Origin of the sequence: Clostridium sp. 2218st1_F5_2218SCRN_220325 (assembly GCF_039062665.1) — a bacterium.
In the GTDB taxonomy this organism is placed as follows: domain Bacteria; phylum Bacillota; class Clostridia; order Peptostreptococcales; family Peptostreptococcaceae; genus Intestinibacter.
Genome location: NZ_JBCLNH010000014.1, coordinates 1 through 93,781 on the forward strand (window position 1 = coordinate 1; position 93,781 = coordinate 93,781).

Here is a 93,781-nt window from a genome sequence, read left to right on the forward strand (position 1 = left end):
CATAAACCTTAAAACAAATATTTGGTATAATTAATCTTTAAAGTATATTTATACATAAATATAATAAATTTTTATTTATTAGCAATATAATATATTTATTGGGTGAAGAGGAGAATATTATGGAGTTTTTTAAGAAGTACAGGAATATAATATTAAAATATAGTTTTCTATTATTTCTAATGATTTTTACTGTTTATTTAGTTTTTCAAAATTTAGATATAAATTCTATAGAAAAAATAAAAGATATAATAAATAAAAAATACATAGTAATGGGAGTCTGTGCAATCTTAGTATATATGATTTTAGAAGGAATAATTTTAAAACAAATACTTGATGCTCAATATAAAGTAAACGAAAAGTTATTAGGCGTTAAGTTGGCTAGTATGGGATTTTATTATAACCTAGTAACACCATTTGCATCTGGAAGCCAACCTATGCTTATATATGTTTTATCTAAATATAAAGTTCCATTAGGTGAAGCTACAGGAATAATAACAAACAAAACGTTATTGTATCAATCTGTAGTAACTATATACTGTGCAGTATTATTTGTATTAAATATGGGAATATTAAAAAGTCAAATACCAGGGGTAATATCTTTAGTTATACTTGGTTTAGGAATAAATGCATTTACCATTTTAATAGCAGTTTTAGCAATTTTAAATCCTGTAAAACTAAAGGCTGTAAGTAGTTTTTTAATACAACATATTTCAAAATTTAAAATTCTAAGATTTTTAAAAAATAAAGAAGAGAAAATAAATAAATTTATAGATGCATACAGCATCTCAGTTAAATTTTTTATGACAAATAAAAAGTTATTATTTAAAACAACAGTATTAACAGTAATCCAACTTACTGCGTATTTTAGCGTATCTTATTGGATATATAGATCATTTAATTTAAATCAAAATCATCTTGTTTATTTAATAACTTTACAAACACTTTTATATATGGCTGTTTCACCTATACCAACTCCGGGTAATATAGGTGCTAATGAGATAGCATTTTTTAGTATATTTAATGGTGTATTTCCAAAATCAATATTGGGATATGCAGTACTTTTATATGGCGCATTAGTATATTATTTTATTTTGATTACAAGTGCTATATTGACATTATTGACACATGCTCAAATTAAAGAGAAACCGACAATTGCAGATAATAGCAACGTTAGTAAAATATAAATTTTTATTTTAAGGAGATAAATTATGACATTTAAAAAAATAAATGAAAACGAACAACAAAACTTACATGATAGAAGTTGCATGATATTAGTTAATTTTAATGCTAAGGAACTTGCAGCAATAAAAACAGTAAGCAATTTTGCTGGGATAAGAGATAGAATAGCTGTAACTAGCAAAAATGGAAATACAAAAATAAACGATATATTAGACGGAAATATGCTTGATGATAATGAAGAAGTATGGAGTGAAAAAGCTATTATATTTAATAATATACCGACTACTAGAGTTTCTGGATTTTTAGATGGATTAAAAAAGATGAAAATAAGAAGACCATTAACTGCTATGGTTACAGAAGTATCAATAGACTGGAAACTAAATACATTAATATACAACTTAAAAGAAGAGAGAAAAGCAATATCTAAAGGACAATTTGCAGAACATAAATAATAAACTTTGAAATAGACCTTATTTTTATATAGGGTCTATTTTTTATGTGATTTTTTAATAGGTAAAAATTAATTTTAAAAAGCAGAAATTATAAGATTTTAAAGGAATTTGTAATTTGCTGTGGAATTAAATTTATTAATGCAAAAACTTAAAAACTTCATACATTATAATTAAAAGGAGAGATGGTATGCATTATTTAGAAGCGCTAGAAAAATTAAAAAAAGGTAGCAAACTTTATTTAGAATGTCAGAGTAATCCATCAATTTTTCATCAGGAACTGCGTGAAGAATTAAAAAATAAGGGACAAAAGCCTTATGTAACAATAATAACTTGTTCTGATTCTAGAGTTCCAGTACAACATATTTTTTCTGCAAGTATGGGAGAATTATTCATTATAAGAAATGCAGGAAATATAATTGGAGATTTTGAAATAGGTTCAGCAGAATATGCATCAGAACATTTAGGAGTTGAGTTAATTGTTGTATTAGGACATACTCATTGTGGAGCAGTTGATGCAACAGTAAGAAATCAAGGACACAGTTATATAAAGTCTATAACTGAAAAAGTTTCAGAAGCTATTGGAACTGAAAAAGACCAACGAAAGGCAGAAGTATTAAATGCAAAATATGGTGTAGAATGTTTGAAAAAAAGTGAAGTTTTAAGTGAATTAGAAAAGCAAGATAAGTTAAAAATCATTTCAGCTATGTACGATATAGAATCAGGAGAAGTTATATTTGAAGATATTAAATAATAAAAAATGAATAATAACTATAAATTTAAAATAAAATAATATTATATTTAATGTTTTGAGATATATGTATCTCAATTTTTTTTTGATTATAATTAAATTAACTATAGAAAGGGGATAATAATTATGAAAGTTTTAATTACTGTAAAAATTAGTGACGAACAATTAGAAAAAATAAAAAGTCTAGGATATGAGATTATAAGAATATCTGAATCGAAAATCAAAAATTGTGAAGAAGTAGATGATGCAGATATATTAGTCACTTATAATCCTTTTAAAAGATTAGATATATCAAAAATGAAAAATTTAAAATATATAATGCTTACAAGTGTAGGATTTGATCAATTACCAAAAGAAAAAGTCATAAAACAAAATATACAAGTAACTAACAACAGAGGTGGATATAGCATACCTATGTCAGAGTGGATAGTTATGTGCATATTAGAAATATATAAAAAATCTAAAATGCTTTATAAACAACAGCAAGATAAAGTTTGGCATATGGATTTTGGAATAAGTGAACTTTATGGAAGTAGAATTGGCTTTTTGGGAACAGGAACAATTGCTGTAGAAGCTGCAAAAAGACTTAATGGATTTGGAGTGGAAATATGGGGGTACAATACTAATGGACGTGAAGTAGAATATTTTGATAGATGCTTTGGAAAAAATCAAATAAATGAAATATTTAAAAACTGCGATGTAGTAGTTAGTACAATGCCTTGCACAGAAAATACAATAGGAATGATTGATAAGGATAAATTTGAATTAATGAAACAAGGTTCTAGCTTTATAAATGTTGGAAGAGGAAAAATCGTCAACGAAGAAGATTTAATAAAATATCTAGATAAATTTAAGGGTGTTGCATTAGACGTATTTGAACAAGAGCCACTTCCAAAAGAAAGCCCACTATGGGATGCTGACAATGTAATTGTTACACCTCATAATTGTTGGGTATCTGATAAAAATGATATAAGAGTAGAGAAATTAATGTATTCTAATTTAAAAAAATATAAAGAAGGCAAACAAGTAGATAATATAGTAAATATAGAAAGAGGATATTAAAAAATAGAGTTTTTAAATAAAGATAATTTTTCTTGGGTTATAAAATAATCTACAAATTTATGATAATATAAATAAGACTAATTTATATTTAGTTAAAAAATAATCTTATATTATTAATTTAATATTAGCATTAAAAAAGTAGAATTTAGATAATACTATGATTATATAAAAAGTTAAGGAGTTTAATGTATGAGTGCTCAAAAGAGAATTGAAGAATTGATAAATTTAATAAATTATCACAATGACAAATATTATAATCAAGATTCACCAGAGATAGAAGATTTTGAATATGATAATTTAATGAAAGAATTAATCAAGTTAGAAGAAGAAAATCCAGAATTAAAAAGAAATGATTCACCATCAAATAGAGTTGGTGGGAAACCATTAGACAAGTTTGAACAAGTTGTACATAAAATACCGATGCTTAGTCTTTCTAATGGATATTCATGGGAAGATTTAAAAGATTTTGACTCAAGAGTTAGAGATGCAGTAGGGCAAGATGTTGAATATGTAGTTGAATTTAAAATAGATGGTCTATCAGTAGGACTTAATTACAATAATGGAATATTTGAAAATGGTGCTACAAGAGGAAATGGTACTGTTGGAGAAGATATTACTAAAAACTTAATGACTATAAAAAATATACCTCTTAATATAGATGAAAAAGACGAACTTACAGTAAGAGGAGAGGTTTATATATCTAAAAAGGATTTTGAAGCAATAAATAAAATCCAAGAAGAACAAGACCAACCTTTATATGCCAATCCAAGAAATTTAGCTGCGGGGTCTTTACGTCAACTAGATTCTAAATTAACAGCTAAAAGACCTCTAGATATATTTATATTTAACTTAGAGGATATGAATTCTAAACAATTTAAAACACATAGCGAATCATTAGAATACTTAAAAACATTAGGTTTCTCAGTAAGCCCAGATTTTAAAGTATTCAAGACTATGGATGAAGTAATAGAACATATAAAATATTGGACTGATCATAGAGAAGATTTAGAATTTGGAATAGATGGAATGGTTATAAAAGTAAATAACCTAGCTCAAAGAGAGCAAATGGGTTATACTGCGAAAAGTCCAAGATGGGCAATTGCATATAAATTCCCAGCAGAAAGAAAACAAACAAAATTATTAGATATAGTTGTGGAAGTTGGTAGAACTGGAACAATAACGCCAACAGCAGTTTTAGAACCGATAAGACTTGCCGGAACAACAGTAAGTAGAGCAACACTTCACAATGAAGATTATATAAATGAAAAAGATATAAAAATAAACGATACAGTATTAGTTCAAAAAGCAGGGGACATAATACCACAAGTAGTTGAAGTTATAAAAGAGAAAAGAACAGGTGATGAAATAACATTTAACATGCCAGAAGAATGTCCAGTATGTGGTGAGCCTACAGTTAGACTAGAAGGAGAAGCAGCAGTTAAGTGTATAAATATATCTTGTCCTGCACAAATTAGAAGAGGAATTATCCATTTTGCATCTAGAGAAGCTATGGACATAGACGGATTAGGAGAATCTATAATCACTTTATTATTAAAAGAAGGATTAATAAAAGATATAGCGGACTTATATTACCTTAAAAAAGAACAAATATCAGTTCTTGAGAGAATGGGTGATAAATCAGCGACTAACTTAATCAATGCCATAGAAAAATCAAAAGAAAATGATTTATGGAGATTTATAAATGGACTAGGTATAAAACTAATAGGAACAAAAGCTGCAAAAATATTAGCAAGTGAATTTAAAGATTTAGATAAATTAATGAATGCAACAGAATCAGAATTAATAAACCTAGAAGAGTTTGGTCAAACTATGGCAGATAGTGTAGTAGAGTTCTTTAAAGAAGAAAAAAATATATCAGTTATAGACAAACTAAAAGCTGCAGGGGTAAATACTAAATTAATTGAATCAGGAAATGAAGATATACCGAAAATATTTGAAAAAATGAAGATAGTTTTAACTGGAACTCTTCCAACATTAAAACGAAATGATGCTAAAGAAATGATAGAACAAAGAGGTGGAAAGGCTACTTCAAGTGTAAGTAAATCTACATCTTTCGTTTTAGCAGGTGAAGAAGCCGGCTCTAAACTGACAAAAGCTAATGATTTAGGCATAAAAGTTATAGACGAAGATAAATTTTTACAATTAATAAATTTAAAAACTAACGAAGAGGTTTTAAGTAATTTATAAAATTAATCAAAAACGTCCGTTAATAACTTCATCAACCTTATATAAAAGTTGATTTTACCTTATAAATGTAGTAAATTAGTCAAAGTAGTGATAGAATTATTTAGAGAATGAAGTTATTTAACGGAATTTACGAATTTAATATTCAAGAGAAGTATTTGATTTTAGAAAGGAAAAAACATGACTAGAATTGATGGTAGAGAGTTTGATCAAATTAGGGATTTAAAAATAACTAGAAATTATACAAAATATGCAGAGGGGTCTGTATTTATAGAAATGGGTGATACAAAAATATTATGTAATGCATCTATAGAGGATAAGGTTCCTCCCTTTCTAAGAAACACAGGAACTGGATGGATAAATGCAGAGTATTCTATGTTACCTAGATCGACTCAACAAAGAAAAATAAGAGATGCATCTAGAGGTAAAATAGATGGTAGAAGTCAAGAAATACAAAGATTAATAGGTAGGGCTATTAGGTCAGTAATTGATTTAGAAAAATTGGGAGAGAGAACTATCTGGATAGATTGTGATGTAATACAAGCAGATGGTGGTACTAGAACAGCATCAATCACAGGGGCATTTGTAGCTGTATTAGACGCTATAAATAAATTACATAAAGATAAAGTAATAAAACATATGCCAGTTAGAAACTTTGTATCAGCAATAAGTGTTGGTATAGTAGATGGAGAATATTTACTTGACTTATGTTATGAAGAAGATTCAAAAGCACAAGTAGATATGAACATAATAATGACTGATAAAGGTGAATTTGTTGAGTTACAAGGAACAGGGGAAGAATGTCCTTTCTCAAGAAAAGATTTAGAAAAACTTCTAGAGCTAGGAGAAAAAGGTAATAAAATGTTACTAAAAGCTCAAAGGGAAGCTTTAGGTGAAATAGCTGATGAGATTCTAGGTGTGGATTATGGTAATGACGTAGTTATAGCTACAGGAAATGCACACAAATTAGAAGAAATAGGTGACATATTAAAGGACTTAGATTATAATATATATTCATTGAAAGATGTCGACCTTGGTGGACTAGAAATCGAAGAAAATGGTAAAACATTTGAACACAATGCCTTAATAAAAGCTAGAGAAGTTGCAAAAAGAACAAAAATGATAACTATAGCTGATGATTCTGGCCTTGAAGTTGATGCAATAGGTAAAAAACCAGGCATATATTCTGCTAGATATGCAGGAGAAAATGCTACTGATGAAGAAAATAGAGCAAAACTATTAAAATCATTAGGAAATACACCTATGAGCCAAAGAAATGCTAGATTTGTTTGTTGTATAGCGGTAGTATTCCCAGATGGAAAAGAATTCGTTGTTAGAGGAACTTGCGAAGGAACTATAGGATTTGAAGAAAAGGGAAGCAATGGATTTGGATACGATAACTTATTTATAGTAAACAAATACAATAAAACATTTGCTGAATTACCAGCAACTATAAAAAATGCTATAAGCCACAGAGCAAATGCACTACAATTAATGAAAGAAGAATTATCAAGAAGAGTAGGAAGATAAATAATATAAAGGTAGTGGATAATAATGAGAATAGGAATAGTTAGTGATACTCATAAATTCACAGCGGCAATGGACAAAGCGATTCCGTACTTAAAATATTGCGACTTGATTGTTCATGCAGGAGATAATATAGATGATTCTTACTATCTAGAGGCTGTGACTGATGTACCAGTTGTTGCTGTAAAAGGCAACTGTGATTTTTATTCTGATCCAGGGAAGGATGAGGAGACGTTTATGGCTGAGGACAAAAAAGTTCTTGTTTGCCATGGACACAATTATGGAATAAAGTATTCTTTAGATGAGCTGCAAAAAAGAGCAGAAGATAAAGAAGCTGATATAGTAATATTTGGCCATTCACATGTACCATATTATAAAGAAAAAGACGGTATTATATTTATTAATCCAGGAAGTACATCTTTACCTAGAGGCGGTTCAAGCAGAGGTATTGGTATATTAGATGTAGAAAATGGAGAAATTACCTATGAAAGGCTAAAAATATAAACCCTCTAATTCTATGGAACACTTGTAAATAAAAAAATGGTTGTGATATAATTAAAGAGTTAGATATTTATTAGAATTAAATTTAAAATTATTCTAAAATGATTACATATATATTTAGGAGGATAAAGTTAGATGAAAGCAGAATTAATTAAAAAAGAAGGTAACGTTGTAAATTTCAAATTAACTATAGACAACGACAAATTTGAAGCTGCTATAAACAAAGCTTACAATAAAAATAAAGGAAGATTTAACATAGCAGGATTCAGAAAAGGTAAAGCACCTAGAAGAATAATAGAAAACAACTACGGAAAAGGAGTATTCTACGAAGAAGCTATAGATATAGTATTCCCAGAAGTATACCCAAGTGCATTAGATGAGTTACAATTAGCTCCAATAGACAGACCAAGCATAGATGTTGAAGAAATAAGCAAAGACAACGGATTAGTATTAGTTGTTGAAGTTGAAGTTCAACCAGAATTCGAATTAGGTCAATACAAAGGTATAGAAGTAGCTAAAGTTGACTATAATGTAACTGAAGAAGAAGTAAATGCTAAATTAAACGAATTACAAGAAAGAGCTTCTAGATTAGTAGATTCAGATAAAGAAATAGAAAATGGAGATACTGCTAACATAGACTTCGAAGGATTCAAAGATGGTGTAGCTTTCGAAGGTGGAAAAGCTGAAGGACACAACTTAGTTATAGGTTCAGGTTCATTCATACCAGGATTCGAAGATCAATTAGTAGGCAAAAAAGCAGGAGAAGAAGTTGACGTTAACGTTACTTTCCCAGCTGACTACCATGCAGAAGATTTAGCTGGAGCTCCAGTTGTATTCAAAGTTAAAGTAAATGGAGTAAAAGTTAAAGAATTACCAGAATTAAACGATGAGTTCGCTCAAGATACTACTGAATTCGATACTTTAGCAGAATTAAGAGCTGACGTTAAAGCTAAAGCTGAAGAAGAAGCTGCTGCAAAAGCTAAAGGTGAAGAAAGAAACGCTGTTGTAGATGCAGTTGTTGCTAACACAGAAATAGAAGTTCCAGAAACTATGGTAAATGCTCAAATAGATAACTCTATAATGGAACTTAACTACTCTTTACAATACCAAGGATTCAGCGTAGAACAATTATTAGAAATGACTGGTAAATCTATGCAAGAATTAAGAGATGAAAAGAAAGAAGATGCTGAAAAATCAGTTAAAGCTTCATTAGTTATAGATGCAATAGCTAAAGCAGAAAACGTAGAAGTAACTGAAGAAGAAGTTGAAGCAGAAGCTGCTAAAATGGCAGAAGCTTACAACATGACATTAGCTCAAATAAAAGAAGCTTTAAAACCATCTGATTTAGAAGATATAAAAGGTCAATTAAGAATAAGAAAAACTATAGACTTCTTAGTTGAAAATGCTGTTATAGCATAATAATAAAATAAAATCTGATTTGTAGTAGTTTTAATAAACTACTACAAATTTATCCACAAAGAATAGAGGGGGTATGAATTATGGCATTAGTACCTACAGTAGTAGAACAAACAGGTAGGGGAGAAAGAGCCTATGATATATATTCTAGACTTTTAAAAGATAGAATTATATTCTTAAGTGATGAAGTAAATGACACTACAGCTAGTTTAGTAGTAGCACAGTTATTATTTTTAGAGGCTGAAGATCCAGATAAAGATATACATCTATATATAAATTCTCCAGGTGGTAGTGTAACAGCTGGTATGGCTATATATGATACTATGCAATATATAAAACCAGACGTTAGCACTATATGCATAGGTTTGGCTGCTTCAATGGGTGCATTCTTATTAAATGCAGGGGCAAAAGGAAAAAGATTTGCATTACCAAACAGCGAAATAATGATACACCAACCTTTAGGTGGAGCAAAAGGTCAAGCTACAGACATAGAAATCCATGCTAAATGGATTCTAAAAATAAGAGAAAGACTAAATCAAATTCTTTCTGAGAGAACTGGGCAACCAATAGAAAAAATACAAGAAGATACAGAACGTGACAACTTTATGAGTGCTCAAGAAGCAAAAGAATACGGTCTAATCGATGAAGTAATAGAAAAGAAGTAATTGAAGAAAGAGCGTAGTTTTAGGAAGAGGTGCTTAATATGTCAAAATATGAAGATAAAAGACAATTAAAATGTTCATTCTGTGGAAAGACTCAAGATCAAGTTAGAAGATTAATTGCAGGGCCAAACGTTTATATATGTGATGAATGTGTTGAGCTTTGTGATGAAATAATACAAGAAGAGATGGAAGAAACTTTAGAAGAAGATACTCTATCTCTGCCAAAACCTAAAGAAATGATGGAAATCTTAAATGATTATGTCATAGGTCAGGAAAGAGCTAAAAAAATATTATCAGTAGCTGTATATAATCACTACAAGAGAATTTACAGCAAAAAAGCAACTTCTAAAGATATAGAAATTCAAAAGAGTAATATACTTTTATTAGGACCTACAGGTTCTGGTAAAACTTTATTAGCTCAAACATTAGCAAAAACATTAAATGTTCCTTTTGCTATGGCAGATGCTACATCTTTAACAGAAGCTGGTTACGTTGGAGAAGATGTTGAAAATATTTTATTAAAACTTATCCAAGCTGCTGATTTCGATATAGAAAAAGCAGAAAGAGGCATAATCTATATAGATGAAATTGATAAAATAGCAAGAAAATCAGAAAATCCATCTATCACTAGAGATGTTAGTGGTGAAGGTGTTCAACAAGCATTATTAAAAATACTTGAAGGAACAGTTGCAAATGTTCCACCACAAGGTGGAAGAAAGCATCCTCATCAAGAATTTCTTAAAATAGATACAACAAACGTATTATTTATTCTAGGTGGAGCCTTCGATGGAATAGAAAAAATAATTCAAAGACGTGGGGAAACTAAAACTCTTGGATTTGGAGCAAAAATAGAAAGTAAAAAGAATATAGATTTAGGAAAAATATATTCAAAAGTTCTACCAGAAGATTTACTTAAATTCGGTATAATACCAGAATTTATAGGTAGAATACCTGTTGTTGCAACATTAGAACTACTAGATGAAGATGCACTAATGAGAATATTACAAGAGCCAAAAAATGCTTTAGTAAAACAATATAAAAAATTATTAGAGCTAGATAATGTAGAGTTAGAGTTTGAAGACGAAGCGTTGAGAGCTATTGCTAAAAAAGCTATCGACAGAAATACAGGTGCTAGAGGTCTTAGAAGTATCGTTGAAAGTGTTATGATGGAAAGCATGTATGAAGTTCCATCAAGAGACGATATCAAAAAGGTAATAGTAACTAAAAAAGCTGTAGAAGGCGATAGTGAACCAGTAATGGTACTTAAAAATCAAGAAGAAAGTGCATAATAAATATATATTTTAAATATATATATGCATATAAATTGGATTTAAAAAGGAGCTTGTTTAGCTCCTTTTTTTGAACATTAAATTATTGATGAATAGGGTTGGATAATAAAAGTAAAAAATAGTAGTATATTTGTATTTATGTTGAAAATTAAACTATGTAAATATATAATATAAAAAGCAATATAAAAATTTCATTAAGATATATTATTATATAAACATATATTTAGGGAAATTAGTGTATTGTCTATAAGATTTTTAGTAAGACAGCAGAATTGTATAAATAATTTAAGGAGTGAAATTATGGAAAATAAATACACTAAAATAGAACGTAAATTACCATTAATTCCTCTAAGAGGATTAGCAATTTTTCCATATATGATATTAAATTTTGATATAGGTAGAGAAGTTTCATTAAAAGCTTTAGATGAAGCTATGCTTGCTGATGAGTTAATATTTTTAACTTCTCAAAAAGAGGCAGAAATAGATGAACCTACAGAAGAAGATTTCTATCATGTCGGAACAATTTGTAAGGTAAAACAAATGATAAAATTACCTGGGGATACTGTACGAGTTTTAGTAGAAGGTATATCAAGAGGTAAAATAAAAGAAGTTAACCAAGATGCAGGATATTTTGAAGCTGTTGTAGATGAAATAATATACAATGAAACTACAACTCAAAATGATATAGAAATAGAAGCTTTAGTAAGAAATGTTTTAGACTCTTTTGAAGAATATATAAACATAGGAAATAGAGTTTCTCCAGAAATACTAGTATCTTTAGAAGAAATAGAAAATGCAGATAGATTTGTTGATACTATTGCTTCTAATATATACTTAAAACCAGAACAAAAACAAGAAATACTAGAAGAGTTTGACATAGCAAAAAGACTAGAGCTTTTATATTCAATCCTTTTAGAAGAAATAGATATATTAAAAATAGAAAAGAAAATAACTCTAAGAGTTAAGAAACAAATGAATAAGGTTCAAAAAGAATATTATTTAAGAGAACAACTTAGAGCTATACAAAAAGAATTAGGTGATGAAGAAGATATTAATTCTGAAGCAGAAGAATACAGAATTAAACTTAAAAAAATCAAAGCACCTAAAGATACAAAAGAAAAAATAAGTAAAGAAATAGATAAGTTCTCTAGAATATCACCTGCTTCACCAGATGTTTCTGTAAGCAGAAACTACTTAGAAACGATATTCTCATTACCATGGAACAAAGAAACTAAAGACAAATTAGATATTAATAAAGCCAAAGAAGTTTTAGATAATGAACACTATGGTATGGAAAAAGTTAAAGAGAGAATACTAGAATTCTTAGCAGTTAGAACTTTATCTAAATCATTAAAAGGACCAATAATCTGTTTAGTTGGACCTCCAGGTGTAGGTAAAACATCTATAGCTAGATCTATTGCCGCATCTATGAATAGAAAATTCGTGAGAATTTCTCTTGGTGGTGTTAGAGATGAAGCAGAAATAAGAGGTCATAGAAGAACTTATGTTGCTGCTATACCAGGTAGAATCATAAATGGTGTAAAAGAAGCTCAAACTAAGAACCCTGTATTCTTATTAGATGAAATAGATAAAATGGCATCTGATTATAAAGGTGATGTTGCATCTGCAATGTTAGAAGTCTTAGACCCAGAACAAAATAAAAACTTTGTAGACCATTACTTAGAAATACCATTTGATTTATCTAAAATCTTATTTATAACTACAGCAAATAGTTTAAGTACAATACCAGGTCCATTACTTGATAGAATGGAAATAATCGAATTATCTGGTTATATAGAAGAAGAAAAATTAAACATAGCTCAAAAATATCTACTTAAAAAACAAATCGAAGAAAATGGCCTTGAAGAAGGATTTGTAAAAATAGATGACGAGACTATGAGAGATATTATAAATTACTACACTAGAGAAGCTGGTGTCAGAACTCTAGAAAGAACTATCGGCAAAATATGCAGAAAGATAGCTAAAAAATATGTAGAAGACCCAACTTTAACTGAAGTTGTGGTTACAAAAGAAGACCTAGAGGAATATCTAGGAAAAGACAAATATACATTTGACTTAGCTGGTATTAAACCAGAAATTGGTATGGTTACAGGGCTTGCATGGACTGCTGTTGGTGGAGTAACTTTAAACGTAGAAGTTAATGTACTAAAAGGTAAGGGACAAGTTGTATTAACTGGTCAATTAGGAGATGTAATGAAAGAATCTGCTAAAACAGCAATTTCTTATATCAGATCAATTTCAGATAAATTCAACATACCTGAAGACTTCTACCAAACTAAAGATATCCATATACACATTCCAGAAGGAGCAACACCAAAAGATGGACCATCTGCTGGTGTAACAATGGCTACTGCTGTAATTTCAGCATTAACTAATATACCTGTAAGATGTGATGTTGCTATGACTGGTGAGATAACTCTAAGAGGTAGAGTATTACCTGTTGGTGGAATAAAAGAAAAATTACTTGCAGCACATAGAGCAGGAATCAAAAAGGTATTACTTCCAAAAGATTGTGAAGCTCAATTAGATGAAATACCACAAAACGTAAAAGATCAAATGGAATTTGTATTAGTTAAACATTTAGACGAGGTATTAGAGCATGCTCTAGTAAAAGATGGTGACAGAAATGAAAATTAGAAGTACAGAAATAAAAATGAGTGCAACAAAAAGACATCAATATCCAGCAGAGGGACTACCAGAAATAGCATTAGTTGGTAGATCTAACGTTGGGAAATCTTCTTGTGTAAATGCACTATTAAATAGAAGAAACTTTGCAAGAACTAGTCAGACTCCAGGGAAAACTAGAACTATAAACTTCTATTTAATAAACAATGAATTCTATTTTGTTGACCTTCCAGGATACGGATATGCAAAGGTTGCAAAATCAGAAAAAGACAAATGGGGAAATATAATGGAAACTTATCTAGGAGATAGAGAAGAATTATGTGCTATTTTCTTATTAGTTGATATTAGACATGAACCAACAAATGATGACGTTATGATGTATGAATGGATAAAACACTTTGGATATGAATGTGTTGTAATAGCTACAAAAGCAGATAAAATATCTAGAGGGCAATACCAAAAACACATGAGCGTAATAAGAAAGAAATTACAATTAGAAAAAGAAGAAAAAATAATTCCTATATCCTCAAGCAAGAAAACTGGTGTAGAAGATGTTTGGAACGAAATAGTTAATCAATATAATAAACATGGATATGAAGTAACAGTAGACTAATTTTAACTACTACTTGTATTTATTAGTTGATTACAACAATAGAATCTTAATGTATTTTAAACCTATGATGAAATTATTTGAAAAATTTTCGTCATAGGTTTATTTTTTTGTAACAAAAATCAAACTAAATAAATATCTTAATATAGAATTTTTTTTAGGGGGGGCTGTTTATGACAGGCAAAATAAGAAAGATGTTTCCAGGGGGAAATACAGCGAATGGATTTTATTCATTTTTTGATTATATAATACCACAAGATGTAAATAGAATTTTTTGCTTAAAAGGTGGTCCAGGTGTTGGAAAATCATCTTTTATGAAAAAAATATCTAAGGAATTTAATAAGATGGGATATGATGTAGAGCTACATTATTGTTCATCTGACCCTAGCTCATTAGACGGAATAGTAATAAAAGAACTCAATGTTGTTATGATAGATGCGACTGCACCTCATACTGTAGATCCTAAAACACCTGGTGCTATTGATGAGATATTAAATTTTGGCGAGTTTTGGGATGTAGAAAAAATAGAAGAAAATAGAGATAAAATAAAAGCTTGTAATGAAGATATAAGTGAATGTTTCCAAAGAGCATTTAGATTTTTAAAATCAGCAGAACCTATTTATATAGATGTAGAATCAAAAATTTCAAAGTGCATAGACTTATCAAAATTAAGTAAAATAACAGATGAATTTCTTGAAAAAATATTTGCTGATGTAGAATTTAGCGGTAAGAAAGCATATGTAAGACATTTATTTGGTTCAGCAATAACGCCAATAGGATATTTAGATTATTCAGATAGTCTTTTTGATGGAGTTGAAAATATATATTATCTAGAAGGAGAAATAGGAAGCGGAAAAACTACATTATTAGAGGCTGTTTATACTAGAGCACAACAAAAAGGATTAGATGTTGAAGTTTATCATTTTCCATTGATAATAGATAAATTGCAAGCTGTATATATTCCAGCTTTAGATTTAGCTGTTACGACTAGTGCTAGATTTAAGGATAAAAAGGAAATTGACTTAAATACATGTATAGATGAAGATAAATTAAAGAAATATATAGATGATGTGAAAATTGATAAAGATTTAGTTGATTATTTAATGAATAACGCTATTTCGAACTTGAAACGAGCTAAATTTAACCATGATATAGTTGAAGATTATTATGTACCTGCTATGGATTTTAATAAGGTGGAATTATTAAAAGATGAAATTATAAATCGAATATTAAAATATAAAAAATAGAAACGGACAGATTTGCAAAAAGGGACCTTTGGGTTCCTTTTTGTTTTGTATTATTAATAAATTATAAGTATATACTTGCGAGAAAGCTGTATTTTATAAGATATTTTCAATTCAGTATAAATTAAAGTAATAAATTTCCAAAATAATGAATACAATGTATTTTTCTAGTACATAATCCAATTAATAAATTTAGAAATGAGGAGTGAAGCTATTGATATCAAGTAATTTATTATCTATTATTCCAGAAAAAATATCAAGAAAATATAAAGTAATACCGATAGAATTAAATGGAGATACCTTAGTAGTAGGTGGAAGTAGAGCTGATTTTAACACTATACAAGATTTAAATATTATAACAAGGAAAAATATTGAATTTAAACAATATCCAGAAGAACAAATAATTAAAGAAATCGAGGCAGCATACGGAAACAATATTGAAGTAGACGAAGATTATGCATATAAGATTTTTGAAACAATATTAGAAAATGCTGTGTCTAAAAATGTAAGTGATATACATATAGAACCTTTTGATAATTACCTCATAATCAGATTTCGTGTAGATGGAGAATTATATGAAGCATTCAGATATACACTTGATTTACATATACCACTGACATCAGTTATAAAGCTAAAATCGGGAATTGATATTACAGAAAAAAGACTTCCCCAAGACGGACGAGCAGATATAAATATAAAAGATAAATTAATTGATATTAGAACATCGACAATTCCAACAACTTATGGAGAAAAGACAGTTCTCAGAATTTTAAACAGAGATAATTTTTTTAAGACGAAAGAAGAAATAGGTTTTTCACAAAAAGCCGTACAAATCATAAATCAAATGATATCAAATAATTCAGGAATAGTATTAATTGTAGGTGAAACTGGATGCGGAAAAAGCACAACAATGTACTCTCTATTAAACGATTTAAATAAAATCTCGAGAAATATTCTAACAATAGAAGACCCTATAGAGTACAAGATGGATGGAATAAATCAAATACAAGTAAATTCAAAGGTAGGATTAACTTTTGAAAAAGGCTTAAGAGCAATGTTGAGACAAGATCCAGATGTAATAATGGTTGGAGAAATAAGGGATTCAGAAACTGCAAAAATAGCTATAAGAGCGTCCATAACTGGGCATTTAGTACTCAGCACATTACACACTAATGATACAGTTTCATCAATAACTAGACTCAAAGATATGGGAGTAGACTTGTATCTAATAAGTGCATCATTAGTTGGAGTTATAGCGCAGAGATTAGTTAAAAAGGTATGTCTATACTGTAATGGAGAAAATAATTCATGTGAATATTGTCATGGAAGTGGATATTTAGGTAGAACTGTAGTTTATGAAATTCTACAAATAGACGATGAGATTAGACAATGTATTAGCGATATAAATAAACATAAAGAAATAAAAGATATGGCTATAAAAAGTGGAAAAATGATTACATTTGATGATAGCTATAGAAATATTGCATCAATGACCTTAGCAGAAAACATATAAAAATGTAATAGATATGGTTTATATCTATAAATTATAAAAATAAAATGATAGAGGTGATTTATGGAATACTACAAATGTGTTGTATATGATGAACAAAATAAAAGAAAGGTAATACATCTAGATTTTGATTCGGAATGTGAAGTATTAAAATATGCTAAAGAAAATAAGCTTAGTATATCATCTATGAAAAAGAAAAAGTCGTTATTTAATTTTAGAAAAAAACTTAACGAAAAAGATTTAAAGATTTTTTGCAAGGAGATAGGGATTTTACTCGAATCAGGAAGTGACATCATATCATTATTAGAAATGTTGGAACAACAATCTAGTAAAAAACTAAAACCGATAATAAAAAGTATATTAAATAGCATAAAAGAAGGAAATTCGATAACCGAATCGTTTAAACATACAAATGCATTTTCAAATTTCTTTATAAGTATGGTGCATACAGGAGAATTAAGCAGTAATCTGGACCAAGTTATGTATACATTAAGTGACTATTATGATAAAGAGTCTAAAGTAAAAGGCAAAATTAAAAGCTCTAGTATATATCCTATCATCTTAGCTGTTGCGACAGTATTGTCTGTTTTTGCTATGCTGTTTATTGTTGTCCCAAAATATGAAGAAATTTATTCGCAAAGCAATGCAACAATGCCAGCGATAACACAGATAATGATATCTGTATCAAATTTTCTTAGACATAATTTTATCCTTATATTTTTTATAGGATTTACATTAATAATCTCAAGTATATATTTAATTAAAAATAACGATGAATTAAAAGATGATGTATATAGATTGAGTTTTAAATTGCCTAAGATAGGTGATTATAGATTGATGGATATTACAAACAGGTTTTCAAAATCACTATACATACTAATTAGAAGTGGTGTGGAAATAGTTTGTGCAATAGATATATCAGCGAAGGTGATAGATAAAGATTACCTATATAAAAAAATATCAATTGCTAATAACTCTATAAAAGAAGGAAATAAAATAGGTGAATCTCTTGATGATATAAATTTATTTTCGCCATTTTTTATAAGAATGATATCAGTAGGAGAGGCATCAGGTAGATTAGAAGAAACTTTAGCAGTTGTTAATAAATTTTATGAAAGTGAAATTGAGCAAAATATTGAAATCACAATGAAGTATTTTGAGACAGGAATCACTTTAGTGATGGGAATTATAGTAGGAATAATTGTAATAGCGATGGTAATTCCAATGTTTAATATGGTTTCTGCATTTTAAAAATAACTAATTTCAAAGGAGGAATTTTATGAAAAACATAGTTGAAAATTTGGTGAATATATTAAAGGCAAAATCTAAAAGAGGGATACTGACATATAAAAAAGATGGCTTCAGCTTAATTGAAGTAGTAATCGCAATAACATTAATGGCAATCCTTTCAGGAATTGCAATGACAAGTTATACAAAAGTACAACAAGATGCAAAGAAGAATATGGACTATACGACTGCGGCAAATATTGCTACAGCAGCACAACTAGCTGATGCAGATGGAAAGGCAGTTAGTATTGAAAACTTAGTTAAAGAAAATTACCTTCAATCAACTCCTAAATCACAACAAAAAGATGCTGGTGATTTTGAGGTTACAATAGATGATAACGGAAAAGTAACCGTAACTTTAGGTAAAGAGACATATTATCCAAGAGAATAAAAATATTTAAAATAAATAATTCCATAAATAAAATGAATAAGGAAATTATGAGGAATAATATTTGGATTGTGAGGTGATCTTATTAGAACTTGTATAACAATTAAACTAAATAATTACGATAGTGAAATATTAATAATAGATAAATCCCCCTTAAAGCTAGATGTAATAGATTGTATCAATATAGATAAAGGAATAAAAGAACTCAAAAGATTAAATATAAAAAGGGAATTTATAAAAAATCTAAAAGAAATTATAAAAAAGTACAATATAAAAGAAGTATTTTTCGTCGTTCAAAATTCACAAATTATAATCAGAGAACATAAGGATTTACCCAAAATAAGAAAAAGAGATTTAGATGGATATATAAATTTTGAAATATTACAGGATAGTCTCTTAACTTTAGATGACTACATAGTAAAATACAAAATTTTAGACTACAGAAAAAATAAAATGGATTTGCAGATAATTTTGTTTCCAAAAGAAATAGAAAAAATTTGCTTAGATATAGCGACAGGCTTAAATCTGAAACATAAATATCTAAATATGAATTTTGATATATTACAAAAATTGATAGATCGAGAAAAGATTAATTTAAAAAATAATGATTGTATGGTTATTGAAAATATGGATGATGTAATAATTTTAAATTATATTAAAATGAAAAAAATTTATACATCAAATGTATTTAGTAAAGAAAGTAGTTCAGAATATATAACTAACTTATTAGATAAAGATATTGATATTTTTTATTATGGAAAAGAAGATAATTTTATAAATACACTCAAAGAAAATGGATTTAAGGTATATAAACTTAATTCTAAATTAAATATAAGTTATTTATGTTCAGACAAAACAATAGATATTCAAAATAACAAATATTTAGTAAATATAGGAGTTGTAATTTAAAATGAGTAAAAATAGTAAATGTATTAATATTTTTGAAAAAGATAAAAAAGATTTAAATTTATATCAAATAAGTATTTTGATTATAGTATTTATGACAATATTACAAATTGGGATAAACTCATTTAAAAACAACCAACTTAATGAATTTATTTCAGATTATGAATATGAAAAAGATTTAAAAACTAGTGAGATTAATACTTCATCATCTAACAATTTAAATAAAGAAAAATCTAAAATAAATTTATCTAAGATAAAAGAAATAAGTTCAATCATAGGCATAGAAAAAATCCAAAGTATATATTCTGACTCTAATAAAGTAGAAATTCAGGGGTATTGTGAAGATACAGAAGTATTACAAAAAGTATCTGACTTAGAAAATATAAATAAATTTGATATTCAAGAATTACAAAAGAAAGACAACAAATACTTTTTTAAGATTGAATATACATTAGGAGGAAAAAATTGAAACTATTAAAAAAGAATAAATCACTATGTTTTTTATTGATAATAGCAACAATTTATGTTCTAGTTACATTATTATATATAAATCCTCTTAGAGAGAAAAATACTAAACTAGAAGAAAAAAGGAATGAAATTTTAACTTTAAGACAAGAAGACGATTCTATACAAGTATTTTCAGAAAAAGAAAAGGTTGCAGAGGATATAATTTTATCAATAGAAAAGAGCATAGGAAATTTAGTAGATATAAATTTTATAAATAAACAATATGAACAAGGTGAGCAATCCGAAGTAGTAATACTAGAATTGAATTTTTCCTCAAATTCAAAAAATCTATTTAAAATAGATAAAAAATTAAAAGAATTAGATTTATATGACTTAATTGAAATGATAAAAATAGAAAATTCCCAAATAGAAACTGATCAAGACAGAAAAATAAATTGTACTATGACGTTTAGAGTCGTTTAAAAGGCTATAATCAAAAAACAAAGTGATAAATGTAAATCAATGGAGTTATATAAAGGAAAATGTAGTATGAATATACTTAATTTTAAGAGGAAAAAAACATCTTCTTATAGAAAACTAATTTAATTGACTAAAAGCTATGACATAAAGAAAATCTAAAGAAGAATGGGGGATTTAAAGTGATTGGGAGAAATGAACCTTGTCCATGTGGCAGCGGAAGAAAGTATAAAAAATGCTGCCTAGAAAAAGACAAAGCAAAAGACATCGCGAGAAATAGGGTTAAATTAGCGGAAGGACAATTTGACACTATAATGAAAAAGGTAATAGAATTCTCTAGTGAATATGAAAAGCCATATAAAAACAAATGCGAAGTAGACTTTGGAATTACAAATTATGAATTAGAAAATGTAATGAACGTATACTATCTAGTAAATTTTAAATACAACAAACAAAGTAGTATAATGCTAGATTATCTTAATAAAAATAAAGCAAATATCAATAAAACTGATGAAGAAATAATTGAAAATACATTAAACTCATACATGAGTGTATATCAAGTTAAAGAGAAAGATATTAATAAGGTGTTACTGAGAGATATTCTATTAAATGAAGATTTATATGTAGAGGACATTGACTTATTTAGTTTGTATAAGGAAGGTGAGTTCTTACTCGCGAGGGTCGTCAATGTAGGTGGAACTAAAATTTTCTTAGACAAAACAATTAAAATAAGCGAAAGTAGAAAGACCCAGATTAAAAATGACATAGACAATAGATACAAACAGACTAAAAAGAAATGCAAAACAAAGAAACAGTGCTTAATAAATAATATTAAATTTATGTATCAAAATTTAATTAAATCACGAAGAGAATATATAGTACAAACCCCATGCAATGAAGAAAGTAATAATACAGAAGGCATATTAAACAATGCTGTGGTGCATAACAATATAAAATCAATAGCACCAAAGAGTGAAAAAGAAAAAGAACGTGAATTAAAGCTACTAATGGTTAGACAGAGAGAAAAAGAAATTGCTCAAAAACAAAATATGAAAGAAGAAAAATTTGAACAACCAATAGTTCAACATGGTGAAAAAGAAATTATTTTTGAAGTTGAAGAACAAACAGCACAAAAAACAAAAGAAAAGATTAAGAGACAAATAGCAATGCCATTAGTTGAATTTATTAAAGAAGAATACACAAAAGAAGAACCGACAATAATTCAACAGGCAGAAAAAGAAGCTATTTTTGAAATTCAAGAACAACCAACAGATATTAAAACACAAGAACTTAAAACAGACTTAGATTTAAATACAACTCAAGAAATTAACAACATATCAAATAAAACAAAATCGAAATTGACTAAAGAACAGAGAAGAAAACAAAACTCAAATCTTATTAATAAAGATAGCAAAGAAATTGATGAAAAACTGGTGAAAGAACAAAATGTAATTAATCAAAAAGACAAATTACCAGAACTGGTGAATAAACCTACAACAAAAGTAGATAAACTGGTGATAGATAAAGTCAAAGAAGAAAGTAATACACCAGAAAAACTGGTGGCAATAAAAGACAAACGACAAGAAAAACCACAAGAAAATAATAAATCAAAAGAAATAATAAGACATAAAGAAAAACCAAATTACAATCAAAAAATATCAGAACTGGTGTCAGATAAAGAATTAAAACAAAAAGTAAACAAAGCACGCGAACTGGTAGTAGATAAAGTAGCAGAGGAAATAGAAAAAGCAAAAGAACTAACAGTAAATAACTCACAACATCAAGATAACAAAAATCCAGAAAACATGGTGATGAAAGAACCACAATATACACATAAAGAAAAAGAAGTAGCTATGAAAAAAATTGAGGATAAGGATAAACAAGGAAAACTGGTGATGGGACAAGCCCAACATGAAATTGTGGCAGATATTGATTATGAAGGGGTAGTTGCAATAAAATCAAATTCAGCTTTGGTAGATACAACATCCAAATCCGACGAAGATAATAAAGTTACTTTAAAAGAAAAACCACGAAGACAAGTAATGGCAAGAAAATCAAGAAATCCAGAAGGATTTAAAGATAGAAACAGAAGAAATAAGAGATTAGAAGATAAATTAAAACAAAGAATAGAAACGACAAAGAGACAAGAAGAAATAAAAGCTAGATTAGAACTTATTAGAAAAGAAAAATTACTCAAAGAAAGAGAATTGAGATTAAAAGAAAAAGAATTACAACTTGAAAAACAACTTTCCGAAATAACTTCACAATCAGCTACTAAAAAGTCAGAACCTATAATTGCTAAGCATATGGAAGGGGTAGTGAAGAATAAGGATTGCAATGTTGAAAAGACAGAAGAGCAGTTGACGACTAGGATAGAGAGAATACCTATATATAAAGCAGAAAAAATTGAATCTAAGATAGAAAATATATCAATGTCAAAAATTGAGCAGCAAATTGAATCAAAAATAGAAAATAATATAGTTGCAAGATTAATGGTGGAAGATCCACCTAAGGAAAAACCATTATTAGAGGTGACAGAGGAGAAGAAAAATCTAGATAAAAATACAAAAGAAGTTACAAATGATAAAAAAATTAAAAAAGAACCAAAACAAGAACTCAAGCAAGAGTCCAAAAGTGATAAATTAGAAAATAAGCAAGATAAAAATAAAAAAAAGACAAAAACTAATAAAAGCAAACAACCAAAAGAGCAGTGTAAAGTATATGACGTATTAATATCGAAAGTAGAAGACAAGTATAAAGAACAATGCATAAAAGAATGGAAAAAATTTAAACAGACATATGAATCCTATACAGGAAGTGAGAATGGCTGGGCAGCAGCCATTGAATACGAAGTTAGAAAAGATAGCGATGATACAGTGACACAAGGACAAATCTCGAAAAAATACAACATCAGCGTTAAAACTTTAAGTAAGAGATATAAAGAATTAAAAATAAGCTAAAAATATCCCTATAAAGTAGTTAAAATACGGTAATACTACTTTATAGGGTATTTTTTCGTTAAATTTCACATATTTAAGTCAAATAAAATAATAAAATTTATGTAAAAGTCTTTTAATATATAAAAAAAATGATAAAATATAAAAAGAAGTATATTACAGAGAAAGAGGTATTTTTATGAGTTTTACTTTAGGAAATCCTATTGCAGTATCAACTAATTTTATAAAATCAAATCCAGCAGTACCAGTGTATAAAGGTGCTGAAGAACCACAAAATTTATTCGGAGTTATATACCATATAGAAATAGGTTATAACGAAGGTAACCAAGAGAAAATAAAACAATATATAATCATAGACTTTAAAGAATACGATTTATCTTCTGAAAGTAAAGAAGAATTAATAAATATAGCTAAATCATATTGTGAATCAAAAAATATATCACAAGAAGATGAATTAGAAATAGCTCTATTAGACAATGAAGAGGTTGAAAACTTCTTAGAAAAAGTATTCAACAACATGAAAGTAATAAGAGGACTTATAAGTGAAAAACTTTAACGAATAAAAAGCGAACTCTAAGAGTTCGCTATCTTTTTGAAAATGAATATATAAAAAGATAGATTGCAAAATAGAAATGGAGGATGTTTATATGCTGAGAGTATCTAATATCAAATTAAGCATAGATGACGACAAATCAAAAATAAAAAGTAGTGTACTAAAAAAATTAAAAATAAAAGAATCAGATTTACAAAAATACTTTATATATAAAGAATCAGTAGATGCAAGAAAAAGAGGAAAGATAGACTTTGTATATACTGTTGATGTAATTGTAAAAAATGAAAGTAAACTTCTAAATAAAAAATTAAAAGATGTTGTAGAAATAAAACAAAGAGAATATATCGGTGTTGAATCTGGAAATCAAGAATTAAAACATAGACCAGTTGTAATCGGAAGTGGTCCTGCTGGATTATTTGCAGCTTTAGTTTTAGCACAAAGAGGGTATATGCCTATAATGCTTGAAAGAGGATTAGATGTAGACAATAGAACGAAAGATATAGAAAACTTCTGGAAAGAAAGAAAATTTAAAAATAACTCTAATGTACAATTTGGAGAAGGTGGAGCGGGTACTTTCTCAGACGGAAAATTAACTACAAGAATTAAAGATATAAGATGTAGAAAAGTATTAACTGAATTTGTAAACTTCGGTGCACCAGATGAAATCTTATACTCTAATAAGCCTCATGTTGGAACAGATATACTTAAAGATGTCGTAAAAAATATAAGAGAAGAGATTATAAGACTTGGTGGTATAGTAAAATTTGATTCAAAAGTAACTCAAATTAATATGGAAGATTCAAAAATAAAATCTGTAGTAGTTAATGGAGAAGAAGTTATTGAAACAAATGTAGTAATACTAGCAATTGGACATAGTGCAAGAGATACTTATGAAATGCTATATGAAAATGGAATAAAAATAAACCAAAAACCATTTGCAATAGGTGCTAGAATAGAACATCCACAAATATTAATAAATGAATCTCAATATAAAGAATTTTATAATCATCCTAGATTAGGTGCGGCAGATTATAAATTAATAGAACATACATCTAACGGAAGAACAGCATATACATTCTGTATGTGTCCAGGAGGAACAGTAATAGCATCAGCATCAGAAGAGGGTGAAGTTGTTACTAACGGAATGAGTGAACATGCCAGAGATAAAGAAAATGCAAATAGTGCATTCTTAGTAAATGTAAGACCTTCTGATTTTGGAAGTGACCATCCATTAGCAGGAGTTGAGTTCCAAAGAAAATATGAAAGATTAGCATTTGAATTAGGTGGAGGAAATTACAATGCTCCAATTCAATTAGTAGGAGACTTCTTAGAAGATAGAGTTTCAACAAAATTAGGTAAGGTTAAACCTTCATACCAACCTGGATATACTTTTGTAGATTTAAGAAAGTGCCTACCAGATTTCGTATGTGAAACTATGAAAGAAGCTTTACCAAAGCTAGATAAAAAATTAAACGGATTTGCGATGAAAGATGCAGTTTTAACTGGTGTAGAAACTAGATCATCAGCTCCAATAAGAATTGTAAGAGATGAAGAGACTTTAGAATCTGTAACTTTAGAACAATTATACCCATGTGGAGAAGGAGCAGGATATGCAGGAGGTATAGTAACTGCTGCTGTTGATGGTATAAAATGTGCTGAAAAGATAATAGAAAGATATTCTTCAATGAAATAATATAAAAAAATAGATCTGAAAACACTGAAAAAATGAAATTAAATGGTTTATGTGTGAATACATGTAATACTTATGTTAAGTTTATATTAAGAAATTAACAAACCTTAAAAAAAGTATTGAAGTTTATAGTTGCAACATTATAAAATAAACATGTACTTAAATATGAATTTAATTAAAATTCGAATATGATGTATTTACTTAAGGAGGAATAAAGTGCAAATCGTTATAAGTCTTTTAGGGGGTCTAGGTCTATTTTTATATGGTATGAACCTAATGGGGGAATCATTAGAAAAAGTAGCCGGATCTAAAATGAAAAAAATTATTGAACTTTTAACTAAAAACATCTTTATGGGTGTAATTCTTGGTGCTGTAGTAACAGCAGTTATACAAAGTTCTAGTGCCACAACTGTAATGGTAGTAGGTTTTGTTAATGCAGGTCTTATGGGACTTCCACAAGCAGTTGGAGTAATTATGGGTGCAAATATTGGTACAACAATAACAGCCCAAATAGTATCATTTGATTTAACTGGTTTAGCTCCACTTGCATTAGGAATAGGTATTTTACTATATTTATTTGGTGTAAGTGAAAAATATAAACAAGTCGGAGAAGTATTTATAGGTTTCGGTTTACTATTTACAGGTATGGAATCTATGAAAGTAGCAGTAAATCCATTAGCAGAATATAAAGGATTTACAGATTTATTAGCTACATTCGGAAGATATCCAATCTTAGGACTTCTTTTAGGATTTGGTATAACAGCAATAATACAAAGTTCATCAGCAGCAATGGGTATGTTAGTTGTTTTAGCATCTCAAGGATTAGTTCCACTTGCTTCAGCTTTACCTATATTATATGGACAAAATATAGGAACTTGTGTAACTTCATTAATATCAAGTATCGGAGCAAACAAAAATGCTAAAAGAGCAGCTATGATACATTTAATATTTAATATATTAGGAACAATTATTTTCTTAGTATTCTTAAATCGTTTCGTAGTAGATATAGTTGTTAAAATGGATCCAAATAATGTAGCTAGACAAATAGCAAATGTACATACTATATTCAATATAGTTTCAACTTTATTATTATTACCATGTAACAAACTAATTGTTAAATTAGCAATGAAAATTGTTCCAGATAAAAATGATGAGACAGAAGAAGATGAATCAAGAGTAATCAAATATATAGATGACAGAATGATTCAAACTCCACCAATAGCTTTAGCTAGTACAATAAAAGAAGTATCTAGAATGGGTGAAAAAGCTAGATATAGTGTTGACCATGCTATGGAAGGTATATTAGAAGCATCAACTGATGCTATCGAAAAAAGTTTCAAGCAAGAAAAGATAATAAATCAATTACAAAAAACTATATTAAATTATCTTTTAAAATTATCTAAAGCACCATTAAGTGAAGAAGATAGAGAAACTGTAGATGCATTATTCAATACAGTAAATGATATAGAGAGAATAGGTGACCATGCAGAAAACTTAGCAGAAATAGCACAATCAGCAATAGATGGTCAAGTTTCATTCTCAGAACAAGGACAAAATGAAATAAGCGATATGTATAATAAAGTTATTTCATCATATACTTATGCATTAGAAGCTATGGTTACTTCTGATGTACATTTAGCTTGTAAAGTTATAAAAATGGAAGAACAAGTAGATATAATGGAAGAATCATGTAGAGTAAATCATATGAGAAGATTAAATAATAATCTTTGTAGTATAGATAATGGTATCATATATCTAGAAATTTTAAGTAACTTAGAGAGAATTTCAGATCATGCAGCTAATATAGCTGAAAAAGTTATTCAACAAAAAACAGGCGATAATTAATTATTAAAATAAAATGCATTAAAGTATAGATTCGATCTATATTTTAATGCATTTTTTTATGTAATCATACGAATGATTTTTTTAATATTTTTATAAAAAACTATAATTTATTTTATCATATGTAATTACATTGAACTCTAAAATAACGCTTTCACAAAAACATAGGGCTTTTAACAAGCGAATATTTATTTAGTTAGATATAATTATATATATTTGATATTTTTTATATTAAATATATATGGTATAATTTAGGTGATTGCAAAAGGATCATTTAAAATAATAAATAACTTTAAAAAGAGAGGGATTAATTAATATGACTAAATTAAATTTAGATTATAGTAAGGTATTGGGGTTTTTAGATAAATCAGAAATTGATGCAATGCAACCATATGTGACAGTTGCTCACAACGCTATTCATGAAAAGACAGGGTTAGGAAATGATTTTTTAGGATGGGTAAATTGGCCAGTTGAATATGATAAAGAAGAATTTGACAGAATAAAAAAAGCGGCACAAAAAATACAATCTGACTCAGAAGTATTAATAGTAATAGGTATAGGTGGATCTTATTTAGGTGCAAGAGCTGCAATAGAAATGTGTTCTCATTCTTTCAGAAACAATTTATCAAAAGAAGATAGAAAAGCTCCAGAAATTTATTTTGCAGGAAATAGTATAAGTTCTTCTTATTTAGTGGACTTAATAGAAATAGTAAAAGACAAAGATTTTTCAGTAAATGTAATATCAAAATCAGGAACTACAACAGAACCTGCAATTGCATTTAGAATATTTAAAGATTTATTAGAAAAGAAATATGGAAAAGAAGAAGCAGCAAAAAGAATATATGCTACAACTGATGCTAAAAAAGGAGCACTTAGACAATTATCAGATGAACAAGGATATGAAACTTTTGTTATCCCAGATGATATTGGTGGAAGATTCTCAGTAATGTCAGCAGTTGGTCTACTTCCAATAGCAGCAGCAGGACTTGACATAGATGAAATGATGAAAGGTATGGCAGATGCTAGAGAAGATTTCTCTACAGATGTTATAGATGACAACTATGCATATCAATATGCAGTAATAAGAAATATATTACATAAAAAAGGTAAAGATATAGAGTTATTAGTAAATTATGAACCAGCATTACATTATGTAAATGAATGGTGGAAACAATTATACGGAGAAAGTGAAGGAAAAGACCAAAAAGGTATATTCCCAGCAGCAGTAGATTTCTCAACAGATTTACACTCTATGGGACAATATGTTCAAGATGGAAAAAGAATATTATTTGAAACAGTAATAAATGTAGAGCAACCTAGAAAAGATATAACAATAGAACTTGATAATGCTAATTTAGATGGATTAAACTACTTAGCAGGTAAAGGGTTAGATTTTGTAAATCATAAAGCTTTACAAGGAACTGTATTAGCACATAATGATGGACAAGTTCCAAATATGATAATAAACATAGAAAAATTAGATATATATAACTTCGGTTATATGTCATACTTCTTTATGAAAGCTTGTGGTGTAAGTGGATACTTATTAGGAGTTAATCCATTTAACCAACCAGGTGTAGAAGCATATAAGAAAAATATGTTCGCATTACTTGGAAAACCAGGTTTTGAAAAAGAAAAAGAAGAATTAGAAAAAAGATTATAATACATACTTTTAAATAGAAGTATTTAAGACGATAGAAAAATCCAAGCAAAATGATTACTTAATTTTGCTTGGATTTTTTTGAATATAAATTTCTATTTTTATTTAAGTTTAAATTAAGTTTATGATAATATAATAAAACCATAGAAACGATAATAAATATTAAAAATTTTATTTATAAGATAAATAACATTAATTGAACAAGTAAATCTTATGAATATAGGAGGAATATACAATGTCAAAGAAAAAAAGTATTAGTTTAGTTGTAATTGTGGCAATAATTTGTTCTATTTTAAGTTCATTACTAACAGTAGTTGTAGTAAATAAGACGGGAATATTAAATGGAACAACAAATTCAGTTAAGGGAACTAGCTCACAAATTGTAGTAAGTAATGAAAAAGGTACAAATGTATATCAAGCTGTAAGTGAAAAAGCAAAACCTTCAGTAGTTGGTATAACAACAACTACTTTAAGTAGTGATAATATGTTTTCTATGCCTACTGAATCAACAGGTGTAGGAACAGGGATAATAGTAGATTCAAATGGATATATACTTACAAATTCACATGTTATATCTGATGGTCAAGCAAAAACAGTAAATGTATTATTTAGTGATGGTAGTACAATAGATGGAGAAGTTTATTGGTATGATTCTCAACTTGATTTAGCTATAGTTAAAGTTAATAAAACAGGACTTACAGCAGCTGAATTAGGTGATAGTGATAAAGTACAAATAGGGGATATATCAGTAGCAATAGGTAATCCATATGGATTAGATTTAGCAGGAACAGTTACACAAGGTATAATAAGTGGATTAGATAGAACAATATCAACATCAGAAACAACTATGACAGGTTTAATCCAAACAGATGCAAGTATAAACTCTGGTAATAGTGGTGGACCATTATTAAATTCAAGTGGTCAAGTAATCGGTATAAATACTGCAAAAGCATCAGAAGGTGAAGGTTTAGGATTTGCGATACCAATTAACACTGCAAAACCAATAATAGAATCAATAATACAAAAAGGTAGTTATGAAAAAGTAACTTTAGGGATAAAAGGGACAGATGCATCAAAGTATGCTCAATATTCAAAACAACAATTAAGTACTGATGAAGGAGTATATGTAGCAGAAGTTGTATCAGGTTCAGCAGCAGAATCAGCTGGTATAAAATCAGGAGATATAATAACAAAAATAGATAGTACAAATTTATCAGTTATGTCTGATTTAACAAAAAATCTATATAACTATACTAAAGGTGATTCAGCAACACTTACAATAAATAGAGATGGAAAAGAAATGACATTAAAGGTAAAATTCTAATAAATTAATTATAAGTCACTAAACAAAAAAATAAACCCTATATAGGGTTTATTTTTTTATATATTGTTACATTTTGATGGACATGAAGAACAATCGCAATGTACTGATTTTAATTTATTATTTTTAGAATAGTAATTTAAGAAAATAGCAGTAAGTATAACTACAATTATGAAAGAAGCAAATTGTAATATAGTTACACCGCCAGAATTTCCAAATACTATTAATGAACCGACAAAGTTAACTACGAAACCTACAATCCATGCTACACCAAATTGGTATAGTAGAGAAGCAAGCATCATTTTGTTTCCGTATTCTTTTCTCATAGTAGCTAAAGTAGCTATACATGGAGTATATAATGCGCAGAAAACTAAGAAAGTATAAGCTGTTACAACAGTAAATACTACAGCAATACCAGAATTTAAATTACCAAATAAAATTAAAATTGTATTTACAACAACTTCTTTAGCACCTAAACCAGTTATTAATGCTACTGATATTCTCCAATCAGCAAATCCTAATGGTGCAAATATAGGTGTCATAAGTTTACCTAAGTAAGCTAAGAAACTAGTATTTATATCTTCTGTGAATCCTCCAAAGTTAAATGAAGACATTGCCCATATAAGAACAGACATGAAGAACATAACTGTTACAACTTTGTATAAGAATCCTTTTGATTTATTCCAAGCATTTTTTAAAAGAGCATTTAAAGTTGGAACTCTATATTCAGGAAGTTCTAATACAAATGGCTCTAGTTCAGTTTTATATACTGTTTTATTTAAAATTAAAGCTACTAAGATTGCAACTACTATACCTAATAAGTATAGAGAAGTAGTTACGATAGCTGCATTTTTCTTAAAGAATATTCTTATAAATAGTGCGTAAATAGGTAATTTAGCACCACATGTCATAAGTGGAGCAATAAGTGCAGTTATTTTTCTATCTTTTTCACTTTCTAAAGTTCTTGTCGCCATTATAGCTGGAGATGCACATCCCATACCCATAACCATTGGTATAAAAGCTTTACCTGATAAACCAACTTTGCTCATTATTTTATCCATAAGAAATGCCGCTCTAGACATATATCCACTATCTTCAAATAGTGAAATTCCTAAGAATAAAACAAAGATTAATGGGAAGAATGGTAATGTACCACCTAAAGAACCTAAAATACCATCGACAATCAATGATCTAAACCAAGCACTAGAATGAACTAAAAGTCCATCGACAGGTGCAATAATATAATTTTCTATTAATTCAGTAGATAAATCCTGTAGTGGTCCACCAACCCAATCAAATGTAAATCTAAATAGTAAAAATAAAATTCCGATAAATATTGGATAAGCTAAAATTGGATTTAAGACAATATTATCAATTTTATCGGTAATTGTTTTTTTATTTTTAGAATTATCAATAGTACATCTATCTAATATCGAATCTATTTTTTTATATGTTTGACTTTCATTACCAAAGTCCTCTATATAATTTGTTTTTAAGTTTACGGAATTTCTAATAACTTGTTCTATATTTTCTGTTCCGCTTTTCTTTTTTGCTATTATAGGAACAATTTGTATTCCTAATTCATCTGCCAATTTATCATAATCAATTTTAATATCTTTTGAATCTGCTAAATCAAGCATGTTTAGAAGTAATATAATAGGTTTATTATACTTCATAAGTTGTGTAGTTAAATATAAGTTTCTAGATAAGTTAGATGCATCAACAATATTTAATATAACATCAACATCTTCATTTTCTAAAAAAGATTTAGATACTTTTTCTTCGTTTGAGAAAGTATCCATTGCATAAATTCCAGGTAAGTCGACAATTTTAATATCTTTATTTAAATAACCTTCCTTTTTTTCAATTGTAACTCCTGGCCAGTTTCCTACATACTGATTAGAACCAGTAAGTAAGTTAAAAATAGTAGTTTTCCCTACATTTGGGTTTCCAAATAAGGCAACGTTAATCAAAATAGATCACTCCTTTACTTTACTGTAATGTTTTTAGCATCATTTTTTCTAAGTGCTAAATCTAGTCCTCTAAAGTTAATAACCATAGGATCACCAAAAGGAGCGACTTTTTTTACTGATATTTCAGTGCCACTTATACATCCCAAGGCGAATAGTCTTTTTGCTAGCCTAATATCACCGCTTATGCTATCAATTGTAGCTTTTTGGCCAACCTCCAAATCGTAAACAGTCATCATTAATACCTCCTAATGAAATTCATTATCATAGTAAAAATACTATATATATATAATAATTTTTATGGTGTAAAAAGTCAAGTTATGCTATAGGGGTAAAAAATGAAAATATATAGTAAATTTAAATATGAGTTTTTTCTATAATTTATATTAAAAATAGACAAAAACTGGAGATTTTTTGAAAAATATTGTATTATATATAATATATAAAGAAATAATTATTAAGAATATTAAAAGTTCGCTATAATTCATAATTTATTAGGCGATTGAATATATATTTTTAGATGATATGGAAATTTGGAGATAAAATTTTATGAAAACAAAGAAGATGGTTTTTTTAGGGCTAATGGTTGGATATAGTTTAATATTATATATACTAGAAACATATATTCCAAACCCATTTATAGTATTTTTTCCAGGGGCAAAATTGGGTTTGACTAATATCATAACTTTAGTTTCATTATTAATTTTTGGTTTTAAGGAAACTTTTATAATTGTAACTGTTAGAGTTATTCTATCATCAATTTTTGCTGGTCCAATGTCATATTTATTATTTAGCATAGGAGGGGCGTATTTAAGTTTAATAGTGATGTTTTTAGTAAATAAAATCAAAGGATTTTCAGTAATTGGTGTAAGTATTGCAGGGGCAATAGCACATAATATGGGGCAATTATTAGTGGCTAGTATTTTAGTTGAAAACTTTTTGATGATAACATATTTACCTTTTATGTTGGCAACATCTTTAGTTACCGGACTTTTTGTTGGTATAGTGTCGCAATTTTGTTATTCTAAAATGGATAGAATAAAAGATTCTTTTATTAATATGCGTCAATAATAAGTAATTAAAATTTAAATGTTAGTGGTGATAATATGGAAAACAATGAATTGGAAATGATAAAAAAAGAAATTGAGGAAGTAAGACAACAAATAAATACGTATATACAATATCCTGAGATATTTGAAGAAGAATTAACTGAAGCAAGTAAACAAATAGATATTTTAATAAATAAATATATACATTTGAGCAAATAACCCACAAGATGTGGGTTATTTATTTTATAAAAAGATTTATATATGTAAATTTTTGATTGATAAGAAATACAATAGTAGTAAGAAATTTATTAACATAAATTATAAATACAATATTGATTAAATAGGGGAGGGGATCTTATCAACGAGAAGGAAATTATTATACGATTGTTGATTTGCTTAATTATAGGCGGTCTTACTGGATTAGAAAGAGAGAGGTCTAATCAATTTGCAGGATTTAGAACACATATACTTGTTGCAATAGGATCTTGTATTACATCTATAACTGCTGTGCAACTGTTTATATCGTATAGTTCATATAGCAATATGGACCCTGCCAGGCTTCCTGCACAAGTACTGTCTGGGATAGGGTTTATAGGTGCTGGTGCAATATTAAAAAACTCTAGCGGAATAACAGGGTTGACTACTGCTGCTGGAATTTGGGCTACAGCATGTATAGGAATTGCTATAGGATATGGTCAATATATTTTAGGAATTAGTGCATGGGTATTAGAGATGATTACATTATTATCATTAAAGAGAATTGATAAATTATTTTTTAAAAAGGAAGTTTGTAATATATACGTTACAATATCCAGTTTAGAAGCTATAACAGCGACATTTGCAATTTTAAAAGAATGCAAAATTAGTATAAAAAACTTTGATGTTAACAGTAAAGGAAGTCAAATTTGGACAGCACAATATCATATTAGTTATGATAGAAGAATAAGAATAGAAGAGATTGAAAGAAGAATAAGAGATGTAGCTGGCGTTTTGGATTTATATTTTTATGACAAATAAAATATAAATATTAATTTTTGGGAAATATTATATTATTATAATTAAAACAGCACTAATAAAACATTAGATTAAAATATGGTAAATTAGGTAAAATATAAATAGATAATGCCGAATTTGAAAGGAGACGAAAAATGGAAAGACAAAAGATAGAAAGTCAATTCAAATGGACTATAGACGAAATGTACCCAAGTGAATCAGACTTAAATAAAGACATAGAAAAAGTAAAAGAATTAGTAGAAAAGGTTGTAACTTATAAAGGAAAATTATCAGAATCAAAATCAAACCTATATGAAGCATTACATACTTCAGAAGAAGCAGATAGAATACTTGAAAAATTATATGTATATACTCATATGAAAAGCCATGAAGACACTAGAATAAATGAAAATCAAGGTAAGGCTACAAAAATAGATATGTTATCTACAGAATTATCTATGGCAACTTCATATATGGTTCCAGAAATAATAAGCATGGATGAATCAAAGTTAAATGAATATCTACAAGATGAAAAATTGGCGTTTTACAAAAAATATATAGACGAAATTTTAAGAGTAAAACCTCATACTTTAAGCGAAACAGAAGAAGAAATATTAGCAGCGGCATCTGATTTAACTGCTGTACCTGAAAATGTATATGATATGATGTCTTATGCTGATATGAAATTCCCAGAAATAGAAGATGAAGAAGGCAAAAAAGTAAGATTAACTCATGCAAACTTCTCTTTATTCTTAAAGAGCAAAGATAGAAGAGTGAGAAAAGACGCATTTGAAGGTTTATATTCAGTTTATGAACAATATAGAAATACATTTGCATCAACTCTTTATGGTGGTGTTAAATCAGAAATATTCTATGCAAAAATAAGAAAATATGAAAGTGCATTACAAGGTTCTTTATTTGCAGATAATATAAGCGTAGATGTATACGAAAACTTAATAAAATCAGTAAGTGAAAGTATACCTGCACTAGATAAATATATAGACCTTAAAAAGAAATTCTTAGGTTTAGATGATATTCATATGTATGATTTATATGTACCTTTAACAGGTGACTTTGATATGAAAATTACATATGATGAAGCAAAAGAAATCATATTAGAAGCATTAAAACCATTAGGAGAAGAATATCTTTCTCACATAAAAGATGCATTTGAAAATGGATGGATAGATGTTTATGAAAATGAAGGTAAACAAGGTGGAGCTTATTCATGGGGATGCTATGATTCAAAATCATACATACTGATGAATTATCATGATGACTTAAATTCATTATTTACATTAATTCATGAATTAGGTCACTCTATGCACAGTACTTACTCAAAATCGACACAAGATTATTTATATTCATCATATAAAATATTTGTTGCAGAAGTTGCATCAACATTAAATGAATTACTTCTAATAAATTATTTACTTAAAAAATCAACTTCAAAAGAAGAAAAAATATATCTATTAAATTACTACTTAGAACAATTTAGAACAACAGTTTATAGACAAACTATGTTTGCTGAATTTGAAAAAATAACACATGAAACAGTTGAAAGTGGAGAGCCACTAACAGCAGAAGGATTTACAGATATATACTACAAATTAAATGAAAAATACTACGGAAACTCTTGTGTTGTGGACAAGCAAATAGGGCTTGAATGGGCGAGAATACCTCACTTCTATTCAAACTTCTATGTTTATAAATATGCAACTGGATTCTCAGCAGCAAGTGCTTTAAGTAAACAAATACTTGAAGAAGGTGAAAGTGCTGTTAATCGATATAAAGAATTCTTAAAAAGTGGAGGTTCGGACTATCCTCTAAATCAATTAAAAGCAGCAGGTGTAGATATGCATAAAAAAGAATCAGTAGACGAAGCACTAAGTGTATTTGCAGATTTAGTTGATGAATTAGAAAAAGAATTATAAAGAAATTTTTCTGGGGATTATATTTTTTCATCATAGTTAAATGAATATAATTCCCACTAAACTATAAAAATAAACAATTATAAGTTATAATTATATTAATAGATTAATTATTAGGCAAACTAAAAATTTACTTGGCAGAGATTAAAAATCTATTTTTAATTAAATTTTAATCTAAGAGCAAAGGAGTTAGTATTATTATGACGAATGAAGATATAGTTTTAAGTATAGAAACTCTAAAAGAGTATACTTCAGGAATGATAAAAAAGTGTCAAGAGGCAGTATTATTATCTGTTGAAAGTATGGTTAATAGAAATTTAGAACAAGCTAAGAGAATAATGGAAAATGATGATGATATTGACCTACTTAGAGAGTACATAAGAGATAGAAGTGTAGAATTAATGGCTTCAAAACATCCAATGATTAAGGACTTAAGATATATATACGTTTTATCTGATATATCTACTGAGCTAGAAAGAATAGGCGATTATGCAGTAAATATATGCAAAGAAATTGTAGCAATAGGAGAAAATGAATATATAAAAGAGTTAATCGATATACCTAGGATGTCTGAAATGTGTTCAAAAATGCTTGAAGCTTTAAACGAAGCATTCCTAAATGAAGATGACGAATTAGCATATCAAATTGCATTAACAGATAGAGAGTTAGATAAACTATATTCTAAAATAAGAGAAGATTCATTAAAGGTTATGTATAGGGATCCGGAGAGTAATATTAGTCAAGGAGTAAGACTTCTATTTATAGGTCGATACTTAGAGCGAATAGGAGATCATATAACAAATATATGTGAAAAAATAATATATGCGAAGAAGGGGACTATGGTTGAAATAGGATAAATATTTCAACTAGTATATAATATTTATCAACTTTATAAAAAAAGAACTTACATTAAGTGATTTAATGTAAGTTCTTTTTTTATATATAAAATTATATTTATTGTAAAACTATGAATAAATATAATTTATATAAATAAACTTCAATGAGACAAGTATTTAGTTTTAGTAATTTTCTTACATAGAAAAATGGTTAAGTATTTTATTAACAATAAAAGTTATACAAATGGCTTAAAAATTAAGAAAACAACGGAAATAGCTGAAAAAACAAGGTAAAAACAGCTAAATGGTAAAAAATAACATGTATATATTGAAAAATTATTAACAAAGAGTGTACAATGTAAATATAAAAAATATATATAAAAGTATTTAGACAAAAAATATTTTAATGATTTATCAAAGTAAGAATATGTTAAAAAATACAAGAGGTGAAGATTTAATGGAAAGTAACGTTAAAAACATTGTTGAGAAAGTGATTAAAGATGTTGAGGTTAAAAACCCAGGACAAAACGAATTCCATCAAACTATCGAGGAAGTATTAACTTCATTAATTCCTGTATTAGAAAAAAATCCAGCTTACATTGATGCAAAAATTTTAGATCGTTTAGTAGAACCAGAAAGACAAATTATGTTTAGAGTACCTTGGGTAGATGATAAGGGAGAAATACAAGTTAATAGAGGATTTAGAGTACAATTTAATTCTGCAATAGGACCATATAAAGGTGGTCTTAGATTCCATCCATCTGTTAATTTAAGTATTATCAAGTTTTTAGGATTTGAACAAATATTTAAAAACTCATTGACAGGTCTTCCAATAGGAGGAGGAAAAGGTGGTTCTGACTTTGACCCAAAAGGAAAATCAGATAATGAAATAATGAGATTTTGCCAAAGTTTTATGACAGAATTATATAGACATATAGGTCCAAATGTAGATGTTCCAGCAGGAGATATAGGTGTTGGAGGTAGAGAAATAGGTTATTTATATGGTCAATATAAGAGACTTAGAAATGCAAATGACCAAGGCGTATTAACAGGAAAAGGTCTAACTTATGGTGGTTCTTTAGCAAGAACTCAAGCAACTGGATTTGGTATAATCTACTTTGTTGAAGAAATGTTAAAAGAAGCAGGAAAGACTATAAAAGGTCAAACTGTAGTTATATCTGGAGCAGGAAATGTAGCAATATATGCAGTTAAAAAAGCACAAGAATTAGGTGCAAAAGTAGTTGCTATGTGCGATTCTTCTGGATATATATTTGATGAAGATGGAATAGACTTACCACTTATACAACAAATTAAAGAAATTGAAAGAAAGAGAATAAAAGAATATGCTATTAGAAAATCATCAGCAAAATACTTTGAAGGAAATAAAGGTATATGGACAGTGAAAGCTGATGTAGTTATACCTTGTGCAACTCAAAATGAAATAGACTTAGAGGATGCTAAGATAATTGTTGAAAATGGAACATTTGCAGTAGGTGAAGGTGCGAATATGCCTTGTACTAATGAAGCTGAACAATATTTCTTGGAAAAAGGGATATTACTAGCCCCATCTAAAGCAGCTAATGCAGGTGGGGTTGCAACTTCAGCATTAGAAATGAGTCAAAATAGTATGAGATTATCTTGGAGTTTTGAAGAAGTTGACGAAAAACTACATGGTATAATGGTAAATATATTTAAAAATACAAGAGATGCAGCTAAAGAATATGGATTTGAAGGAAATTATTTAGTTGGTGCTAATATAGCAGGATTTATAAAAGTCGCAGATGCTATGATGGCACAAGGCATAGTTTAATATAAATAAAAATGAGAGTTATAAGATAGTGCAGTAATGTATCTATTTTATAACTCTTATTTATTTGTGTAAAAAAATAAATAAAGATATAAATACAATTATTATGATTTTGGACCTAAAATAAAACAATTAACATATAAAATCCAAAAGAAAATACATTTTTGATATAAAAACAAAAAAATATGTATAAATTTTCATAATATACTGTAATTTATATTCCAAAATATGTATAATATATAAATAATAAAAAGACTAATCAAAAGGGCAAAAGGAGATATTAATATGGAAAAGAACGTAAAACAAATAGTTGAACAAGTTATAGAAGATGTAAAAGCAAAAAATCCAGGACAAGGAGAATTCCATCAAACTGTTGAGGAAGTATTAACTTCATTAGTTCCTGTATTAGAAAAAAATCCAACATATGTAGATGAAAAAATATTAGATCGTTTAGTAGAACCAGAAAGACAAATTATGTTTAGGGTTCCTTGGATAGATGACAAAGGAGAAATCCAAATAAATAGAGGGTTTAGAGTACAATTTAACTCTGCAATAGGACCATACAAAGGTGGTCTTAGATTCCATCCATCAGTAAACTTAAGTATAGTAAAATTCTTAGGGTTTGAGCAAATATTCAAAAACTCATTAACAGGTCTTCCAATAGGCGGAGGAAAAGGTGGTTCTGATTTCGATCCAAAAGGAAAATCAGACAGAGAAATAATGAGATTCTGCCAAAGCTTTATGACAGAATTATATAGACACATAGGACCAAACACAGATGTTCCAGCAGGAGATATAGGTGTTGGAGGTAGAGAAATAGGATATTTATATGGTCAATATAAAAAAATAAGAAATGCAAATGACCAAGGAGTTTTAACAGGAAAAGGTCTAACTTTCGGAGGTTCTCTAGCAAGAACTGAAGCAACAGGATATGGTTTAATTTATTTTGTTGAAGAAATGTTAAAAGAATCAGGAAAAACTATAGAAGGAAAAAGAGTAGTTGTATCTGGTTCTGGAAATGTTGCAATATATGCAGTTCAAAAAGCTCAATTATTGGGTGCAAAAGTAGTCGCTATGAGTGATTCTAACGGATACATAGTAGATGAAAATGGTATAGATGTAGAATTAATACAACAAATAAAAGAAGTTGAAAGAAAAAGAATAAAAGAATATGCAGAGAGAAGACCATCTGCTAAATACTTTGAAGGAAGAGGAGTATGGTCTGTTAAAGCAGATGTAGTATTACCTTGTGCAACTCAAAATGATATAGATTTAGAAGATGCTAAATTATTAGTTGAAAATGGAACATTCGCAGTAGGTGAAGGTGCAAACATGCCTTGTACTAACGAAGCTGTAGAATATTTCTTAGAAAAAGGTGTATTAGTAGCACCAGCAAAAGCAGCTAATGCAGGTGGGGTTGCTACTTCAGCATTAGAAATGAGCCAAAATAGTATGAGATTATCTTGGAGTTTTGAAGAAGTTGATCAAAAATTACACGATATAATGGTTAATATATTCAAGAACTCAAGAGATGCAGCTAAAGAATATGGATTTGAAGGAAATTATGTTGTAGGTGCTAATATAGCAGGATTCATAAAAGTTGCAGATGCTATAGTGGCACAAGGATTAGTTTAATTCAAATTTGTAGTATATTAACGTATAAAAAAATTTGGATTGACAATAATAAAGTATATTAGATATAATAAAAATTAATTATTAATAAATAAAGACTGAGAAAAAGAGGAGTATGTAAAGACTGCTAACAGAGAGGAAAATCAACTGCTGAAAGATTTTTCTAGATAAGATTTACAGAATGTAGCTTTGGAGTCTCTAAACTGAAATAGTAGTAAGTTTAGACGGTGAGAATCGTTAAATCTATTGAGAGTTAAGATATTATTTTTATAATTATATCTTAAAATTAAGGTGGTAACGCGAGCTTTTCGTCCTTAGATGGATGGAAAGCTCTTTTTTATTGAAATCATCTTAATTTATTTCATTTATATTAATATTTTAATAAAAATATTGGTTTAAACGAAAATAATTATCAAATTATGCAAAAAGAGTTAAAAGAACTTTAATATAAAATTTTAAGGAGGAAAAGGATGACTAAAGCAAATTTATCAAAAACTTATAATCCAAAAGACTTTGAACAAAGATTATATCAAGAGTGGATGGATAAAGGTTACTTCAAATCAAGCCCAAATCCAGACAAAAAACCATTCTGTATAGTTTTACCACCACCAAATATAACAGGACAACTTCACATGGGTCATGCACTTGACCATACTTTACAAGATGTTCTTATAAGATGGAAACGTATGGATGGATATGAAGCATTATGGCAACCAGGAACTGACCATGCTTCTATAGCAACTGAAGTTAAAGTTGTTGAAAAAATAAGAAAAGAAGAAGGAAAATCTAAGTACGAATTAGGAAGAGAAGAATTCTTAAAAAGAGCTATGGACTGGAAAGATGAGTACGGTAGAGTTATAGTTGACCAAATGAAACAATTAGGTTCTTCTTGTGACTGGGACAGAGAAAGATTCACAATGGATCAAGGTTGTAATGAAGCTGTTACTGAGTTCTTCGTAAAATTATATGAAAAAGGTCATATATACAGAGGAAACAGAATAATAAACTGGTGTCCAGATTGTAAAACTACTTTATCAGATGCAGAAGTAGAACACGAAGAAAAAGACGGTAACTTCTATCACATAAAATACTATCTAAAAGATAGCGACCAATTCTTAGAAGTAGCTACTACTAGACCTGAAACAATGTTAGGGGATACTGGTATAGCTGTTAACCCAGATGATGAAAGATACAAAGACATAGTTGGTAAAACTGTAATACTTCCAATAGTAGGAAGAGAACTTCCAATAGTTGCTGATGACTATGTTGATATGGAATTCGGTACTGGTGTTGTTAAAATGACTCCAGCTCACGACCCTAATGACTTCGGTGTTGGTCAAAGACATAACTTAGAACAAATCAACGTAATGAACGAAGATGGTTCTATGAACGAACTTTGCGGAAAATACGCAGGAATGGACAGATACGAATGTAGAAAAGAACTTATAAAAGATTTAGAAGAACAAGGATTCTTAATCAAAATAGTTCCTCATCCACATGCTGTTGGTACTTGCTACAGATGTCATACAGTTGTTGAACCAAGATTATCTGAACAATGGTTCGTTAAAATGGATGAATTAGCAAAACCTGCTATAGATATATTAAAAAACGGAGATTTAAAATTCGTTCCAGAAAGATATGGAACAGGAACTTACCTACAATGGTTAGAAAACATCAGAGACTGGTGTATATCTAGACAGTTATGGTGGGGTCACCAAATACCAGCATACTACTGTCAAGAATGTGGCGATGTAGTAGTTGCTAAAGAAGCTCCACACAGCTGTGAAAAATGTGGATGCGGTGAATTTAAACAAGATGAAGACGTATTAGATACTTGGTTCTCATCTGCTTTATGGCCATTCTCAACATTAGGTTGGCCACACAATACTGAAGAATTAGAATACTACTATCCAACAAATGTACTTGTTACAGGATACGATATAATATTCTTCTGGGTTGTAAGAATGGCATTTGCAGGTATGTTCTGCATGAATGAAACTCCATTCGAACATGTTTTAATACATGGATTAGTTAGAGACTCTCAAGGTAGAAAAATGAGTAAATCTCTTGGAAATGGTATAAACCCATTAGAAGTTATAGATGAATACGGTGCAGATGCATTAAGATTCATGTTAATAACAGGAAACTCTCCAGGAAATGATATGAGATTCTACTTCGAAAGAGTTGAAGCATCAAGAAACTTCGCAAATAAATTATGGAATGCATCAAGATTCATATTCATGAACATAGATGATGAAATAATGAACGGAGTAACAAGAGAATCTGTAGAAGCTAACTTCACATTAGCAGACAAATGGATAATATCTAGAGCTAATAGAGTAGCTAAAGAAGTTACAGAAAACATGGATAAATTCGATTTAGGTATAGCAGCTACAAAAGTTGAAGACTTTGCTTGGTCTGAATTCTGTGACTGGTATATAGAAATAGTTAAACCAAGATTATATGGTGAAGACAAAGAAGCTAAACAAACTGCTTTATATGTATTAACTTACGTATTAGAAAAAATACTTAAATTATTACATCCATATATGCCATTCATAACAGAAGAAATCTACACTTGTCTACCAACAGTAGAAGGCAGTATAATGGTTTCTGAATGGCCACACTACAAAGAAGAAGACAATATGGCTGAAGATGAAGCTATGATGGAACTTGCAATGGAAGGTATAAGAAACATAAGAAACGCAAGAGCTGAAATGGATGTTCCACCATCAAAGAAAGCTAAAGTTATAATAATACCAACTGAAGAAAAATTATCTGCTATAGAAGCTGGTAAAGATTACTTCGTAACATTAGCATCTGCTTCAGAAGTTCAAATACAAATGACTGAAGAAAATATACCAGAAGATGCTGTAAGTGTTGTTATAGAAGGTGCTAAAATATTTATACCACTTGATGAATTAGTAGACTTCAGCAAAGAATTAGATAGGTTAAATAAAGAAAAAGCTAAAATAGAAGGCGAAATAAAAAGAGTTAACGGAAAATTATCTAACCAAGGCTTCTTAGCTAAGGCTCCAGAAAAATTAGTTAACGAAGAAAAAGCTAAAAAAGAAAAATATGAAGAAATGCTTAAATCAGTATTAGAAAGATTAGAAAGCATAGAAGCTAAAATAAAATAATTAAAAAACTAAATTAAAAGGAGTATTCCAAAATAGCATATTTATTTTGGATGCTCCTTTTTTTGTTGTTAGAAAAAATACAAAGTACTATAATAATAGTATTGGTACAAATTATTTGTAAATTATGGTAATTATCATTGGTATTTATGAAAGTCAATTTTAAGTAATAAGTATAAATTAATTAATACTTATACATTAAGCTATAAAGTATAAGGAGGGGTCATAATGAATAGAAGAGTTGATTTATTAAAAGCTTTAAAATTATTAGCACTAATTATAGTTTTATTTATTTGTTTTACAGGGGTTATAAGTTGGAAACTAGAAAATAAAGCAGAAGGAAGTACTTTATCGAATTTAGTAAAAAGAGTTGAGGATACGAGTGTATTAACATCAGCCTCAAAGGCAAAAGGCAACGATTTAATTCTCGTAAATAAACAGAATTTTTTGGAAAATAATTATGTACCAGAGAATTTAGTAAGGCCCAATATACCTTTTTTAGAGGATTGTACTGAAGAAGAAATGCAACTGCAAAAACATGCAGCAAAGGCTTTAGAAAGATTAGTTAATGCTGCAAAAGATGAAAATATAACTTTAATAGGCTCGTCAGGATACAGGTCATATCAAACACAAGTTGAAGTCTATAATAGCTATTGTAAAAAAAAGGGGAAAAGTTACACTTTACAATATGTCGCTTCACCAGGTTCGAGTGAACATCAAACTGGTTTAGCAATAGATATCACAAATTCATCTCGCTGCTTTGATAAAAATAGTAAAGAGGCAAAGTGGCTTGCCGATAATGCATATAAATACGGATTTATTTTACGTTATTTAGAAGGTAAAACCGATATTACAGGATATAATTATGAACCTTGGCATATTAGATATGTAGGGAAAAAAGTAGCAAAAGAGATATATAACAATTCAGAAACGCTAGAAGAATATTTAGAGCGTCTAGGCTAACGATATCAATGTCTAAAAATATTTTTATATTAATTTCTACATTGAAAATATAACCAATACCTGGAAATATATTATAATATATAATATGAGTAATATATGTGCAATTATTGTATAATAAAATACATAAGTTACAATTTAGAAATATTAATATAAGAAAGGAGAGCTATCTAAAATTTAATTTTGGTAGCAATATAGACATTGAATTATCAAGAATCATTAAAATTTATAGAAGAATCTCATAAATTTGGGATTAGATTAGGGCTTGAAAACTCATTAAAATTACTTGAGCTATTAGGTAATCCTCAAGAGAAATTAAAAATAATACATGTTGCAGGAACTAATGGAAAAGGTTCAGTATGTTCTTTTATCTCAAATGCATTGCAAGCTCAAGGGTATAAAGTAGGTCTTTATACATCTCCATATCTAGAAAAATTCACAGAAAGAATAAGAATAAATGGAGAAAATATCCCAGAAGAAGATGTTGCTAGAATTGTAACATTAATGAGAGAAAAAATAGAACAAATGGTAGAAGAAGGTTTTGCTTATCCAACAGAGTTTGAAATAGAGACAGCTATGGCATTTTACTACTATTGGGAGCAAGGTGTAGATTATGTTGCTTTAGAAGTTGGATTAGGTGGTAGATATGATGCTACTAATGTTATAAAAGATTGTCTTGCAAGTGTAATAGTTTCCCTAAGTTTAGATCATATAGGAATATTAGGTGATACTTTAGCAAAAATAGCTTATGAAAAAGCAGGAATAATAAAACCTAATGGAATTACAATATCTTATAAACAAAAAGATGAGGCAGCACAAGTTATAAAAGATGTTTGTAAAGAACAAAATTCTGAATATATAGAAGTAGATTTTGACTCAATAAACGTTAAAAAATCAGATATATCATCTCAAATATTTGATTGTGTAGTAGATGGTGAAAAATTTGAAGACATGGAAATACAATTAATAGGAGACCACCAAGTTAACAATGCTGTTTTAGCTCTTACTGTACTAAAAACTATAAGAGATAAGCGTGGAGTTAAAATAACTAATGAAGCTATTAAAAAAGGATTCTATGATACTAAATGGCCAGGAAGAATAGAAAAAATAAAAGATAATCCTGTATTTATAATAGATGGTGCACATAATGAAGATGGTGCAAAATCTCTAAAAAATGCATTAGAAAAGAACTTCAAAGGTAAAAAATTAACTTTCTTAATAGGTATGTTAGCAGACAAAGATATAGATTCTGTTTTAGATTTATTAATGGACAAGTTCCAAAAGGTTGTAACTACTACTCCAGATAGCGATAGAGCAATAAGTTGTGAAGAATTAAAATCTAAAATCGAAAAATACGGAAAAGATGTAGTAGCAATACCTAAAATAGAAGATGCCGTAAAATATGTAATTGATAATGCTAAAGAAGACGAAGTAATAATTGCAGCAGGTTCATTATATATGATAGGACATATAAGAAGTTTAGTTAAATAAAAATTTATATTATAATAAAAAAAGAGGGTAAAATAGACGTTTGTATATTTTACTCTCTTTTTTTATTGCAAGGAGATTTTAATACTCTAAAAAATGTATAAATTAAAGTTGTACTTTCTTTAACTTGAAGTTATCCAATTAGTAAGATAATATAATTAATAACAAAAAACAAATTATATATGGAGAGAACAACATGTTTACAATAATGATAGTAGATGATAATGAACAATTACAAAATGAAATAGGAAATTTACTAATAGCAAACAGATACTCAATCTTAAAACCAACAGATTTTAATAAAATATCACAAACAGTAAAAGACAGTAGTCCAGACTTAATTTTATTAGATATAAATTTACCTAATAATGATGGATTTAAGATATGTACAGAGATACGAAGTTTTTCAAATATACCAATAATATTTATAACAAGTAGAAATACAAATATTGATGAACTGATGTCAATTACATTAGGTGGAGATGATTTTATTACAAAACCATATAATACTCAAATACTTTTGGCTAGAATAAATGCCCTTCTTAAAAGAGCTTATCCAAATAACTCTAATATGGATGTAATCGAGTATAATGGATTAACGCTAAATATTTTATCTAGTACAATTGAGTATAATCAAAAGAATATAGAGCTTACAAAGAATGAATTAAAGATACTTTATTACCTATTAATAAATAAAGGTAAAATTGTATCCAGAGTAGATATTATGGAGTATTTATGGGATAGTTCTATGTTTGTAAATGATAACACACTTACAGTTAATATAACTAGAATAAGAAATAAAATTGAAGAGATTGGTTTGAAAGATTTTATAAAAACTAAAAGAGGACAAGGTTATATTATATGAGTTTAAAAGATTATTTAAAAAGCAAAGTAGCTATAATATTTTTAAATATTATAGCTTTGATGACATTATCAGTTTTTCTTTTGAGTGTAGGAAATGAATCTAAAATTATAATAACTATAGCAATTACATGGATTGTCTTTTTATTTGTATATTTTATGTTTGCGTATAGAAAGAGGAGAGATTATTTCAAAATCATAGAAAAAAGCGTAGCAAATATTGATAAAAAGTTTTTAATAAGCGAAGTGTTAAAAGAGCCACCTTTTATTGAAGCTAAACCTTATTATTATCTATTAAAAAAATCAAGTAAATCAATGAGAGAAGAAATTAACAGAGAAAAGTCGAAGCATAAAGATTATAAAGAGTATATAGAACAATGGATTCATGAAGTAAAGACACCCATATCACTTATAAAGTTAATTGAAGAAAACAACAGAACAGCGAAATCATCAGAAATACTTATTCAGTTAGAAGAAATAGATAGGTATGTGGAACAATCTTTGTTTTATGCAAGAAGTGAAGATGTAGACAAAGATTACCTGATAAAAGAAATAAGTTTGCAAAGTTGTGTAAATAGTGTTATTACAAGAAATAAACAAGGATTTATTTTAAATAATATATATCTTGAAATAAATGATATAGATAAACTGGTATTCTCAGATAGTAAATGGCTTGAATTTATTTTAAATCAAATAATAGTAAATGCTATAAAATATAGACAAAATGAGTGCCCAAAGGTAAAGATATATGCAATTGATATAAAAAATGGTACTAGATTAATTATTGAAGATAACGGAATAGGTATCCCAAGTAATGAAATAGATAGAGTATTTGAAAAAGGATTTACAGGAAATATTGGACGAATAAATAGTAGATCTACAGGCATAGGACTATATTTATGCAAAAAACTATGTGATAAATTAGGATTATTAATAGACATAGAATCTAAAATAAATAGTTATACAAAGGTAATAATAACTTTTCCAATAGGAAGCTTTTGTAAGTTTTAATTCGAGTAATGTTACGAGATTGTCACATAAAAGTAAGATTAAATCGAATCAAGGAAGTTGCTTATAAGTTAAAATATCATTGAGGTGATAAATATGGAAAAAATATTAAAAATAAATAAAGTAGAAAAATATTATGGTAATAAAGGAAATATAGTTAAAGCCATAGATGATATAAGCTTTGATGTCAAAAAAAGTGAATTTGTGGGCATAATGGGTCCTTCAGGTTCTGGGAAAACAACATTATTAAATATGATAGCAACTATTGATGATGTGAGTTCAGGCAATATTTACTTAGATGGAAAGGATTTAACAGAGATAAATCGCAAGAATATAGCAAAGTTTAGAAGAGAAAATTTAGGATTTATATTCCAAGACTTCAACTTATTAGATACATTAACTATACATGAAAATATCGCATTAGCACTTACAATTAACAAGACTAATAAGAGTGAAATAGATGGAAAAGTATTAGCAGTGGCAAAGGAACTAGGAATAGAACATTTACTAGGTAAGTATCCTTATGAGGTATCAGGTGGACAAAAGCAAAGGACTGCCTGTGCAAGGGCATTGGTAACAAATCCAAAACTAATATTAGCTGATGAACCCACAGGAGCACTTGACTCTAAATCAGCACAAATGTTAATAGAGATGATGGCAAATTTAAATAAAGATTTGGGAGCAACTATTCTCATGGTAACTCATGATTCTTTTACAGCAAGTTATTGTAATAGGATATTATTCATCAAGGATGGAAAGATATTCACAGAGTTAGTGAGAGGTGAAAATACACGTAGACAATTTTTTAATAAAATATTGGATGTAGTAGCATTATTAGGTGGTGATGTTAGAGATGTACGCTAAGTTAGCCAAAAGTAATGCGAGAAAATCTATAAAAGATTATTTAATTTATTTTATAACTATAACAATATGTGTAAGTTTGTTTTATGCAATAACATCACTTTCCAGCTCTAGTTATGAATTTATAACAGAGGATTCTTATAATTTTAAAACTTTACAACTAATATTAAAATATTCTACTTATGTAATTACAGCAATTTTAATTTTACTTATAGCCTATGTGAACAAATATATGATAAGACGACGTCAAAGAGAGTTTGCAACATACATACTACTTGGAGCAGAACAAAAAAGTATTGCATTTATGTTCTTTATTGAAACACTTATAATTGCTACATTAGCAATAATAGCCGGAATATTTGTGGGAACCCTATTTTCACAAGCTATAACGGCTCTGGTTTTAGTAAGTGTAAATCAAGAAGTAGTATTTACCTTAAGGTTATATATGGATACAGTGGTCATTACATTTATATTCTTTATAGCAATGTTCTGTATAATAGGTTTGTATAATGTTTCTGTATTAAATAAAATAAAACTAATAGATATGTTAAATGCAAGTAAACAAGTAGAATTTCAATTTAGAAGAAGTGGAAAAGTATATGGTGTAATATTTGGATTATCAATATTATTATATATAGTATGTGTATATTGTACTTTTAAATTAATAAATACAGAAATTGATTATAGTATAAAATCACTGACTTATATAGGCATATCACTAGTAAGTTTTATTATAGGTACTTTTGCACTATTTTATTCTATTTCATATATTTTAATATATTTAAAGGGAAAATGTATTAATTTTAAATATGAAGGAACAAATTTATTTTTAATAGGTAGTATTGTATCTAAAATAAAGACAGCACCAATATTAATGGCAACAATAGCAATGACTTTTTTAGGGGCTATGATAAGTTTTATTATGACACTTGCAATGGCACAGTGGTCATTGGGTTATCTAAATATGAGAGTTCCTTATGATATTGATATAAGAAATGATTATAGTTATAACTTTGATATAGAAGATATACCAAAGTTAGATTATGGTGAGGTTGTACAATATTTAAATGATGAAGGTTATAGTGTAAGAGATTATTGCCAAGTTGAAAAATATTTTATAGATAAAGATGAGTTTTATACTGGGGATAGGAATAATTCACCTATGTTGGCAATAAGCTTAAGTGATTTTAACAAATTAAGAACCATGTTGGGTTATGAAAAAATAAATCTTAAAGAAAATGAGTTTACAACACAATGGCATAGTGTGGTTAATAATACTGATATTAACAAATTTTTATCAAAGAATAAACATTTGAATATTAATGGAGAAATTTTAAATATTAGTAAAGATTCACATTACAAAGAATCAATTGGGGAAAGAATATATGATTTTTATTCTTATAATATTATTATTTTGCCAGATAAGGTGTGTAAGGATCTTACTTTAGCAGAAACTAATTTTTTAGCTAATTTAAATAATCAAATGAGCTATAAAGATGCAGTGAATTTTGAATCTAAATATATTGAAAAATGGTTTAAAGAAAATAATAGGTATTTAATTGAAAAATATAGCAAAGAATTTGATATAACATCTAGTATTATAGACGGAATAGTAAAATCATCTGAAACAAATAATATTTTAAATATGACTTTGGCAATGAGAATCCTTGGAGTATATTTATGCATAGTTTTACTTACCATAAGTTTTACAGTGCTTGCCCTTGGTCAACTTACAGATTCTATTGAACATAAAGATAGATATAATGTTCTTAGAAAGTTAGGTGTTGAGGAAAATGATATAAATAAGATAGTATTAAAGCAAATCTCAATATATTTTGTAGTACCTATAGCTATTGCACTGATAGGTGTAGGAATATTCATATATAACTATTATCTAATGTATAAAGAGAGAATCGTTACTTTTATTGGTTTTAATTTATTTATTTTTAGTATTGCGACAGGAATTATTTTAACGATTTGTGTGTATATGTGCTACTTTGCAGGAACGTATTATACTTTTAAGAGAAATATAAAATAGGTATGGTAAAACAGCTCATAAACATACAAAAAGGGGAAAGATAAATTAATCGTAAATAAAATTAAAAAAATTATATTATACTATCAACAGAAAATTAATATATAAATTTATGTATATTTATAATCCACTTTTTCGTTATATTTTTATAACGGGAAGGTGGATTTTTTTAAGAAAAGGGACAAACCATATGTGCATAATTTATAAAAAAAACTAATATATTATTGTAGTATAGTTTGAGAAAGGAGGGAGGATTTGAAGGTATATATTTCTAATTATTTGTCACATAGTATAAGTATCATTGATTACGAAACTCTTGAAATGGAAAGAGAAATTGTATTAGATAATAATATCTATCCACATCATTTTTGTGTAGATGAAGATGAAGGAAAAATATATATTCCAAGTTTGGTAAATGGAACACTTTATGAGGTAGATATTATTAGTGGAAAAATTTTAAATTCTATATCGGTCGGTGGAAGTCTAAGTCAAATATTTATGCATGGAGATGAGTTATTTGTATCTAATGAAGATACAAACAGCATTTATATAATTAATAAATATACATTAGAAGCAATCTCTATGATTAGTGTAGATGATATGCCGCATGGATTAGGCTATGATCAAAAAAATAATAAACTGTATGTTCCATGTATAAATTCGATAATATGTATAGATATAGAAAATAAAATTATCTATAAAAAAATAGATACTGATTTTAAAGCTTGGCATTTAGAAGTAGATGAAAAAAAGAAAGAAATATACGTGTCAACTTTAGACGGCAAATTAGTAATATTAAAAGAAGATGATCTAGAAATTATAAATACGTTTTATGAATTATTGTTACCTGTTCAAATAAGATTTAATTACATTGATGAAAGAGTGTATATAAGTGATTTAGGATATAATCAGATAAAAATACTAGATTATAGGTTAGGAAAATATATAGGAAAGATAAAAGTAAATGGTATTCCACAAGGGTTAGAAATTTCAAAAGATTATAGTAGGCTATTTGTATCAGATACTGAAAATGATGAGATAAAAGTATATGATACAAAAACAAACCAGTTGATTAAGGCAATTCACGTAGGAAAAGAGCCTACAACAATAGTTTGTTTGTAGGCTACTTTTTATATGTAGTAAGTAAGTTTATTACTTCAGCGTACATATGAGAAGCATTCTTTTTCCAGTTATTACAGATGTGGTTTGCTTGCTTTTCAGAAGAAACATTTAAATTTAAGTCAATTAAATTACTCTGATTTTCAATTACCCTAAGATTAACGATGAATTCATTTTCGCTTTGCTTAACAAAACTAGATTTTACCTGTGTTTCAGCTAATAAACTCTCTTTATTTAGTTTTATATAGTGGTCTACTTTGTTAGCTGAATCCATTGGGATTTTAAGCATAAGTGATTCCAATGTCTCAAGTCCCCTTTGAGTTAGACAATAATACTCTTTGTCAGAGTCCTTATATATCTTTAGAAATTTTGATTCCATAAGTTGAGATAAAAGTTGTTGCAGCGAGAAATAATTCATCATTTCAGTTTCTAAAACAACTTGAGTGATTTGAGAATTTGTCAAATCCATTTTAATTTTATATAAAATATATAAGATTAAAAGTTTGTGGTAAGCTGTTTCTTCAGATGAATTTTCAAACATATTTATCATCCTCCACTAAACTATTATAATAATATATTAAACTAAAATATAGAAAAATAAAAGGTATAAATCATTAAATTTGAAAAGAATTTATTTTTTTAGAAGAGGGAATTTTTATGAAAAAAGGCTACCAAAAGGTAGCCTCTTTTTCTTGTTTGTCCACCTAAAAGTTTTTAGGGGAGTTTAATACTCAAGTATTAAAATTTACTATTTGCCAGCCATTTGTTTTTCAGCCATTTCGACTAATTTTTTAGTCATATAGCCACCAACATAGCCATTTTGTCTTGCAGTTAAATTGCCTTTATCTACTGCTTCATAGTTAGCCATACCTAATTCGTTAGCTATTTCTAGTTTCATTTGGTTTAATGCAGCTTTAGCTTCAGGGACAACTTGTCTGTTATTAGAATTTGCCATAGTAAATTCCTCCTTAAGTTAATCAACATTTTATTTAATGTTGTTATTTATAATTTATCCAAAGCGAAATATTATATGCTAAAAGAAAATGGAAGAGAAGTTATTTTTTATGATTAGCCATACAATTTGATATAATTTATACTAAAAATTTTTATAATAATATAGATTTTATTAAAGAATTTAAAAAATTGGTTATTTTTTATTAAATATAAAAATAGATTTTTAATATATAGGATTGGAGGAGGATGATATGTTTGCTAGAACGAGGGCTTTTTTAAGCAGTATTATTCTATTTTTACTTGGGTTAGTTTTGGTTTTTTCTTTAGTTTATTGTATAAGGATATTTTTGAACGAGCAAAATGAGGACATACCAATATACAGAGTGGAGACAGACAAAAAAGAAATAGCATTAACTTTTGATATATCTTATAACGAAGGAAATGTAGATAAAATATTAGATGTATTGGATAAATATGATGTAAAGGCGACTTTTTTTGTAGTGGGCAATTGGGTAGATAACAATCAAGATGTTGTGAAAAAAATTCACGACAGAGGACATGAAATAGGAAACCACTCTTATTCACATCCTTATTTTAATGAAATATCAGAGTCAGAGATGAAAACTGAATTAGACAAGACATCTAAGAAGATTAAAGATATAATAGGAGAAGAGACCACATTATTTAGACCTCCATATGGAGAAATAAATGAAAATGGTGTTAAGTACTGTGAATCTTTAGGGTACAAAGTTATAAATTGGGATGTAGATTCAATGGACTGGAAAAATATAAAAGGAATTTATATAGTAGATAGAGTTGCACAAAATACATCACCAGGTTCAATAATATTATTCCATGGAGAAGGCCGTAATATCGATGATTATCTAGATTCAATTATTGCGCATTTTCAAAAAAACGGGTATAAGATGTTAAAATTATCAGATTTAGTATATGACGAGGATTATTACATAGACTCATCTGGAGTTCAAAGACATAAATAATAACAGATACATAAAAATAAAATGTAATAAATATGATTTTTTCAAAATATATTTATAACATATAGAAGATAAAGAAACAATTAACAATTCGGGGGGATAAAAAGTATGGTAGTTATGAAAGACGATACAAATATTGTAAATCTAACTGGGGAACTTGAAGATAATTTAGAATTTAGTCATGAGATATTTGGAGAAAAGTTTTTTAATACAAAGATAAAAATAAATAGATTGAGTGATTCTTATGATATTTTGCCTATGACGATTTCAGAAAGGTTATTACAAGAATTAGACTTTGATAATAACAAGCTTGTGACTGTCTCCGGTCAACTTAGATCTTACAATAAAAATGTAGGTGAAAAAAATAAATTGATTTTAACAGTATTTGTACGAGAAATAAAACCAAAAGAAGAGGAAAATAAAGATCCTAATAGCATTTTCTTGGATGGATATATATGCAAACGTCCAGTATATAGAAAAACGCCTTTAGGTAGAGAAATAACAGATTTATTAGTGGCGATAAATAGACCATATAATAAATCAGATTATATACCTTCTATTGTATGGGGACGTAATGCCAAATTTGCACGAAATTTAAAAGTAGGCGACAGAATACAGATGTGGGGGAGAATACAAAGTCGATCATATGAAAAGAAGATAGATGAAGACACAGTAGTTAAGAAAGTTGCTTATGAAGTTTCAGTTTCAAAAATAAAGAAAATAGAAGAAGACGAAAATATAAATATTTAAGTGTTAAAACTTATTCAAAAGATGTAAAATAGATATAAGAAATATATATGATTTATCCTCTAGTATTAATGGAGGATTTTTTGTTTAAAAAAAGTCAAAAGAGGAGGTTTTTTATGTCAATTAATTATACATTAGTGTCAATTATAATGTTGTTTGTAATTCTTATAAGCATCCAATTTACACTTAATAAAATATTTATGATTTTAAAAGAAATTAGAGATATACTTTTGAACAAAAAAATAAAAGATGATTATAATGAAGGAACTAGAAAATATTAAAGCTATATATTAAAAAAGTTATCCAGACTCAGGACAACGATTTACTAAATAAATATATATTTATAGTGCAATATTTCTATTTTATTATATTAATATAAAATAAAATAGGACATGCAAGACGTGATTTTGATTTTTTAGTTAAGTTATTTAGGAGGTAAGATAGTGAGAGATATAAGAAAAGAATTAATAGATATATTAATTGCCGAGGTAAAACCTGCACTAGGTTGTACTGAACCAGTAGCAGTAGCCCTGGCTTGTGCAAAAGCTAAAGAATTATTAGGTGAAGAAATAGTAGAAAATAGAATATTAGTAAGTCCAAGTATTTATAAAAACGGGATGTGCGTAGGTATTCCAGGAACAGAAAGATTAGGACTAAAAATAGCTGTTGCAATGGGATTTGTAGGTGGACATTCTGAAAATGGTCTAACAGTATTAGAAACATTAGATGAAACTCAAGTAAGAGAATCTGAAAAATATATGGATACAACTCCTATAGATATTGTTCCAGCACAAACAAAAGATAAAGTATTTATAGAAGTAGATTTAAGAGGAAAAAATAATATAGCAAAAGTAGTTATAAAAGAAAAACATGACAACTTTATATATTTACAAAGAAATCATGAAATTTTACTTGATACAGGTGAGTACAATCAAGAAGTAGATGCAAAAGCGGCAGATAAAAATACAGTTATTAAAAAAGAAACTTTCATGGACACTACTAATGTAAAAGAAATAGTAAAAAATGTTGAAAATATGGATTTAGAAGACATTAAATTCTTATTAGATGGTGTAAAAATGAATCTTGAAATAGCTGATTATGGTTTAGAAAATAAAGCTGGAATAGGTGTTGGATTCGGTATAAAAAAAGCTAAAGAAGAAGGGTACATGGCTGATGATTTAATGACAGAGGCAATGATGTTAACAGCAGCTGCATCAGATGCTAGAATGGCTGGAATAAAAATGCCTGTTATGAGTTCAAATGGAAGTGGGAATCACGGTTTAACAGCAATACTTCCAATAGTAGCATATAGCAATAAATTCCCTCAAAATGATGAAAAACTAGCAAAAGCATTAGCAATATCACACTTAGTAACTGGATATATTAAAAATTATACAGGGAGATTATCGGCAGTTTGTGGATGTGGAGTAGCAGCATCAACTGGAGCGGCAGCAGGGATTTCTTGGTTAATGGATGAAGATATAACTCATATAAAAGGTGCAATCGAAAATATGATAGCAAACTTAAGTGGAATGATTTGTGATGGAGCTAAAGCTGGTTGTGCACTTAAATTAGCATCAGCAGCATCAGCGGCAGTTCAAAGTGCAATAATAGCAAAACAAGGATTCCATGTTCCACCAAAAAATGGAATAGTTGGAGATAAAGTAGAACAATCTATTAGAAACTTAGGTAAAGTAAGTGATGAAGGTATGACAGTTACAGACGAAGTAATAATAGATGTTATGAATGATATAAATAAGGTAAAATAGTAAAAATACATATAAAAATAGGTAAATCTTTTAAATGTATTTATTAATAAAAATAGAGGCGAGATAATACTATTCAATCTGCCTCTATTTTTATTGTGAAAATTATAAGAAAATTTAAATATGGAAAAAATTGCATTGAGTAAAAAATAACTAAATTTACTAAAATTATCATTTTTTGTGTATACTTTACTATGTGAATTATTTAGTTAAAATAACTAATCTAGGGAATTAGCCAGATTATCTAGAGTTTAAAGAGAGGGTTAATAACATGGAGGGGAAAAAAATCCAAGACTATATGAATGATATAGACGAAGAATTTTTACAATCTGAAAGGTTAATTACAAAAAACGGGTTAAATAATTTAAGTAAAAAAAACAAGAAAGCTGGACTAAAAACAATACTACTAATAATGTTTTTTATATGTATTTGGATATTTACATATATAGCATCAAATAAAAATACAATATTCTTAGCTCAGTCAGTCGGAAATGTCAGTGCTAGATATGTAGAGAGAGCACCAATAATAGAGTATGAGAATAAGCAAGAAGAGTTAAATGAGGAAGAACTTTTCATGAAAAAAAATACTATAATTGCTAAGGGTAGAGTAAAAAATGTTAGGAATATAAGAATTAAATTCAACAATGAAATGATTTATCGTGCAGTAGCAGAAATTGAAATTACACAATCATATAGAGGAAATTGTAAATCAGGTGAATTAATATCTGTATTAATTCCATGCACAATTCATATTGGATTAGATGCTTTAGAACATGAAGTTATTTCTAATTTAAGAGTAGGGATGAATGGAATTTTTATGATGGAAAAGTATGATCAACATTCTTATATCGAAGAAGAGGGCACTATATTATATTTAGAAGACTTGGCTGAATATGGATTTATAGATGCTCATAAATATGGATTTTTAGAAAATAAAGGTCAATTAATATTTGATAGATATACATTTAAAAGTATAGAAAAAGCAACAAAATTAGATGAAGTTGAATCATACATCAAAAAGATGATAGAATAATTATATAACTATTCTTTGTGACTATTTAATATAGACAGAATTTATTAATCATTATAAAATAGATATATTAACGATTATGGAGGAACAATAATGGATATAGAAAAAAAAGTTTGGGAAGTATTATGTTCTGAAGAGGACTTAAATAAAAGAATAAAAGAATTAGGAGCCCAAATTACAGAAGATTATAAAGATAAAAATCTAATGGTTATATCTTTATTAAGAGGTAGTTTCGTATTTTGTGCAGATTTAGTTAGAGCTATCGATTTAAAAACAAAAATTGATTTCATGACTACACAAAGTTACGGAGATGGTTTCTCTACAAGTGGAAATGTAGAAGTTGTAAACGATATAAAAGGAAGCCTAGAAGGATATGATGTATTAGTTGTAGATGATATAACTGATTCAGCACTTACAATGGATTATGTTATAAGACATTTAAAAGAAAAAAATCCAAAAAGTATAAAATCTTGTGTTTTACTTGATAAACCAAGTAGAAGAAGAGTAGAATTAGTTCCAGATTATTGTGGTTTCACAATAGAAGATAAATTCGTAGTAGGTTACGGATTAAACTATGGAGACCATTACAGAAATATACCATATGTATTTGTTGTAACTGATAAAGATAGATAGTAGTAAATGGGGTAACATTTTGTTACCCCATTATTTATATAAATTAATATTAAAGTTTCATAAATAATTAAATCTTAGTGCTTTTATTGTCTTTTAATTTTTCTATTCTGTATCCGATTTCTTTATTTGCTAGTTTATATCCTTCTTTAATCATATCTTCTCGACTAATAGCATTACCCAATAAAGAATCTATAGTAAGCTGATTTCTATCTTCAAAATATTTTTCAAGAAGCTGTTCCTCTAACTCAGATTGTACTTTTAAATCACCTTCATGCATTATATGTTTTACATCAAAGCCTGCCTTTATTAATTCTTTACCTAGTAATATCGCACGATGGCATCTAATAGGCTCTTGCATTGCACCAAGCAGTACTATTTTATAATTTTTAGAGCAGCCAACTTTTAATCTTTCTATTCCTCTTTTAAATTCATCTTCTAAAATTACTTTATCAAAATCTGCATATCCTTCATCATTATAGCTGACTTTAGTTTTTCTTTTTGCACCAAATTCATCAGCCATATAGATATATGTATATCCTAAATTTTTTAGAGTTTCGTGGAGAAATTCTTTATTATATTGAGTGTTATATTTTGAGTAAGGGGTAGATCTTATATCAACTACACAATTTATATCGTATTTTTTTAATATTTCTATAAACTTATCAAACGGATAATTAGAATGACCTAATGTATAAATTTCTATTTTAACCACATCCTTAATATATTTTAATTATATAAATATAATACCCAAATTTTAATATGAAATTTTGAAAAATAGTATTAGCTAATTGATTTTATTTAAAGATAAACATAAAAACTCAAATATAAAAATAGAAAAAATTTAAAAATTAAGCTAAAAATAGAATTTTTATTGTAAACAATGGCAATACTTATTAATAACATATAGTAAGTAAATTTATTGACAATTAAATTAAAAAATAATAATATTAAAATATAAATTATAAAACAAATCCATTGATAAGGAAGAGTAATTAAGTTTAGGTTCGATATAGAGAGTTGAGGATGGTGGAATCTCAACAAGAAAGAATTTAATGAATGGGCCTTTTAGGAGTAAATTGAAATCTTTATGAGAGTAGACTTTACCGTGTGTTGCACGTTATAGCAACTGAGGTATTATATAGTACTGAGAATTAAGTGATGTATTTTTTAATACATAATTTAGGTGGCAACGCGGATATAACACTCCGTCCTATAGTTTTAGGACGGAGTTTTTTATTATAAAAATATTTAAGACGTATTAACAATATAAGGAGATGAAAAAATGAGCAAAAAAACTATATTAACAGGGGATAGACCTACTGGAAAGCTACATTTAGGACATTATACAGGTTCTCTTAAAAATAGGGTAGCTCTACAAAACGAAGATAAATACAATATGTTCGTAATGATAGCTGACCAACAAGCATTAACTGATAATGCTAAAAATCCAAAAAAAATAGTAGATAATTTATTAGAAGTAGCTATGGACTATATGGCTGTTGGATTAGACCCAACAAAAACAAATTTATTTATACAATCTCAAATTCCAGAATTAGCAGAGCTTACAATGTACTACTTAAACTTAGTAACAGTTTCTAGACTACATAGAAACCCAACTGTAAAATCTGAAATACAACAAAAAGGATTTGGAGAAAGTATACCAGCAGGGTTCTTCATATACCCAGTGAGTCAAGTTGCTGATATAACTGCATTTAAAGCTGATTTAGTTCCAGTTGGAAATGACCAAAAACCAATGATAGAACAAACTAGAGAAATAGTAAGAAGTTTCAACACTACATACGGAGATGTATTAGTTGAGCCAGAAGGAATGTACCCAGAAGGTATAGCAGGAAGACTTCCAGGACTTGATGGAAAAGCAAAAATGAGTAAATCATTAGGAAATGCTATATACTTAAGTGATGATGCTGACGAAGTTAGAAAAAAAGTAATGTCAATGTTTACAGATCCAAACCATATAAGAGTTGAAGACCCAGGTTGTGTTGAAAATAACGCAGTATTCACATACCTAGATGCTTTCTGTAAAGATAAAGATGCATTAGAAGAAATGAAAGCTCATTATAGACGTGGTGGACTTGGAGATGTTAAAGTTAAGAGATACTTAAACGACATATTACAAGCTGAATTAGATCCAATCAGAGCGAGAAGAAAAGAATTAGAACAAAATCCAGATTATATATATGAAATTCTTAAAAAAGGTAGCAAAAGAGCAAGAGCAGTAGCAGCTCAAACTTTAAGCGAAGTTAGAGATGCTATGGGAATAGAGTATTTTAAAGGAATGAACTTTTAATAAAGATTTAATATAAATTAAAAAGGCTGAAATATAATTTAAATTATATTTCGGTCTTTTTTTATTTTTTCTTAGAATTAAACTATAAGAAATTACAGTAAAAATAAGATTTAAGTTTATATTTATAAATAAATTTTTTATAAATTAAAAAAATTACGTTCTGCTCTATATTTCGACAATTTTTGCTATACACACTATGATATAATCGTGGATAGATTTTGTTAAAAAGGGAATTAGTTTTAAATATGGATATAAATATATAATTATTTTTTTAGATTATGGAATAAATATTTATAAATCAAAGGAAGGAAGAACAATGAATTTTCTTGGTCAAACTACAATAATAAAAAGTATAGGGGTATTAAGTAAAAATCTATATAAAAAGAAAGTAGAGACAATAGGATTTATTTTATTAGAGTTGTTATTAGGTTCAATTTCTTTATTTGTTTTTTCTGCATGTGCAGTGGCAGAAATGAAAACAGAAAGTGGTAATATCCCATATTTTTGTTCTATAGTTGAGATTATAGAGGCAATATCAATTTTAATATTAACAAAAATGATTTTATTAAATGAATCAGAAAATAAAATAGATAGAAAATTAAATCTTAAATATATAAGTATATGGATTATAACTTTTATAGGAATAGTTATAATCTCTAAATCAGTTGATATACTTGTTATTAACAATTTAAAATCATCATTTTATAACATAATGGGTAGAATGAGTGAATTTTCTTTAGTAAGAGCAGTAATAATGTACTTATGCTTAAGTATGATTGTTGCGATACCAATGTATTTAATATCATATACTAGATTTAATATTGTTAAAGGAAATAATGAGATATCTCTAATAACTGCTTTAAAAAGCTTTTTTAGAAATATACTAGTAATATTAATTTTTTGGATATTAGATAAAAGTATAGAAGTTTTAAGTCTGATACTTATATCAAAATACTACTTAATATGTGGTGCTATATGTTCTATAACATCTGCACTATATTTAGCTTTAGTAGTGTCTAGTGCTTATGTAAGTGTAGAAAATGATTTGCAAAAATACGACAAAAATGCATGTTAAATTAAGATAGTTTAAGTTAAAGATCAAACAATAAATCATGATATAAAATTAATTTATGAAAGAGGGTAAGTTTGATGAAAAAAAATAAGTTAAAGAATATCTTAATTTTTATAGTTATTATTATTTTATGCATATATGGTTTTAAAAAGATAACTAATATGGGGAGTAAATTTACTTCTAAAGATAATCTCAAAGTAGATTGTGAGCATGAATGGGACAATCTAAATGATAAAGATAAAAAGATAATAAAACAAGTTATATCCCTTGCAAAAAAGAAACTAGGTACAGAATATGTCTGGGGAGGAAAGGGCGAAATAATAACTGAAGAAAGATATAATGAGCTTGTAAAATGTTATGGAGAAAGCTATTATCCATTAGATAAAAAGGATTATATCGGTATTCAAGGATTTGATTGTTCTGGTCTTACATATTGGACATATAAAGAAGTATCGGGTGTAAATATCGGTTATTCAACAAGTCAACAGCAAGAAGTACTCAAAAAATATAAAGTAAAAGATACACTTCAGCCAGGAGATTTGATATTTACAACTAGACATGTAGTTCTTTATATAGGAGATGGATATGTTATACATTCAAAAAACAAATACAAATACCCAACAGGAGGAATTAAGAAGGATTCTGTGAAGTGGTATAAAAAAGGGACAGCTTATAGAGTAATCGATTATATAAATGACCAAAAATAATAAATTTATTAATCGATTACCATAAATATAAATAAACAAATATGAGGGAGAGTTATAAGCTAAAAAATAAAAGGGAGATTATCTATGGTATTATGTGAAAGGTGTGGAAAGCACAACGAAGATTACTGTAATTATTGCAGTGATGAGGGAAATGAAATGTCTACTTTTGAAAGAAAGTTGATATTAAACGAAAATGAAAATAAATATTGTGATGGATGTGGTCATGAAACAAAATCAAATCAAATTTACTGCTCAGAATGTGGTAAATTATTAAGCCAAGTGGGGAAAAGAAGAAAAACTAAAAGAAAAATAACTCAAAATACTGGAAATATTAATAATCCAAGTTTAGGCTCAATAAATGAGGCAACAGGAGCTATGGCTAAAGAGGCAAAGAAAATATTTGGCGATTTACCTAGTTTCTTCGGAAATACAATTGATGAGCTAAAGAGCTTTAGCTATGTATCATTTGCTCAAAACAATATAAATACAGCATTAAAAACAGATGGAATATCAATAGTATTAATGCTTATCTATATGTTTATACAATTACAATTAGGTGATTCATTGTTAAATGAATTAGTTGAAGATACTTCAATGGAATTATCAAGCTTTAAACAAGTGGTATTTGGTATAGCATCTATGAATGCACCGAAAATCGTGATAAATGCATTATTTAATACTGTTAATGTATCGATAGCAGCTAGAATAATAATTACTCCAATAATTACAGGATTCATTATATATCTAGTAACAAGATTTATATATAGCAAAACTGAAGTTAAATCACTTCCAACAGCAGTGTTATGTGCTCTTGTATATGCAGCAATTATAACAGTAATATCTTTATTTGCAAGAGTAAATGTTTCGGAAGATTTATATACTAATATAAAAATTTATATTTCAGTTTTTAGTGTATTTATTAATTCATTTATAATATCTTTTATTGCGAATATATTAGCATTAGAAAAACAAAACTCTAAAAAAGTCGGAACGCTATCTAATATATTTAAAAATAACTTATTTATTTTAGGGGCAACATTACTTGCATTTACAATAATATTCCTTGCATGGATGTATATAAAAGTAGGCTCATTTACAGATATATTACGTATTTTAAAAGCTAGACTAGCAATAGGTGGATATATAGATAGTTACAACGATATATTAGGATTTAGCGGAATGAAATTAAATATAATTTGGTTTGTGTACATGGTGATAATAGGATTAATGATGAGCTCATGGTTAATACTTATGTCACATCTTGTAGCTATAAAATTTGCGACTTTATCTGTAAGTTTATTCTCATTTGTTGAACAAGGAGAAGGAATGTGGATATTATTAATTTTAATTCCAATTGCTACACTTATTATAATTGGTAGAATGATAAAGAAAAGACACGGAGAAGAAAATCACAATATAATAGGTATTTATAGTATATCTTATACAGCTATAATGGGATTAATATCATATTTTTCAACAATTACAATAAGTGGGAATGCAGCTGAAGATTTAATTTCGCTAATATCTAGCTTTACTACATCATCAGGAAGTGTTGACTTTACACTTGGAACTAATCTATTTGCAACAATAATAACTGTGTTTATATTTAGTACGGTATTTATGTATATAGGATATAAAACTAAGAAAATTGAAAACTAAAATAGAGGAGAATTAATATTATGGCTACTAGACAAGAAATAATGAAAGAAATAGATAGATTAAATAAATCAGTAGAGGATGCAAATTTAAGAAAAGAGGAAGCTCTTTTAAACTTAGGTATATTAGTATATCAAAAAGTTAGAGAAGGGTTACTTGATAATGAAGAAATAGATCAAATATGTGAACCTATAATAGGATTTGATCATGTAATATATGACGCAAAAGTTAAGATACATAATCATAAAAAAGGGTTAGAAGGTATTAAATGTAGTTGTGGAGCATCTTTAAATCCAGAAGATAGATTCTGTGGAGCTTGTGGTAAAAAGGTTGAACTTCCAGTTGATAATACTGAATATATGACATGTGAAAGATGTTTATCAGAAATAGATAGTACTTCAACATTCTGTCCATGTTGTGGAATAAAACTATAAAGATAAAAGTTAATATATAAAATAAAAAGAGTATAAAATATATAAAATTATTTTATACTCTTTTTTTTATAACATATAGGAAATTATATTTCACCTTCTATAACTTCAGCAATTCTATGAAGAAGGTGAGAAAATGCAAAGAATGTTGTTTCAAATCGTATATAATCTAGAACATTTTCATCCCATAAAAACTTAATTTCAGGTGGAAAGTCACAATCTTCTTCAAAAAATAGAAATTTGACTGGTAGGAAATCGAATATATTTATTATATATCCAACGTCTGCTTCATTTATTTTTTGACCACCTAATTTCTCACATGCTTTAGATAAAAGATTTATATTGTTGGAAAATAGGGTTTCGTATTTTTTAAACATAGTATTCTTTCCACCAACATTACCTACATTGACAACTCCTTTTAAACTATTGGGAGTGCACCAATTACCAGATAAATGCAAATGTTCTTTTGAATAATCAAATAAGTCTAAAATAGACATAACTTCATTATAGGTCGCATTTATATAAGTATTATTTTTAGATAAATATTGGATACTTCCATTTTGTCTATTTAAGCGATACTTTTGACCTATAAAATTGATATAAAGATAGTGTTCATCTAACTCTAAATTGAATTTTTTGGCGATTTTTTCATGATTCCATTTAGGAAAGAGTATTAAAGCTTTTTGTGTTTGAATTTCATAATTTGATTTTTGGTTAGTCATATAAATATTCTCCTTGTATATCATTATATAATGACAATCCTAGATGACTGTATTTACTTTTAGAGTAGTAGATTTTAATAACTTATGCAATTGAAATGGTTGTAAATCTTAGAAATGAAGAAAGTTATAAAGAAAAAAGGAACGAAATAAATATAAATTTATCTCATTCCATAAGTTTGACCCTATTAATCTTGATAATTTATAAAATAGTCAGAGTATTTTACTAACATAGCTGAGCTATTTTTAAAACCATCATATATATGTTTACTAAAGATTGTTTCTAATGCTTGTGTATCTTTCTTAGTAAGTGCATCAAAAATCATACGATGTTCTTCGTATAGATGTTGAATGTTGTTTTCCCCTTGTAAATTTACTAAAGAACGAAATCTTTCGTAGTGATGATTTATTCCTAAAACCATATTCCATATGTTTTCTTTTCCTGCAATACGGAAAATTAATCTATGGAAGTTGTTATCGTATTTAATAAAATCATTTACTGAATTTTCGTTTTCAGTTGCACCTTGTAAGAATAATTTTTGTTCATTTAGATTAAACTCTAGTTTTAGTTCGTCTGCCTCTGTAAGAGTCATAGTAAGATCTTTTAAGATGGATAATTCAACTACTTTACGGACATAAAGAACATCCGAAATTTGGTTTATATCCATTAATGATACAAAAGTACCTATGTGAGGTTTTACTTCGAGTAAACCTTCGTTAGATAAAGCTTTAAATGCGTCACGCACCGGTGTACGAGATACATTGAACTTTGAAGCTATATCTGTTTCGCTTATTGAACTTCCTGGAGCTAATCTAAGGCTTAAAATTTCTGCTTTTAAACCTTCATAAACAATATTTGATGAAGCATTGCTTTTTTTTAATTTCATCTAACTGTACCCCTATTTTGTTTTATTGTTTAGTTTACGATTGTTTAGTTTAAGGTATTGAAAAATACCCTCTCGAGATTCTAGCATATTTCAAGATATAATGTCAATCCAATTAAAAACACTATAATTATGACTATAAAATAGTAAATATTTTTATAGGATTTATTTGTTAATTTTATTAAGATTGAGTGCTTATTATTTTAAAAAACTTTGTTATAAAAAAGATTATCGGTATATTTTTGCTATTTTTTATTATGTTTTCCTATAAAAATGAGAATTATAACGAGTTTAGGAAAATGTTTTTGTAAACGTGAAAATGATTTGTTTTTACATATTATGGAATAGAAAAGGGATGTAAAAATGGGACAAAAATAAAGTCTTGTATACTAGTTTATATTAAAAGTTATATAAATATAAAAAATGATAAAAAAATTTTATAAGATTTTAAAAATAGAAAAACCAACAGGGACAATGCTTTCACGGGTATGATTGTTAAAAAATAAACTAATATTTACAAAAAAACATAAAAAAACATAAAAATGGTATTTACAACTTGTATACAAGTATGTTACTATAAGTTTGTTATTAAAATAACACAATCGATTGAGTGGTGATTGGTGAAAACGGAATCACGGGAAAATAATAATAACAAAAGTAATATAAATAGTTACTATATGATAAAGATGGAAAATAGAAATGAAAAACTATAAAAATGAATTAAAGACTACAATGAAGAGATGTCATTAGTAACTAAGGCAGTAAAATAAAAACAACATACACAGGTAAAAACTCAAAATAATAGCGGGGGGCATTGAAATGGACTTACGACAATCAAATGTAGGAATAAGCAAAGAAAGCAAAGCAGTTAAACCTTTTGGAATAAAAGATAAAGTCGGATATTTATGTGGGGACTTAGGAAACGATTTTACGTTTATATTCGCAAGTATGTACTTAATGGTATTTTACACTAACGTATGGGGAGTTAATCCATCATTAGTAGGAACTTTATTCTTAGTATCAAGATGTATAGATGCGTTCACAGATGTAACAATGGGACGTATAGTAGACAAAGCAAAAACAACAGAAAATGGTAAATTTAGACCGTGGATTAGAAGGATGGCAGGGCCAGTTGCATTAGCAAGTTTCTTAATGTATCAATCTAGCTTAGCTGGAGCATCTATGACAGTTAAAGTAGTAGTGATGTTCGCAACATATATATTATGGGGATCATTATGTTATACAGCAATCAATATACCTTATGGATCAATGGCATCAGCTATGACAGATGTACCAGAAGAAAGAGCAGCTCTTTCAACTTGGAGAAGTTTAGGTGCTAACTTTGCATCAATAATAATAGGATCAGTAGTACCTCAAATTATATACAGTGCAGATGCAAACGGTAACCAAATAGTTAGCGGTAGCAAATTTACATTAGTAGCAGGAGTATTCTCAATATGTGCATTATTATGCTACATAATTTGTTATACATGTACAACTGAACGTATAAAATTAGAACCAACTAAAAAAGAAGAAAATGCTTCATTAGCAAAATCATTCAAAACAATAATATCAAATAGAGCTTTATTAGCAATAATAGGAGCAGCAATAACTTTATTACTAAGCCAATTTATGGCTCAAACAATGAACCAATACTTATTTGCAAGTTACTTTAGAGATATAAATGCATTATCATCACTTAGTATGATAAGTTTACCACTAAGCTTAGGATTAGCAGCAATATCTGGAGTATTAGCAAGTAAAGTTGGTAAAAAAGAATTCTCAGTATTTGGGATGTGTTTAGCATCAGGAGCTTATGCAGTACTATATTTCATGAAAGTTACAAACCCATGGATATTCATAGTATTATATCTTGTAGCATGTATAGGAACAATAGGATTCAACATGTTTATATGGGCTCATATAACAGATGTTATAGACTACAATGAAGTTAAATTCGGGGAAAGAAATGACGGAGTTATATATGGTGTATACTCATTCGCTAGAAAAATAGGACAAGCTTTAGCAGGTGGTCTTGGCGGATATGCATTAGCATTCATAGGATACAATGCAGCAGTTCAAGAACAAACAACAGAAGTTCTTAATGGTATATATACATTTTCAACATTATTCCCAGCTGTATGCTATGGGGTTGTAGCACTAATAATGTTATTCGCTTATCCTCTAAGCAAAAAAGTTATAGCTGAAAATGGAAGAATCTTAGCTGAAAGAAGAGCTAAATAATAATATAGATTTAAATATACTTACATAAAATGAATTGTTAAATCAGTTAACACTATCTAAGAGCTAGTACTATCTTTAAGGGGAGGTACTAGCTATTAGATGTTAAAATAAAATACAGAAAATACAGAAAATTTAAAGAGAAGGTTAGGAGAATTTTATGAAATTATCATTTCGTTGGTATGGAGAAGACGACAAAGTAACATTACAAAACATTAGACAAATACCAGGTATGGACTCAATAGTAACAGCAGTTTACGATGTTCCAGTTGGTGAAGTATGGAGCAGAGAATCAATTGCTACATTAAAAAAACAAGTAGAAGATGCTGGATTAAACTTCGATGTAATCGAAAGTATACCAGTACACGAAGATATCAAACTTGGTAAACCAAGCAGAGATAAATACATAGAAAACTATTGTGAAAACATAAGAAGAGTTGCTGAAGCTGGAGTTAAATGCATATGCTACAACTTCATGCCAGTATTCGACTGGACAAGAACTCAATTAGACCATGAATTAGAAGATGGATCAACTTCATTAGTTTACTATCAAGAACAAGTTGACAAAGTTAACCCATTAGAAAGTGATAGCGATTTAACACTTCCAGGTTGGGATGCTTCTTACACTAGAGAAGAATTAAAAAGCGTAGTTGCTGAATACAATGCAATGAGCGAAGACGATTTATGGAATAACTTACAATATTTCTTAGAAAAAATAATACCAGTTGCTGCTGAATGTGACGTAAACATGGCTATACATGAAGACGATCCATGCTGGAGTATATTCGGATTACCAAGAATAATAACTTGTGAAGAAAACTTAGACAGATTCTTAAAATTAGTTGATGACAAACACAATGGTATAACTTTATGTGCAGGTTCATTAGGATGCTCAAACCAAAATGACGTTGCTAAAATGGCAGCTAAATACGCAGCTATGGGAAGAATACACTTCGTTCACATGAGAAACGTACAAGTATTAGACAACGGATTTGAAGAAAGAGCTCACTTATCTTCTTGCGGAAGCTTAGATATGTACGCAATAATGAAAGCATTATATGATAATGGATTCAGAGGATACATAAGACCAGACCACGGAAGAATGATATGGGGAGAAACAGGTAGAGCTGGATACGGTTTATATGATAGAGCGTTAGGTGCTACTTACTTAAACGGTTTATGGGAAGCAATAGAAAAAGCTAGCAAATAAGAACTAGTAAAACTATTAAATAACAATTTTTAAACAAATATTTAAACTAAAACTAAACTAAACTAAAAAGATTTTTACGGAGGAATTAAAAATGAAATTACCTTTTCAAATAGATTTAAACGATAAAGTAGTTGTTATAACAGGTGCAGGTGGATTAATATGTTCTGCTTTCGCTGAAGCAATGGCTATGTGTGGAGCAAAAGTTGCTTTACTTGACTTAAACGAAGAAGCAGCTAAAAAATATGCGGATGAAATAGTTGCTAAAGGATACAAAGCTAAAGGTTACAAATGTAACGTTTTAGAAAAAGATAGTTGTGAAGCTGCAAGAGCTGAAATATTAAAAGACTTCGGAACTTGCGATATATTAATAAATGGAGCTGGTGGAAATAATCCAAAAGCTACAACTGATGATGAATACTTCTTACCAGAACATTTAAATGAAATGAAAACTTTCTTCGATTTAGATCCTCAAGGAGTATCTTTCGTATTCAACTTAAACTTCATGGGTACATTAATACCTACTCAAGTTTTTGCTATGGATATGATGAACAAAAAAGGTGCAAGTATAATAAACATATCTTCAATGAATGCTTATTCACCACTTACAAAAATACCAGCATACAGTGGAGCTAAATCTGCTATATCTAACTTTACTCAATGGTTAGCAGTTCACTTCTCAAAAGTTGGTATCCGTTGCAATGGTATAGCACCAGGATTCTTCTCAACTAAACAAAATGAAAAATTATTATGGAACGAAGATGGAACTCCAACTGCAAGAACTGAAAAAATATTAGCTGGAACTCCAATGGGTCGTTTCGGTGAATTAGAAGAATTAATAGGTTCTTTATTATTCTTAACTTGTGAAGAAGCTTCAGGATTCGTAAACGGAACTGTAATACCAGTAGATGGTGCTTTCGCAGCATACTCAGGTGTTTAAGATATAAAAATATAATTTAGAAAATAAGATAGTCTTTTGTATGGTTTTGATACTTAAAAATTAAGTATTAGGCCATACAGAGGCTAGATAATATAAATATATTATAAGGAGTATATAGGATATTATGATAAACGTGGACTTAAGAAAACAACCTTATAACCTTGATGATGAAGGTGTAAAATGGGTTGAAGAAACTATAAAATCAATGACTTTAGAAGAAAAAATAGGTCAATTATTTATAAACATGGGGGCAAGCAGGGACGAAGAATATTTAAAAAGCGTTCTTGATAACTACCATATAGGTGGTGTTCGTTACAACCCAGGTAAAGCTGAAGAAGTATACGAACAAAATAAAATACTTCAAGAAAACAGTAAAGTACCTCTATTAATAGCTGCTAACACTGAAATGGGTGGTAATGGAGCTTGTACAGATGGTACTTACATAGGAAACGAAGTTAAAATAGCTGCAACTGATGACAAAAGATATGCTTACGAAATGGGTAGAGTATCTGGTGTAGAAGCTGCTGCTATAGGATGCAACTGGAGTTTCGCTCCAATAGTTGATATAAACAGAAACTGGAGAAACCCAATAATATCTACAAGAACTTGGTCAGCTGACGTTGAGCAAACTTTAGAATTATCTCTTGAATATATGAGAGGTATAATGGAAAGCGGAATAGCTCCAGCTGCTAAACACTTCCCTGGAGATGGTATAGATGAAAGAGATCAACATTTATCTTTCGCTCCAAACTCTTTATCAGTAGAAGAGTGGGATGCTACATTTGGTAGAGTATACAGCGGATTATTTGAAGCTGGTCTTCCATCAATAATGGCTGGACATATAGCATTACCAGAGTATGTTAAATACTTCAATCCAGAAGCAACTACTCAAGAAGTATATATGCCTGCTACATTAAGTAAATATATATTAACTGACTTATTAAGAGGAAAAATGAACTTCAACGGTTTAGTTGTAACAGATGCTTCTCACATGGTTGCTATGACTTCAGCTATGAAACGTAGCGAAATGTTACCAACTGCAATAGCTGCTGGTTCTGACTTATTCTTATTCTTCAACGATCCAGACGAAGACTTCCAATGGATGATGGATGGATACAAAAACGGAATAATAACTGATGAAAGATTAGAAGAAGCTTTAACTAGAATATTAGGTACAAAAGCTGCTTTAGGTCTTCATAAAAAAGCTAAAACAGAAATATTACCTGCAAAAGAAGAAGCAATGGCTAAAATCGGTTTAGAAGAAAATAAAGCTATAGCTAAAGAAGTTTCTGACAAAGCTATAACTTTAGTTAAAAATACTCAAGATGTATTACCAATAGCACCAGAAAAAACTAAGAGAGTTTTACTTGTTGAAGCTAAAGGATTCGATGGTGGATTCGGTAAATTCATCGAAATAATGGGTGGAGCTAAAAAGAAACCAATCGACATAGTTAAAGAATTATTAGAAGCTAAAGGATTTGACGTAGAAATATGGGAATCTCCAATAGACAAAATAATGAAACTTCCAAAAGAAGAAATGGCTCAAGCTTTAGGAAACGTATATGCTGGTAAGAGACCAATAGCTGAATTAACAAGCAAATATGATTTAATAATCAACATAGCTAACGTTAATGCAAGTGTTGACCAAAGATTACAATGGCCACCAAGTAAAGGTACTCCAGATATACCATTCTACGTAAACGAAATACCAACTATATTCGTTTCTGTTAAGTGTCCATTCCACTTAGCAGACGTACCACAAGTTAAAACTTACATAAATACTTATGATGATAACCAACAAACATTAGAAGCATTAGTTGAAAAACTTGTAGGAAACTCAGAATTTAAAGGTATAAGTCCAGTAGATGCATTCTGTGGATTCGGAGATACTCGTTTCTAATTTTAGAAAAAATAGCACGTTTTAATATAAATTAATAAAATACCTTAGGGTGTAGCTCCTGGCTACATCCTAATTTGATATAAAGGAGCAGACATGGGATACTTTAATTACAACAAAGAAAAAGACTTTTTAATATGCATAGATTCAGATGGTTGTGCGATGGATACAATGAATTCAAAACACTTTAATTCATTTGGACCAGAATTCGTAAAATCATATGATTTAGAAGAATATAGAGATGAAGCTTTAGAATACTGGAATGAAATAAACTTATTCACAGGAACTAGAGGTATAAATCGTTTCAAAGGTTTAGCGATGGCTGTTAGAGAAATGAGCGATCGTAAAGGAATAAAATTTGATGGTTTAGAAGAATTTGAAAATTGGGTAGAAACTGCACCACAATTATCAAATCCTGCTTTACTTGAAAAATGCCAAGAAAAAAGCAACGAATGTATGGAAAGAGCATTATTATGGAGTATACATGTTAACTTATCAATAGTTGCAGCTCAAGATGATGATATGCCTTTCGAAAATGTTAAAGACACTATGGATGAGTTATGCAAACAAGCTGACTTAACTGCAGTTTCTTCTGCAAATGGTCAAGCTGTTGAACATGAGTGGACAAAACACGAAATAAAAGATTGTTGTAGAGTATTACTTTGTCAAGAAGCTGGTTCAAAAGCATACTGTATAGAACAACTTCTTACAAAAGGATACGACAAAGATAAAGTTCTTATGGTCGGGGATGCACCTGGGGATAAAAAAGCTGCTTTAGACAATGGAGTAAGATTCTATCCAATCATAGTTAAGAAAGAAGCATTCAGCTGGAAGAGATTAAAAGAAGAAGCTAGCCAAAAATTATTTGCTGGTGAATTTGATGATGCTTACCAAGCTCAATTAATAAATGAATTTGAAGAAGCTTTAGGAATATAGTCTAAAGACAATTAAAAATATAAATTACAGACAGGGAGATACATTATGAAAAACTTTATGGACAAAGATTTTCTTTTATCAAATGAAATATCTAAAAAATTATATCATGAATATTCAAGCACTATGCCAATAATAGATTATCACTGCCACATCAATCCACAAGAGATAGCAGAAGATAAAAAATTTGAAAACATAACTCAAGTATGGTTAGGTGGAGACCACTACAAATGGAGACAAATGCGTTCAAATGGTGTTGAGGAAAAATATATAACTGGAGATGCGACTGATAGAGAAAAGTTCCAAAAATGGGCTGAAACTTTAGAAAAAGCAATAGGAAATCCTCTTTATCATTGGAGTCATTTAGAATTACAAAGATACTTTGGATACAATGGTGCTTTAAATGGGGAAACAGCAGAAGAAGTTTGGAATATATGTAACGAAAAATTAAAAACTATGTCTGCTAGAAGTATAATGAAAGATTCTAATGTTGAATTAATATGCACTACAGATGATCCAATAGATGACTTAAAATGGCATCTAGCTATAAAAGAAGATGAAACTTTTGACATAAAAGTTCTTCCAACTTGGAGACCGGACAAAGCTATAGCTATAGAAAAAGTTGATTTTGTTGACTATATAGCAAAATTATCACAAGTAAGTGGTATAGAAATAAACTCTTTCGATACTTGGAAACAAGCTATAACTAATCGTATAGAATTCTTCAACGAAGTAGGGTGTAGAGTAAGTGACCATGGTCTATTATACATACCTTATGTTGAAGCTGATGAAGCTACAGTAGACGCTATACTTAAAAAACGTCTTGCTGGTGAAACTCTTACAGAAACTGAAGAATTACAATACAAAACAGCTTGTATGTTACACTGTGGTGCAGAGTATAGCCGTTTAGGATGGGCTATGCAATTACACTTCGGGGTTACAAGAGACAATAATACAAAAATGTTTAATAAATTAGGGGTAGATACAGGATTCGATGGTATATACAACAGAGTATCAATCGATCAATTAGCATCTTATTTAGACGCTTTAAACAAAGAAGACAAATTACCAAAAACTATATTATACAGCTTAAACCCAGTTGATAATGCTGCTATAGGAACATTAATAGGATGCTTCCAAGAAGCAGGAGTTTGTGGAAAAATACAACAAGGTTCAGCTTGGTGGTTCAATGACCACAAAACTGGAATGATAGAACAAATGACTTCTTTAGGAAACTTAGGGTTATTAGGAAACTTCATAGGTATGTTAACTGACTCAAGAAGTTTCTTATCATACACTAGACATGAGTATTTCAGAAGAATCATGTGTGAGTTAATCGGGGGATGGGTAGCTAACGGTGAATATCCAAACGACGATAAAGTCTTAGAAAGAATGATAAAAAATATATCTCATGACAACGCATTAAACTATTTCGGATTCTAATATAGTTGCCAGTTTTATATTAAAATATAATTTTTAAATTCGGGAAATTGAAGGCATCGTCATCTAAATGGTGACGGTGCAAATATGTTATATATTAAATTACAAACCAAGGGAGAATAAAAATGATAAAAATAAATACATTAAGAGCATTAAAAGAATGTGGTGTAGTAGCAGTAGTTCGTGGAAACTCTAAAGAAGTTGGTGTTGAAATATCAAAAGCTTGCGTTAAAGGTGGAGTTAAGGCTTTAGAAGTAACTTACACAAACAAATTTGCTAACGATATAATAAAAGAATTAAGCGAAATATATGAAGGTCAAGATGATGTAGTAATAGGTGCTGGAACAGTTTTAGATGCTGAAACTGCTAGAGCAGCTATGTTAGCTGGAGCAAAATACATAGTATCACCAGCTTTCGATTTAGAAACTGCAAAAATATGTAACAGATATAAAGTTCCATACTTACCGGGTATAATGACTATAAACGAAATAATAGCAGCTCACGAAGCTGGTGTTGATTTCGTAAAATTATTCCCAGGTAGTGCATTTGGACAAGGATATGTAAAAGCTATAAAAGGGCCACTTCCATATGCCAACATAATGGTAACTGGTGGAGTTAATATAGACAATTTAGATTCTTGGATAAAAGCTGGTGTTGATGCAGTTGGAATAGGTGGAGAATTAAATAAACTTGGAGAAGAAGGTAAGTTCGATGAAATAACTGCTATATGTGAAAAATACATGGCTAAATTACACGAAGCTAGAGGTTGCTAATATGAAAGTTGCTGGTTTTGGGGAAATAATGCTTAGACTTTCTACAGATGTAGGAAAGATGATTTTACAAAGTGATAGCTTTAATGTGAATTATGGTGGAGGAGAAGCAAACGTACTTATTTCTCTATCACATTTTGGAATAGATACAAAAATGATAACTTCTGTTTCAAATGATGACATCGGTAAAAGTATACTTAGATATCTTAGAAGTTATGATATAGATACAGATTTCGTAACTTTAGGAGAACATAGAACAGGTATATACTATCTTCAAGTAGGAAGTGGTATAAGATCATCTAAAGTAATATATGATAGAGATAACTCAGCTTTCTGTAATATGAAAATAGGAGATATCGACATAGCTAAAGCTTTAGAAGATGTAGATGTATTCCACTTCTCAGGTATAACATTAGCACTTTCAAATGACCTTAGAGAGTTATTAATGCAAATCTTAGAATATTGTAGAGAGCATAACATAATGGTAAGTTACGACTCAAACTACAGAGCAAAATTATGGACACTAGAAGAAGCTAGAGAAGCTACTTTAAAAGTTTTACCATATGTAGATATATTATCAGCAGGTATTTTAGACGCTGAAAATATACTACTTATGAACTGCGAATTAGAGGATAAGCACGAAAAATTAAAATATTATTATGATGAGATAACAAAAACTTATCCAAATATTAAGCATATATTCTCATCACATAGAGATATAGAATCTTCATCAGTAAATAAATTACAATGTAACTATTATACTGATGGAATACTATACTTATCTAATAAAATAAATATAGATAGTATAGTTGATAGAGTAGGTGGAGGAGACGCTCTAAGCGCTGGTATAATCTATTCTATAATAAATAATAAAGACCCTAAATATGTTTGTGAATTTGCAACATGTGCATCTGCATTAAAACACAGTATCTTAGGTGATGCTAATTTAGTAGAACTTCATGATGTTGAAAAATTAATGTATGAAGGCGTTGGGAAAATAGCTAGATAACAAAAAGGAGTATAGAAAGTGATTTACTTTCTATACTCCTTTTTTGATATAAAAAATGATATTTATACTCATTTTAAAGTTGAATAAATAAAATTTCATATAATTTATTAAATACGTTCTAGTGTTTATTTTGTTGTAGATGATTGATCATAAAATTGGGTATTTTTATAATGATAAACTATTTTTGAATAATTAAATACTGTGCCTGAAGATGAAAAACATTGATTATAAGCAACTAATCCAGGGTCACCTATATTTAATTCAAGCAACTTTGCATATTTTTCATCTAATTTTATCACATTAAAATACCTATCTTGAAAACTTGTAGTTATATTAAAAGCTTTTTTTATATAATCAAAAATAGAACCATTTACTATTTCTTGATTTAAAAAAGGAACAATACTTTTTTTATAAAAAGACTCTTCATAGCACATTATTTCACCGTCGATATATCGTACTCTTTTGACAACATATACATCCTCATCTTTGTCACATTCTAAATGATTGCATATTTCATCATCTGGTTTAACAAGTTCTAAATCTACTAATTTTGATGTTATTTTATGCTCTTCTAGGCTATCTGTAAATCCCTTTGGAGAGTTAAAATTTATATATCCCTTTTTATTTCTTTTTCTTACAAAAATCCCACTACCTTGAACTTGATAAACAATTCCCCTTAAAACTAAAGTTTCTAAGGCTTTTACAATAGTACTTTTGCTTACACTGTAATCACTGGCAAATTGCTCTACTGTAGGAAGTTTTGTTCCTTTGGGCAAATCATTTTCATAAATATGATCTTCTATTTGATTGGCAATTAGTTGATATTTAAGCATTTTATACTCCCCTTACTTTCTAATTCTATTTTATTAGTATATCATAAAAAAATTATAAATAACAATATCGCGGAAGATAGTGATATTAAAATGGAAAAAAATGAAAATGTTTTCAAAAATGCGTTGACAAAATTATACCGGTATAATTATAATATAAACATACAATAAAAAAGTAAGGGAACAAAATATAAAATTAATATTAAAAAAGGGGGAATATAATCATGGCACAAAGTATTCGTGATTATGAAAAATTAGCAGTAGATATAGTAGACGCTGTTGGCGGCAAGGAAAACATTGTCAACGCTACGAGATGTGCTACTAGATTGAGATTAGTATTAAAAGAAACACCAAAAGATGCAAATAAAAAAGTATCTGGACTTACTGGTGTAATAACAGTAGTAGAAAATAATGGTCAGTTCCAAGTTGTAATAGGAACTCACGTAGGGAAAGTTTTCGATAAAGTACAAACATTAGTTGATTTAGACGAAACTTCTTCAGAAGATGCTCCAAAAGGAAGCATAGTAAATCGTGTAATAGCAACAATGTCAGCAGTATTTGCACCATTTATATATATATTAGCAGCAGCTGGATTATTACAAGGTTGTCTAATTATAATTAATATGATAAATCCAGGGTTTGCCTCAACAGGAACATATGAAGTATTGAGCTTTATATCTTGGGCACCTTTCACATTCTTACCAATATTCATAGCAATAACAGCATCTAAACATTTTAAATGTAATACATTTATAGCAGTTGCTTGTTGTGCAGCACTTGTAAGTCCCGATTGGGCATCAATCGCATCTAGGATAGCAGGTGGAGAAGCAGTAACATTCTTGGGGATAGGATTAGCAGAAACTACATACACATCAACAGTTTTACCTCCATTATTCTTAGTTTTAGCATTATCTTATTTAGAAAAATTCGTTGATAAAGTAATACCAGAAGTCGTTAAATCATTATTCACACCATTTATATGTATATTAGTTATGGTACCACTTACTATATTAGTAATAGGACCAGTATCAGATGGTGTAGCAACAGCAATAGCAAATGGATACAATGCTTTATATAACTTTGCACCAGTAATTGCAGCAGCAGTAATCGGTGGATTCTGGCAAGTTGTTGTAATATTCGGTGTTCACTGGGGTGTAACACCAATGGTATTAGCTAACTTTGATATGTATGGACAAGATACATTCCAAGCATTCCAAACAATGGCAGTTGTTGCTCAAATGGGTGCAGCTTTCGGAGTATTCTTAAAATCTAAAAGACAAGAAACAAAAAGTGTTGCTCTATCAGCAGGTATAACAGGTATATTTGGTATAACTGAACCAACAATATATGGGGTAACTTTAAGATTCAAAAAACCTTTCATATGTGCTTGTATATCAGGAGCTGTGGCAGCAGCAGTAGCATCATTCTTTAATTCAGTATACTATGTATATGCAGGACTTCCAGGTTTACTTACAGTAGTAAATGCAATTGGCGCAAATCCAACATCAATAGTAGGTGAATTAATAGGTTGTGCAATAGCAATAATAGGCTCAATAGTACTTGTTCAAATCGTTGGATTTGATGAAGGTCAAGCATCTGATGAAGAAAATCAAGAAAATGAAGAAGTAAAAGCTATGGATGAAGTAGCAGCAACAGTTTTAGCAGGGACTAAAGAAATAAAAAGCCCTTTAAGTGGAAAAGTAATAGCTTTATCAGAAATAGATGATCCAGTATTTGCAGGTGGAGCTATGGGAAATGGAATAGCAATAGAACCAACTGACAACAAAGTATATGCACCATTTGATGGAGAAATAGAATTTATTGCAGAATCTAAACATGCAATAGGACTTAAATCAGAAGATGGAGTAGAGTTATTAATACATGTCGGAATGGATACTGTTCAAATGGATGGTAAAGGATTTGATGTAAAAGTAAAAGCAAATGAAAAAGTTAAAGCTGGAGAATTACTTTTAGAATTTGATAAAGAAGGAATTCAAAAAGCAGGGTATTCATTAATAACACCTGTTGTAATAACTAATAGTTTTGAATTTGAACAAAAACAACTTTGCTTAGACCAAGAAATATCATATGGAAAATCAATAATAAATCTTAGCGTAGTAAACGCATAATAATAAAAAGAATTCAGGAAATTATGCTTAAGGGGAGATTTAATAAGCATAATTTCCTATTTATATATGGAGGAATAGGAGTATGAGTAAATTACCAAAGGATTTTTTATGGGGAGGAGCTTTTGCAGCTCACCAATTTGAAGGTGGATGGAATGAAGGTGGAAAAGGACCAAGTGTTGTAGATGTTTTAACAGCAGGGGCTCATGGAGTGCCAAGAGAAATAACACAAACAGTAGAAGAAGATAAATTTTATCCAAATCAAGTAGCTTCAGATTTTTATCATAGATATAAAGAAGATATAAAATTATTTGCTGGTATGGGGCTAAAATGTTTAAGAACTTCTATAGCATGGACTAGAATATTCCCAAATGGAGATGAACTTGAACCAAATGAAGAAGGGTTAAAATTCTATGATGATGTATTTGACGAATTATTAAAATACGGTATAGAACCAGTAATAACTTTATCTCACTTTGAGTTACCTCTTCATTTAGCGAGAGAATATGGTGGATTTAGAAGTCGTAAAGTAGTAGATTGTTTTGAAAGATTCGCAAAAGTTTGCTTTGAAAGATATAAAAATAAAGTTAAGTATTGGATGACATTTAATGAAATAAATAACCAAATGGATACAGGAAATCCACTATTCTTCTGGACAAATTCAGGAGTAGTTGTTGAAGAAGGAGAAAATCCAAAAGCTGTATTATATAAAGTTGCACATAATGAATTATTAGCAAGTGCAAAAGCAGTAATAGCAGGAAAAGAAATAAACCCAGAATTCAAAATAGGTTGCATGGTATCACATGTGCCAATTTATCCATATTCTTGTAATCCAGATGATGTTATGGCAGCAGAAGAGGCAATGCGTCAAAGATACTTCTTTGCAGATGTTCATTGTAGAGGTCATTACCCAAGCTATGCATTAAAAGAGTTTGAAAGAGAAGGTTATGATATAGGAATGGAAGAAGGGGATGCAGAAATCCTTGCTAAAGGAACTGTAGACTATGTCGGATTTAGTTATTATATGTCTACAACTGTTAAATCAGATGTTCACAATGAAAATACAGGAGATATTGTAAATGGAGCTTTATCAAATGGTGTAGAAAATCCATATATAGAATCAAGTGATTGGGGATGGGCAATAGATCCAGTTGGTTTAAGATACGCTTTAAACCGTTTCTATGATAGATATGAATTACCATTATTCATAGTTGAAAATGGATTTGGAGCAGTAGATAAAGTATCAGAAGATGGCAAAATACACGATCAATACCGTATAGATTATCTTAAAAAACATATCGAGCAAATGGAATTAGCAGTTAACTACGACGGTGTAGATTTAATGGGATATACTCCATGGGGAATAATGGACTTAGTTTCATTTACAACAGGTGAAATGAAAAAAAGATACGGTATGATTTATGTAGATAGAGATAACGAAGGAAACGGAACTATGGAGAGAAGTTGTAAAGATTCATACTACTGGTACAAACAAGTTATCAAGTCACAAGGGGAAGATTTAGAATTTGAACCAGAAAAAGAAGAAGTTTTCGCATAAATAAAAATAATAGATAAAAATAAATATAAAAAATATATAAATATATAAATATATAAATAAAAATAAATAGAAGTATAATAGAAAATATATAAGGACATAAAAAATAGAGTGGAGAAGATATCCACTCTATTTTTATATTTTATTATTAATTATCCTCTTAAATCATCCATTAATTGAGTTTTACCAGCAGTTTTTTCATCTTTCATTTTAACTACTTTAGCTGGTGAACCTGCAACAACAGCACCTGGTTCAACGTCTTTTGTAACAACTGATCCAGCAGCTACAACAGCGCCTTTACCGATTCTTATACCTTCTAATATTACACAGTTAGCTCCGATAACAACGTCATCTTCAACTATAACTGGAGTTGCTGAAGGTGGCTCAAGAACACCTGCTACAACTGAACCAGCACCTAGGTGTACGTTTTTACCTAATGTTCCTCTAGCGCCTACAACAGCATTCATATCTACCATAGTTCCTTCGCCTATAATAGAGCCGATATTTATAACAGCACCCATCATTACAACAGCATTTTTTTCTATAGTAACCATATCTCTTATTATAGCGCCTGGTTCTATTCTAGCGTCTATATTTAACATATCTACCATTGGTATAGCAGAGTTTCTAGCTGTATTTTCAACATACATATCTGTTATTTTATCTTTTATAGGAGCTATAGCTTCTGTTATAGTTTTGTAATCTCCTATTAGAGTATATTCTCCATTGTTTCCGAAAACTTTGAAGTTCTCATTTTTTTCTATTTCAGCAGTAGTAGAAACATAAATTTTAACTGGTGTTTGTTTTTCTGCGTCTTTTATATATTTTGCAATTGCATAAGCATCATTTAAATCTAACATGTCAATCTCCTTAAAACTTTATATTATTTGTAGTGTAAGTAGGTTAATCAAAATTTTATTAATATAAATTTTAGCCTAACATATCGTCCATATTATAGAAACCAGGTTGTTGATTTACTAAGTATTTTGCTGCAGCTATAGCGCCTTCAGCAAATACATTTTTAGAACGAGCTGAGTGATTTATTTCTAATATTTCGTCGTTTCCAGCAAAGATAGCGCTATGTTCACCGACTATAGTTCCACCTCTTACAGCATGTATTCCGACTTCGTTTTGTTGTCTTTTTCCTGTACGACCATGTCTGCCATAAATAAATTCAGATTGTTCTCTTATTTCCTTAACAGCATTTGCAATCATTACAGCAGTACCGCTAGGAGAGTCTACTTTTTTGTTGTGATGTTTTTCTATTATTTCTATATCAAAGTTGTTTAAATTTTTGGCAGCTTCTTTTACTAATTTAAGTAAGATATTTACTCCAAGTGACATATTGAATGATAAGAAGACAGGAATTTGTTTAGAAGCTTGATGGATTTTTTCCATTTCCTCATCATTGTATCCAGTAGTTGCAAGAACTACAGGAGTTTTTGTTTTTAGACAATAATCTAATATATCATCTAGTGCAAGTGGGTTAGAGAAGTCTATAACCACATCTGCATCTTCTTTTACTTCGGCAAAACTTGAGTAAGTGTTAAATTGATTATTAACATCATGGTGTTTTGGACTAACACCGGCAACAAGTTGAAGTTCTTCATCATCTAATACGCATTTTGTCAATACTTGACCCATTGTTCCGCTGTATCCGTTTATTATAACTTTCAATGTTATACCCCCTAATTAAGTTTGATTTATTTCAAGGAAGAATAATAAATTATTTATATTCTTCCCTGTCAAAATTAAGCTTCGATCTATTTTACTCCAAGTTCAGCAGTTTGTTTAACATCAAGACCAGCATTTATTAATTCTTGTTTTAATACTTCTAAGTTTTTCGGATTCATTTCACCAAGTGGTAATCTTAAGTGACCAACTTCAAATCCTAATAAGTTTAATGCTGTTTTAACTGGAACTGGATTTACTTCTATAAATAAAGCATCAATAAGAGCTTTTAAATCTAATTGTATTTTGCAAGAACCTTTAACATCACCGTCTAAGAATTTTGCAACTAAATCATGAGTTTGTTGTGGACAAACATTTGCTAAAACAGATATAACTCCGCTACCACCTAATGATAATAATGGAGTGATAGAGTCGTCATTTCCAGAATAGATTGCAAAATCATCTGGAACTAATCTAGCAACTTCAGCAACTTGAGCTATATCACCGCTAGCTTCTTTTATAGCAACTATGTTTTCACATTCGTTAGCAAGTTCAGCAACTAAATCTGGAGCAATATTAACTCCTGTTCTAGAAGGAACGTTGTATAAAATTATTGGTAAATCAACAGCATCAGCTATTGCTTTGAAGTGAGCTTTAAGACCAGTTCTATTAGCTTTGTTATAATATGGTGTGATTATTAATAAAGCATCAGCTCCCATATCTTGAGCACCTTTTGCTAAACTAAGAGAATGTCTAGTATCGTTTGTACTAGCACCAGCGATAACTGGTATTCTTTTATTTACTGTATCGACGATACATTTAATAACATCTAGTTGTTCTTCATCAGTCATAGTACTAGCTTCACCAGTAGTACCAGTAGCAACTATGGCATCTGTTCCGTTAGCAATGTGGTATTCAACTAACTCTTTAATTTTTTCAAAATTTGGTGTGTTATCTTCATTAAATGGTGTAACTAATGCAACTGCAGAACCTGTAAATATCATATATATCTCCCCTTTTTATATCATAATCATTTTTAAAAATTATTTTATTAATACTAATTAAGTTTTGTTTACTAAGTTGTGAAACTGTTAAACATTTATTTTATTGAGTTTATAAATAAGTTATTTTGTCAGATTAAACTAAATCATTTTTTACTAATAATTCAGCTATTTGTACTGCATTTGTAGCAGCCCCTTTTCTTATATTGTCAGCAACTACCCATAAGTTGATACCATTATCAACACTAAAGTCTCTTCTTATTCTACCAACAAAAACTTCATCATGTCCTTCAGCATCTACAGCAAGAGGGTATTCATCTTTAGCTGGATTATCAACTAATACAACACCTTCAGCGTTTTTGATTGCTTCAACAACATCTTCAAGCTCAAAAGGTTTATTAAATTCAACGTTGATTGATTCACTGTGAGCACCTCTAACAGGAACTCTAACAGTAGTAGCAGTAACTTTTATGCTATCATCATTAAATATTTTTTTAGTTTCATTTATCATTTTCATTTCTTCTTTTGTATAACCATTATCCATAAATACATCTATATGTGGTAAACAGTTATACGCTATTGGATGAGGATAGAATTGATTTGGTTTTCCAGCAATTCCGTCTTCTAAATCCTTAACACCTCTAACTCCTGAACCAGAAACAGCCTGATAAGTAGAGAATACAATTCTTTTTAAACCGTATTTTTCATATAAAGGTTTTAGTGGAACCATAGCTTGTATAGTAGAGCAGTTAGGGTTAGCTATTATACCTTTTTTTATTTCTTTTATAGCTTCTGGATTAACTTCTGGTACTATAAGTGGAACGTCTGGATCCATTCTCCATTGAGCTGAGTTATCTACAACTATTATGCCTTTTGATGCAGCTATTGGAGCAAATTTTTCACTAGTAGCTCCACCAGCAGAGAATAATGCTATTTGAATATTTTTTCCATCAAAAGCAGTTTCAGTTAATTCTTCAACTGTGTAATCTTTTCCTGCAAAAGTTATTGTTGAACCAGCAGATTTTTTAGAAGAGAAAAAATATATATTTTCTATTGGAAATTGTCTTTCTTCAAGAACTTTTAAGAAAGTTCTCCCTACCATACCAGTAGCACCAACTACTGCTACATTAACTTTTTTCATTTTATATCACCTCATATAATTTATTGTATTTCGTATCTAATCATGATTACTTCCCAAATAGAGATATAAAAGTAAGGGGAGGGTATATATATAAATGGATACTGCAAAAGTAGATTTTGATATTAAAAAACGCACAAAGGAATACTTTGTACGTTGCTAACACAAATCAAAGTAAACCTGTAGCCCCCCACTTAGATAAGTGACAGTCTCATGTATCTTATACATGACCCCAGCATATACCTTCGCCAAGATATAAACTTCGGCAAATCATCCTTTCAGTAATTATCTACACTTGCCAGCTACTATTACTTACTGATAATCATTGCGCCTCTACTTAGGTTAGTTAATTGTTTTTGATTTTTAATAAGTTGTTATGAATTAATGTTATTACAAAATTATGGAAAAATCAACCGAATTGTTGTAAAAAGTTAAAAAATTTAAAAAATAATGAAAAGTGTGGCGGAAAACATTTTTTTGGGTTAAAATAATAAAGTAAAAAGTATATTTAGGTTTAAAAAAATTACCATTACTGTAAAATAATAGAAATTAACAATAAGTATATGATTTATTTAAAGAAATATGTATAATGTTATGCGTAAGGATTTTTATCAAGCAGAAAAAGTAGGCATTTATTAATATAAATGCTTAAAAAATTTCTTCTAAAAGCTTTAGCATAAAAATATGCCTTAGGAAAATGTTTGGAATAATGATTTTCTGATATATGATTAATTTATTAAAAATGACAAACAATAATTATCATATACAACTATTATTATCAGATATTATTAAAAGTTTAACATACAAAAATAATTAATTTTTTATTAGGAGGAAAATTTAATGGAATCATTAAAAGAGCTTTATAAAATAGGTCCTGGACCATCAAGTTCACACACTATGGGACCACAAAGAGCAGCAAGAATATTCAACGAAAAAAACCCTAACGCAGCAAGCTTCAGAGCGCACTTATACGGAAGTTTAGCAGCTACAGGAAAAGGTCACTTAACTGACTATATAATAATAAAAACTTTAGAGCCTAAACATGTAGAAATAGTATGGCAACCAGAAGTAGTAAAAGAATTCCATACTAACGGAATGAAATTAGAAGCTTTAGATAAAGACGGAAATGTAGAAGATGAATGGACTGTATTCTCAATCGGTGGAGGTTCTTTAGCTGAAGAAGGTAAAAGAGGACATTCTTCTGCAAGTGTTTACCCACACGACAACATAGAAGACATTATAGAATGGTGTAGAGAAAACCACAAAAACTTCGTTGACTACGTAAAAGAATTCGACGATGAAGATATAATGGATTACTTAAGACAAATAAGAATAACTATGAGACAATCATTAAACGATGGTTTAAAAGCTACAGATGTTATTCCAGGAAAATTAAAATTAGCTAGAAGAGCTAGAACTTTCTTCAGACAATATAAAGTTAACAAACAACTTTCTTCAATGATATATGCATACGCTTTAGCTGTATCTGAGCAAAATGCATCAGGATTTGAAATAGTTACTGCTCCAACTTGTGGATCTGCAGGTGTATTACCAGCTGTATTATTCACAATGCAAGATTTCTATGGATTCGATGATGAAGCTGTAGAAGAAGGTCTTGCTGTAGCAGGTTTAATAGGTATAGCTGTTAAGAAAAATGCATCAGTTTCAGGTGCAGAAGTAGGATGTCAAGGTGAAGTTGGTGTTGCATGTGCAATGGCAGCAGCAGCGGCAGCATTCATGAAAGGTGCAGCTCTTAGAAAAATAGAATACGCTGCAGAAATAGGTTTAGAGCATCACTTAGGTATGACTTGTGACCCAGCTTACGGATATGTTCAAATACCATGTATAGAAAGAAATGCAATGGGAGCACAAAGAGCGTTAGATGCTGCTAACTATGCATTATTATCTGATGGTGTTCACCACGTTAAATTCGACCAAATAGTTAAAATAATGGACGAAACTGGTAGAGACATGATGGATAAATACAAAGAAACAGCTCAAGGTGGAATCGCTTTATTATACGAAGAAAGCGGAGAATTCGACGATAACGAAGCATAATAAAAAATTAATAATAAATATATAAAGAAACTACATCTAGATATTTTATCTAGGTGTAGTTTTTTTTATTAAAGCAACGGACGAAGTCGTTGGCGATATGAACACAGTGAATTTTAAGCAACGGAATCTTCGATTCGTTGGCGATATGAACACAGTGAATTTTAAGCAACGGAATCTTCGATTCGTTGGCGCATGAGCGAAGCGAATCTTAAGCAACGGAATCTTCGATTCGTTGGCGATATGAGCGAAGCGAATCTTATACATAAATCCTTCTAAGAAAATATTACCTTCCTTAAAAATAAAATTCTACTTGGTATAATATATTAAATTAATATATACTAAAGTAGCACAAAACTATAAAAGGCAAATTTTATAATTTATTATAAAGTACTTAAAAAAGGTGTGCTATGATAAAAAATAAATATATAAAAAAGATATTAGTGATGGCGTGTATATTTTCTTGTATTAATATTAGTACGAGTTACGCGAATATAAGTGAAAATTATAATTTTAAAAATATTACGAGTGAAGATGGTTTATCTCAATCTACTGTAGAAACTATATATCAAGATAGTAAAGGATATATATGGATAGGTACTAATGATGGTCTTGATAGATATAATGGCTATGAGTTTAAACAATATAAATATAATAAAAATGATAAAAACTCAATAGCTAATAATTATATTGTTGATATTATGGAAGATAAAGACGGGTATATATGGATATCAACTATAAATGGACTTAGTAGAATAGATACAGATAATGATGAGATAAAGAATTATTCATCTGATAAAAACAATGGAAATTTATCTGATGAAAATTTATGGCAGATAATTTATACTTCAGAAGATAAATTTTTAGTTTCAAGTGTAAATGGACTTAATTTATATAACCCAGAGAAAGATAGTTTTGATAGAGTTTTATCTGATGAAGATGAACTTCCAAGTCAGTTTATATATTCTCTAAAAGAAGATTCTAATGGCCATATATGGGTCGGTACTGACAAAGGTTTAGTTGAATTAGATAAAAATTTAAAATTAGTAAATTCTTATCAAGATTCGATTGGAGAAAGTGAAATATATAACTTGTATGAAGACTTAAATAAGAATCTATGGGTTTGTACTGTAGATAAAGGTTTATTTAGAATAAATTTAAATGATAAAAGTATAAAGAATTATAAAAGTAGTGAAAGTAAGTTTTCTCTACCAAGTAACACTGTAAGAGATGTAATAAATAATTCAAAGAATGAGCTTTGGATTGGAACAGATAAAGGCCTTTGTTTATTTAATTATGAAACAGAGGAATTCGTAAGATATAGTAAAAAGGCGTACGAAAGCAATACTTTAGTAGATAACTCAATATTTTGTTTATTCAAAGATAGAAGTGGTCTTATATGGGTGGGGACATATAGGGGAATATCTGCATTTAATCCTAATACTAAATTCCAACATTACAAGTCTGACAAAGAAGACAGTAATAGCATAAGTGGAGATGTAATTCAAGGTATATACAAAGATGATGATAATTTAGTATGGATGGGAACGAGTGAAGATGGTATAAATATCATGAATGGGAAAGCAGTTGAGTATTTAAATACAGGAAATAGTAAATTATGTAGTAATGCAATACAAGATATAACAGGATATAAAGAAAAAATATTTATAGGAACAAATGACGGTTTATCCGTTTTAGATAAAAGTAGTGAAAATTATACTATAACAAATTATACAGAAAAAGATGGATTGCCATCAAATAAAATAAGATCTTTGTTTGTAGATTCTAAAGGACAGTTGTGGATAGGAACTAATAAGGGCTTGGCATTGTATTCAGATAACGAGCTTAGAGATATTACATATATTTTTGATGAAATGGGAGTATCAGATAAATTTATTAGAGCTGTTTATGAAGATTCAAAGGGAAATTATTATATCGGTTGCTTTCTAGAGGGAGGGTTAATAAAAATTAATCCAAAGGCTAAATCATATAAAATATATAAACATATTGAAAATGACGAAAATAGTATAAGTAATGACTGTATAAGATTTATAACTGAAGACCTAAAGGGAAACATATTAGTTGGAACAAGCTATGGACTAAATATTCTTAATTCTAATACAGATACATTTAGAAGTTATACTGAAAAAGATGGTCTTATAAATAATACTGTATATGGAATATTAGTTGATGATAAAAACAACATATGGATGAGTACAAATGGTGGAGTATCAAGACTTTGTGCTGAAGAAGATATATTTGAGAACTTTACTATAACAGATGGACTTCAATCTAATGAGTTTAATGGAAGATCTTGTTTTAAAGCTAGTACTGGCAATATGTACTTTGGTGGTATAAATGGATTTAATGTTTTTAACCCTAATAAAATACATATATCTAAATTTAAACCTAATATTATAGTTGATAATTTTGAAGTAAATGGATTAAATAAAAAAGATATATCAAATACTAAATTTAAATATAATGAAAATAATATAAAAATAAGCTATTTTACAGATGATTATGTAAATACAAAGACAACTCAATATTATTATAAATTAGATGGAGATGAAAAAGAGTGGAGTACAACCAAAAATAATTCAATTATATTTGCCAATTTAAGTCCTGGAGATTATACATTGAGAATAAAAGCTAAGAGCCAACATGGAGTAATAGGAGAAGAAACTGTAATTAAGTTTACTATTAAATATCCGTTTTGGAAAAGTAAATACGCAATATGCTTATATTTACTATCAATAATAATTTTGATACTTATAAATAAATATAAAGTAAGAAAGTTAGATAGATTGATAAATGAAAAAACTAATGATTTAAAATTAAAAATGGACGAAAATGAATTATTATTCAAAAAGGTACTAACACTAGAACAAAATAAAAATAATTACTTTATCAACTTATCTCATGAGCTTAGAACACCGTTAAATGTATTAAATGGTATTAATCAATTAATAAAAGATTTTTGCAATAAAGATGTATTTATAACTCCTAAAAAGCTATCTTATTATATGGATATAATGGAGAGAAATACTTCTAGGTTATTAAATTTAATTAACAATATAATCGACAATACAAAAATTGAAAATAATAGCTACATACTGACTAAAGAAAAAACAAATATAGTTTATCTAGTAGAAGAAAACGTTATGGATATGAAAGACTATATAGAAGAAAAGGGTCTTGAATTAATTTTTGATACAGATATAGAAGAAAAGATTATTTCATGTGATAAAACAGAAATAGAAAGATGTATCATAAACTTAGTTGGAAATGCTGCTAAATTTACTCCAAAAGGTGGATTAATCCAAGTTATAGTAAGTGATTTAGGTGATAAAGTTAAAATATCGGTAAAAGATAACGGTATAGGTATTAGTGAAGAAAATAAAAAATTAATATTTAATAGATTTAACCAAGTTGTAGAAAATAACTCTGAAGTTAAGGGAGGGAGTGGTTTAGGACTTACAATATCTAAACAACTTATATCACTTCATGGAGGAGATATATATGTAGAAAGTGAAGTTGGAGTAGGGAGCGAATTTATAATAATACTTCCTGTAGAAAATGAATAAATACAATAAATTACAACTTATAAAATTTAATATTTATCACATTATAAAAATTAATCTAAAGAGATGTTAAATAAAAGTAACATCTCTTTTTTATATCTTCGTTGGCGTTATGAACGCAGTGAATTTTAAGCAACGGACGAAGTCGTTGGCGTTATGAACGCAGTGAATTTTTATATATTATGAAAAAGAGATTATGAGCATAAATAATTGGACAATTTATTAAAATTGTATATAATAAAATTATCTAAAAATTAAAACTATTAAATTATACATAATTGTAATTATAAAAATATATAAATTTAGGGAGAGATTTAGTAGTTAAAATATAAAGTTAAATTAGGGGGAAATTAAATGAAAGACATATCATATATAGATAAAATAGTAAAACAACACAGAACAAATCTACACAAATTAGCAGAACTTTCTCATGAAGAATTCAACACAGCTAAATATATAAGAGATTATTTAGACAAACTAGGTATACAATATGAAACTCCTTTAGAAACTGCAACAGTAGGAATAATTAAGGGAAATAATCCTAAAAAAACTATAGCTTTTAGAGCAGATATTGATGCACTTCCAACAGAAAACGGTGCTCAACATCTATGTGGTCATGATGGACATATGAGTATTCTTTTAGGATTTTTGGAATATATAATGGACAACAAAGAAAACTTAAATGATAATATAGTTTTTGTATTCCAACCAGCAGAAGAAGACACAGGTGGAGCAGAGCCACTAATGAAAGCTGGCATATTTAAAAAGTACAATGTAGATGAGGTATATGGTCTTCATATTCATCCAGATTTTCCAGAAGGGTATATAGGATGCAAAGCTGGGTACTTAATGGCACAAAATGCTGAGATAGATGTTGAAATAATCGGAAAAAGTGGTCATGGAGCTATCCCACAAAACACAATAGACGGAATAGTTATAGGGGCTAATTTTGTTACTTCTGTCCAAAGTATTGTTTCGAGAAATCTAAATCCTATGGAAGGTGCTGTTCTTACATTTGGAAAAATGACAGCAGGATCTATAAGAAATATAATTGCAGAGAATGTCAAGTTAGAAGGAACAATGAGATGTTTTAATCCAGAAATTTATGACACAATGAAGAAAAGACTTTTTGAATTTGCAAAAGGATTTGAAATAGCATATAACTGTAAAGTAAATGTAAAAATAGAAGATGGATATATTGCAGTAAATAATGATGAAAATCTATTTAATGAATTTGTGAAGGCAGTTGGAAAAGAAAAAATAACAAAAACTGAACCTCTTATGATTTCAGAAGACTTCTCTTATTATCAAAGAGAAGTGCCAGGGCTTTTCTTTATGCAAGGAGCCAGAAATGAAGAGAAGGGATTTGTTAATGGTCTACATAGTTTAAGATTCGACTTTAACGAAGATATTATGTTAGATGCTATAAAAACTTATGTGAAACTACTTAAATTTAAAGGTTCAATAGAATAAATTATTATAGGTTAAACTTATTTTCTATAAAATTAAATATAGATTTATAATAAAAATCAGTTTACACCGTTTAGATGTAAACTGATTTTTTAAATTCTAAGGAAATTATATATTATCTGGTTTGTGGATAATATATAATTTCCAACCTATTCACTAAAGCAACGGAATCTTCGATTCGTTGGCGCTATGAGCGAAGCGAATTTTAAGCAACGGACGAAGGCGTTGGCGCTATGAGCGAAGCGAATTTTTTTATCTAATGTCAAATAATAATCCTGCTTTATAATCGTCGTCGCTTATATCTGTTATTGAATCGATATTTCTTAGAATCATGTCCTTATGATCATCACTCATTGGAATACCTTCTTCCTCTAATGATTGAATAAATTCTAAGTTTTTGATTAATCTTTCTACTGATTCGTTAAGTTTATCAAAATCCATGGCAGTATACCTCCTGTATTTGTTTGAAATTTAATTCCTCACTCCACCCAAATTCAGGATACAACGATGTTTTTGATTTATAATTGAATTTCATCATTGATTCCTCCGTATATATTATTTTCGAAGTCCCTCAACCAAGTTTGAAAAGCAATTTTGTTTCTATTATTATTATAGAGTTTAAATCGTAGAAATAAAAGGGAAAAAACAAAAAAACATTGGAATCACTAATAGAATCGTAAAATGCTCTTTAATAAAATTGATTAAAAAACTTTTAACATTTATAATTATATGTAACAGGGGAAATTTTTATGATTATAAGGAGGGAAAAATGAGAAAAAAATCATTAATACTATTAGGGATACTTATTATATCAATGATAAGTTTTGGTTGTTCAAACTCCAACCAATCAAGTGACAATGAAGTTATATCAAATCAAAATAATTCATCGCAACAGTCTTTACAAAATAATCAAGAAAATTCAGCGGGGAATAATTCACAAGATAATAACAACTCACAAAGTAATCCACAACAAAGTCAAATAACTGATAATGATAATTCACAAAATAAAACTGGACAATATGTAATTTGTATAGACCCAGGTCATCAAGCAAAGGGAGATATGAGCCAAGAGCCAGTAGGACCAGGTTCATCTGAAACTAAGTTTAAGGTGTCATGGGGGACACAAGGTGTATCTACAAATATTCCAGAATATGAATTGACATTAAGTGCATCAAAAATTTTAAAAAGCTATTTAGAACAAATGGGATTTAAGGTAATAATGACTAGGGAAACTAACGATGTAAATATCACAAATTCAGAAAGAGCAACTTTTGCAAATGAAAATAATGCAGATTTAGTAATTAGAATTCATGCTGATGGTTCAGAAGACCAATCTGTAAGTGGGGCATCACTTCATATTCCAGCACAAAACGGTCAATATACGAGCAAGATTTATCCAAAGAGCAACGAATGTGCAGAGATTATGATGGCTAGCATGAGACAAGCTGGATTTAAGGTAAATAATATATACCAAAGAAGTGATTTAACAGGATTTAACTGGTCAGAAGTACCGGCTGTGCTAGTTGAAATGGGATATATGTCTAATCCAGAAGAAGATCAAAAAATGTCACAGACATCTTATCAAGAAAAGATGATGAAGAGTATAGCTGAGGCAACACAAAAATATTTCAATCAAAATTAATCGAAAAAATACCATAACAGACCTTTTTTATATGATAGATTGTCAATATAAGTGCAACATTTTATGTTTATGTTGCAGCGAAGACCTCTGCAGGTGTTTTA

General features: G+C 28.8%; 78 protein-coding genes, 1 riboswitch and 2 other annotated features. Of the genes, 65 read left to right on the plus strand and 13 right to left on the minus strand.

Annotated elements, in window-relative coordinates; all coding sequences use genetic code 11:
* Positions 1-119 precede the first annotated feature (119 nt).
* From ABCM86_RS09140 to ABCM86_RS09260, 25 genes are all read left to right on the plus strand, one after another.
* On the plus strand, positions 120-1,184 hold the full coding sequence (locus ABCM86_RS09140) for a lysylphosphatidylglycerol synthase transmembrane domain-containing protein (protein WP_343003875.1): 1,065 nt from the start codon (positions 120-122) through the stop codon (positions 1,182-1,184).
* Positions 1,185-1,208: 24 nt separating this feature from the next.
* The gene (locus tag ABCM86_RS09145) at positions 1,209-1,631 is read left to right on the plus strand and encodes a DUF3783 domain-containing protein (protein WP_195931852.1); all 423 of its coding nucleotides are present in this window, start codon (positions 1,209-1,211) and stop codon (positions 1,629-1,631) included.
* A 187-nt stretch (positions 1,632-1,818) separates the two neighbouring features.
* Positions 1,819-2,382, plus strand: coding sequence for a carbonic anhydrase (locus tag ABCM86_RS09150; protein WP_195931851.1), 564 nt, complete (start codon positions 1,819-1,821; stop codon positions 2,380-2,382).
* 123 nt (positions 2,383-2,505) lie between these two features.
* Positions 2,506-3,441, plus strand: a complete 936-nt coding sequence (locus ABCM86_RS09155) for a phosphoglycerate dehydrogenase (RefSeq protein ID WP_343003876.1) — start codon at positions 2,506-2,508, stop codon at positions 3,439-3,441.
* A 189-nt stretch (positions 3,442-3,630) separates the two neighbouring features.
* Positions 3,631-5,649 (plus strand): NAD-dependent DNA ligase LigA, encoded by a 2,019-nt coding sequence (gene ligA / locus ABCM86_RS09160; RefSeq protein WP_195929618.1) that lies wholly within the window; start codon positions 3,631-3,633, stop codon positions 5,647-5,649.
* 177 nt (positions 5,650-5,826) lie between these two features.
* The gene (rph, locus tag ABCM86_RS09165) at positions 5,827-7,176 is read left to right on the plus strand and encodes a ribonuclease PH (protein ID WP_295676390.1); all 1,350 of its coding nucleotides are present in this window, start codon (positions 5,827-5,829) and stop codon (positions 7,174-7,176) included.
* Between the two features lie 24 nt (positions 7,177-7,200).
* Positions 7,201-7,677 (plus strand): metallophosphoesterase, encoded by a 477-nt coding sequence (locus tag ABCM86_RS09170; RefSeq protein ID WP_295676391.1) that lies wholly within the window; start codon positions 7,201-7,203, stop codon positions 7,675-7,677.
* A 132-nt stretch (positions 7,678-7,809) separates the two neighbouring features.
* On the plus strand, positions 7,810-9,093 hold the full coding sequence (gene tig / locus ABCM86_RS09175; RefSeq protein ID WP_343003877.1) for a trigger factor: 1,284 nt from the start codon (positions 7,810-7,812) through the stop codon (positions 9,091-9,093).
* A gap of 80 nt (positions 9,094-9,173) precedes the next feature.
* A complete protein-coding gene (gene clpP / locus ABCM86_RS09180) occupies positions 9,174-9,755 on the plus strand; it encodes an ATP-dependent Clp endopeptidase proteolytic subunit ClpP (protein WP_195929622.1) in 582 nt (193 codons plus the stop codon).
* Between the two features lie 38 nt (positions 9,756-9,793).
* A complete protein-coding gene (gene clpX, locus ABCM86_RS09185) occupies positions 9,794-11,041 on the plus strand; it encodes an ATP-dependent Clp protease ATP-binding subunit ClpX (RefSeq protein ID WP_195929623.1) in 1,248 nt (415 codons plus the stop codon).
* A 300-nt stretch (positions 11,042-11,341) separates the two neighbouring features.
* Positions 11,342-13,699, plus strand: a complete 2,358-nt coding sequence (gene lon, locus ABCM86_RS09190; protein ID WP_295733431.1) for an endopeptidase La — start codon at positions 11,342-11,344, stop codon at positions 13,697-13,699.
* Positions 13,689-14,300, plus strand: a complete 612-nt coding sequence (gene yihA, locus ABCM86_RS09195; protein ID WP_295676396.1) for a ribosome biogenesis GTP-binding protein YihA/YsxC — start codon at positions 13,689-13,691, stop codon at positions 14,298-14,300. The genes lon and yihA overlap by 11 nt, the downstream gene beginning before the upstream one ends.
* A 170-nt stretch (positions 14,301-14,470) precedes the next feature.
* On the plus strand, positions 14,471-15,544 hold the full coding sequence (locus ABCM86_RS09200; RefSeq protein ID WP_295733429.1) for a PRK06851 family protein: 1,074 nt from the start codon (positions 14,471-14,473) through the stop codon (positions 15,542-15,544).
* Between the two features lie 211 nt (positions 15,545-15,755).
* Positions 15,756-17,054 carry a GspE/PulE family protein gene (locus ABCM86_RS09205; protein WP_343003878.1) on the plus strand — a complete coding sequence of 433 codons (1,299 nt, stop codon included), beginning with the start codon at positions 15,756-15,758 and terminating at the stop codon, positions 17,052-17,054.
* A 60-nt stretch (positions 17,055-17,114) separates the two neighbouring features.
* Entirely contained in the window at positions 17,115-18,302 is a 1,188-nt protein-coding gene (locus tag ABCM86_RS09210) for a type II secretion system F family protein (protein ID WP_295733424.1), read from the plus strand.
* 28 nt (positions 18,303-18,330) lie between these two features.
* Positions 18,331-18,729, plus strand: coding sequence for a prepilin-type N-terminal cleavage/methylation domain-containing protein (locus ABCM86_RS09215; RefSeq protein ID WP_295763404.1), 399 nt, complete (start codon positions 18,331-18,333; stop codon positions 18,727-18,729).
* Between the two features lie 450 nt (positions 18,730-19,179).
* On the plus strand, positions 19,180-19,635 hold the full coding sequence (locus ABCM86_RS09220) for a hypothetical protein (protein ID WP_295676404.1): 456 nt from the start codon (positions 19,180-19,182) through the stop codon (positions 19,633-19,635).
* Position 19,636: 1 nt separating this feature from the next.
* Complete coding sequence (locus ABCM86_RS09225) at positions 19,637-20,101, plus strand: hypothetical protein (RefSeq protein ID WP_295676407.1); 465 nt, start codon at positions 19,637-19,639, stop codon at positions 20,099-20,101.
* Positions 20,098-20,562: a hypothetical protein gene (locus ABCM86_RS09230; RefSeq protein ID WP_343003880.1), complete on the plus strand. Its 465-nt coding sequence runs from the start codon at positions 20,098-20,100 to the stop codon at positions 20,560-20,562. The genes ABCM86_RS09225 and ABCM86_RS09230 overlap by 4 nt, the downstream gene beginning before the upstream one ends.
* 176 nt (positions 20,563-20,738) lie before the next feature.
* On the plus strand, positions 20,739-23,516 hold the full coding sequence (locus tag ABCM86_RS09235; RefSeq protein ID WP_343003882.1) for an SEC-C metal-binding domain-containing protein: 2,778 nt from the start codon (positions 20,739-20,741) through the stop codon (positions 23,514-23,516).
* Between the two features lie 175 nt (positions 23,517-23,691).
* Entirely contained in the window at positions 23,692-24,069 is a 378-nt protein-coding gene (locus ABCM86_RS09240; RefSeq protein WP_195929633.1) for a hypothetical protein, read from the plus strand.
* 91 nt (positions 24,070-24,160) lie between these two features.
* On the plus strand, positions 24,161-25,759 hold the full coding sequence (locus ABCM86_RS09245) for an NAD(P)/FAD-dependent oxidoreductase (protein WP_343003883.1): 1,599 nt from the start codon (positions 24,161-24,163) through the stop codon (positions 25,757-25,759).
* A gap of 213 nt (positions 25,760-25,972) precedes the next feature.
* Positions 25,973-27,601, plus strand: a complete 1,629-nt coding sequence (locus tag ABCM86_RS09250) for a Na/Pi cotransporter family protein (protein ID WP_343003884.1) — start codon at positions 25,973-25,975, stop codon at positions 27,599-27,601.
* Positions 27,602-27,914: 313 nt separating this feature from the next.
* Positions 27,915-29,261, plus strand: a complete 1,347-nt coding sequence (locus ABCM86_RS09255; protein WP_343003885.1) for a glucose-6-phosphate isomerase — start codon at positions 27,915-27,917, stop codon at positions 29,259-29,261.
* Between the two features lie 232 nt (positions 29,262-29,493).
* Entirely contained in the window at positions 29,494-30,582 is a 1,089-nt protein-coding gene (locus ABCM86_RS09260; RefSeq protein WP_195929637.1) for a trypsin-like peptidase domain-containing protein, read from the plus strand.
* 56 nt (positions 30,583-30,638) lie between these two features.
* Here the strand turns inward: ABCM86_RS09260 and feoB are convergent, their stop codons facing one another.
* Both feoB and ABCM86_RS09270 read right to left on the minus strand, forming a co-directional pair.
* Positions 30,639-32,552 (minus strand): ferrous iron transport protein B, encoded by a 1,914-nt coding sequence (gene feoB, locus ABCM86_RS09265; protein ID WP_295763393.1) that lies wholly within the window; start codon positions 32,550-32,552, stop codon positions 30,639-30,641.
* Positions 32,553-32,566: 14 nt separating this feature from the next.
* Positions 32,567-32,785, minus strand: a complete 219-nt coding sequence (locus tag ABCM86_RS09270) for a ferrous iron transport protein A (RefSeq protein ID WP_195929639.1) — start codon at positions 32,783-32,785, stop codon at positions 32,567-32,569.
* 313 nt (positions 32,786-33,098) lie between these two features.
* Here ABCM86_RS09270 and ABCM86_RS09275 point away from each other — a divergent pair, with 313 nt between their 5' ends.
* The 15 genes from ABCM86_RS09275 (at position 33,099) to ABCM86_RS09345 (ending at position 52,269) form a co-directional block, all read left to right on the plus strand.
* A complete protein-coding gene (locus ABCM86_RS09275) occupies positions 33,099-33,620 on the plus strand; it encodes a Gx transporter family protein (RefSeq protein ID WP_295763390.1) in 522 nt (173 codons plus the stop codon).
* 35 nt (positions 33,621-33,655) lie between these two features.
* Positions 33,656-33,817 carry an aspartyl-phosphate phosphatase Spo0E family protein gene (locus tag ABCM86_RS09280; RefSeq protein ID WP_295763387.1) on the plus strand — a complete coding sequence of 54 codons (162 nt, stop codon included), beginning with the start codon at positions 33,656-33,658 and terminating at the stop codon, positions 33,815-33,817.
* 168 nt (positions 33,818-33,985) lie between these two features.
* Entirely contained in the window at positions 33,986-34,615 is a 630-nt protein-coding gene (locus ABCM86_RS09285; RefSeq protein ID WP_243269637.1) for an MgtC/SapB family protein, read from the plus strand.
* 131 nt (positions 34,616-34,746) lie between these two features.
* The gene (gene pepF, locus ABCM86_RS09290) at positions 34,747-36,525 is read left to right on the plus strand and encodes an oligoendopeptidase F (protein WP_343003886.1); all 1,779 of its coding nucleotides are present in this window, start codon (positions 34,747-34,749) and stop codon (positions 36,523-36,525) included.
* Between the two features lie 197 nt (positions 36,526-36,722).
* On the plus strand, positions 36,723-37,379 hold the full coding sequence (phoU, locus tag ABCM86_RS09295) for a phosphate signaling complex protein PhoU (protein WP_195930318.1): 657 nt from the start codon (positions 36,723-36,725) through the stop codon (positions 37,377-37,379).
* A 436-nt stretch (positions 37,380-37,815) separates the two neighbouring features.
* Positions 37,816-39,168 (plus strand): NADP-specific glutamate dehydrogenase, encoded by a 1,353-nt coding sequence (gene gdhA, locus ABCM86_RS09300; RefSeq protein WP_343003887.1) that lies wholly within the window; start codon positions 37,816-37,818, stop codon positions 39,166-39,168.
* Between the two features lie 282 nt (positions 39,169-39,450).
* Positions 39,451-40,800, plus strand: coding sequence for an NADP-specific glutamate dehydrogenase (gene gdhA / locus ABCM86_RS09305; RefSeq protein WP_295675734.1), 1,350 nt, complete (start codon positions 39,451-39,453; stop codon positions 40,798-40,800).
* Positions 40,801-40,888: 88 nt separating this feature from the next.
* Positions 40,889-41,116: a binding site (T-box leader), on the plus strand.
* 151 nt (positions 41,117-41,267) lie between these two features.
* A complete protein-coding gene (locus ABCM86_RS09310; protein ID WP_195930312.1) occupies positions 41,268-43,937 on the plus strand; it encodes a valine--tRNA ligase in 2,670 nt (889 codons plus the stop codon).
* A gap of 225 nt (positions 43,938-44,162) precedes the next feature.
* Positions 44,163-44,897, plus strand: coding sequence for a M15 family metallopeptidase (locus ABCM86_RS09315; protein ID WP_343003888.1), 735 nt, complete (start codon positions 44,163-44,165; stop codon positions 44,895-44,897).
* A 198-nt stretch (positions 44,898-45,095) separates the two neighbouring features.
* Positions 45,096-46,385: a folylpolyglutamate synthase/dihydrofolate synthase family protein gene (locus ABCM86_RS09320; protein ID WP_307994088.1), complete on the plus strand. Its 1,290-nt coding sequence runs from the start codon at positions 45,096-45,098 to the stop codon at positions 46,383-46,385.
* Positions 46,386-46,578: 193 nt separating this feature from the next.
* Entirely contained in the window at positions 46,579-47,247 is a 669-nt protein-coding gene (locus ABCM86_RS09325) for a response regulator transcription factor (RefSeq protein WP_195930299.1), read from the plus strand.
* Entirely contained in the window at positions 47,244-48,254 is a 1,011-nt protein-coding gene (locus ABCM86_RS09330) for a sensor histidine kinase (protein ID WP_195930297.1), read from the plus strand. Before ABCM86_RS09325 ends, ABCM86_RS09330 begins: the two co-directional genes overlap by 4 nt.
* A 93-nt stretch (positions 48,255-48,347) precedes the next feature.
* Positions 48,348-49,115, plus strand: a complete 768-nt coding sequence (locus ABCM86_RS09335; protein WP_195930295.1) for an ABC transporter ATP-binding protein — start codon at positions 48,348-48,350, stop codon at positions 49,113-49,115.
* Positions 49,105-51,150, plus strand: a complete 2,046-nt coding sequence (locus ABCM86_RS09340) for an ABC transporter permease (protein WP_343003889.1) — start codon at positions 49,105-49,107, stop codon at positions 51,148-51,150. The genes ABCM86_RS09335 and ABCM86_RS09340 overlap by 11 nt, the downstream gene beginning before the upstream one ends.
* A 252-nt stretch (positions 51,151-51,402) precedes the next feature.
* A complete protein-coding gene (locus ABCM86_RS09345) occupies positions 51,403-52,269 on the plus strand; it encodes a YncE family protein (protein WP_195930291.1) in 867 nt (288 codons plus the stop codon).
* Position 52,270: 1 nt separating this feature from the next.
* Here the strand turns inward: ABCM86_RS09345 and ABCM86_RS09350 are convergent, their stop codons facing one another.
* Both ABCM86_RS09350 and ABCM86_RS09355 read right to left on the minus strand, forming a co-directional pair.
* Positions 52,271-52,807, minus strand: coding sequence for a DUF4364 family protein (locus ABCM86_RS09350; protein WP_195930289.1), 537 nt, complete (start codon positions 52,805-52,807; stop codon positions 52,271-52,273).
* A gap of 207 nt (positions 52,808-53,014) precedes the next feature.
* Complete coding sequence (locus ABCM86_RS09355) at positions 53,015-53,221, minus strand: alpha/beta-type small acid-soluble spore protein (protein ID WP_022071835.1); 207 nt, start codon at positions 53,219-53,221, stop codon at positions 53,015-53,017.
* 346 nt (positions 53,222-53,567) lie between these two features.
* On the opposite strand from ABCM86_RS09355, the gene ABCM86_RS09360 reads away from it, so the two are divergent.
* The 6 genes from ABCM86_RS09360 to hpt all read left to right on the plus strand — a co-directional run bounded on the left by ABCM86_RS09360 (position 53,568) and on the right by hpt (position 58,394).
* Positions 53,568-54,221, plus strand: coding sequence for a polysaccharide deacetylase family protein (locus ABCM86_RS09360; RefSeq protein WP_243269628.1), 654 nt, complete (start codon positions 53,568-53,570; stop codon positions 54,219-54,221).
* Positions 54,222-54,335: 114 nt separating this feature from the next.
* A complete protein-coding gene (locus ABCM86_RS09365) occupies positions 54,336-54,968 on the plus strand; it encodes a single-stranded DNA-binding protein (RefSeq protein ID WP_343003909.1) in 633 nt (210 codons plus the stop codon).
* 113 nt (positions 54,969-55,081) lie between these two features.
* A complete protein-coding gene (locus tag ABCM86_RS09370) occupies positions 55,082-55,246 on the plus strand; it encodes a hypothetical protein (RefSeq protein WP_195931625.1) in 165 nt (54 codons plus the stop codon).
* Positions 55,247-55,408: 162 nt separating this feature from the next.
* Positions 55,409-56,734, plus strand: coding sequence for an L-serine ammonia-lyase, iron-sulfur-dependent, subunit alpha (locus ABCM86_RS09375; protein WP_195931626.1), 1,326 nt, complete (start codon positions 55,409-55,411; stop codon positions 56,732-56,734).
* A gap of 268 nt (positions 56,735-57,002) precedes the next feature.
* Complete coding sequence (locus tag ABCM86_RS09380) at positions 57,003-57,764, plus strand: hypothetical protein (protein WP_195931627.1); 762 nt, start codon at positions 57,003-57,005, stop codon at positions 57,762-57,764.
* Between the two features lie 90 nt (positions 57,765-57,854).
* Positions 57,855-58,394: a hypoxanthine phosphoribosyltransferase gene (hpt, locus tag ABCM86_RS09385; RefSeq protein ID WP_195931628.1), complete on the plus strand. Its 540-nt coding sequence runs from the start codon at positions 57,855-57,857 to the stop codon at positions 58,392-58,394.
* Positions 58,395-58,461: 67 nt separating this feature from the next.
* On the opposite strand, the gene ABCM86_RS09390 is transcribed toward hpt, so the two are convergent.
* On the minus strand, positions 58,462-59,097 hold the full coding sequence (locus ABCM86_RS09390) for a DUF488 domain-containing protein (protein WP_195931629.1): 636 nt from the start codon (positions 59,095-59,097) through the stop codon (positions 58,462-58,464).
* Between the two features lie 263 nt (positions 59,098-59,360).
* Positions 59,361-59,610: a binding site (T-box leader), on the plus strand.
* Positions 59,611-59,676: 66 nt separating this feature from the next.
* Between ABCM86_RS09390 and trpS the strand changes: the two genes are divergently transcribed.
* The 5 genes from trpS (at position 59,677) to ABCM86_RS09415 (ending at position 64,571) form a co-directional block, all read left to right on the plus strand.
* Complete coding sequence (gene trpS, locus ABCM86_RS09395; protein ID WP_343003890.1) at positions 59,677-60,702, plus strand: tryptophan--tRNA ligase; 1,026 nt, start codon at positions 59,677-59,679, stop codon at positions 60,700-60,702.
* A gap of 316 nt (positions 60,703-61,018) precedes the next feature.
* Positions 61,019-61,777, plus strand: coding sequence for a hypothetical protein (locus ABCM86_RS09400; protein ID WP_295675754.1), 759 nt, complete (start codon positions 61,019-61,021; stop codon positions 61,775-61,777).
* A 74-nt stretch (positions 61,778-61,851) separates the two neighbouring features.
* Positions 61,852-62,481, plus strand: a complete 630-nt coding sequence (locus tag ABCM86_RS09405; RefSeq protein ID WP_295575550.1) for an NlpC/P60 family protein — start codon at positions 61,852-61,854, stop codon at positions 62,479-62,481.
* 84 nt (positions 62,482-62,565) lie between these two features.
* Positions 62,566-64,140: a hypothetical protein gene (locus ABCM86_RS09410; protein WP_343003891.1), complete on the plus strand. Its 1,575-nt coding sequence runs from the start codon at positions 62,566-62,568 to the stop codon at positions 64,138-64,140.
* A 20-nt stretch (positions 64,141-64,160) separates the two neighbouring features.
* Entirely contained in the window at positions 64,161-64,571 is a 411-nt protein-coding gene (locus ABCM86_RS09415; RefSeq protein WP_321037303.1) for a zinc ribbon domain-containing protein, read from the plus strand.
* Between the two features lie 83 nt (positions 64,572-64,654).
* Here ABCM86_RS09415 and ABCM86_RS09420 read toward each other — a convergent pair whose 3' ends face one another.
* Positions 64,655-65,290 (minus strand): DUF3786 domain-containing protein, encoded by a 636-nt coding sequence (locus ABCM86_RS09420; RefSeq protein WP_321037304.1) that lies wholly within the window; start codon positions 65,288-65,290, stop codon positions 64,655-64,657.
* 185 nt (positions 65,291-65,475) lie between these two features.
* Positions 65,476-66,174: a GntR family transcriptional regulator gene (locus tag ABCM86_RS09425; RefSeq protein ID WP_343003892.1), complete on the minus strand. Its 699-nt coding sequence runs from the start codon at positions 66,172-66,174 to the stop codon at positions 65,476-65,478.
* An 816-nt stretch (positions 66,175-66,990) separates the two neighbouring features.
* Between ABCM86_RS09425 and ABCM86_RS09430 the strand changes: the two genes are divergently transcribed.
* The 8 genes from ABCM86_RS09430 to ABCM86_RS09465 all read left to right on the plus strand — a co-directional run bounded on the left by ABCM86_RS09430 (position 66,991) and on the right by ABCM86_RS09465 (position 76,608).
* Positions 66,991-68,415 carry a glycoside-pentoside-hexuronide (GPH):cation symporter gene (locus ABCM86_RS09430; protein WP_295733379.1) on the plus strand — a complete coding sequence of 475 codons (1,425 nt, stop codon included), beginning with the start codon at positions 66,991-66,993 and terminating at the stop codon, positions 68,413-68,415.
* A gap of 157 nt (positions 68,416-68,572) precedes the next feature.
* Complete coding sequence (gene uxuA, locus ABCM86_RS09435) at positions 68,573-69,622, plus strand: mannonate dehydratase (protein ID WP_195930141.1); 1,050 nt, start codon at positions 68,573-68,575, stop codon at positions 69,620-69,622.
* A 91-nt stretch (positions 69,623-69,713) separates the two neighbouring features.
* Complete coding sequence (locus ABCM86_RS09440; protein ID WP_195930142.1) at positions 69,714-70,559, plus strand: SDR family oxidoreductase; 846 nt, start codon at positions 69,714-69,716, stop codon at positions 70,557-70,559.
* Positions 70,560-70,683: 124 nt separating this feature from the next.
* Positions 70,684-72,459, plus strand: a complete 1,776-nt coding sequence (locus ABCM86_RS09445; protein WP_343003894.1) for a glycoside hydrolase family 3 N-terminal domain-containing protein — start codon at positions 70,684-70,686, stop codon at positions 72,457-72,459.
* 93 nt (positions 72,460-72,552) lie between these two features.
* On the plus strand, positions 72,553-73,392 hold the full coding sequence (locus tag ABCM86_RS09450) for an HAD hydrolase-like protein (RefSeq protein WP_343003895.1): 840 nt from the start codon (positions 72,553-72,555) through the stop codon (positions 73,390-73,392).
* Between the two features lie 45 nt (positions 73,393-73,437).
* Positions 73,438-74,832, plus strand: coding sequence for a glucuronate isomerase (uxaC, locus tag ABCM86_RS09455; protein WP_195930145.1), 1,395 nt, complete (start codon positions 73,438-73,440; stop codon positions 74,830-74,832).
* 122 nt (positions 74,833-74,954) lie between these two features.
* Positions 74,955-75,602, plus strand: coding sequence for a bifunctional 4-hydroxy-2-oxoglutarate aldolase/2-dehydro-3-deoxy-phosphogluconate aldolase (locus ABCM86_RS09460; protein ID WP_195930146.1), 648 nt, complete (start codon positions 74,955-74,957; stop codon positions 75,600-75,602).
* A gap of 1 nt (position 75,603) precedes the next feature.
* Positions 75,604-76,608: a sugar kinase gene (locus tag ABCM86_RS09465; protein ID WP_343003898.1), complete on the plus strand. Its 1,005-nt coding sequence runs from the start codon at positions 75,604-75,606 to the stop codon at positions 76,606-76,608.
* 125 nt (positions 76,609-76,733) lie between these two features.
* Here the strand turns inward: ABCM86_RS09465 and ABCM86_RS09470 are convergent, their stop codons facing one another.
* Positions 76,734-77,441: a GntR family transcriptional regulator gene (locus ABCM86_RS09470; RefSeq protein WP_343003900.1), complete on the minus strand. Its 708-nt coding sequence runs from the start codon at positions 77,439-77,441 to the stop codon at positions 76,734-76,736.
* Between the two features lie 221 nt (positions 77,442-77,662).
* Here ABCM86_RS09470 and ABCM86_RS09475 point away from each other — a divergent pair, with 221 nt between their 5' ends.
* Together ABCM86_RS09475 and ABCM86_RS09480 are read left to right on the plus strand one after the other, a co-directional pair.
* Positions 77,663-79,567 carry a beta-glucoside-specific PTS transporter subunit IIABC gene (locus ABCM86_RS09475; protein ID WP_343003901.1) on the plus strand — a complete coding sequence of 635 codons (1,905 nt, stop codon included), beginning with the start codon at positions 77,663-77,665 and terminating at the stop codon, positions 79,565-79,567.
* Positions 79,568-79,649: 82 nt separating this feature from the next.
* The gene (locus ABCM86_RS09480) at positions 79,650-81,122 is read left to right on the plus strand and encodes a 6-phospho-beta-glucosidase (RefSeq protein WP_343003902.1); all 1,473 of its coding nucleotides are present in this window, start codon (positions 79,650-79,652) and stop codon (positions 81,120-81,122) included.
* A 149-nt stretch (positions 81,123-81,271) separates the two neighbouring features.
* On the opposite strand, the gene dapD is transcribed toward ABCM86_RS09480, so the two are convergent.
* The 4 genes from dapD to ABCM86_RS09500 form a co-directional block, all read right to left on the minus strand.
* A complete protein-coding gene (gene dapD / locus ABCM86_RS09485) occupies positions 81,272-81,979 on the minus strand; it encodes a 2,3,4,5-tetrahydropyridine-2,6-dicarboxylate N-acetyltransferase (RefSeq protein WP_195929184.1) in 708 nt (235 codons plus the stop codon).
* Positions 81,980-82,049: 70 nt separating this feature from the next.
* Positions 82,050-82,796 (minus strand): 4-hydroxy-tetrahydrodipicolinate reductase, encoded by a 747-nt coding sequence (gene dapB / locus ABCM86_RS09490; protein ID WP_295733385.1) that lies wholly within the window; start codon positions 82,794-82,796, stop codon positions 82,050-82,052.
* An 86-nt stretch (positions 82,797-82,882) separates the two neighbouring features.
* Complete coding sequence (dapA, locus tag ABCM86_RS09495; RefSeq protein ID WP_295575866.1) at positions 82,883-83,794, minus strand: 4-hydroxy-tetrahydrodipicolinate synthase; 912 nt, start codon at positions 83,792-83,794, stop codon at positions 82,883-82,885.
* Positions 83,795-83,927: 133 nt separating this feature from the next.
* Positions 83,928-84,932, minus strand: a complete 1,005-nt coding sequence (locus ABCM86_RS09500) for an aspartate-semialdehyde dehydrogenase (protein ID WP_295733390.1) — start codon at positions 84,930-84,932, stop codon at positions 83,928-83,930.
* Positions 84,933-85,104: 172 nt separating this feature from the next.
* A riboswitch (Lysine riboswitch) is annotated at positions 85,105-85,273 on the minus strand.
* A 496-nt stretch (positions 85,274-85,769) separates the two neighbouring features.
* Here ABCM86_RS09500 and ABCM86_RS09505 point away from each other — a divergent pair.
* The 3 genes from ABCM86_RS09505 to ABCM86_RS09515 all read left to right on the plus strand — a co-directional run bounded on the left by ABCM86_RS09505 (position 85,770) and on the right by ABCM86_RS09515 (position 92,041).
* A complete protein-coding gene (locus ABCM86_RS09505; RefSeq protein ID WP_195929192.1) occupies positions 85,770-86,987 on the plus strand; it encodes an L-serine ammonia-lyase, iron-sulfur-dependent, subunit alpha in 1,218 nt (405 codons plus the stop codon).
* 407 nt (positions 86,988-87,394) lie between these two features.
* Entirely contained in the window at positions 87,395-90,571 is a 3,177-nt protein-coding gene (locus ABCM86_RS09510; protein WP_343003904.1) for a two-component regulator propeller domain-containing protein, read from the plus strand.
* 351 nt (positions 90,572-90,922) lie between these two features.
* A complete protein-coding gene (locus tag ABCM86_RS09515) occupies positions 90,923-92,041 on the plus strand; it encodes an amidohydrolase (protein WP_343003905.1) in 1,119 nt (372 codons plus the stop codon).
* Positions 92,042-92,290: 249 nt separating this feature from the next.
* Here ABCM86_RS09515 and ABCM86_RS09520 read toward each other — a convergent pair whose 3' ends face one another.
* Positions 92,291-92,479, minus strand: coding sequence for a hypothetical protein (locus ABCM86_RS09520; RefSeq protein WP_195929198.1), 189 nt, complete (start codon positions 92,477-92,479; stop codon positions 92,291-92,293).
* Between the two features lie 328 nt (positions 92,480-92,807).
* On the opposite strand from ABCM86_RS09520, the gene ABCM86_RS09525 reads away from it, so the two are divergent.
* On the plus strand, positions 92,808-93,680 hold the full coding sequence (locus tag ABCM86_RS09525; RefSeq protein ID WP_195929200.1) for an N-acetylmuramoyl-L-alanine amidase: 873 nt from the start codon (positions 92,808-92,810) through the stop codon (positions 93,678-93,680).
* Positions 93,681-93,781: the final 101 nt, after the last annotated feature.

What these genes read in the sequence shown, in the direction of transcription:
- gdhA (WP_295675734.1), top strand. Translation starts at nt 39,451, where the DNA reads ATGGAAAAGAACGTAAAACAAATAGTTGAACAAGTTATAGAAGATGTA.
- ABCM86_RS09240 (WP_195929633.1), top strand. Translation starts at nt 23,692, where the DNA reads ATGAGTTTTACTTTAGGAAATCCTATTGCAGTATCAACTAATTTTATA.
- ABCM86_RS09155 (WP_343003876.1), top strand. Translation starts at nt 2,506, where the DNA reads ATGAAAGTTTTAATTACTGTAAAAATTAGTGACGAACAATTAGAAAAA.
- tig (WP_343003877.1), top strand. Translation starts at nt 7,810, where the DNA reads ATGAAAGCAGAATTAATTAAAAAAGAAGGTAACGTTGTAAATTTCAAA.
- ABCM86_RS09275 (WP_295763390.1), top strand. Translation starts at nt 33,099, where the DNA reads ATGAAAACAAAGAAGATGGTTTTTTTAGGGCTAATGGTTGGATATAGT.
- ABCM86_RS09475 (WP_343003901.1), top strand. Translation starts at nt 77,663, where the DNA reads ATGGCACAAAGTATTCGTGATTATGAAAAATTAGCAGTAGATATAGTA.
- hpt (WP_195931628.1), top strand. Translation starts at nt 57,855, where the DNA reads ATGGATATAGAAAAAAAAGTTTGGGAAGTATTATGTTCTGAAGAGGAC.
- ABCM86_RS09355 (WP_022071835.1), bottom strand. Translation starts at nt 53,221, where the DNA reads ATGGCAAATTCTAATAACAGACAAGTTGTCCCTGAAGCTAAAGCTGCA.
- dapD (WP_195929184.1), bottom strand. Translation starts at nt 81,979, where the DNA reads ATGTTAGATTTAAATGATGCTTATGCAATTGCAAAATATATAAAAGAC.
- ABCM86_RS09310 (WP_195930312.1), top strand. Translation starts at nt 41,268, where the DNA reads ATGACTAAAGCAAATTTATCAAAAACTTATAATCCAAAAGACTTTGAA.
- ABCM86_RS09520 (WP_195929198.1), bottom strand. Translation starts at nt 92,479, where the DNA reads ATGGATTTTGATAAACTTAACGAATCAGTAGAAAGATTAATCAAAAAC.
- ABCM86_RS09365 (WP_343003909.1), top strand. Translation starts at nt 54,336, where the DNA reads ATGAAAGACGATACAAATATTGTAAATCTAACTGGGGAACTTGAAGAT.
- ABCM86_RS09170 (WP_295676391.1), top strand. Translation starts at nt 7,201, where the DNA reads ATGAGAATAGGAATAGTTAGTGATACTCATAAATTCACAGCGGCAATG.
- ABCM86_RS09510 (WP_343003904.1), top strand. Translation starts at nt 87,395, where the DNA reads ATGATAAAAAATAAATATATAAAAAAGATATTAGTGATGGCGTGTATA.
- ABCM86_RS09245 (WP_343003883.1), top strand. Translation starts at nt 24,161, where the DNA reads ATGCTGAGAGTATCTAATATCAAATTAAGCATAGATGACGACAAATCA.
- dapA (WP_295575866.1), bottom strand. Translation starts at nt 83,794, where the DNA reads ATGATATTTACAGGTTCTGCAGTTGCATTAGTTACACCATTTAATGAA.
- ABCM86_RS09315 (WP_343003888.1), top strand. Translation starts at nt 44,163, where the DNA reads ATGAATAGAAGAGTTGATTTATTAAAAGCTTTAAAATTATTAGCACTA.
- ABCM86_RS09410 (WP_343003891.1), top strand. Translation starts at nt 62,566, where the DNA reads ATGGTATTATGTGAAAGGTGTGGAAAGCACAACGAAGATTACTGTAAT.
- ABCM86_RS09465 (WP_343003898.1), top strand. Translation starts at nt 75,604, where the DNA reads ATGAAAGTTGCTGGTTTTGGGGAAATAATGCTTAGACTTTCTACAGAT.
- ABCM86_RS09255 (WP_343003885.1), top strand. Translation starts at nt 27,915, where the DNA reads ATGACTAAATTAAATTTAGATTATAGTAAGGTATTGGGGTTTTTAGAT.
- ABCM86_RS09460 (WP_195930146.1), top strand. Translation starts at nt 74,955, where the DNA reads ATGATAAAAATAAATACATTAAGAGCATTAAAAGAATGTGGTGTAGTA.
- ABCM86_RS09425 (WP_343003892.1), bottom strand. Translation starts at nt 66,174, where the DNA reads ATGAAATTAAAAAAAAGCAATGCTTCATCAAATATTGTTTATGAAGGT.
- ABCM86_RS09470 (WP_343003900.1), bottom strand. Translation starts at nt 77,441, where the DNA reads ATGCTTAAATATCAACTAATTGCCAATCAAATAGAAGATCATATTTAT.
- rph (WP_295676390.1), top strand. Translation starts at nt 5,827, where the DNA reads ATGACTAGAATTGATGGTAGAGAGTTTGATCAAATTAGGGATTTAAAA.
- ABCM86_RS09420 (WP_321037304.1), bottom strand. Translation starts at nt 65,290, where the DNA reads ATGACTAACCAAAAATCAAATTATGAAATTCAAACACAAAAAGCTTTA.
- ABCM86_RS09225 (WP_295676407.1), top strand. Translation starts at nt 19,637, where the DNA reads ATGAGTAAAAATAGTAAATGTATTAATATTTTTGAAAAAGATAAAAAA.
- ABCM86_RS09500 (WP_295733390.1), bottom strand. Translation starts at nt 84,932, where the DNA reads ATGAAAAAAGTTAATGTAGCAGTAGTTGGTGCTACTGGTATGGTAGGG.
- ABCM86_RS09150 (WP_195931851.1), top strand. Translation starts at nt 1,819, where the DNA reads ATGCATTATTTAGAAGCGCTAGAAAAATTAAAAAAAGGTAGCAAACTT.
- ABCM86_RS09480 (WP_343003902.1), top strand. Translation starts at nt 79,650, where the DNA reads ATGAGTAAATTACCAAAGGATTTTTTATGGGGAGGAGCTTTTGCAGCT.
- ABCM86_RS09215 (WP_295763404.1), top strand. Translation starts at nt 18,331, where the DNA reads ATGAAAAACATAGTTGAAAATTTGGTGAATATATTAAAGGCAAAATCT.
- ABCM86_RS09350 (WP_195930289.1), bottom strand. Translation starts at nt 52,807, where the DNA reads ATGTTTGAAAATTCATCTGAAGAAACAGCTTACCACAAACTTTTAATC.
- clpX (WP_195929623.1), top strand. Translation starts at nt 9,794, where the DNA reads ATGTCAAAATATGAAGATAAAAGACAATTAAAATGTTCATTCTGTGGA.
- ABCM86_RS09370 (WP_195931625.1), top strand. Translation starts at nt 55,082, where the DNA reads ATGTCAATTAATTATACATTAGTGTCAATTATAATGTTGTTTGTAATT.
- ABCM86_RS09220 (WP_295676404.1), top strand. Translation starts at nt 19,180, where the DNA reads ATGGATTTGCAGATAATTTTGTTTCCAAAAGAAATAGAAAAAATTTGC.
- ABCM86_RS09210 (WP_295733424.1), top strand. Translation starts at nt 17,115, where the DNA reads ATGGAATACTACAAATGTGTTGTATATGATGAACAAAATAAAAGAAAG.
- ABCM86_RS09440 (WP_195930142.1), top strand. Translation starts at nt 69,714, where the DNA reads ATGAAATTACCTTTTCAAATAGATTTAAACGATAAAGTAGTTGTTATA.
- ABCM86_RS09400 (WP_295675754.1), top strand. Translation starts at nt 61,019, where the DNA reads ATGAATTTTCTTGGTCAAACTACAATAATAAAAAGTATAGGGGTATTA.
- ABCM86_RS09325 (WP_195930299.1), top strand. Translation starts at nt 46,579, where the DNA reads ATGTTTACAATAATGATAGTAGATGATAATGAACAATTACAAAATGAA.
- phoU (WP_195930318.1), top strand. Translation starts at nt 36,723, where the DNA reads ATGACGAATGAAGATATAGTTTTAAGTATAGAAACTCTAAAAGAGTAT.
- ABCM86_RS09450 (WP_343003895.1), top strand. Translation starts at nt 72,553, where the DNA reads ATGGGATACTTTAATTACAACAAAGAAAAAGACTTTTTAATATGCATA.
- uxaC (WP_195930145.1), top strand. Translation starts at nt 73,438, where the DNA reads ATGAAAAACTTTATGGACAAAGATTTTCTTTTATCAAATGAAATATCT.
- gdhA (WP_343003887.1), top strand. Translation starts at nt 37,816, where the DNA reads ATGGAAAGTAACGTTAAAAACATTGTTGAGAAAGTGATTAAAGATGTT.
- ABCM86_RS09415 (WP_321037303.1), top strand. Translation starts at nt 64,161, where the DNA reads ATGGCTACTAGACAAGAAATAATGAAAGAAATAGATAGATTAAATAAA.
- ABCM86_RS09335 (WP_195930295.1), top strand. Translation starts at nt 48,348, where the DNA reads ATGGAAAAAATATTAAAAATAAATAAAGTAGAAAAATATTATGGTAAT.
- ABCM86_RS09330 (WP_195930297.1), top strand. Translation starts at nt 47,244, where the DNA reads ATGAGTTTAAAAGATTATTTAAAAAGCAAAGTAGCTATAATATTTTTA.
- uxuA (WP_195930141.1), top strand. Translation starts at nt 68,573, where the DNA reads ATGAAATTATCATTTCGTTGGTATGGAGAAGACGACAAAGTAACATTA.
- lon (WP_295733431.1), top strand. Translation starts at nt 11,342, where the DNA reads ATGGAAAATAAATACACTAAAATAGAACGTAAATTACCATTAATTCCT.
- ABCM86_RS09405 (WP_295575550.1), top strand. Translation starts at nt 61,852, where the DNA reads ATGAAAAAAAATAAGTTAAAGAATATCTTAATTTTTATAGTTATTATT.
- ABCM86_RS09445 (WP_343003894.1), top strand. Translation starts at nt 70,684, where the DNA reads ATGATAAACGTGGACTTAAGAAAACAACCTTATAACCTTGATGATGAA.
- ABCM86_RS09270 (WP_195929639.1), bottom strand. Translation starts at nt 32,785, where the DNA reads ATGACTGTTTACGATTTGGAGGTTGGCCAAAAAGCTACAATTGATAGC.
- clpP (WP_195929622.1), top strand. Translation starts at nt 9,174, where the DNA reads ATGGCATTAGTACCTACAGTAGTAGAACAAACAGGTAGGGGAGAAAGA.
- ligA (WP_195929618.1), top strand. Translation starts at nt 3,631, where the DNA reads ATGAGTGCTCAAAAGAGAATTGAAGAATTGATAAATTTAATAAATTAT.
- ABCM86_RS09380 (WP_195931627.1), top strand. Translation starts at nt 57,003, where the DNA reads ATGGAGGGGAAAAAAATCCAAGACTATATGAATGATATAGACGAAGAA.
- ABCM86_RS09430 (WP_295733379.1), top strand. Translation starts at nt 66,991, where the DNA reads ATGGACTTACGACAATCAAATGTAGGAATAAGCAAAGAAAGCAAAGCA.
- trpS (WP_343003890.1), top strand. Translation starts at nt 59,677, where the DNA reads ATGAGCAAAAAAACTATATTAACAGGGGATAGACCTACTGGAAAGCTA.
- ABCM86_RS09145 (WP_195931852.1), top strand. Translation starts at nt 1,209, where the DNA reads ATGACATTTAAAAAAATAAATGAAAACGAACAACAAAACTTACATGAT.
- yihA (WP_295676396.1), top strand. Translation starts at nt 13,689, where the DNA reads ATGAAAATTAGAAGTACAGAAATAAAAATGAGTGCAACAAAAAGACAT.
- pepF (WP_343003886.1), top strand. Translation starts at nt 34,747, where the DNA reads ATGGAAAGACAAAAGATAGAAAGTCAATTCAAATGGACTATAGACGAA.
- ABCM86_RS09260 (WP_195929637.1), top strand. Translation starts at nt 29,494, where the DNA reads ATGTCAAAGAAAAAAAGTATTAGTTTAGTTGTAATTGTGGCAATAATT.
- ABCM86_RS09340 (WP_343003889.1), top strand. Translation starts at nt 49,105, where the DNA reads ATGTACGCTAAGTTAGCCAAAAGTAATGCGAGAAAATCTATAAAAGAT.
- ABCM86_RS09505 (WP_195929192.1), top strand. Translation starts at nt 85,770, where the DNA reads ATGGAATCATTAAAAGAGCTTTATAAAATAGGTCCTGGACCATCAAGT.
- ABCM86_RS09525 (WP_195929200.1), top strand. Translation starts at nt 92,808, where the DNA reads ATGAGAAAAAAATCATTAATACTATTAGGGATACTTATTATATCAATG.
- ABCM86_RS09200 (WP_295733429.1), top strand. Translation starts at nt 14,471, where the DNA reads ATGACAGGCAAAATAAGAAAGATGTTTCCAGGGGGAAATACAGCGAAT.
- ABCM86_RS09280 (WP_295763387.1), top strand. Translation starts at nt 33,656, where the DNA reads ATGGAAAACAATGAATTGGAAATGATAAAAAAAGAAATTGAGGAAGTA.
- ABCM86_RS09515 (WP_343003905.1), top strand. Translation starts at nt 90,923, where the DNA reads ATGAAAGACATATCATATATAGATAAAATAGTAAAACAACACAGAACA.
- ABCM86_RS09140 (WP_343003875.1), top strand. Translation starts at nt 120, where the DNA reads ATGGAGTTTTTTAAGAAGTACAGGAATATAATATTAAAATATAGTTTT.